The sequence below is a fragment of the Streptomyces sp. NPDC014889 genome (genome assembly GCF_043081205.1).
Classification (GTDB): Bacteria; Actinomycetota; Actinomycetes; order Streptomycetales; family Streptomycetaceae; genus Streptomyces.
This window is the reverse complement of sequence record NZ_JBIBWH010000006.1, coordinates 265,067-379,300: the sequence shown is the minus strand read 5'-3', so window position 1 is coordinate 379,300 and position 114,234 is coordinate 265,067. Positions and strand designations below refer to the sequence as shown.

Genomic DNA, 114,234 nt, shown 5'->3' with positions numbered 1-114,234 from the left:
CTCATGGGCGTCATCGGCAACGTGCCGATCGCGCTCGCCGCCGGCCTCGGCGTCAACACGGTCGTCGCGCTCCAGCTCGCGCCGCGCATGACGTGGCCGGACGCCATGGGCATGGTGGTCCTGGCCGGTTTCGTGGTGATGCTGCTGGTCGCCACCGGACTGCGCGAGCGCGTGATGAACGCCGTGCCGCTCGGTCTGCGCAAGGGCATCGCCATCGGTATCGGCCTGTTCATCATGCTGATCGGGCTCGTCGACTCCGGCTTCGTCTCCCGTATCCCGGACGCCGCCCACACCACCGTCCCGCTCCAGCTCGGCGCCGACGGCCATCTCAACGGCTGGCCGGTTCTCGTCTTCATCCTGGGCGCGCTGCTCACCCTGGCGCTGATCCTGCGCAAGGTGCCCGGCGCGATCCTGATCTCGATCATCGCGATGACCGTCCTGGCGCTCGTGATCAACTCCGTCGCAAAGGTGCCCTCCTGGGGTCTGACCACCCCGAAGTGGCCGGGCAGCCCGGTGGCCACCCCCGACTTCGGCCTGCTGGGCAAGGTCAGCCTGTTCGGCGGCTTCGGGAAGGTCGGTGTGCTCACCGGCGTCCTGTTCGTCTTCACCGTGCTGCTGTCGACCTTCTTCGACGCCATGGGCACGATCATGGGCATCAGCGACGAGGCGAAGCTGACCGACGCCCAGGGGCAGATGCCCGGCATCAACAAGGTCCTCTTCGTCGACGGCATCGCGGTCGCCGCCGGTGGCGCCAGCTCCTCCTCCGCCACCACCTGCTTCGTGGAGTCGACGGCGGGCGTCGGCGAGGGCGCCAGGACCGGCTTCGCCAACGTCGTCACCGGCGCGCTGTTCGCGGTGGCGCTGTTCCTGACCCCGATCGCCACCATGGTGCCGTCCCAGGCGGCCACCCCGGCGCTGCTCGCGGTGGGCTTCCTGATCCTGTCCGGCTCGGTCAGGGAGATCGACTGGGCGGACTACACGATCGCCATCCCGGCCTTCGTGACGATGCTGATGATGCCGTTCACCTACTCGATCACGAACGGCATCGGCATGGGCTTCATCACCTTCGTGGTGCTGCGCCTGGCGGCCGGCCGCGGCAAGGACGTGCCGGCGGCGATGTACGTGGTGGCGGCGGTCTTCGCCTTCTACTACCTGATGCCGGCCCTCGGCCTGACCTGATCCCCGGGGTCAGGTGACCCCGTAGAACCTCTCCGTCTCCTCGACGGCGGTCTGGAACCGCTCGTCGAAGTCATCCCGAATGAGCGTCCGGACGACATAGTCCTGGACGCTCATTCCTCTTTTCGCGGCATGGCACCTGAGCCGTTCGAGCAGCTCGTGGTCCATGCGCAGGCTGAGCACGCTGGTCCCCATGGACACGAGGGTCGCGGGACCCCTCCGCGCCAGGCGTCATGTTCCGGACCGGGATCACCCGAAAGAGTGATGAGATCTTCAGTGGCGGGAGTCACGGGCGCAGGGCGTGTTCCCGGTGGTATTTAGCGAGAGTAATGAGTTACGCTAAAGAACATGCCGGACCTCACCCATGGCGACGACGCTGCCGCCGTGAACTCCCTGCGCTCCGCCGTGATGCGGTTGTCCCGTCGGCTCAAGCACCAGCGCGTCGACGAGTCGCTGAGCCCCACCGAGATGTCGGTGCTGGGCACCCTGTCCAACTGCGGAAGCGCCACGCCGGGCGAGCTCGCCCGCAAGGAGCATGTGCAGCCGCCGTCGATGACCCGCATCGTGGCGCTGCTGGAGGCCAAGGGGCTGGTCAGCCTGGAGCCCCACCCCGAGGACCGGCGTCAGAAGGTGGTCACGAGGACCGCCCAGGCCGAAACGATGCTGGAGGAGAGCCGCCGCAAGCGGAACGCCTTCCTGGCCGGCCTGGTCGAGGGTCTGGACGAGGACGAGTGGGCCAAACTGAGCGCCGCCGCCCCCGTACTGGAGAAGCTCGCCCACCTGTAGAACACGTACCACTCGGCGAGCGAGCAGCCGGCCAAGGAGGCGAACCCTTTTGAGTACGGGATCCGGAGCAGACTCCGCCCCCGCACCGACCACCCACGACTCCCGCACCGCCCCCGACCCCACCCGCAAGTCCTCGATGTTCAGCTCGCTGAGGGTCAGGAACTACCGCCTGTTCTTCCTCGGCCAGGTCGTCTCCAACACCGGCACCTGGATGCAGCGGATCGCGCAGGACTGGCTGGTCCTGAGCCTCACCGGCTCCTCGGCCGCCGTCGGCATCACGACGGCCCTGCAGTTCCTGCCGATGCTGCTCTTCGGCCTCTACGGCGGCGTCCTCGTGGACCGCCTGCCCAAGCGGCCCACCCTGCTCGGCACCCAGTCGGCCATGGCCGTCACCGGCCTCGCGCTCGCCGCGCTCACCCTGACCGGCCACGTCCAGGTGTGGCACGTCTACGTCGCCGCGTTCGCGGTCGGCCTGGCCACGGTCCTGGACAACCCGGCCCGCCAGTCCTTCGTCTCGGAGATGGTCGGCCCGAAGCAGCTCCAGAACGCGGTCAGCCTGAACTCCGCGAACTTCCAGTCCGCGCGGCTGATCGGTCCCGCCGTCGCGGGCTTGATGATCACCGGCGTGGGCACCGGCTGGGCGTTCCTCGCCAACGGCCTGTCCTTCGTCGCGCCGATCGCCGGCCTGCTGCTGATGCGCTCCCGTGAGCTGCACGTCGTCGAGCGCGCCCCGCGCGGCAAGGGCCAGCTCCGCGAGGGCCTGCGCTATGTCGCCGGCCGTCCCGAGCTGATCTGGCCGATCGTCCTGGTCGGCTTCATCGGCACCTTCGGCTTCAACTTCCCGGTCTGGCTGTCGGCCTACGCCGACGACGTCTTCCACGCCGGAGCCGGCGCCTACAGCCTCTTCAACACCGTGATGGCGGTCGGCTCCCTGGTCGGCGCCCTGCTCGCGGCCCGCCGGGGCACCGCCCGGCTGCGCGTGCTCATCGCGGCCGCGGCCGCCTTCGGCGCGCTGGAGGTCGTCGCCGCGACGGCCCCGTCGTACTGGCTGTTCGCCCTGCTGATGGCGCCGATCGGGGTCTTCGGCCTGACGGTCAACGTCACGGCGAACACCGCGGTGCAGATGGGCACCGACCCGGCCATGCGCGGCCGGGTGATGGCCCTGTTCATGATGGTGTTCATGGGCGGCACGCCGCTGGGGGCGCCCCTCGTCGGCTGGATCACGGACGCCTACGGCGCCCGCGTCGGCTTCGCCGTGGGCGGCGTCGTCTCCCTCGCCGCGGCCGCCACCATCGGCCTGGTCCTGACCCGCGTCGGCGGCCTGCGCCTCGCGATCGCCTGGCGCCACGGCCACCCCCACGTGAACCTGGTCCCCCGCGACCGGGGGAAGGAACTGGCCGCGGTGGCATAGAACGAGGACGTCCGGTCCGGCGGGAACGGGTCAGTCGCGGGGGAACTCGTCGGTCCTGAGGACCAGGCCGACCGGGGTGTCGTTCAGATCGACCTCGTCACCGAAGTCGAGACTGAGGACACCCCGGTACTCGCCGTCCTTCGGCAGAGTGTGCAGGTGCCATGTGCCGGTGTACGGATCCACGATCAGGTACACCGGCACTCTGGCTGCCGTGAAGGCGTCCTTCTTCGGGCCGTAGTCGTTCCTGGCCGTGCCCCGGGAGATCACCTCGGCGACCAGCTCGACGCCCCCGGGACGCCAGTGACCCTTCTCGTCCTTTCGGGCACCCTCCGCGAGGGCGACGACGTCGGAGGCGAAGCCGTTGAGGTGTCCGGGGTAGTCGATGCGGACGTCGGACTTCACGCGCTTGCGCGGGTACTTGGCGCGCAACTGTTCGATGACGTCCAGGATGATCTCCCAGTGGGTGTCCCGCTGCTGCGTGACGAAGACGGCGCCCCCGACGATCTCGGTCTTGAACCCTTCCGGGACGGGCATCTGCTCCAGCCACGCGAACATCTCGTCGAGGGTGGGCCCGTCGCTGTGGCCGGCCGTCTCGCTCCTGTCCGCCGGAGCTGCCACTGTGCTGCTCCTCCCCGCTGCCGCCTGGTCGCGCGCAGCCGCGCGGTACAACGAGACGAACGGCGACCAGGTCACACCCGGTGTGGGGCGGGACACTGGTGGCATGAGACTCTTCGCCGCCGTGCTGCCGCCGCAGGATGTGCTCCGGGGGCTCGCAGAGGAGGTCGCGGAGCTGCGGAAGCTGCCCGGGGCGGAGCAGTTGCGGTGGACCGAGCGGCCCGGGTGGCACTTCACGCTCGCCTTCTACGGCGAGGTCGACGAGGAGGTCGTGCCCGCGCTGTCGGCCCGGCTGGAGACGGCCGCGCACCGGACCGGGGTCTTCTCGATCGCGCTGCGCGGGGGAGGGCGGTTCGGGCGGGGCAACGCGCTGTGGACGGGTGCGGAGGGCGACCTCGCGGCCCTGCGGCTGCTGGCCGGGCGCGCGGACGCGGCGGCGCGGAAGGCGGGCGTGCCGATGGGGGAGCACCGCCCCTACAAGGCACACCTGACGGTGGCGCGCGGCCGGGACGGCCTGGACGTACGGCCGTACGTCCAGGCGCTGCGCGACTTCGCGAGCAGCGCCTGGACCGTGGAGGAGCTGGTCCTCGTGCGCAGCCTGCTGCCGACGTCCGGGGTGCCGGGGGAACAGCCCCGCTACGAACCGGTCGGCCGCTGGCCACTGCGGGCGGCCGGTTAGTCTCGAGTACGTGGACCCGAAAACCCGGAACCGGATCATGGCCGTTGTGCTCGTGCTGATGTTCGCCGTCGTCGCCCTGGCGTCCGCGCTCGGCAGGTGACGCGGAGCACGGACGCAGGGCGGGTACGGCCGACGCCGTGTCGGGTACGGCCGCCCGGGCGGCGCGGCAGGCGTCTGCCGGCGCCCTACCAGGCGAAGGCCTCCGGCGACGGACCCGGACCCGGGAAGATCTCGTCGAGCCCGGCCAGCAGCTCCTCGCTCAGCTCCAGCTCGACCGCCCGCAGCGCCGACGCGAGCTGCTCGGCGGTGCGCGGGCCGACGATCGGGCCGGTCACGCCGGGCCGGGTGAGCAGCCAGGCCAGCGCGACCTCGCCGGGCTCCAGACCGTGCTTGTCGAGCAGGTCCTCGTACGCCTGGATCCGGTCGCGCATGGCGGCGTCGGCGAGCGCGTCGACGGACCGTCCCGAGGCGCGCCGGCCGCCCTCGACCTGCTTCTTGAGCACACCGCCCAGCAGGCCGCCGTGCAGCGGCGACCAGGGGATGACCCCGAGGCCGTAGTCCCGCGCGGCCGGGATCACCTCCATCTCGGCGCGCCGCTCGGCGAGGTTGTACAGGCACTGCTCGCTGACCAGCCCGATGGTGCCGGAGCGCCGCGCGGCGATCTCGTTGGCCTGGGCGATCTTGTAGCCGGGGAAGTTGGAGGAGCCGACGTAGAGGATCTTGCCCTGCTGGATCAGTACGTCGACGGCCTGCCAGATCTCCTCGAAGGGAGTGTCCCGGTCGATGTGGTGGAACTGGTAGACGTCGATGTGGTCGGTCCGCAGCCGCTTGAGGCTGGCGTCCACGGCCCGCCGGATGTTCACGGCGGAGAGCTTGTCGTGGTTGGGCCAGACGTCGGAGTTGTCCGGCGCCATGTTCCCGTAGACCTTGGTGGCCAGGACGACCTTGTCGCGCCGGTCCCCGCCCTTGGCGAACCAGTTGCCGATGATCGACTCGGTGCGGCCCTTGTTCTCGCCCCACCCATAGACATTGGCCGTGTCGAAGAAGTTGATCCCCGCGTCCAGCGCCGCGTCCATGATCGCGTGACTGTCCGCCTCGTCGGTCTGCGGACCGAAGTTCATCGTGCCGAGCACCAGTCGGCTGACCTTGAGTCCTGTGCGTCCGAGCTGTGTGTACTTCATGGTCCACAAGCCAACGTCTTGGAGTGCGCTCGATGCAAGGGGGGTTGCGGACGGGGTGCGGGCGGTGGTCAGTCGCGGGGGAACTCGTCGGTCCTGAGGACGAGGCCGAGGGGAGTGGTGCTCATGTCGACGTCGGTTCCGTAGTCCACACGCAGCTCACAGGTGTAGGAGCCCTCCTTGGGCTCCGTGTACAGATGGCACCTGCCCTGGTAAGGGTCGGCGATGAGGTACACGGGAACACCGGCGAGCGCGTAGGCCATCAACTTGGGGCCGTAGTCGTTGTGGGCCGTTCCCTTGGAGATGACCTCGGCGATGAAGTCGACGTCCTCGTGCCGCCAGCGGCCGTCGGGGTCCTTTGCCGCGCCTTCGCGCAGTTTGGCCACATCGGGGCAGAAGCCGTTCTCCAGGCCGGGGAAGTCGATGCGGACGTCCGTGAACACACGCGTGCGGCGTCTTCCGAAGTGATCTTCGAGAGCCCAGAGGATTTCACGGATGGTTTCCCAGTGGATGTCCCGCTGCGGCGTCATGAAGACGCTGCCCCCTACGATCTCCGCCTTGTAACCCTCGGGGACGGGCATCCGCTCAAAGCGCTGGAACCAGAGGTCCAGGCGCTCGACGTTCTCGTCGGCCATCGTGATCCTGTCTTCCAGGACGGTCATCGTGGCGTTCCTCCCCAGTCGCCTCACGGACGAGCGCGACCGCGCGGTACAACGATACGCACGGCGCCCGCGTCACGGGGCGGCGTGCATATGCCAGTGAGCGGTCAGCCCTCGTAACCCTCGTACTCCCCGCCCCACCCCCACCCCCGGTGCAGCGCCCCCGCGAACGCGCTCGCGATCTTGTGTTCGCCGCTCTGGTTCGGGTGGGTGCCGTCGTAGGTGTCCGTGTGCGATGTCGTACGTCGGCGGCGGGGCCGCCAGGAGCAGCGGGGAGCGGGGTTCGTCCAGGTCGGCCACCGCCTTGGCCAGCAGCTCGTTGAAGCGGTCCGTCTGCGCGGCGAAGGGCGGGTCGGCCGCGACGCGGATGTTCGGGATCACCGGGAGCACGACCGCGCGGACGCGCGCGTTGGCGGCCCGTGCCCGCCGCACGAAGGCCTCCACGTTCACCGCCGTCTGCTCGGCGTTCGTGTAGAAGCCCAGGTCGATCAGGCCGAGCGAGACCAGCAGCACGTCCGCGCGGCACTCGCGCACCGCGTCGCCGATGAGCGGGACCATGTGCCCCCAGCCCTCGCCCCAGCCGGCCAGGTGGGCGCGGGGGAAGTCCGGATCGGCGTAGGCGAGGGAGACCGGCGCGTCCGCCGACTTGTCGTGGAGCGTCTCGCGCGGGCCGACGAGCGTGAACGGGCCGCCGTACGTTCCGCACAGGTGCTGCCACAGCCGGTAGCGCCAGGTGTGCTCGCCCGCGCTGCCGATCGTCATGGAGTCACCGACGGGCATGAACCTGAGCATCCGCTCATCATGAACGACGGGCGGGAGCGGCGCGACGTGAGGCCCACCACGCCGTGTGAACATGCGTGCGGGATGGCACGCTTGGGGGATGCGCCGACCGTTCGCCCTGCTCGCCGGGGCCCTCCTCGTGGGTGTGCTGGCCGCGCCCGCCGCCCTTGCCGCCGGCGGCGACGACGGGTTCACGATCAAGGACCCGCGGATCAAGGAGTCCAGCGGTCTCGCGGCCTCGCACCTGCACCCGGGCGTCTACTGGACGCACAACGACAGCGGCTACGGCCCGCAGATCTACGCCGTGGACGGCAGGACCGGCGAGACCGTCGCCACCGTCACCCTCAGCGGCATCGGCAAACCCCGCGACGTGGAGGCCATCTCCATCGGGCCCGGCAATCAGATCTACGTCGGCGACATCGGCGACAACCTCGACGGCTCCTGGCCGTACGTGTGGATCTACCGGCTGCCCGAGCCGAAGGAGCTGAAGGACCAGACGATCCGGGCCACGCAGTACGTCGTGAAGTACGCGGACGGCCCGCGCAACGCCGAGTCGATGGTCGTGCACCCGAAGACGGGGCGCGTCTACATCATCGACAAGAAGGAGGACGGCGGTCACCTCTACGAGGGCCCGGCCGAACTGTCCCCCTCGGGCACGAACGTCTTCGAGCCGATCGCCCCCGTCGACCTGTGGGCCACCGACGCCGCCCTGTCCCCCGACGGCACGCACCTCGCCGTGCGCGGCTACTTCGGCGGCATCCACTACGACTGGAACGGCGGCAGGATCAAGCGCGCGGGCCAGCTCGACGTGCCGCTCCAGAGGCAGGGTGAGTCCGTCACCTACAGCGTGGACGGCACCAAGCTGCTCTACGGCAGCGAGGGTTCCGACAGCCCGGTGCAGGTGCGCGACGCGCCGGAGGCCGACGGTTCCGCCAAGTCTCCCTCCAAACAAGGCGGTTCGGGCTCCACCGGGGCCGGCCTGGACGGGGGCGGACGCTTCGGCGTGGGCACCGTCGCCGCGGTGGCCGGTGTGGTGGCCGCGGTGTGGGGGCTGGGGCGTTTGTTGCGTCGGCGCTCTTGACGGGCGGTCGCCGCCTGCCTTCCACTGGGAGGCGCGGGTGTGTGGGAGCGCTCCCACTCGTTCCGGTCCCGCGGCCCCCTCGGGAGGAAGCAGCAAATGTTCCGCACCTTGCGAAGAGCGCTGTGCGCTGGCGCGGCGGCGCTCCTGTTACCGCTGGGCCTGGGACTCGGCCTGCCGGCCACCGCGCACGCGGCCCCCACCGCGGGCGGCGCCGGTTACTGGCACACCAGCGGACGCCAGATCCTGGACGCGTCCGGACAGTCCGTCCGGATCGCCGGCATCAACTGGTTCGGCTTCGAGACCAGCAACCAGGTCGTCCACGGCCTGTGGTCCCGCGACTACAAGAGCATGATCGACCAGATGAAGTCGCTGGGCTACAACACCATCCGGCTGCCCTACAGCGACGACATCTTCAAGTCCGGCGCGATGCCCTCCAGCATCGACTTCTCCGCCGGCAAGAACGCCGACCTGCAGGGGCTGAACTCCCTGCAGGTCATCGACAAGCTCGTCGCGTACGCCGGTCAGGACGGCCTGAAGGTCATCCTCGACCGCCACCGGCCGGACTCGGGCGGCCAGTCGGCCCTCTGGTACACCGCCTCCGTCCCCGAGTCGACGTGGATCGCCAACCTCAAGTCGATGGCGTCGCGCTACAAGGGCAATGCCACGGTCATCGGCATCGACCTGCACAACGAGCCCCACGACCCGGCCTGCTGGGGCTGCGGGGACCAGGCGACCGACTGGCGGCTGGCCGCCGAGCGGGCCGGCAACGCGGTCCTCTCCGTCAACCCCGACGTGCTGATCTTCGTCGAGGGCATCCAGACCTTCAACGGCGTCTCCGGCTGGTGGGGCGGCAACCTGATGGGCGTCGGCCAGTACCCGGTGCGGCTCGACGTGGCCAACCGGGTCGTGTACTCGGCCCACGACTACGCCACCAGCGTCGCCCAGCAGAGCTGGTTCACCGACCCGTCCTTCCCCAGCAACATGCCGGGCGTCTGGGACAAGTACTGGGGCTACATCTTCAAGCAGAACATCGCCCCGGTGTGGGTCGGCGAGTTCGGCACCACGCTCCAGTCCACCGTGGACCAGAAGTGGCTGGCGGCGCTGGTCGGTTACCTGCGCCCGACCTCGACGTACGGCGGCGACTCCTTCCACTGGACGTTCTGGTCCTGGAACCCCAACTCCGGTGACACCGGGGGGATCCTGAAGGACGACTGGCAGAGCGTGGACACGGTGAAGGACGGGTACCTGGCGACCGTCAAGGCGCCGGGCTTCCCGAGCACCGGGGGCGGCGGTGACAACGGCGGCGGCGACGGCGGCGGCAAGATCGCCTGCCGGGCCACGTACGTCGTCAGCAGCGACTGGGGCAGCGGCTTCAACGCCGATGTGACGGTGACCAACACCGGCCCCACCGCGATCAAGTCCTGGAAGGTGACCTGGACCTGGAGCGGGGCCCAGAAGGTCACCAACATGTGGAACGCCTCGTACACCCAGAGCGGCGCGACCGTGACCGCGGTCAACGCCGCCCACAACGGGGCGGTCGCGGCCGGTGGTTCGACCTCCTTCGGCTTCGGGGGCGCACCCGGGAGCGGGGCTGCGCCGAGCCTGAGCTGCACGGCGTCGTGACGACGGCGAGGCGCCCGGCCGGTTGGTGCCGGGCGCCTCGTGGTCGGGGGACCGGGCGGCGCGCGCATTCACTCCCGGATGGCGGAAACTGATCCACTCGGCTGATCGTCCTGATCTGAGAGACCGAGTGGAGCGAAAGCCGGGGTGGGTCGGGTGCGGGCGGGCGGCGGTGCGGCAGCGCTGAGGGCGGTGGTGCCGTCGTGGGCGCGGCGCCGGGCGGGGCGGAGCGCTCCGGGCCAGGAGGCGCCGGCAGACGCGGGGCGCCGGGCGGGGTGGCGTCGGGGGCAAGTGCTTGCCGTGCTCGCCGCGCTGACGGCCGGGCTGCTGGTGTTCCACCGGGCCGTGCCCAACTCCGTGGGCCGTGTGGGCAGTCTCCTGGAGGCGTTCCTGCCGTGGCTCGGCCTGGTCGTCGTGGCGCTGTTCGCCCTGGCGCTGCTGCGTCGTTCGGTCGTGGCGCTGGTGGCGCTGCTGCTGCCGGTGGCGGCCTGGACGTACGTCTTCGGCGGGCTGCTCCTGCCAGGGGCGGCGCCCGGCGCGCGCCAACTGGTCGTGGTGCAGCACAACGTCAGCGACGAGAACGCCGACCCGGCGGGCACGGCCCGCGCCCTGGCAAACGCCGGTCCGGACCTCATCGCGCTGGAGGAACTGGTGCCCCCGGCGCTGGCGGTCTACGAGAGGACCCTTGCCGCCGCCTACCCGTACCACGAGGTCCGGGGCACCGTCGGACTCTGGTCGAGGCATCCGCTCACCGGTGCACGGGCGCTGGACATCAAACCCCGGGACATCACGGAGCCCTGGAACCGCGGGCTGCGGACCGTGGTGCACACGCCGCACGGCCGGGTCGCGGCGTACGTGGCGCACCTGCCGTCCCTGCGGGTCCGGGCGAGCGGCCTCGCGTCCGCCCGGCGCGACGAGAGCGCCCGGTTGCTGGGCGAGGCCGTCGCGGCCGAGGAGCTGGGAACGGTGATCCTGCTGGGCGACCTCAACGGCACGGTCGAGGACCGTGGCCTGGCCCCGCTGACCTCTCGGCTGAACGTCGCGGAACGGGGCTTCGCGCTCAGTTTCCCCGCGGCCTTCCCGCTGGCCCGGATCGACCAGGTCATGGCCCGCTCGGCGACCGTCACCCACATCCGCACCCTGCCCACCACCGGCAGCGACCACCTGCCGGTCGCCGCCAGGGTCGAACTGTCAGCCGCCCGTCGCTGAGGAGGCGGGCTTGTGCCGCCGTTCCCACAGGCTCAGCGCCCATGAAGCGAGGGTCAGGAGGACACACGCGGCCTCGGTGATCCGGACCGCGGGTGAGGGGGAGCCGTACTCGGAGACGAGGACGATGCCTGTCGCGCCGGTGACGAGCAGCAGCGCGGGCAGCCCGCGCCGCCACACGGGCAGGCGGCGCATGCCCCACACCGACCAGGCGGTCCAGGCGAAGACGAACAGGATGAACCACGCGAGGAAACTCATCGGACCCTCCGCCGGCGGCAGGAAGCCTGCCTTGCCTCCGTGACCGCGGGCGCCCCGCTGTCGGCCGGGCGCCCTTTCGCTGCTCTGTCCGGCAGATGCTACAGCCGCTCGATCACGTGGTCGACGCACTTCGTCAGGGCCTCGACGTCCGCCGGGTCGATCGCCGGGAACATCGCGACGCGCAGCTGGTTGCGGCCGAGCTTGCGGTAGGGCTCGGTGTCCACGATGCCGTTGGCGCGCAGGACCTTGGCGACGGCGGCGGCGTCGATCTCGTCGGAGAAGTCGATCGTGCCGATGACCTGGGAGCGCTTGGCCGGGTCGGTGACGAACGGGGTCGCGTACTTGGACTCCTCCGCCCAGGCGTAGAGCCGGGAGGAGGAGTCCTTGGTGCGGGCCGTGGACCAGGCGAGGCCGCCCTGTCCGTTGAACCACTCCAGCTGCTGGTTGAGCAGGAAGAGGGTGGCCAGTGCCGGGGTGTTGTACGTCTGGTTCTTGCGGGAGTTGTCGATCGCCGTGGGCAGCGAGAAGAACTCCGGGACGTGCCGGCCGGAGCCGTGGACGCGCTCGGCGCGCTCGACCGCGGCCGGGGAGAACACGGCGATCCACAGGCCGCCGTCGGAGGCGAAGGACTTCTGCGGGGCGAAGTAGTAGACGTCGGTCTCGGCGATGTCGACCGGGAGGCCGCCGGCGCCGGAGGTGGCGTCGACCAGGACCAGGGCGCCCTCGTCGGCGCCGGCCACGCGCCTGATGGGCATGGCGACACCGGTGGAGGTCTCGTTGTGGGTGAAGGCGTAGACGTCGACGCCCGCCTCGGCCCGCGCCTCCGGGTGCGTGCCGGGGTCGGAGGAGACGACGGTGGGCTCGGCGAGCCAGGGGGCGAGCTTGGCGGCCTTGGCGAACTTCGAGCTGAACTCGCCGAAGGTGAGGTGCTGCGACTTGTTCTCGATCAGACCGTGGGTCGCGATGTCCCAGAACGCCGTGGAGCCGCCGTTGCCGAGCACGACCTCGTAGCCGTCCGGAAGCTGGAACAGGTCGCGGATGCCTTCGCGCACCTGGCCGACGAGGTTCTTGACCGGGGCCTGGCGGTGGGAGGTGCCCATGAGGGATGCGCCGGTGGCGGCGAGGGCGTCCAGCGCCTCCGTCCGCACCTTGGAGGGTCCCGCGCCGAAACGTCCGTCCGCGGGCTTGATGTCAGAGGGAATCTGGATCTCAGCCACGAACGGGAGAGTAGCGGGTCGGGGAAATCCGGGTGAAACGCATTCCGCCGGGTGAGACGGCCGAGAATTCGATCGCGTGCATCCTGGACGCATGACCGATCTCGGGGATCTTTCGGAGCTTCGGGCGGAGCTCCGCCGGGCCGTGCGCGGGGAGGTGGCGTTCGACGCCGCCTCCCGGGCGCTGGCCACCATGGACGCGTCCAACTACCGGCGGGTCCCGCTGGGCGTGGTGGCTCCGCGGGACGCCGACGACGTGGCGGCGGTCCTCGAGGTCTGCCGGACGCGCGGAGTGCCGGTGGTCGCGCGGGGCGGCGGCACGTCGATCGCGGGCCAGGCGACCGGGACGGGCGTGGTGCTGGACTTCACCCGGCACATGAACCGGGTGCTGGCCCTCGACCCCGGGGAGCGGACCGCCGTCGTCCAGCCCGGCGTGGTCCTGGACCGGCTCCAGGAGGCCGCCGCGCCGCACGGGCTGCGCTTCGGCCCGGACCCGTCCACGCACAGCCGGTGCACGCTCGGCGGGATGATCGGCAACAACGCGTGCGGCTCGCACTCGGTGGCCTGGGGGACGACCGCGGACAGTGTGCGGGAGCTGTCGGTCCTCACCGCGCGCGGGCAGCGGCTGCGGCCGGGCCGCGAGTGGGCCGGGGCGCCGGACGGGCTGCGGGAGCTGGTGGAGAGCGAGCTCGCCCGGCTGCGGACCGGCTTCCCGCGGCTGCCCCGCCGTATCTCCGGGTACGCCCTGGACGCCCTGCTGCCCGAGAACGGCGCGGACGTGGCGCGCTCCTTCTGCGGCTCGGAGGGCACCCTCGGCGTGCTGACGGAGGCGGTCGTACGGCTCGTCGAGACGCCACGCGGGCGCGTGCTGGCCGTGCTGGGGTACGCCGACGAGGGCGCCGCCGCCGATGCGGCGGCCGGACTGCTGCCGTACCGGCCGCTGACGGTCGAGGGGATGGCGCGGGACCTGGTGCCGTCCGCGTCCGCCGGGCTGCCGCGCGGGGACGCCTGGCTGTTCGTGGAGACGGGCGGGGAGACGGAGGGGCAGGCACGCGCGCGTGCGGAGGCGATCGTGCGGGCGGCCGACGCCGTGGACGCCGCGATCGTCGGGGATCCGGCCGCGCAGCGCGCGCTGTGGCGGATCCGGGAGGACGCGAGCGGTACGGCCACCCGGATGGCCGACGGCAGTGAGGCGTGGCCGGGGTGGGAGGACTGCGCGGTGCCGCCGGAGCGGCTGGGCGCGTATCTGCGGCGGTTCCGGGAGCTGCTGGCCGCGTACGGGCTGCGGGGCACCCCGTACGGGCACTTCGGGGACGGCTGCATCCACGTCCGCATCGACTTCGACCTGCTGACGACAACCGGGATCGGCCGGTTCCGGCGGTTCTCGCAGGAGCTGGCCGAGCTGGTGGTGGCGCACGGCGGCTCACTGTCCGGGGAGCACGGGGACGGCCAGGCGCGCGCCGAACTCCTGCCGGCGATGTACGGCGAGCGGATGGTGGCCCTCTTCGAGCGGGTCAAGGGGCTGTGGGACCCCGACGACCTGCTCAACCCCGGGATGCTGGTCCGCCCGGCGCCCCTCGATGCCAACCTGCGCTTCGCCGTGCTGCCGCGCCGCCCGGTCGACGTGGCCTTCGGCTACACGGCCGACCACGGCGACTTCTCGGCGGCGGTGCGCCGCTGCGTCGGGGTCGCCAAGTGCCGTACGACCGAGGTGTCGGGCACCGCGGTCATGTGCCCCTCCTTCCGGGTCACGGGCGAGGAGGAGCACTCCACGCGCGGGCGTGCCCGGCTGCTGCACGAGATGCTCGCCGGTGAGGTGGTGACCGACGGCTGGCGGTCGGCCGAGGTCCGGGACGCGCTCGACCTGTGCCTGTCCTGCAAGGGGTGCCGGTCGGACTGCCCGGTCGGGGTCGACATGGCCACGTACAAGGCGGAGTTCCTGCACCACCACTACGCCGGACGGCGCCGCCCGGCCGCCCACTACGCCCTCGGGTGGCTCCCGGTGTGGCTGCGCTGGGCCGCCCGGACGCGCACCGCGCCGCTGCTGAACGCGCTCGCCGACCTCCGGCCGCTCGCGTCGGCGGTGAAACGGCTCGGCGGAATCACACCCGAACGAGGGATCCCGCGACTGGCGCGCGAGCCGTTCACCCGTTGGTGGCGCAGGCGGTCGTACGCACCGGCGGACGGCGGGGAGAGGGCGGTCGATCTGGTCGTCCTGTGGCCGGACACCTTCACCGAGCACCTGTCGCCGTCCGTGGGCCGGGCGGCCGTCCGCGTGCTGGAGGCGGCCGGCCTCCGGGTGGCGCTCCCGCCGACCCTGCGCCTGCGCCGCCCTCCGGTGGGCGACGGAGGCTCGGCGCTGCTGAACCCCGTGTCCGTCCTGCGCGGCCGGGGCCGCGTCTGCTGCGGCCTGACGTACGTCTCCACCGGCCAGCTGGAGCGGGCCCGCGCGGTGCTGCGCCGCACCCTGGACCTGATGGAGCCGGTGCTGGAGACCGACGCGCCGGTCGTCGTCCTGGAACCGAGCTGCGCCGCCGCCTTGCGCACCGACCTGCCGGAGCTGCTGCCCGAGGACCCGCGGGCCCGCCGCCTGGCCGGCCGCGTACTGACCTTCGCCGAGGCCCTCGGGCGCCACGCCCCCGGCTGGACCCCGCCCCTCCTGGACCGCCCGGTCGCCGGCCAGACCCACTGCCACCAGCACGCCGTGCTCGGCGACGCGGCCGACCGGCGCCTGCGCGAGGCGGCCGGCCTGACCGGCGAGCTGTCCGGCGGCTGCTGCGGTCTGGCCGGGAACTTCGGCTTCGAGCGGGGCCACTGGCCGGTGTCGGCCGCCTGCGCCGAGGAACAGCTCCTGCCGTCGGTACGGCGGGCCCCGGACGGCGCGGTGATCCTCGCGGACGGCTACTCGTGCCGCACCCAGCTGGACCAACTGGCCGGAGTACGGGGGCGCCATCTGGCGGAGGTACTGGCGGCGGGTCTGGAGGGACGCGCCGACGCGTGACGGCGGGGTTGCCACGGGCCCACCGGGGTACGGCGGCTGTCGTGAACCACGGAAAGGGGACCGTCGTGGACAGTGGCAAACGGGTTTCACGCCCCTGACCGCGTCCACTACCCTGGACCCATCAGTACAGCGCGATGAACAAACCCCTAGCCCCGTATCTGGACCGCCCCGTGACCACGCCCAGCGCCGCCACATCTTCCTCCCCGTCCCCGGTCGCCCCCGCGCCGGCCGCCGCGCCCGCGCCCGGGTCCCCGGGCCGCTTCGGCTCACTCGGCCCCGTCGGGCTGGTGCTGGCCGGGGGCATCTCGGTGCAGTTCGGCGCCGCGCTGGCCGTGACGCTGATGCCGCGGGCGGGCGCGCTCGGCGTCGTGACCCTGCGGCTGCTGGTGGCCGCGGTCGTGCTGCTGCTGGTCTGCCGGCCCCGGCTGCGCGGTCACTCGCGCGCCGACTGGGGCACGGTGGTCGCCTTCGGTATCGCGATGGCAGGTATGAACGGCCTCTTCTACCAGGCCGTCGCCCGCATCCCGCTCGGCCCCGCCGTCACCCTCGAAGTGCTCGGCCCGCTCGCCCTGTCGGTGCTGGCCTCGCGCCGCGCGATCAACTTCGTGTGGGCCGCCCTGGCCCTGGCCGGTGTCTTCCTGCTCGGCGGCGGGAGTTTCGACAGCCTCGACCCCGTCGGTGTCGGCTTCGCGTTGAGCGCGGGCGCGATGTGGGCGGCGTACATCGTCTTCAGCGCCCGTACCGGCCGGCGCTTCCCGCAGGCCGACGGGCTGGCGCTGGCGATGGCGGTCGGCGCGCTCCTGTTCCTGCCGCTGGGGATCGCCGAGTCCGGGTCGAAGCTGGTCGTCCCGACGACGTTCGCCCTGGGCGCGGGGGTGGCGGTGCTGTCCTCCGTCCTGCCGTACACCCTCGAACTGCTCGCCCTGCGCCGACTGCCCGCCTCCACCTTCGCCGTCCTCATGAGCCTGGAACCGGCCCTCGCCGCCACCGCCGGCTTCCTCGTCCTCGGCCAGTCCCTCACCGCCCTCCAGGCCGTTGCGATCGTCCTGGTCATCGCGGCGAGCATGGGCGCGGTCCGTACCCAGGTGGGCCGGGCGAAGGCGGCGGTGACGCGGCTGGAGTCCTGACGCTCCAGCGGCATGGTGAGGCGCGTTGCGACTAGAGTCGGCTCCGTGCCTCGTGCCCCGGCGTCGACGCGCGGTCGCCCGCCGGGCGAGGACACGGAGGGAAGCCCCATGAGCCTTCAGCACACCGAAGCAGCCCCCGACGGGCCCTTGATCCCGCGCCCGGAACGTACGCCGGGCGCTCTGCGCGCCGCGTGTGCTGTCGTGGCGCCTCAACTCCTGGCGGCCTACGACCAGGCCAAGGAGCAGGCACTCGCGGAAGCGGTGGAACACGGCTCGCTCGGACCGGTTCACGCCTACCTCAATCACTGGGCGGCCCTGATCGAGATCGAACGCCATCCCGAGACGGCGCGGGCCTACCACCGGGCTGAATACCTTGCCCAGGTCGCGACCGCACCGGAAGAGGCACGCGAGCACCTGTCGACGGCCGGCGGCATTTACCGTGACGCCGCCAAGGCGGTACGCGCCGAGTGAGCTGGTGCTGGGAATACGTTCCCGACGAGCAGACCGTCGCAGCCGGGGCCCCGCCCGAGTTCATCGCCGAAGTGGAGAAGAAGGCCGACGAACTCGTCCGGGCCGCCGAAGCCCTTCATCTGCACGGGCCCGCCTTCCAGGGAGCGGATGAGGGAGCCAGGCACGCGTTCGTAGCGGGCGGCTTCTTCGTCTACATGGTCACCGCGCGTTCCGAGCTCGTCTCCATCTGGCAGATCACGCCCGATCCCGTTCCATGAACCTGACCGCTCCCGGCGGTGGACCGGCAGCGGTTGGGATCACCGTGGCGGCGGCTTCGGGTGAATTAATGCAAGCACGCTTGATTGTTTCAGGGCTCGCTGCCATGCTCCCCGCATGGCCGATCCGACGCTGGTGTTCGACGATCTGCGTGTTGAGAGTGACGGACTCGACCGGCTCGTCGCCGGGCTGGGCCCCGCGGAGTGGGGGCGAGCGACGCCGGCGGCCGGATGGAGCGTCGCCCATCAGATCGCCCATCTCGCCTGGACCGACCGCTCCGCCCTGCTCGCCGTCACCGACCCGGAGGGGTTTCGCGCGCTGGCCGAGGAGGCGCTCGCCGCTCCCGGGACGTTCGTCGACCAGGGCGCGGAGGAGGGTGCCCGGCTGCCGGCGGACGAGTTGCGGGCGCGCTGGCGGGAAGGGCGGGCCGCGCTCGACCGGGCCCTGCGGGCGGCGCCGCCCGGGGCCCGTTTCCCCTGGTACGGGCCGCCCATGTCGGCCGCCTCCATGGCGACCGGGCGGCTGATGGAGACCTGGGCGCACGGGCAGGACGTCGCCGACGCGCTCGGTGTGATGCGCGCACCCACCGACCGGCTCAAGCATGTGGTGCGCATCGGGGTGCGGGCGCGGGACTTCGCCTTCGGGGCGCACGGGCTGCCCGCGCCCGAGGAGGAGTTCCGCGTGGAGGTCCGAGGCCCCTCCGGGGACCTGTGGACGTACGGTCCCGAGGACGCCGGGCAGCGTGTCACCGGGCCCGCCCTCGACTTCTGCCTGCTGGTCACCCAGCGCGCCCACCGCGCCGACCTCGCGGTACGCGCCGAGGGGCCGGACGCCGACCGCTGGCTGGACATAGCCCAGGCCTTCGCCGGCCCGCCCGGCGCGGGGCGGGCGCCCGAGGGGACGGCCGGATGACCCTGCGCATCGGCAACGCCTCCGGCTTCTACGGCGACCGCTTCGCCGCCGTGCGCGAGATGCTCACCGGCGGCGAACTGGACGTCCTCACCGGCGACTACCTCGCCGAGCTGACCATGCTCATCCTGGCCCGGGACCGGCTCAGGGACCCGGCGGCCGGCTACGCCCGCACCTTCCTGCGGCAGATGGAGGAGTGCCTCGGACTCGCCCACGAGCGGTCCGTGAAGATCGTGACCAACGCGGGCGGGCTCAACCCCGCCGGACTCGCCGACCGGGTGCGGGAGCTGGCCGAACGGCTCGGCATCCCGGTGCGCGTGGCCCACGTCGAGGGCGACGACCTCACCGCCGGCCTCCCCGGAGCCCTCGGCTCCGCCCCCGCGGGGGACGCCCCCCTCGCCGCCCACGCCTACCTCGGCGGCTTCGGGATCGCCGCCTGCCTGCGCGCGGGCGCCGGCATCGTGGTCACCGGGCGCGTGACGGACGCCGCCCTGGTCACCGGGCCCGCCGCCGCCCACTTCGGCTGGCGGCCGGAGGAGTACGACCGGCTGGCGGGCGCCGTCGTCGCCGGGCACGTGCTGGAGTGCGGCGCCCAGGCCACCGGCGGCAACTACGCCTTCTTCGCCGACCACCCCCTCGACCGGCTGCGCCACCCCGGTTTCCCGCTCGCCGAGCTCCACGAGGACGGGAGCTGCGTGATCACCAAGCATCCCGGCACGGGCGGTGTCGTGGACGTCGGCACGGTGACCGCCCAGCTCCTGTACGAGACGGGCGGCGCCCGGTACGCCGGGCCCGATGTCACGGCCCGGCTGGACACCGTACGACTCGTCCAGGACGGGCCCGACCGGGTGCGGGTCGAGGGAGTGCGCGGGGAGCCCCCGCCGCCCACGCTCAAGGTCGGGCTCAACCGCCTCGGCGGCTTCCGCAACGAGGTCGCCTTCGTCCTCACCGGCCTCGACATCGAGCGCAAGGCCGAGCTGGTGCGGCAGCAGATGCGGGACGCGCTGAAGACCGCCGGACCGGCCCCCGCCGAGGTGCGCTGGGACCTCGTACGGACCGACCGGGCCGACGCCGGCACCGAGGAGACGGCGAGCGCCCTGCTCCGCCTGGTCGTACGGGACCGGGACGAGCGGGCCGTCGGGCGGGCGTTCAGCGGGGCCGCCGTGGAGCTGGCGCTCGCCGGATACCCCGGCTTCCACATGCCGGCGCCGCCCGGGAAGGGCACGCCCTACGGCGTCTTCGAGGCCGTGTACGTCCCCCAGGACGCCGTCGAGCAGGTGGCCGTCCTCCCCGACGGCCGCCGTGTCGCCGTGCCACCGCCCGGGGAGACGCGCGCGCTGGAGGACGTGGAGCGGCCACCGCTGCCGGAGCCCCTTCCGGACGGGCCCACCCGGCGGGCCCCGCTCGGACTCGTCGCCGGGGCCCGCAGCGGCGACAAGGGCGGCGACGCCAACGTCGGCGTGTGGGCGCGCTCGGAACAGGGCTGGCGGTGGCTCGCGCACGCGCTGACCACCGAGACGTTGCGGCAACTGGTGCCCGAGAGCCGGGCGCTGGCCGTGGAACGGCACGTATTGCCCGGACTGCGCGCAGTCACCTTCGTCGTCGAGGGGATTCTCGGCGAGGGCGCCGCCGCCCAGCACCGCTTCGACCCGCAGGCCAAGGCCCTCGGCGAATGGCTGCGCTCCCGCCACCTGGACATACCGGAGGCGCTCCTGTGACGGTTCTTTCCTCCGCCCTGGACACCGGCTCCGCCGAGTACAGGGCCCACCGCGAGGCCATGCTCGGCAAGCTCGCCGCCCTCGACGCCGAGCACGCCAAGGCGCTCGCGGGCGGCGGCGCGAAATACGTCGAGCGGCACCGGCGGCGCGGCAAACTGCTCGCCCGGGAGCGGATCGAGCTGCTGCTCGACCCCGACACGCCGTTCCTGGAGCTGTCGCCGCTGGCCGGGTGGGGCAGCGACTACACCGTGGGCGCCTCGCTGGTCACCGGGATCGGGGTCGTCGAGGGCGTGGAGTGCCTGATCACCGCCAACGACCCGACCGTGCGCGGCGGCGCCAGCAACCCGTGGAGCCTGAAGAAGGCGCTGCGGGCCAACGACATCGCGCTCGCCAACCGGCTGCCCTGCGTCAGCCTCGTCGAGTCCGGCGGCGCCGATCTGCCGTCCCAGAAGGAGATCTTCATTCCCGGGGGCGCCGTCTTCCGGGACCTGACCCGGCTGTCGGCGGCCGGCATCCCGACCGTCGCCGTCGTGTTCGGCAACTCCACCGCCGGGGGCGCGTACATCCCCGGCCTGTCCGACCACGTGATCATGGTCAAGGAGCGGGCCAAGGTGTTCCTCGGCGGTCCGCCGCTGGTGAGGATGGCCACCGGCGAGGAGAGCGACGACGAGTCCCTGGGCGGCGCCGAGATGCACGCGCGCGTGTCCGGTCTGGCCGACCACTTCGCCCTGGACGAGCCGGACGCCCTCCGGCAGGCCCGCCGGGTCGTCGCCCGGCTCAACCACCGCAAGGCGTACCCCGATCCGCCCGCCGCGCCGCCGCCGAAGTACGACGAGGAGGAGCTGCTGGGGATCGTCCCCGGCGATCTGCGGATCCCCTTCGACCCGCGCGAGGTCGTCGCCCGGATCGTCGACGCCTCCGACTTCGACGAGTTCAAGCCGCTGTACGGGACGAGCCTCGTCACCGGCTGGGCCACCCTGCACGGCTATCCCGTCGGCATCCTCGCCAACGCCCAGGGAGTGCTGTTCAGCGAGGAGTCGCAGAAGGCGGCCCAGTTCATCCAGCTCGCCAACCAGGTGGACGTACCGCTGCTGTTCCTGCACAACACCACCGGCTACATGATCGGCCGCGAGTATGAGCAGGGCGGCATCATCAAGCACGGCGCGATGATGATCAACGCGGTGTCCAACTCGCGCGTCCCGCACCTGTCCGTCCTCATGGGGGCGTCCTACGGCGCCGGGCACTACGGCATGTGCGGACGGGCCTACGACCCCCGCTTCCTGTTCGCCTGGCCCAGCGCCAAGTCGGCCGTCATGGGGCCGCAGCAGCTCGCGGGCGTGCTGTCCATCGTGGCCCGGCAGTCGGCGGCCGCCAAGGGACAGCCGTACGACGAGGAGGCGGACGCCGCGCTGCGGGCGATGGTGGAGCGGCAGATCGAGGCCGAGTCGCTGCCGGCGTTCCTGTCCGGGCGGCTGTACGACGACGGCGTCATCGACCCGCGCGACACCCGCACCGTCCTCGGCCTGTGCCTCTCGGCCGTCCACACCGCGCCCTTCGAGGGCGCGCGCGGCGGCTTCGGCGTCTTCCGGATGTGAGGGATCCCTTGATTTCCACGCTGCTCGTCGCCAACCGGGGCGAGATCGCCTGCCGTGTCTTCCGCACCTGCGCCGAACTGGGCATCCGGACGGTCGCCGTGCACTCGGACGCCGACGAGGACGCGCTGCACACGCGCGTGGCCGACACCGCGGTGCGCCTGCCGGGCGTGACGCCCGCCGAGACGTATCTGCGCGGCGACCTCATCGTGAAGGCGGCGGTGGCGGCCGGCGCGGACGCCGTGCACCCGGGCTACGGCTTCCTCGCCGAGAACGCCGGCTTCGCGCGGGCCGTCCTGGACGCGGGCCTGGTCTGGATCGGGCCGCCCCCGCGGGCCGTCGAGGCGATGGCGTCCAAGACCCGTGCCAAGGAACTGATGGGCGTGCCGCCCCTGCGCGAGGTCACCGCGGCCGACCTGCCGGTCCTCGTGAAGGCCGCCGCGGGCGGCGGCGGGCGCGGGATGCGGATCGTACGGCGGCTGGAGGACCTGGACGCCGAACTGGAGGCGGCGCGCGCCGAGGCGTTGGGCGCCTTCGGCGACGGCGAGGTGTTCGTCGAGCCGTACCTCGGCGGCGACGCGGGCGGGCGGCACGTGGAGGTGCAGATCCTCGCCGACACCCACGGCACCGTGTGGACGCTGGGCACGCGCGACTGCTCCCTCCAGCGGCGCCACCAGAAGGTCGTCGAGGAGGCCCCGGCGCCCGGACTTCCCGCGGACACCGAGCGGGAGTTGCGGGAGCTGGCCGTACGGGCCGCGCGGGCCGTCGACTACACCGGTGCGGGAACCGTCGAGTTCCTGGTGGCCGACGGCAGGGCGCACTTCCTGGAGATGAACACCCGCCTCCAGGTGGAACACCCGGTCACGGAGGCCGTGTTCGGCGTGGACCTGGTCGCCCTGCAGATCCGTGTCGCCGAGGGCCACGCCCTGGACGCCGAACCGCCCCCCGCGCGCGGGCACGCGGTCGAGGCCCGCCTGTACGCCGAGGACCCGGCCAGCGACTGGGCCCCGCAGACCGGCACCCTGCACCGCCTGGCCGTCCCCGGCGTCCGCCTGGACACCGGTTACGGCGACGGGGACACGATCGGCGTCCACTACGACCCGCTGCTCGCCAAGGCCGTCGCCCACGCCCCCACGCGCGCGGAGGCGCTGCGCAAGCTCGCCGGCGCGCTGGAGCGGGCCGCCGTCCACGGCCCGGTCACCAACCGGGACCTGCTCGTGCGGTCCCTGCGGCACGAGGAGTTCGCCACCGGCCGTATGGACACCGGCTTCTACGACCGCCACCTCGCCGGACTGACCGCGCCCGCCCCCGACCCGTACGCGCCCCTGGCCGCCGCGCTCGCCGACGCGCACGGCCGCTCCCGCTTCGGCGGCTGGCGCAACGTGCCCTCGCAGCCGCAGGTCAAGCGGTACCTGATGGCGGGCGAGGAACACGAGGTGCGCTACCGGCACACGCGTACGGGCCCGGCCCCCGACGCGGTGGGGGTGCGGGTGGTGCACGCGGACGCCCGCCTGGTCGTCCTGGAAGCCGGCGGTGTCCGGCGCCGGTACGAGATCGCCCGCTACGGAGACCGGGTGTACGCCGGACCGACCGCGCTCACCGCCCTGCCCCGCTTCCCCGACCCCGTCGCCCAGCGCGCCCCCGGTTCACTGCTGGCCCCCATGCCCGGCACCGTCGTCCGCGTCGCCGACGGACTGGCGGTCGGCGACACCGTACGCGCCGGGCAACCACTGCTGTGGCTGGAGGCGATGAAGATGGAACACAGGATCGAGGCCCCGCTGACGGGCACACTCACAGCCTTGCACGCGACCCCTGGACAACAAGTCGACCCAGGCACGCTGCTGGCGGTAGTGCAAGCGTTTTAAGGGGCGCGGGGAACTGCGCGAGCAACCACAGACAACTCGCACCCGGGAGACGATCATGACCCCCACCACCGAATCCGAAGAACACAGTGCTCTCCGAGCCGCAGTCTCCGCCCTCGGCAAACGCTACGGCCGCGCCTACCTCACCCGAACCGTCGCCGAGGGACGTGCCCCCACCGAACTCTGGTCCGAGGCGGGCAAGCTCGGCTACCTCGGCGTCAACCTGCCAGAGGCATACGGCGGGGGAGGCGCAGGCGTCACCGAACTGGCCATCGTGCTGGAGGAACTCGGCGCGGCCGGCTGCCCGTTGCTGATGATGGTCGTCTCGCCCGCCATCTGCGGCACCGTCATCGCCCGGTTCGGCACCGAGGAGCAGAAGCGCGCCTGGCTGCCCCCGCTGGCGAACGGCACCCGCACCATGGCCTTCGGCATCACCGAACCCGACGCCGGCTCCAACTCCCACCGCATCACCACCACCGCCCGCCGCGACGGCGCCGACTGGGTGCTCACCGGCCGCAAGGTGTTCGTCTCCGGTGTCGACATCGCCGACGCCGTCCTGATCGTCGGCCGCACCGAGGACGCGCGCACCGGCCGCCTCAAGCCCTGCCTCTTCATCGTCCCGCCGGACGCGGACGGCTTCCAGCGACGGCCCATCGACATGGAACTCACCGCCGCCGAGAAGCAGTTCGAGCTGGCCCTGGACGAGGTGCGGCTGCCCGCCGACGCGCTCGTCGGCGAGGAGGATGCGGGCCTGCTGCAACTGTTCGCCGGGCTCAACCCCGAGCGCATCATGACGTCCGCCTTCGCGATCGGCATGGGGCGCCACGCGCTCGGACGGGCCGTGGAGTACGCGCGCGAACGCACCGTCTGGAAGGCCCCCATCGGCTCCCACCAGGCCATCGCGCACCCGCTCGCCCAGGCGCACATCGACCTGGAACTCGCCCGCCTGATGACGGCCAAGGCGGCCCACCTGTACGACGCGGGGGACGACGTGGGCGCGGGAGAGGCCGCCAACATGGCCAAGTACGCGGCCGGTGAGGCCTGTGCGCGCGCCGTCGACCAGGCCGTGCACACCCTCGGCGGCAACGGCCTCACGCGTGAGTTCGGGATCGCCTCGCTGATAACGGCCTCCCGTGTGGCCCGTATCGCCCCGGTGAGCCGGGAGATGATCCTCAACTACGTCTCCCACCAGACCCTGGGCCTGCCCAAGTCGTACTGAACCGCCCACCGGGTGCGAGGAGGAACCATGATCCGCGGCGAGTGCGAGCAGCGGCCATGACCCTGATCGGACGTACACGCGTGCGTGCCGTCGAGACGCTCGGCCTGGACTCGCCGGGCAACCGCAACGCCCTGTCGGCGGCGCTCGTCGGGGAACTCGGCGCCGCGCTGGCCGACTGCGCCGAGGACGGCGGGGTCCGCGCCGTCGTCCTCACTCACACCGGCACCACCTTCAGCGCGGGCGCCGACCTGCGCGACCCTCCCCGGCCCGAGGCGCTGGTGGAGCTGCTGCGGCAGATCGTCGAACTGCCCAAACCGGTCGTCGCCCGGGTCACCGGACACGTCCGCGCGGGCGGTCTCGGGCTGCTCGCGGCCTGCGACATGGCCGTCGCCTCGCACCGGGCCACGTTCGCGTTCACCGAGGTGCGCATCGGGGTGGCCCCCGCGGTCATCTCGCTGCCGCTGCTGCCCCGCGCCGACCCGCGCGCGCTGGCCCGCCACTGCCTCACCGGGGAACGCTTCGACGCGGCCGAGGCGGTCCGTACCGGCCTGCTGACGGCGGCCGGGGACGACGCCGACGCCGTACTGGAACCGATCCTCGACGGGCTGCGCCGCTCCTCACCCCAGGCGCTGGCCGAGACGAAACGACTGCTCACGGCTAGGGTGCTGGAAGCCTTCGACCGGGACGCGGCCGACCTGACCGCGCTCTCGGCCCGGCTGTTCTCCTCCGCGCAGGCGCGCGAGGGCATGACGGCCTTCCTCGAACGACGGGATCCGGAATGGGCGGTGTGACCACACACGACCGCGCGGAACGCGCCCCCAAGCAGGACCGCAGCCGGGCCACCCGGCAGCGGCTCCTCCAGGCCGCCGTGGCCTGCCTCGCCGAACACGGCTGGGCCGGCTCCACGGTCTCGGTGGTCGCCGAACGCGCCGGCGTCTCCCGCGGCGCCGCCCAGCACCACTTCCCCACCCGCGAGGACCTGTTCACCGCCGCCGTCGAGTACGTGGCCGAGGAGCGCTCCACCGCCCTGCGCGACCTGTTCCCCGAGGGCGCGGCCGGTGACCGGCGGGCCGTGGTCGCCGCCCTCGTCGACCTCTACACCGGGCCCCTCTTCCGCGCCGCCCTCCACCTGTGGGTGGCCGCCTCCAACGAGGAACAACTGCGCCCCCGGGTCACCGAGTTGGAGGCCCGCGTCGGCCGTGAGACGCACCGGATAGCGGTCGAGCTGCTGGGCGCGGACGAGGCCCGCCCCGGCACCCGCGAAACCGTCCAGGGCTTCCTCGACATGGCCCGGGGCCTCGGCCTCGCCAACCTCCTGACCGACGACACCGCCCGCCGCGAACGCGTGGTCGCCCAGTGGGCGGCCCTGCTGGAGGAGGCGCTGGGCCGCGGCCCGGCCACCACGTGAACCGGGCCACACCGGTATCGCGCCCCCCGCAGTACCCTGTGCGCATGTTCTTGCCGCTCGTGCGACGCCGCCACGTGGACTACGTGCGCGTCACGAGCATGGGCTGTCGGCGCTCCGCCTGACCCTGCCCCTTCCGCGGCGGCCGTTCGCCCCGCACCCCTCACCCGGTTTCTCTCCTCCGGAACCCGTGCCGCGCGCCCACCCACGGCGGCTGCCCGGGACCCGTACACCCTGCGGACGTGACCCATGACGAACACGGCGACGAACCCGTCGTACGATCAGCTCCCCATCATCGACCTCGCGGCCGCCGACCGCGGTCCCCGGGAACGGGCGCTGCTGCACGAGCAGTTGCACGGCGCCGCCCATGACGTGGGCTTCTTCCAGCTCGTCGGGCACGGCGTCACCCGGGCGGAGACCGACGCGCTGCTCGACGCCATGCACGCCTTCTTCCGGCTCCCCGAGGCCGACCGTCTCGCCCTGGACAACGTCAACTCGCCCCACTTCCGCGGCTACACGCGCACCGGGGACGAGCGCACCGGCGGCGCCCGCGACTGGCGCGACCAGCTCGACATAGGCGCCGAGCGGCCCGCCCGCGTACCCGGCCCCGGCGAGCCCGCGTACTGGTGGCTCCAGGGCCCCAACCAGTGGCCGGCCGCCCTGCCCGAGCTGCGCACCGCCGCGCTCGCCTGGATCGACCGGCTCGGCGCCGTCGCCCGCAGGCTGCTGCACGAACTGCTCACCGCCATCGGCGCGCCCGCCGACTTCTACGACCCCGTCTTCGGCGAGCACGCCCACCCGCACCTCAAGCTCGTCCGCTACCCGGGCAGCGCGGGCGACGGCACCGACCAGGGCGTCGGCGCCCACAAGGACTATGGCTTCCTCACCCTGCTGCTCCAGGACCGGATCGGCGGGCTCCAGGTGCAGCGCGCGGACGGCCTCTTCCACGACGTGCCGCCGATCGAGGGCGCGTTCGTCGTCAACCTCGGAGAGCTGCTGGAGGTCGCCACCAATGGCTACCTCGTCGCCACCAACCACCGGGTGGTCTCCCCGCCCGGCGCCACCGAGCGGTTCTCGGTGCCCTTCTTCTACAACCCGCGTCTGGACGCCCGCGTCGCCCCGCTGCCCTTCCCGCACGCCTCGACCGCGCCCGGCGTCACGGACGACCCGGGCAACCCGCTGTTCGCCGAGTACGGCTACAACGAGCTGAAGGGGAAGGTCCGCGCCCACCCGCTGGTGGCCCAACGGCACCACGCGGAGCTGCTGAGCCCCGCGTGACGCCGTGATGCCGCGCGTGCCGACCGGGTGCGGTGGAGCGCTCGGTCAGTGTGCGATGTGGTCGTAGCCCGCGATGTCCCGCGGGCTGCGCGGGCCGGGACCGACGTAACGGGCGGAGGGGCGCACCAGGCGGCCGGTGCGCTTCTGCTCCAGGATGTGCGCGGACCAGCCCGCGGTACGCGCGCACGTGAACATCGACGTGAACATGTGCGCCGGCACCTCGGCGAAGTCCAGCATGATCGCCGCCCAGAACTCGACGTTCGTGGCCAGCACCCGGTCCGGCCGCCGGTTGTGCAGTTCCTCCAGGGCGGCCTTCTCCAGCGCCTCGGCGACCTCGTACCGCGGGGCGCCGAGCTCCCGGGCGGTGCGGCGCAGCACGCGCGCGCGTGGGTCCTCGGCCCGGTACACCCGGTGGCCGAAGCCCATCAGCCGCTCACCGCGGTCCAGGGCGCTCCTGACGTAGCCCTCCGCGTCCCCGGTCCGTTCGATCTCCTCGATCATGCCCAGGACCCGGGAGGGCGCGCCGCCGTGCAGCGGGCCGGACATGGCGCCCACCGCGCCCGACAGGGCGGCCGCCACGTCGGCGCCGGTGGAGGCGATGACGCGGGCGGTGAACGTGGAGGCGTTCATGCCGTGCTCGGCCGCGGACGTCCAGTACGCGTCGACGGCGGCCACGTGCCGGGGGTCCGGCTCGCCCCGCCAGCGGATCATGAACCGCTCGGTGATGGAGCGGGCCTTGTCGATCTCCCGCTGCGGCACCATCGGCACGCCCTGCCCGCGCGCCGACTGGGCGACGTACGACAGCGCCATGACGGCGGCCCGCGCCAGATCGTCGCGCGCCTGCTCCACGTCGATGTCGAGGAGCGGTTTCAGGCCCCACACCGGGGCGAGCATGGCCAGCGCCGACTGGACGTCCACGCGGATGTCCCCGGAGTGCACGGGGATCGGGAACGGCTCGGCGGGCGGCAGGCCCGGATCGAAGGCGCCGTCCACCAGCAGCCCCCAGACGTTGCCGAAGGAGATCTGACCGACGAGTTCCTCGATGTCGACGCCCCGGTACCGAAGGGCGCCGCCCTCCTTGTCCGGTTCGGCGATCTCCGTCTCGAACGCGACGACTCCTTCGAGACCGGGTACGAAGTCGGACATCAGGCGGCTCCTTGTGGTCTGTGCGACAGAGAGTGCGACCGGACGACTGAGGTGAAGCTGACTTGGGCCGCGGGGGCCGGGGCCGAGGGGGCCGGGGCCGAGGGGGCCGGGGCCGAGGGGACTGCCGGGACGATGCCCCGTGCGGCGGGCCGTCACCCGACTGGAACGACAGCAGCACCATAACCCCGAGTGCCACAAAAGGGGAGTGGAGCGGCACTCAGTGCCACCTCGGATCCCGGTGGACGGCGAGGGTACCCCGCAGGGTCGTCCGGTGGATACGGCAGGATGACCGCGTGACCGACCGAGAAGCCGGTGAGACCGCCCCCTTCGACCTCGCCTCCATGCGCATGCACTACCGGGCCGAGGGGCTCGCGGAGGACGAGCTGGCCGCCACCCCCGTCGCCCAGTTCGCCCGCTGGTTCCAGCAGGCCGCGACCGAGGCCCGGCTGTTCGAACCCAACGCCATGGTCGTCTCCACCGCGGACGCCGACGGCCGGCCCAGCTCCCGCACGGTGCTCCTGAAGTCCTTCGACGAGCAGGGCTTCGTCTTCTACACCAACTACGACTCCCGCAAGGGCCGCGACCTGGCCGGGAACCCGTACGTCTCCCTGCTGTTCCCCTGGCACCCCATGGCCCGCCAGGTCATCGTCCAGGGCGTGGCCCGCCGCACCGGCCGCGACGAGACCGCCGCGTACTTCCGCACCCGCCCGCACGGCTCCCAGCTCGGCGCCTGGGCCAGCGCCCAGTCCGCGGTGGTCGCCGGCCGCGCGGAGCTCGACGCCTCCTACGCCGACCTGGCCGCCCGCTACCCCGAGGGCGAGCAGGTGCCCGTCCCGCCGCACTGGGGCGGCTTCCGGGTCGCCCCGAGCTCGGTGGAGTTCTGGCAGGGCCGCGAGAACCGCCTGCACGACCGCCTGCGGTACGTCGCCGAGCCGGACGGCGGCTGGCGCGTGGAGCGGCTGAGCCCCTGAGACGCTCCCGGGGCGGGGAGCCGGTATTGACACGGCTCTGGTCCAGACCTCACCGTGATCCGCGACACACAGTCGCCCCCGAAGGGACGGACCACGCATGAGCGACCGCACGCCGGCCGGCCAGTTCCTCGACGCCGCCATCGGCCTGCTCCAGCGGGTCCGGGACGAGGAGGCCGAGCGGATCGCGGCGGCCGGGACGCTGCTCGCCGACACCGTGGCCGCCGGCGGCCGCCTGTTCGCCTTCGGCGCCGGCCACTCCTCCCTCGCCGCCCAGGACCTCGTCTACCGCGCCGGCGGGCTGGCCCTGATGAACCTGCTCGCCGTTCCCGGCACCGTCGGCGTCGACGTCGTGCCCGCCACCCTCGGCTCCGCCCTGGAACGCGTCGACGGCCTCGCCTCCGCCGTCCTGGACAGCTCCCCGCTGCGCTCCGGCGACGCCCTGATCGTCGTCTCGCTGTCCGGGCGCAACGCCCTGCCCGTGGAGATGGCCGTGCGTGCCCGCGCCCTCGGCGTGCGGGTCGTCGGCGTGACCTCGGTGGTCTACGCGACCGAGACCACCTCCCGGAACGCCTCGGGGACGTTCCTGAAGGACCACTGCGACATCGTCCTCGACTCCAAGATCGCGGTCGGGGACGCCGAACTGACCCTCGACACCGTCGCGGCACCCTTCGCGCCCGCCTCCACCGTCGTCACCTCCGCCCTGCTCCAGGCGGTCATGGCCACCGCCGCCGGCGTCCTCGCAGACCGCGGGATCGAACCGCCGCTGCTGCGCTCCGGCAACGTCGACGGCGGCCACGAGTGGAACGCCCAGGTCTTCGACCGGTACGCGGACCGGATCTTCTACCGGCACTGACCCGGACCGCCTCATGGATCGGGGGGAATTTCCGCGGACGGCAATTCCTTCAATGTTCTGGGAACCCGGTGTGTGCTGGGTCACGTTCGAGTTGAATGATGGCCAGTGAGCGAAACGTCGCGCCGTACGTGCGGACGCAGCCTGCAGGGGGTCCAGGTGAGTGCTTCCCGGCGTAGTGGGGCCACCGACGAGCTGGGGCCGGACGAGCCCGAGCCGGAGCGGGACGGTCCGAGGGGCTCCGACATGCATGACGGCTCCGATCTGCTGGCCGCCCTTCTCGACGGCATGGACGCGGCCCTGTGCGCCTTCGACGCCGACGGCGTCGTCACGCACTGGAACCGCGAGGCCGAGCGCATCCTGGGCTGGACCGCCGCCGAGGCCGTCGGACGGCACGGCTTCGCCGGCTGGGCCGTGCGCAGCGCGGACGCCGAGGAGGTCGAGGGGCGGCTGATGTCCGCCATGCACGCCCCCGGGCGCCAGGTGCACGAGTTCGCGCTGCTCACCAAGGACGGCGGCCGCGTCCTGGTGCGGACCCAGTCCGCGGCGGTGCACGGGCCCGACGGCAAGCCCGCCGGCCTGTACTGCGCCTTCAGCGAGGTGCACGCGCAGATCGACCTGGAGCGGTCCATCGCGCTCAGCGAGGCCCTGTTCGAGGACGCGTTCTGGGGGGTCGTGCTCGTCGACGCCGACCTGCGGCCCGCCGTCGTCAACGACTACGCCGCCCAGGCCCTCGGCACCGGCCGCACGGCGGCCCTCGGCCGGCCGCTCGGCGAGCTGCTCACCCAGGGCCTGGAGGAACTGGAGAGCGCGCTCACCCACGTCCTGGCCGAGGGCGCCCCGCCCGCCCCCGCCGAGCTGTGGGTGGGCGTACGCACCCCGGAGGGCGACCGGCGGCGCTGCTGGCGCAGCGGATTCGTCCGGCTCGCCTCGCCGCTCGCCGAGGAACCGGTGCCGCTCGGCGTCGCCTGGCTCTTCGCCGACGTCACCGAGGCCAAGCAGGGCGAGCAGGAGGCCGCGCTGCTGCGGTTCCGCAGCAACCAGTTGCACCGGGCCGCCCACGCCGCCGCCGAGTGCGAGGACCCGGCCGAGGCCGCCACCGTCCACCTCGACTTCGCCCTGGCCGGCTTCGCCGACCACGCCCTGATCGACCGCGTGACGGACGGCACGGCCCCGGCCGACGGCGTGATCGCCGCCGGGACGGCGGCCCGGGTCCGGCTGGTCCGCGTCGCGGCCACCCCCTCCGGCGGCCTCGGGCCCAGCCTGCTCACCGGACGGGCCGGCCTGCCCGTCCGCTACGGGACGGGCCACCCCGCCCTCCAGTGCGTCGAGCGCGCCGGCTCCGTGCGCGCCTCCGCCGGGGCCGTACCGGCCGACCGGGCGCGCGAGTGGGCCGAGGCCCGGCAGTGGCCGGGCGACGCCGTGCACGCCCTGTGCGCGGTCCTGCGCAGCCGCGGCCGCACCCTCGGCGTCGTGACCTTCCTCCGCGGCCCCGCCCGCACCCCCTTCGAACGCGCCGACGCGACCTACGCCGAGGACGTGGCCACCCGAATCGCCACGTCCCTGGACCTGGCCCTCCTCCTCCACAACGACCACACCTGAGCCCGCGACGCGCCGAGGCAGGCGTCACGGCGACACACATGCCATGCCCGGCAGCACCACTGCGACGACGCACGTGCCGTCACAGCAGCCGGCCGTGGCGCACATGCGCTGTGGTCGGCGGGCTCGCTGCGGCGGTGGGCCGCCTGCCGTGACCGGCAGTGCCACTGTGACGGCGTACGTGCCGCTGGGGCAGCCTGCCGTGACGGGCGTGTGTTCCGCGATGGCAGCCGGCCTCGGTGCCACGTGCCGCGGTCGGCGGGCTCGCTGCGGCGGTGGGCCGCCTGCCGTGACCGGCAGTGCCACTGTGACGGTGCACGTGCTGCTGGGGCAGCCTGCCGTGACGGGCGTGTGCTCCGCGATGGCAGCCGGCCGGGGTGGACGCGAGCTGGGTCGGCAGCCCCAGTGCGACGTAGAGACGCCTGCCGCGACGGCAAGCCCTGCCGTGACGGGCGTGTGAGGTAGCTCTGCCGTGGCGGCATGTGCGCCGCGACAGCCGCCGGCCGTGGTGCACGCGCGTTGTGGTCGGCAGGCTCGCCGCGACGGCGGGACGCCTGCCGCGGCGGCGTACGCGCCGCGAGGGCGACACCGGTCGCGACGAGCGTCCGTTCCGCGGCGGCGGCTTTGCCGCAGCGTGCGCACGTGTCACGTGGCCGTCCCGCCGCGGCAGCGAGCGGCCCCCTGCGGCGTGCCCACGCGCCGCGTCGGCCGTCGTGCTGCGGTGTGTGCGTCGGCCGTGGCGGTGACCCGCGGCCACGGCTTCCTCACCACGTCGAAAAAACCTGTTGAGTATCGCCGGTCCGCTTCCTAGGGTGTTGTGCACACACGAAGGGAGGTGATCCGGTAGATGAGTGAGACCCGGACGCGTGAGGTGGCTGCGGGCTAGCGGCCCGTCACCCCACCCTGTGCGGTGCTGGACCAGCGCGTGACAGAAGCGTGCGGCCGGCCCAATTTCAAGCAGTCACCCGACCCGCGAGCTGCCGGTACGTCCGGCCGGCTCCTCCGCCGAGGCGGAGGGACCCAGCTCGCGGGTCGTCCGCGTTTCGCGCGGGCCGCCCGGTTGTCAGCGGGATGCGTCAGAATTGACTTCAGGGCCAGCGCACGCGCCGCGGAGCCGCCAGGCTCCCGGCCGAGGTAATCGAGGGGCACGTATGTCCGGACTGATCGACACCACGGAGATGTATCTCCGCACCATCCTCGAGCTGGAGGAGGAAGGCGTCGTCCCCATGCGCGCCCGGATCGCGGAGCGCCTGGACCAGAGCGGCCCGACCGTGAGCCAGACGGTCGCGCGGATGGAGCGCGACGGCCTGGTCTCGGTGGCACCGGACCGGCATCTGGAGCTCACGGACGAGGGCCGCCGGCTGGCGACGCGCGTGATGCGCAAGCACCGGCTCGCCGAGTGCCTGCTGGTCGACGTGATCGGCCTGGAGTGGGAGCAGGTGCACGCCGAGGCCTGTCGCTGGGAGCACGTGATGAGCGAGGCCGTGGAGCGCAGGGTGCTGGAGCTGCTGCGGCACCCGACCGAGTCGCCGTACGGCAACCCGATCCCGGGTCTGGAGGAGCTGGGCGAGAAGGACGGCGCCGACCCGTTCCTGGACGAGGGCATGGTGTCGCTCGCCGACCTGGACGCGGGCGCCGACGGCAAGACCGTGGTCGTCCGCCGGATCGGCGAGCCGATCCAGACGGACGCCCAGCTCATGTACACGCTGCGCCGCGCGGGCGTGCAGCCCGGCTCGGTGGTCAGCGTGACGGAGTCGGCCGGCGGGGTGCTGGTCGGCAGCAGCGGCGAGGCGGCGGAGCTGGACACCGAGGTCGCCTCCCACGTGTTCGTCGCCAAGCGCTGAGCCGGCGCTGAGCCGGCCGCCCGTCCGGCTCGCCGCTTTCCCCCGTCCGTGGTTCAGCGCGTCGAAGCGCAGCGCGCGGGCGCGGGGCGTGCAAGGCTGGCCCGGGAGGCATGGGGACCGAAAGGGTGGGGGAGATGTGCCGCAGATATGGGGAGAGCCCCGGCGCCGTGCGGCGCCGGGGCCTGTCCTCCCCTTCAACGACCCGGAGCCCCGAGCTCTCAGGGTCGTCCCCCTCGGACCTCTTTTCCCCGAGTGGTCCGCCTCCCGTTGAAGATCTCCCCCTGGGGGCGGCGATCAATCCTGGCCAGGCGTCACTCGAACGAGGGGTGTTGGCGCCACGGCCAGCAATTTCGAATACGTATTCGATAGCCTGAGTGTCCGCGTGAGGGCCCCATGGCCCGCGCACGCTACAGAATGTGCACGACGGCATACGGAAGCTGAACACGGTTCCAGGGGGGTGCCAGGACCAATGGTGCGGCGCATCGACGTGACCGGGTCGGGCGGTGTACGGCTCGCCGCCTGGGAGTTCGCGGAGCCCCCGAAGGCCGTGCCGGGCCAGGGGCGGGAGGGGGCGCCGGTAGGGTCCGAAGGACCCGAGCGGACCGACGGCGTGCTGTTACTGCACGGCCTCATGGGCCGCGCCTCCCACTGGGCCGCCACCGCCCGCCGGCTCTCGGGGCGGCACCGCGCCGTCGCCCTCGACCAGCGCGGACACGGCCAGAGCGAGAAGCCGCCACAGGCCGCCTACACCCGTGAGGCCTACGTCGAGGACGCCGAGGCCGCCCTCGAACAGCTCGGCCTCGGCCCGGCCGTCGTCATCGGCCACGCGATGGGCGCGCTGACGGCCTGGCAGCTCGCCGCCCGCCGCCCCGACCTGGTGCGGGCCGTGATCATCTGCGACATGCGGGCCTCCGCGCTCGGCGCCGCCTCCCAGCGGGAGTGGGAGGACTGGTTCCGGGCCTGGCCGGTCCCCTTCGCCGCCCTCGCCGACGTACGGAAGTGGTTCGGCGAGGACGACCCCTGGGTGGAGCGCCCCAATCCGGCACGCGGCGAGTTCTACGCCGAGGTCATGCACGAGAGCGCCGACGGCTGGCGCCCCGTCTTCGAACCGCAGCAGATGCTCACCTCCCGCGAGACCTGGGTGTACGACGCCCACTGGGAGGAACTGGCCCAGGTCCGCTGCCCGACCCTCGTGGTCCGCGGCCTGGACGGCGAACTCGGCCGGGCCGAGGCCCAGGAGATGGTTCGCGTCCTGCCGCGCGGACAGTACGCGGAGGTGGCCGACGCCGGTCACCTCGTCCACTACGACCAGCCGGAGGCGTGGCTCATGGCCATCGAACCCTTCCTGGACGCGGTACTCACCGGATGAGCACCGCCCCCGCGTCCCCCACCGCGCCGCCCACCGTGCCCACGGCCGTCCAGGAGGCCTTCCTGAAGGCCTTCCACGCCGAACACCCGGCGGTCACCGCCGACGCCTTCGTCGCCGGAAGAGCACCGGACGGGCGCTCCAGCTACCAGATCCTGAGCGACCGGGTGGCAGGCGCCCGGCGGGTCCTGGACCTCGGCTGCGGCGACGGCGTCCTGCTGGACCTGCTGGCCCGCACCGGTGGGCGCCGGCTCGCCGGCGTGGACCTCTCGCCCGAGGCGCTGGCCCTCGCCCGGCGCCGCCCGTCCCTGCGCACCACCGCGCTGGCCCAGGCCAGGGCGCAGCGGCTACCGTTCGCCGACGGGGCCTTCGACGCCTGCGTCTGCCACATGGCGCTGATGCTGATGAGCGACGTCGACCGGGTCGCCGCGGAGACCGCCCGGGTACTGTCGCCCGGCTCCACGCTGGCCTGCGTGGTCGGCGGCGGCGCCCTCGGCGGGGAGGCGTACGAGCTGTTCAGCGGCCTGTTGAGGGCCGCCGTCGAACGGGCGCCCGCCGAGCAGCGCATTCCGCCGCTCGGGGACCGCAGGACCCGCAGTCGCGAGGGGCTCGGCGCGATCCTGGAGCCGGCCGGGTTCGGCGCGCCGGACCGTGAGACGGTCCCGATCGATCTGAGCGGCCCGGTGGAGAAGGTCTGGGCGGCCCTCTCCGGCATCTACGACGTCGGACCGCTCGACCCGGCCGCCGTCGCCCGGCTGCGGAAGGACTTCGTGCGGGAGGCGGCCGGGCTCGCCGGGCCGGACGGACGGGTGCCGTGCGGCTTCACCGTCCACGTGGTGACCGCACGCCTGCGCTGAGCAGGCCCGGCTCAGCCCTTGCTGACCGCCGTGAGGATCTCCGGCAGCCGGGCCGCCGTGCGCGGCGCCGCCAGCCGCAGCCCCAGCAGCGTGATCGCCGCCCCGTACGCGGCGCCCACCGGCAGCAGCGCCCAGCTCCAGCTCCCGCCGGTGGCGCTGACGTTCGACCAGATGACCAGGGCGATGAACGGCAGGCACAGCAGGCCCGCCGCGACCATGCCGCCGAAGATGGAGAGGAAGGCGAGACCGGCCTGACCGGCGGCCACGTTCTTGTGGCCCTCCTGCGGAATGGAGTACGGGAAGCGGGCCGACGTCCACGCCCCGGTCGCCAGCATCGCGCCGAGCAGGGCGAAGGACAGTCCGAGCACGTCCGGCAGCCGGCGCCACTCGCCGAGCAGGCCCGTCGTCAGCACCGTGACCAGGGTGGCGTACGGCAGGGTGATCAGCAGCAGCGCCAGCGCCCGCGCGCGCAGCTCGGCGTAGGCGTCCCGCGGGGCCGAGATCGTCAGCGCGACCAGCCAGAACGCGGAGGTGTCCTGGCCGAACTGGTTGTACATCTGGATGCCGAGCATGCCGGCGGCGAAGCAGGCGAAGTACGGCGAGCCGGTGCCCTGGACCGCGTTGAACACCGGGACGATCAGTCCGATGGCGAGCGAGGTCACCCAGGCCGCCTTGGTCTTCGGATCGCGCCAGACATAGCGCAGGCTGCGCTCCATGACGGTGCCGGTGCGGCCGGCCGGCAGCCACCGCGCCGGTCCGCCGCCGTCGCGGGCCCGGTCGCGTGCGGGAGCGTCGACGGGCTGGAGGGTCGAGGAGTCGGGCGAGGTCATCAGCCGGGTCAGGCTGCGCGCCCACACCATGAGCAGGGCGGCCAGGGCGGCCGCGGTCAGCGCGAGCTGGGCCACAGCGACGCCGTAGGAGCCCCTGGTCACCGAGTCCACCGCGCCCACCGCCGACGCGGGCGGCAGCCACCGCAGCACGTCCGCCACCGGGCCGAGCTGCCCCAGCCCGGCCGAGCCCAGGCGCTGCATGCCGAAGTTGACGACCTGCGCCCCGACCGCGATGACCAGGCCGCTGAGCACCGCGAGGTCCCGTCCCTTACGGCTGGTCAGCAGCCGCACGTTGGCGGCGGCCACGGCCCGCGCGAGGGCCACGCACACCAGCAGCGTGAGGACCAGGGCGAGCACCGCGACGACGGACGCGGCCGCCCCGTGCGCCACCGAGATCACACAGCCCACCAGCAGCAGCACCGTGAACAGCGGCCCGATGCCGACCAGGGACGACGCGAGCAGCGCGCCGACCAGCGGTCGCGGCCGCAGCGGGAGCATCACCAGCCGGGTCGGGTCGAGGGTCTCGTCGCCGGTGGGGAAGAACAGCGGCATCACGGCCCAGCCCAGCGCCAGCACGGCCACGCCCAGGACGGCCACGGCGTCGATGTGCGCGTGGCCGCGGAGCGCGATGAAGCCGGCCATCTGGAGCGCGGCGAACAGCAGCGCGACGACGGCCGACGTGATGAACGCGGCCCGCCGCCCACCGGACTGCCTCAGCCCGTTGCGCAGCAGCGACAGCTTCAGGCGTACGACGACGGGCGTGATCGAGGGGGCCACGGTGCCGGCGCTCATCGGGAACCGCCGCCCAGCCAGTCCAGGTCGGAACCGGCGTTCCGGCCCTGTGCGCCGACGAGTTCGAGGAAGGCCTGCTGAAGGGTCGGAGCCTCGCCGCGCACCTCGGCGAGGGTGCCCTGGGCGCGGATGCGTCCCGCGGCCATCACGGCCACCCAGTCGCACAGGGATTCGACCAGTTCCATGACGTGCGAGGAGAACACGACGGTGGCGCCGGAGGCGGTGTACCGCTCCAGGACGCCGCGGATGGTCTGCGCGGACACCGGGTCGACGCCTTCGAAGGGCTCGTCGAGGAAGAGGACTTCCGGGTTGTGCAGCAGAGCGCAGGCGAGACCTATTTTCTTGCGCATGCCGGTCGAGTAGTCGACGACGAGCTTGTGCTGGGCGCCCGCGAGGTCCAGCACGTCCAGCAGCTGCGTGGCGCGCCGGTCCACATCCTCCCCGGGCAGCCCGCGCAACCGCCCGGAGTACGACAGCAGTTCGCGCCCCGACAGCCGCTCGAAGAGCCGCAGTCCTTCGGGCAGCACGCCGATCCGCGCCTTCACCGCCACCGGGTCCCGCCACACGTCGTGCCCGACGATCTCGACGGTGCCCTGGTCGGGCCGCAGCAGCCCGGTCACCATGGAGAGCGTGGTGGTCTTCCCCGCCCCGTTCGGCCCGACCAGCCCGATGAACTTCCCGGCGGGCAGCTCGAGATCGATCCCGGCGACGGCGACCTGCTGCCCGAACCGCTTCCAGAGCCCCTGTACGCGTACGGCGCTTGTACCCACTGTCACTGCTCCCTCCGTCAGCACGAACCCTACGGGGGACCACCCTGCCCGAAAGGCGGGACCGTGCTGATCTGCGCCTCCACCGCGCGGGGACGGCCACGACGGGGGACCGGAACAGGTGACTAGTGCCGGTCCCTGCCGCACGCGTACGCCAGCGGCGGGACCAGCTCCTCGACGTCCGGAAGCCAGCGATTGGCCGGCGTCGGCCGGCAGGCCCACTGCACGGCCCGCGAGCCGCACCGCGTGGGCGGCGCCACCACGTACCCGCCCTCGCCGAGCGCGACCAGGTCGAGCGAGGCCGGCGACCAGCCCAGCCGCCGCAGGAGGTCCGGCAGTTTCACGGACGCGCCTGGCAGCACGAAGAACTGCATCCGCCGCTCGGGGGTCAGGATCACCGGACCCAGCGCCGACCGCATCCGCTCCAGCCGGGCCAGCGCGAGGAACCCGGCCGTCTCCGGCACGGAGATCGCGTCGAACGTACGGCCCGTGGGCAGCAGGATCGACGCCGTCGGCTGCTGCTGCCACAACCCGCGCACCGTGTTCACGCTGCCGGTCGCCAGGGACGCCCAGCCCTCGCGCGCCGGGTGTGCGCCGGGCGCGGCGCACTGCGGGTCCCCGCAGGAGCAGCGCTGCACTCCGCCGACCGTCACCAGCCAGGTGCCGGGGAACACGTCCCAGTGGCGTTCCTCGGCGTAGCGAACGGCTGTCTCCGGCAGCGACTCCCCACGCTGCTGGGGAACGTGACCGGCCACCCGGCCGGCGCTGTGTGCGGCTTCCGCGCCCGCGATCGTCTCTTCCACGCCCCACTCAACTGCCGCGCCCACCTGGAGTTACGGGCGGGTCGCGTGGTCGGACGCGCCGGGGAGGAGCACCCTTCCGTGCCCGGGGCGCATGGGTGCATGTGTGGGGGCGCGCAGGAGGATCGCCGGTGGGCGCTGGGTAGTTCCGTGGGGGGCGGCATCCGCCTTCACCCCGGCAATCCTCACATGTCCCGCATTTTCGGTATGTCCACGGGGCATCGATCTTCACGGCCGGAACTTTCCGCCGGGGCGCGGAACGCGTCCGGCCGCGCAAGAGCCGTCAACTCGGTGCGTGGGCAGGCACCGCAGCTTCAGGGGGTTAACGCCATGGCCGCCAGGCCTCTCGTCGCGCGGCAGCCGAACGAACGGCTGCAGGCGCTCATCCAGGAAGCGGGCTGCTCGAACGCCGGGCTGGCCCGCCGGGTCAACATGTGCGGCGCCGAGCACGGTCTCGATCTGCGCTACGACAAGACGTCGGTGGCGCGCTGGCTGCGCGGACAGCAGCCGCGCGGACGGGCCCCGGCGATCATCGCCGAGGCACTCGGCCGCAAGCTCGGCCGTACGGTCACGATCGACGAGATCGGCATGGCCAACGGCAAGAACCTCGCCTCGGGCGTGGGCCTCCAGTTCTCGCCGACGGTGGTGGGGGCCATCGAGCAGGTCTGCGAGCTGTGGCGCAGCGACGTGGGCCGCCGGGACTTCCTGTCCGGCTCCGCCGTGGCCGCCTCCGCGCTGGTCGAGCCCAGCCGTGACTGGCTGATCTCCGCGCCGGACCCGCAGGTCGCGCGGGCGGCGGGGTCGCGGGTGGGCCAGTCCGACGTGGCCGCCGTACGGGCCATGACGCAGGCGCTGGTCGAGCTGGACCACAGCCACGGCAGCGGGCATGTGCGCCCGGTGGTCGTGCACTACCTCAACAGCGTCGTCTCCGGGCTGCTCGCCGGCTCCTACCGGGAGGCGGTGGGCCGCGACCTGTTCGCCGAGGTGGCCCGACTCACCGAGCTGGCCGGGTACATGGCCGTCGACACCGGCCAACCGGGCCTGGCCCAGCGGTACTACATCCAGGCGCTGCGGCTCGCCCAGGCGGCCGGGGACCGCGGCTACGGCGGCTATGTGCTGGCCGCCTCCATGAGCCATCTCGCCGCACAGCTCGGAAACCCGCGGGAGATCGCGCAGTTGGCGCGCGCGGCGCAGGAGGGCGCGCGCGGTCGCGTGACTCCGCGCGCGGAGGCGATGTTCCACGCGGCCGAGGCGCGCGGGCACGCCCTGATGGGCGACGCGCGGGCCGCGCAGCTCTCCGCCGGGCGGGCGGTGAGCGCGCTGGAGGCCGCGGATCCGCACTCCGGGGACGACCCGGCGTGGATCACGCACTTCGACGAGGCCTATCTGGCCGACGAGTTGGCGCACTGCCACCGAGACCTGGGGCAGGCGGAGGCGGCGGCGCGGGCGGCCGAGGAGTCGCTGGCCGGGCATCCCGCGTCGCGGGCCCGGCGGCGGGCCATCGGCTATGTGCTCCTCGCCACAGCGCAGGTGCAGCAGCGGGAGGTCGAACAGGCCTGCAGCACCGGGCTGAAGGCGGTGGAGCTGCTGCGGACGCTGCGCTCCGACCGCGGCGCGGAGTACCTTGAGGACTTCCAGCAGCGCCTGGAGCCGTTCCGGGACGAGCCGGTGGTAAGGGAGTTCGGGGCACGGCTCGAGACGCGGGTGGCGGCGTGAAATAAACAGCGTGCGGCGGGCGGGTTTTGTTACTGCGGTCACAGGGAAGGAGGTCTCGTCCTGTGCTGCGTGGCACGGGGCTCCGGGGACCCGGTAGCGTGAGCCGACGATTCCGAAGGTCCCCCATTCGTAGGAGTCCCGGTGACGCAGAGTGGACAGGGCGAGGAGCCCTCGGCGCGACCCGCGCACGAAGGCATCGTGCTGCCCTCCGACGGTGGTGCGCCCCTGCTGCCGGGCATGACCGGCGGGCCGGGCGGCCACCAGGCCGGAGCGCGGCCGGGCGGTCAGGCCCCGGCGGCGACCCCGGCCGGCGGTCAGGCCTGGGGCCAGCCGTGGGGCCCCGAGCAGCAGCAGCAGCCGCCGCAGCAGGACCAGGGCTGGCAGCAGCCGTGGGGCTCCCCGGAGCCGTACCCGCAGGGCCAGTGGGACGCGCAGGGCCAGGCCCCGCAGCACCCGGGCGCGGGCCCCCTGCCCCCGGAGAACGCCCCCTCGTACCGGCAGCCGGGCGCCGACCCCTACGGCGCCCCCGCGCACGCCGGACACGGGCTGCCGCCCGCCGGCGGCGACGCCTACGGCGTCCCGGGCCAGTCCGTACCGCCGGGCGCGCCCGCGCACGGGCTGCCCCCGGCCGACCCGTACGCGGCAGGGCACGGGATGCCGGGCGCCGACGAGGGTGCGACGCAGTACATCCCGCCGGTCCCCAGTGGCTCCGTGGACGAGGGCGCCACCCAGTTCCTGCCGCCCGTGCCGGGCGCGGGGGCGGACGAGGGCGCCACCCAGTTCCTGCCGCCCGTGCCGGGCGCGGGGGTGGACGAGGGCGCGACGCAGTACATCCCGCCGGTGGGGCCGGGCGCCCTGCCGCCGGAGGGCGGTCCCGCCAAGTACCCGGGCCAGATACCCCAGGGCGCCGCGCCCGGTCACCCCGACGCCGAGGCGACGCAGTTCATCGCACCCGTGGACGCCCAGGGCGGCGGGCGGCAGACGCCCGCCGAGTTCGACAACCTCTTCCGCAGCGACTCCGGCGGCGCGGCCCCCTCGACGCAGCAGATGCCCCGCTTCCAGCAGGGCCCGCCCGACCAGCCCCACACCCGGCCCGCGTCCGCCCCGCCCGGCGGGTACGACGACGGCGGCGGCCGGGGAGGCCGGCGCACCGGTTCGCGCATGCCGGTGATCGCGGCCGTGGGCGTCGGGATCGCCGTTCTCGGCATCGGCGCCGGGGCACTGCTCAGCGGCGGCGACGGGAAGGACGGCAGCGGCGACAAGAACACCAACCTCTCGGCCACCGCGCCCGCCACCGACGAGGCATCCTCCGCGCCCGCCGCCGACCCGGCCAAGGAGCAGGCGGTCGCGCTGGACAAGCTGCTGGCCGACAGCGGCAGCAGCCGCGCCTCCGTCATCAAGGCGGTGGCCGAGGTCAAGAACTGCAACAACCTCGGCCAGGCGGCCTCCGACCTGCGCGCCGCGGCCGAGCAGCGCAAGGGCCTGGTCACCCGCCTGGGAGAGCTGTCCGTCGACAAGCTCCCCGGCAACGCCGACCTGACGGCGGCGCTGACCAAGGCCTGGCAGGCCTCGGAGTCGGCGGACCGGCACTACGCGGCCTGGGCCGACCAGGCCGGCGGCCGGAAGGGGTGCAAGAAGGGCCACGCCAAGTACACGGGTCAGACCCAGGCCGGCGACCGCGAGAGCAACACGGCCTCCGCCGAGAAGGCCAAGGCCGCTCAGCTCTGGAACACGATCGCGCAGACGTACGGCCTCACCCAGCGCCAGCCGACCCAGCTCTGAGACCCGCCGACGCCGGAGGACGGCGGGCTCAGCCTGCGTCCTCCAGCGTCTTGGCCACGTTGACGAAGCCCTTCGTGGCCGGCACCAGCCGCCCCTGCCGCACCGTCTGCAGGGACACGTCGGCGTTGGTGAGCCGAGCGAGGCCGGTGGAGGCGAGCAGGTCGGACAGGCGCCACCGCAGCGGCGGGGTCAGCCCGCCGGTGCGGACCTCCAGGCCGCCGTCGAGGGCGCGCCGCACGGTGGAGGCGCTCACCTCCCCGTCGCCGATCCGCTCCAGGACGGCCCGGAGCACCGTGTAGGCGATCCACGTGGTCTGCACCCCGGCGTCCTCCGGGTCGACGCGGTTGTCGCCGAAGGCCGCCTCGTTGATCACCTTCTTCATCGGGTCCCAGCGCGCGTCGCCCGCCACCGGGTACCAGCCGGTGAGGTACGAGCCCTCGTACGGGCCGGACTTCCCGCCGCTGGCGTCGATCACGGTCTGGTCGATACTGCCGAGCACGGCGGCGGTGCGCACCTGGGGATAGGTGTCGCGGGCGCGGCGGAAGGAGTCCATGAAGATGTTCGTGCGCTCCCCGAGGGCGGGGATCACGCAGCCCGTCCTCGCCGGGTCGGCGCTCGACCGTCGCAGCGCCTGATCGGCCTGGCCCGAGTATTCGGTGGCGTCCTCGGCGGCCCGCTGGTCGTGGGCCGGTGCGTGACCGCCGGCCCGCAGTCCCGCGTCGAGCAGACCGGGCAGCTCGTCGCCCGCGATGCTGTCGGGCCGGATCAGCGTGACCGGGCCGCAGCGCGCGGCGAGCTCCTTGCCCAGACCGGCCAGCAGGGCGGGCTGGCCCCCGTTGACCGGGTAGGACAGGGCGCGGGTGAACTCGGCGGTGGTGACGCCGTAGCCGCCGATGTACGGGATGCCGGCCCCCTCCAGGGGCGGGAAGAAGGAGTCGCTGTACTGGCTGTAGGAGCCCACGACGGCGACCGCGTTCTCCTTCACCGCACGCCGGGCGCATTTCGCCGCGCCCACGCTGTCGTTGCCTTCGTTGCAGGTCAGGACGTTGAGCTTGCGGCCGGCGATGCCGCCGTGGGCGTTCACCCAGCGGGCGTAGGCGTTGGCCATGGCGGGCATGCCGGGTTTGTTGGTCGCCCGGGTGTTCTGCGGCGCCCACGTCATCACGGTGACGGAACCGCCCCCGGAGCCCCCCGTGGCACCGGGGACGACGCCGCAGCCGGCGGCGAGCGAGGCGCACGCCAGCACGACCCCCGCCGGCGAGAGGGTCCTTCTCACGGACCGGGTGAGGGTGGAGAGGAACGTGCCACGGGAACTTCGCCTGCCGGTCATGCTCCGCACGATTCCGTCACATCGCCAACCCGGTGATGACTCTCGGTCAATGAGTGGTGACGTATGAGTGAATTACGGGGGCAGGTGGGGCCCCTGGGGCGGGGAACGTACGATCGATGACCGTGCAAGGTTCGGAGAACTCTTCCCGTCGCGGCCGTCGCTCCTCCACCATGGGCGGCATGCCACTCAACGACATGCCGTGGTGGCGCTGGCGCAGCAACGTGCGTTCCGCGCTGCACATGCTCTCCGACCCGGTGTTCCAGCGGGACGTCTGGCTGGCAGGCGTCGAAGGGTACGGCGACGTGACCGACGCCGTCTACCGCCTGGTCGAGGACACCTGGCTGGACAACTGGTCCGCCGAGAAGTACGTCGGCACGATCTTCCGGGACTCCCAGGAGGCGGCGCTCGTCGACACCGCGGTCCTGCGGGTGCTGCGGATCATGCACCAGGTGGGCCCGGACGCGCCGGTGTCCGCCTACCTCGACGATCAGGCCTGGCCGGAGGCGGTGCGGGCGGCCCGCGACGCGCATGTGCGCCTCGCGGCGAGCGACGGAGAGGACCCGGACACGCCGCCCCGCAGCCTCGAGGTGCTGCGGATCATGACGCGGTCCGCTTAGCGGACGAGGCGCCACGCGCGGGCCCGGACGTGAGACCCTGTCCCGCATGAGCGAGCAGTCCTCCCGAGCCGCCGCGGAGCAGGCCGAACAGTACGTCCTCATCCTTTCCTGCCCGGACAAGAAGGGCATCGTGCACGCGGTGTCCAGTTACCTGTTCATGACCGGTTGCAACATCGAGGACAGCCAGCAGTTCGGCGACCACGACACGGGACTGTTCTTCATGCGGGTCCACTTCTCGGCCGAGGCGCCGGTGACGCTGGACAAGCTGCGCGCCAGCTTCGCGGCGATCGGCGACTCCTTCGGGATGGACTGGCAGATCCACCGGGCCTACGAGAAGATGCGCGTCGTGCTGATGGTCAGCAAGTTCGGGCACTGCCTGAACGACCTGCTGTTCCGCGCCCGGATCGGCGCGCTGCCGGTGGAGATCGCGGCGGTGGTGTCCAATCACACCGACTTCGCCGAGCTGGTGGGGTCGTACGGCATTCCCTTCCGCCACATCCCGGTGACCAAGGACACCAAGTCCGACGCCGAGCAGCGGCTGCTGGAGCTCGTGCGCGAGGAGAAGGTCGAACTGGTCGTCCTCGCCCGTTACATGCAGGTCCTCTCCGACGACCTGTGCAAGCAGCTCAACGGCCGGATCATCAACATCCACCACTCCTTCCTGCCGAGCTTCAAGGGCGCCAAGCCGTACCACCAGGCGCACGCCCGGGGTGTGAAGCTGATCGGCGCGACGGCGCACTATGTGACCGCCGACCTCGACGAGGGCCCGATCATCGAGCAGGAGGTCGAGCGGGTGGGCCACGACGTCACCCCGGACCAGCTCGTCGCGATCGGCCGTGACGTGGAGTGCCAGGCGCTGGCCCGCGCGGTCAAGTGGCACGCGGAGCGCCGGATCCTGCTGAACGGGCGCCGGACAGTGGTCTTCGCGTAACGCGGCCTCGGAAGCGGTGCGCAGGGGTTCCGCGTACGGGACTTCACATACGGGGCTTCACATACGGGGCTCCGCGTACGGGGCTTCACATACGGCTGAGCGACGCCGCCGCGCACAGCACGTCCCGGATCGCCTCACGGTCGCCGACCTGACCGGCCGCCGCCTCCCGCGGGGTCACGTGCCCCGCCGCCAGCCGGCAGAACTCCACGCCGTCCAGGGCGACATGGGCCACCTCGTGGTCCGCGGAGCCCACCGCTCCCGGCGAGTCGAGCGGGATCAGCCACTGGCCGCCGCCCAGCCCCTCGATCTCCAGCCGCAGGCTGCGCCCGGGGTCGCCCGCGGTCACCAGGTGCCGGGTGCGGGCGGGCGAGGCGAGCCCGGCCTGCCGCCGGGTGGCCAGCACACCCGGCAGCATCCGGGCGGCGAGGTCGATCATCCGGTGCAGATGGCGCGGGGCCGGCGGATCGTACGGGTAGTCCACCGCCTCCGCGATGTCCTCGGCGTGCACCCAGCACTCGAAGGCGCGGTCCAGCATCGCGTCGTGCAGCGGCAGCGCGAAGGCACCGTACGGCACCGACGGCTCCTCGACGCCGTTCGCGGCGAAGGAGACCGTACGGACCAGGTCGTGCGTCTGCTCCCGCCACGGCGTGCGCACCGAACGGGCCGGCGGGGAGTGCGTGGCCCGCCAGTACGCCTCGGTGCGCGCCGCCGGGGTGGGCCCGTCGGCGGCGGCGGTCGCCTCGCCGAGCGGGTCGTCCAGGCCGAGGGCCACCGCGACCAGCCCGTCGACGCTCATCAGATGCGCGATGACCCCGGCGACGGTGGTGTGCCGGCTGGTGGCGTCCTCGCCCTCGAACCACCGCAGCCGCACCGGCGCGTCCCACTCGGCGTCGCCGATGTCCTGGAGCAGCGCGTCCAGCCGCGCGGTCTCGGCGTCGTAGGGCGCCGCCCAGCCGGGCACCGGGACCTGCGGCGGCCGCCGTTCGAGGCAGCCCTCCAGTACCCGGGTGCGCAGCCCCGGGTCCAGGTCGAGGGTGTCGGGCCGGTGCAGCAGCGCGACCGCCTCCCGCAGCCCCAGCGCCTCCTCCGCGCACGTGCCGCACTCGCCGAGGTGCTCCTCCACGGCCGCCGTCTCCTCCGGCGAGCACGCGGCCAGCGCCCACGCCCCGAGCAGCGACTTCAGCAACTGGTGCGCCGGCACGCCCCGGTCCTCGGGCACGTCCTGGTCCTCCCGCTCCCGGGAGTCGTTCGGGGTCATGCGGCGCCCCCGTAGCCGGAGGGCGCGCCGGGGATGTCCGTGCGGTGGGCGGTGGAGAGGAGCTGGAGGCCGAGGCGCAGGCGGCGGCGGGCCTCGTCCTCGGTGACGCCGAGGTCGGCGGCGGTCTGCCGGTAGTCGCGGCGCTGGAAGCAGGCGAGTTCCAGGGCGGCGCGCAGCGGGGCCGGCATGGCGTGGACGATGTAGTCGGCGCGGGCGGCGGCGGAGGCGCGGGACACCCGGTGCTCCAGCTCCTCCGCGGAGCCAGGCCCGCCGCGGGCCAGCGCGGCGGTCTCGGTGGCGCGCAGCCGCTGCACGGCGAGCCGGTGGGTCAGCCCGGCCACCCAGGCGCGCAGCGGACCCTGCCGGGGGTCGTAGGCGTCGGGGTGCTCCCAGACGTGGGCGAACACCTCGCGGGTGATGTGGTCGGCGGCCTGCTCGTCGCCGAGGACCCGGTGGGCCAGCCCGTGCACGAGCGAGGCGAAACGGTCGTAGAGCTCACCGAGGGCGGCCGCCTCTCCCCGCAGGAGCCGCTCCCGCATTCCGAGGTCCCAGTGGGGCGGTGCGTCCTTCTTCGCCATACGGCCCCCTCCGCGCCCGGCCGTGCCGCGCCCCGCGTCCCGGCCCGTTTCCGTCTGTGTGTCCGACCGTGTGTCCGACGGTGTCCAGCGTGTCCGACGTGGTCATCTCGAATGTAGTCGGCATGTCCGACAGCGCACGCTCCTTTATGACAATGTGCGCCCCCTGAAGTGCCGCTGGTGGTAGGGGGAGTGAGGGGTGTTATGGCCGTTGCTGGGCGACTTGACCCTTCTGTCCCACCTGGCCTTTCGCTTTCTGGTCAACTCGGATAGAACACGACCGAAGGTGACTGAAACAAGCCCCTGGCGGATCGGTCTCGGTTTGCTGTACGGCGTTTGGGGGAACGGCCGCTGGGCAGTCGCGCGGAAAGAAGCGTAGGAACTGGTTCCGTTTCCGGGCGGTTCCGGGGAGTTCCGGCTGACGGAGGGCGGGCCGTGGCGTTCAAGGTGACCGACGACGAACAGGGCGAGTGGAGCGTGCTCCGGGTCGCCGGTGAACTGGACCTGGTGACCTCGCCGGTCCTGCGCCAGAGAGTCCACGAGGCGGTGGCCGAGGGCCGGCACGACCTCGTCATGGACCTCTCCGAGGTCTTCTTCTGCGACTCCAGCGGTGTCGGCGTGCTCATAGCCGCCCGCCGTCTGATCCGCTCCTGTCAGGGCCGGCTGCGCCTGATCCTCCCGGCCCGCGGCGCGGTCGACGGCTCCCACGTCAACCGGGTCCTCGGCGCGCTCGGCGTGCGGCGCCTCTTCGACGTCTACGCGGACCTGGCGGCCGCGGTGGACGACGAGCCGCTGTCCGCCTGAGCCGGCCGTACGCCCCGGCGCCCACCGCCGTTCCCTCTCCCACGGGCAGCCTGCCGTTGTCCCGGAATTCCCCCGGTCCTGGCCCGACCGTGGTGTTCGCGGCCCCGGAGCGCTCCGCGCGTCGTACGCTCCCTGCCAGACGCAACCCCACACGTAAGGCGGCCCGTAAGACATGGTCAGCAGCGAGTACGAGCGCAGGATCGCGGCGCGGTTCGCCACCTTCGACCAGGACGGCAACGGCTACATCGACCGCGAGGACTTCAGCGTGGCGGCCCGCTCGCTGCTCGCCGAGTTCGCCACCGCCGCCCGCTCCGACAAGGGCCAGGCCCTGTACGCGGGCGCGGAGGCCTTCTGGCAGGGCATGGCCGGGATCGCCGACCGCGACGGCGACCAGCGCATCACCCGCGAGGAGTTCGTGACCGGCGCGGTCAAGCGCCTGCGCGACAACCCCGAGAGGTTCGCCGAGATCGCCCGCCCCTTCCTGCACGCCGCCCTGGCCGTCGCGGACGCCGACGGCGACGGCGCCGCCACGATCGAGGACACCGTGCGCGTGCTCCGGGTGCTCGGCGTGCCCGAGGGGGCCGCCGGGTTCATCGCCGCCGCGCTCGACACCGACGGCGACGGCAGGGTGGGCGAGCAGGAGATCGTGCCCGCCTTCGCCCGCTACTTCACCGTCCCCGAATAGCGCCGGTCTCCGCCAACCACCTGCGGAAACGCCATACTTGAGCCCCCTCCGTGGCGCCTCGTCCCGCGGAGGGGGCTCTCACGCGCGCACGGGGCGAGTCGCGCAACACGCCCGGGCGCATGAGCAGTCGGGAGCGTCGATCGGCGCCACGGCCGCCGTGCGTCGTGCCCGCGCGCGGTGACGCCGGCGGTGTCGGGTGGCCCGGCAGCGTGGTCCACCGCAGGCGAATGTCACCGATCGTGGCATTCGATGATCACGGAGCGTTGATGCGGGGCGTGTCCCGCGCGTGACTTGTCACGTCCCGGAGTCGCCGTCGCGCTCGGGTACCTTGTGTGGGATGCGAGTGGTTTCGAGCCCGAGCCATCCCATGACGAGCGTCGCACAGTATGCCGCACGGGTACTCCTTCGCGCGGGAATATGCCCGAAGCGCTTGTTGCGGTGACGGTACGTCAACCATGCTGTCTCTCAACGGAGTCACGTTCCGTGACCCTTGCTCTGGCTGTTGTTCTGGCCATGCAGAAAATGGCTACGATCGTGGCCTCGTGAGGCGCGAGGCTGTGTGTCCGCCGGTTCGGATGGTGTGAGCGGTGCAGGTGCTTCAAGTGCAGCTGGAGATCCGGCCCGACCCCGCGGAGGTGGGGCGTGCCCGGCGTTGGGCCCGCTCCCGGCTCGCCGGGTCGGGGATAGCGGCGGACGAGCCGCTCGCCGAGACCCTCGTCCTGCTCGTCTCCGAACTGGTCACCAACGCCGTGGTGCACACCGGTTGCCCGGCCGTGCTGCGGCTGTCCCTGTCCGGCGGCCCGGCCGGGGCGGCCACCGTGCGTCTGGAGGTCGCCGACGCCAGCACCCGGGCGCCCGTGCCGCGCTGCCCGGGCGACGAGTCGACCGGAGGCCGCGGCCTCGCCCTCGTCGACGGCCTCGCCGACCGGTGGGGCTGGTGCCCGGACGGCGTGGGCAAGCGCATCTGGTGCGAACTCGACCGCTGTGTCACGGCGGTTGACGCGGCGGAGTCGGCGGTGCCGGCGAACTGCGGCCGCGCGGCCCCGACGTACGAGGGCCTGGGCCGCGGAGCATACGGGGCCTACGGGGCGTACGGAGCCTACGGGGGTCTCGCGTACGGGGCGGTGTAGGGCGGCCCGCCACCGGCAGCGGCGGCCACCACGATCTCCCGGGTCCCCGTCGCTCCGTCGTCCCGTGTCCTGGCGCCCCTGTGTCCCCGTGGCGAGGCCGTGCGCCGGGAGATGCTTCCGTGCGCGCCCTGTTACGAAGGGGCATAACGGGTAAATCGTCAGGGCGGTGTTGACGCCTCGTGTCCGCTTGATCACGCTGGTGGTCAGCGATTCGCCGCGAGGGGACGACGAGGGCTGGGGCAGCGGAAGTCCTCGACGAGTGTGGGTCGTGATGTCGGCGCCGGCCGGTCCCCGCAGGGTCCGAGGGGGTGGGACCGGCACGCCGGGATCGGAGGGCGGCGCGCGCTGCCGGATGGGGGCGGGCAGGGGCGCGCCGCCAGCCGGGCTCGCCCTGCCTTCGGGGCGCCCGGATGTTTGTCCACAGGCTGTGGACAAACTCGCCGAGTGCTAGACCCCCGCTTCGGACCTGGCGGAGCCGCTCACGCGGAAGGTCCGCCGGTAGGCCGTCGGTGTCACCCCGAGCGCCGTCTGGAGATGCTGCCGCATCGACTGGGCCGTGCCGAACCCGGCGTCCCGGGCCACCTGGTCCATGGACAGGTCCGTGGACTCCAGCAGGTGCCGGGCCCGTTCGACGCGCTGCTGGGTGAGCCACTGCCCCGGACTGACCCCGGCCTCCTCGCGGAAGCGCCGGGTGAAGGTCCGTACCGACATCGCCTCCCGCGCGGCCATGTCCTGCAACCGGATCGGCTCGTGGAGGCGGCCCAGCGCCCACGCGCGCGCGGTGGTCGTGGTGGCCAGTTGCGGATCGGGCACCGGCCGGTGGATGTACTGCGCCTGACCGCCGTCGCGGTGCGGCGGTACGACGGTCCGCCGGGCCACCTCGTTGGCGACCGCCGTGCCGTGGTCGCGGCGCACCATGTGCAGGCACAGGTCGATCCCGGCCGCGACGCCCGCCGAGGTCAGCACGTCGCCGTCGTCGATGAACAGCACGTCCGCGTCCACCTCGACCCGTGGGAAGACCCGCTGGAAGCGGTCGGCGTCGGCCCAGTGCGTCGTGGCGCGCCGCCCGTCCAGACGCCCCGCCGCGGCCAGCACGTACACGCCCGTGCAGATGGAGGCGAGCCGGGTGCCGGGCCGGATGTGCGCCAGGGCTGCGGCCAGCTCCTCGGTCAGCAGCCCTTTCTCGTAGACCGGGCCGAGCTCGTACGAGGCCGGGACGATCACGGTGTCGGCGGTGGCAAGGGTCTCGGGGCCGTGCCGCACGTGGATCGAGAAGTCGGCGTCCGTCTCCACCGGTCCGGGCGGCCGGGCCGAGACGGTGACGACCTCGTACAGCGGCCGTCCGGCGGCGTCCATCGGCCGGCCGAAGATCCGGTGCGGGATGCCCAGCTCGAAGGGCAGCAGCCCGTCGAGGGCGAGGACGGCGACGCGGTGCGGGCGGAAGTCCGTGGTCCTGTCCATGGCCGGATCCTAGCGAACGCTGTCCTTCGGGCCAGTGGAGGAGATCCGCTCCTGTACGGGAAGCTCTGTGGCGTGACTCAGACAACCGAACCCGCGTCCGCCACCGAGGCCCGAACGCCGTCCGCCCGCCGCGCGGCCCGTGTCCACCGCGCGTGGTTCGTCGCCGCCGTCACCTTCGTCACGATCACCGGCGCCGCGGCCTTCCGCTCGCTGCCCGGCCTGCTCATCGACCCGCTGCACCAGGAGTTCGGCTGGTCGCGGGGCACGATCGGCGCCGCGGTCTCGATCAACCTCGCGCTGTACGGGCTCACCGCGCCCTTCGCCGCCGCGCTGATGGACCGCTTCGGCATCCGCCGGGTGGTCGCCGCCGCCCTTGTGGTGATCGCCGCCGGGTCCGGTCTGACCGTGTGGATGACCGCCGCCTGGCAACTGTGGCTGTGCTGGGGCCTGCTGGTCGGCCTCGGCACCGGCTCGATGGCGCTGGCGTTCGCGGCGACGGTCACCAACCGCTGGTTCACCGCCCGGCGCGGCCTGGTCACCGGCATCCTCACCGCCGCCTCCGCCTCCGGACAGCTCGTCTTCCTGCCGGTCCTGTCCTGGACCGTCCAGTCGCACGGCTGGCGCCCGGCCGCCGTCACGGTGTCGCTCGCGGCCCTCGCCGTCGTCCCCTTCGTCTGGCTGCTGCTGCGCGACCATCCGGCGGACGTGGGCGTGAAGCCGTACGGGGCCGACGAGTTCGTGCCGAAGCCGGAGCCCGTGCCCGGGGCCGCCCGCCGGACCCTGGCCGTCCTGTCCTCCGCGGTGCGCACCGGCCCCTTCTGGCTGCTGGCCGGCACCTTCGCCATCTGCGGCGCCTCCACCAACGGCCTGATCCAGACCCACTTCGTGCCCGCCGCTCACGACCACGGCATGCCCATCACGGCGGCCGCCTCGCTGCTCGCGGTCATCGGTGTGTTCGACGTGGCCGGCACGATCGCCTCCGGCTGGTTCACCGACCGCTTCGAACCGCGCCGCCTGCTCGCCGTGTACTACGCGCTGCGCGGTGTCTCGCTGCTGTTCCTGCCGATCCTGCTGGCGCCGAGCGTGCACCCGCCGATGATCTTCTTCATCGTCTTCTACGGCCTCGACTGGGTCGCCACCGTGCCGCCCACCCTCGCCCTGTGCCGGGAGCACTACGGCGAGGACAGCGCGATCGTCTTCGGCTGGGTGCTCGCCTCCCACCAGGTCGGCGCGGCGCTGGTCGCCTACCTCGGCGGCCTCGCCCGGGACGTCTTCGGCTCCTACGACGTGGTCTGGTACGCCTCGGGCGCGCTGTGCGCCGCGGCGGCGCTGATGGCGCTGGTGATCCGGCGGCGGCCGACGGTCCTGAGCCCCGTAGTCGCGTGAACGCTCCCTACGGGCAAGTGAGCTGACAGGGTGTCAGGCAGGCAGCCGGGAGACCCTGCGCCCGCCCTTGCGGGTGTTCTCCTTCGCTATGGCCCTGGCGATCCGCCCGGCGTCCAGGGCCAGTTCGCGGAGCATGCCGCTGATGGGGTTGGTGAAGCCGGTGAAGTACAGGCCGGGCGCGTTCTTCGGCGTGCGGCGGCCGCGGACCGCCGGCCTGCCACGGGAGTCGAGCACGTCCAGATGGCCGACCAGCCCCTCCAGGGCGCGGACGTAGCCGGTGGCGGCGATGACGGCGTCCGGCTGGATGCGGGTGCCGTCGGCCAGGAGCACCTTGCCGCTCTCGAAGCCCTCCACGGCGGCCACGATCTCGACCCTGCCCTTGCGGACGGCCTTGAGGAGACCGACGTCCTGGACGGGGATCGCGCCCTCCGCGACCCGTGAGTACAGGCCGGTACGGGGGCGGGGCAGGCCGTGCGCCGACAGGTCCGGCACGCTCAGCCGCGCCAGCGGCCGCGCGAGCACGTCGACGAGCCGGACCGGCAGCCTCCGTACGAGCACTCCCGTGTACTGGGCGGGCCACCCGGCGGTCGAGCGGCGCACGATGTGCGGGGGAGTGCGCACCGACAGCCGTACCCGCGCGGCCCCGCCCTCCACCAGGTCCACGGCTATCTCCGCGCCGGTGTTGCCTACGCCGACGACCAGCACGTCACGTCCGGCGTACGGCGCGGCGTCGCGGTACTGGCCGGCGTGCACGAGCTCGCCGGGGCCGTTCTGGTACGTCTCCCGGCCGGGCCAGTCGGGCAGGCGGGGCGTGTGGTTGTGGCCGGTGGCGACGACCACCGCGCCGCCGGTCAGCTCCCGGCCGCCGGAGGCGCGCAGCAGCCAGCCGGTGCCGTCCGGCGCGGGCTCGACGCGGGAGACCTCGACACCGGTCACGATCTCCAGCTCGTGGTGCTCGGCGTACTTCTCCAGGTAGCGCACCACGTCGTCGCGCGCGACCCAGCGGCCGAACCGGCGCGGCATCGGCAGCCCCGGCAGCGCGGACAGGCGCCGGGTGGTGTGCAGGCGCAGCCGGTCGTAGTGCCGCCGCCAGGACGCCCCGACCCGGTCGGACCGCTCCAGGACGACCGCGCGTATCCCCCGTGCGCGCAGCGCCTGCGCGGCGGCCAGCCCGCCCGGACCGCCGCCGATGACGTAGACGGGGCGGTCGGCGTGCCGCGTCGCGGAGACGGTGGTCGAGTCGGTCATGGACATGAGAGTAATCGCCCGACCGGTTGAGGGGACTCGGTCAAGGCCGGTATCGGTTGCGGATTGATCACGTATGAACGCCTGTGCGATCCGGGTGTCCTGCGGTGTCTAATGGGCCGATGACCGCCGACCCTCATGACGTACGGAACCTCGCGACGGCACGGACCTCGGGGCACGGGCTGCTGCTGCGCCCCTGGGACCCGGAGTCCGACGCCGACGTGCGGGACTGGCTGCGCGGCATCACCGACCCGGAGTTCCGCCGCTGGAACACACCGCTCGTCCCCGTCACCGACCTCACCGGCGCCCGCGACTCGCTGCGGGCACGGGCCCTGCGGGCGGGGGAGGGCGCGGTCGCGTCCTTCCTGATAGCGGACGCCGGCAGCGGCACGACGCTCGGGCACATCGGCGTCAACGACATCCGCCCGCTCCTCGGCGTCGCGACGACCGGCTACTGGGTCCTGCCCGAGGCCCGCGGCCACGGGGTCGCCACCCGGGCGCTGAAGGTGGCGGCGGACTGGGCGTTCGGCGAACTGCGCCTGCACCGGCTGGAGCTGGACCACGCCGTGGGGCACGGGGCGTCCTGCCGGGTCGCCGAGCGCTGCGGCTTCCGGTACGAGGGCACGATGCGCGGCGCGATCTTCGAGTCGGGGCGCCGTGACGCCTTCCGGGACGCGCACCTGCACGCGCGCCTGGCCACGGACCCGGAGCCGGACGCCCGGTGAATTCGCGAGCGCCGGGCGGCCGTGGACGGGAGCATGGGGCAATGACTTCCGGGATGACCACCGATGACTGGCACCTGACCGACGACGTCGATCAATTCCTGGCGCGTGGAGGGGAGTTCCTCCGTTCACGGCCCGCACGGCACACGGTGCTCCTGACGGTGACGGAGAACCTGCGCCTGCGCGGCGACCGGCACTACGGCGACGCCGCCCCCGGGTTCGGCCTGCTGGACGGGGACGGCGGGGCGGGCGTGCGGGCGGCCTTCCTGCGCACGCCTCCCCATCCGCTCCTGCTCACCGCCCTGACCGAGGAGGAGGCCGCCGCGCTGGCGGCCCGGCTGGCCGGCGCGGGACGCGAGGTGTCCGGTGTCACCGCGGACCGCGACACCGCCGCCGCGTTCGCCGGGGCCTGGCGGCGGCTCACCGGCGCCGGGGTACGCCTGCGGCAGCGGATGCGGCTCTACCGGCTGGGCGAGCCGACGGTGCCGAGTCCGGTCCCGCCGGGGCGGGCCAGGGTGGCGGGCGAGGCGGACCGGAAGCGACTGGCCCGGTGGTTCGAGGAGTTCTCGGTCGCCGTCGGCGAGCCGCGCCTCCAGGACCCGGAGCGCTGGGCGGACGAGCGCGTGCGCCGCGGTGACGTGATGTTCTGGCAGGACCCGGACGGGACGCCGGTCGCCATGGCGGGCACGACCCCGAAGGTCGCCGGGCAGATACGGGTGGTCGGGGTCTACACACCGGCGCACCTGCGGGGGCGCGGGTACGCGGGCGCCGTCACGGTCGAGGCCGGCCGGGCCGCCCTGGAGTCGGGTGCCGAGGAGGTGCTGCTCTTCGCCGACCTCGCCAATCCGACCAGCAACGGGCTGTACCAGCGCATCGGCTACCGGCCGGTGTCCGACTTCGCGATGTACGACTTCGGTTGAGCCGCCGCACGGCGCCCGGTCAGGGCCACAGCAGTTCGCGGGCCCAGCCCTCCGGTGTGCGCCGGTAGCGCAGCCGTACGTGGCGGCGCCGGGCGTCGCCCTGGAAGAACTCGGCCTCCGTGGGGCGGAGGCGGTAGAGGGTCCAGGACGGGACCTCGGTGTCCGGGGCCCCGGCGGCCCGCTCCCAGGCCGACTCCGAGGCCCGGGCCAGCTCGTCCAGGGAGTCCAGGACCTCGCTCTGCCGGCCGGTGAGGGCGGCGGCCAGGGCGCCCGTCGAGCGGGCGTGCAGGTCCGCCTGCGCCTCTTCCGGCGGGGCGACCGTGACCGGGCCCCGGACGCGGACCTGGCGGCCCAGGACCGGCCAGTAGAAGGCGAGGGCGGCGTGCGGGCTCGCGGCGAGCTGGCGGCCCTTGCGGCTGCCCGCGTGGGTGGCGAAGGACCAGCCCGCGGCGTCCGCGCCGTGCAGCATCACGATGCGGACGTCCGGCCGGCCCTCCTCGTCCGTCGTCGCCAGCGACATCGTGTGCGGCTCGGGCTGCCCGGCCGCCGCCGCCTCCGCCAGCCACCGCGCGAAGAGGGGCAGCGGGGCGGCGGGTGCACTTGAGGGGTCGAGAGCGGGCAGTTCGGTGAACTCCGGGTCCCAGACGCGAAGTGACGCCAGCAGCTCGTGAAGATCCGGTTCCATGCCCCGAGTATCGCCCCGCCCCGTGCCGGAACTCAGCTCTTCCGGGCCTCCGGGGCCTCCGGGGCCTTCTGACGCTCCGTGATCTCCTCGGTCTCCTCGGTCGCCCGCTTCTCGCGCAGTGCCTGTGCGACCGCGTCCCGCACGCGGGCGTCCTCGCGCACCTTGCGCCGGGCGCGGCCGCGGCGGGTGCGGACGACCGCCGCGACGGCGATCGCGATCAGCAGGACGAGGAGCAGCAGCAGCGTCCACGGGACGGCCCAGCCGTGCGCGGTGGCCCGCACCGGGTCGAGCGCGGTGGTGGAGCCCGACGCGTCGGTGAGCAGGGGAGTGAGGGTGGCGGTCGCGGTCAGGCCGATGCCGGGCGTCACCCCGTGCACGGGCACCTTCACCTTCCAGCTCTCGCCCGGGAGCAGCTCCGGCGGCGAGGGGATCCGGCCCGCCTCGGTCCGCAGCCATCCGAACGGGCCCGCGACCGACACCGTCTGCCGGGCCGAGAGCACGGCGTTGCCGGTGTTGTGGATCGAGTACGTGACGGTGGCGTCGCCCGCGGCGAACGGGTTGGCCGAGCCGGAGTAGTCCACGCGCAGGTTCTCGACCGCCAGGGTGGGCCGGAGGTCGCCGCTGACCCGCAGCTTGACCCTGATGCCGAGGCGCCGGTCCACGTTGATGCCCTCGGCCTCGTCGGACTGCCGCAGCGAGGTCAGGACGCCGCCCACGTAGTCGCCGGGGGTGGCGTTGTGGGGGACGGTGACCGTGAAGGGGACCTGGAGGGACTTGCCGGGCTTGAGTACGACGCTCGTGCGGCCGGCGTGGATCCAGGCGCCGACGCCGACGGACTTCTTGTCCTTGGTGAGCAGGTCGAGCTGGCCGGTGTCGGTCGTGAAGCCGTCGGCGGCGTACACGGCCAGGGTGAGCGGGGACTTGCCGCGGTTGGAGACCACCATGGCGTCCTCGACGCGGCCGCCGGGGTTCACGGCGTAGCTGAAGCTGGACCGGTCGGCCCCGTAGCTGTTCTGCGCCGTCCTGACCGTCCAGGTGACGTCGCCGCCGTCCGCCGCGGCCGGGGCGGCCCGCAGTCCGGTGAGGGCGAAGGCCATGAGCAGCGCCAGGGCGGCGGTGCGGGCGAGTGCGGTGACCGTGGTCTTCCGGCGCGTTGCGGGCAGGGGCATCTCGGGGTCCTCGGGCGGTCTGGTGCGGGTCTGGAACGAGTGGCGGGGGGGGTGGGCGCCGGAAGGTGCCCACCCCCCTGGTCAAGCGGTCACGGTCAGCTGCTCAGAGCGGTGATCGTGAGGGTGGCGCGGTAGGCGCCCTTGTCGACGCTGCCCGGGATCTTCAGATCCAGGTCGGCGCCCAGCTTGGCCTTGCCCTTGGGGTGACCCTGGTCGGCCCAGCCGAGCCCGCGCGAGACGGACAGACCCGCGCCGCCGTCGTAGCCGGAGGCCACCTCCCCGCTGGCCTTGGCGCCGGCGCCCTCCTCGAGGACGTTCGGCTTCCAGCCGAGGTAGGCACCGGAGAACACCTTGTCGGCGTCCTTGAAGTCACCCACGCCGGCCGAGATCGACCACGGGGCGAGCGAACGGCGGCTGTCCGACACGAGGATCGGGTTGATCCTGCCGGTGGCCTGGAAGTAGTCGCCGTCGTGGTCCTTGGCGGTGCCGAGGTCCACCAGGCCGTTGTAGCCGTCGATCGTCCAGCCGAACTCGCCCGGGGCGGCGTTCGGGACGTTCACCTGGATGTCCTGGCCGTCGCCGTGGTACGGGTGCACGGTGACCTTGTCGACGACCGAGCCGACCGGCTGACCGGAGGGCGTGTTGACGCAGGAGGACTGGCCGAGCTCCACCGCGGCGTTGGGCGCCGCGCAGGTGCCGCTGCGCAGGTTCTCGACGACGAGCTTGTCGTTGCGCACCTTCACCTTGACGTAGCTGCGGACGTTCTCCTGGTTCTGGACCGAGTTGTACCAGTAGTTGCCAGGGTTCAGCGGGTCGGCACCGTTGCCGGCGCCGCTCGTGCCGCTGGTGTCCGGCTTGGTGATGCCGTAGTACTTCGAGCCCGAGGCCGAGTTGGCCGTCACGTACAGCACACCGCCGGGACCGGGGTACACGTCGGCTGCGCCGGGCTGCTCGTCCTTGTTCTGCTTCTCGCTGTTCTTCAGCAGGTAGCTACGCGAGTAGGCGTGGTCGTGGCCGGCCAGCACCAGGTCGACACCGAGCTTGGAGAAGGCGGCCGGCAGGTCGCCTCGTCGGACCTTCGCGTCGGAGTCCTTGGCGTGGGACGCCGGCGAGTACATCGCGTGGTGGAAGACGAGCACCTTCCACTTGGCCTCGGAGCCGTGCTTGTTGATGACGTCCGTGACGTAGCCGATGTGCGCCGCGTCGCCGCCGCCGCCCTGGCTGGAGGCGTAGCTGTTGCTGTTGATGTCGATGAACAGCACATCCTTGTAGATGTACCAGTAGTTGCCACCGGACGTGTTGGAACCCGGCTGGCCGTTGGCGTACAGCGGCGCCGAGCGGTCGGTGTTCGGCGTGTAGAGGTGCTGCTCGTACGCCTTGCCGCCGACGTCGTGGTTGCCGATGGTGGCGGCCCACGGGTACTGGCGGAGCTGGTCGGGGGCGAGGAAGGCGTTCCACTGGGACTCGGTGTTGGCGGTCTCGACGTGGTCGCCGCCCGACACCAGCAACTCGCTGTCCGGGTTGGCCCCGAGCGCGACGTCCAGGGTGTCCTGCCAGCCGGCCTGGTCCTTGGCGGTGTTGCCGGACGAGCCGATCTGCGGGTCGCCGAAGAACAGGAAGTCGTAGTCGCCCTTGAAGTCCTGCGTCTTGAAGGAGTACGCGGGGGACCAGTTGCCCTCGGAGCCGACCCGGTAGGAGTAGGCCGTGTGCTCCTTGAGACCGGTGAGCGTGGCGTGGCGGTTGTAGCCACCGCTGGTGGAGATGTTCTCCCCGCCGAGGGCGTCGAAGGTGGTGGCGGAGGCCGGGAACTCCCCGCCCGCCAGCTGCGCCGTCGGGACGAGCTGGACCTTCTGCGCGGTGTCGGCGGAGGAGTACCAGGTCATGGTGCGCTGGGACTCGTTGGCGCCGACGCCGAGGATGATGCCGGTGAACGTGCTGGTCTCGGCCGCCTGGACCGGGGAGGCCAGGCCGCTGCCGAGGGCCACCGTCAGGCCCAGGAATGCCGCGGCGGCACCCGTGGCCACGCGGCGCCGCGCCGACCCGGAGGCCGGCGAGGAGGGTCTCGAAATCATCAGATTCGTTCCTTTGGTGCACGGAGGTGCAGGGAATGGAGGCCATCAAGGTCTCCGGATTTGGTAAATCAATCGCAAATGCGATCCAGTGATCAGCTGAACTTCGCGCTAGAGCTGGGCTGTTCTCAGCCCCTCTCAGCCTCCGAGCACCCGCTGCACGAACCACACCAGGCCCATGGCGGCCACCCCCGCGCACAGTGCGCCGGTCGCCCACACGCCCGCCCTCGGCGCACGGCGGCGCAGCAGCGCGAGCAGCGGGAAGACGATCACGATGATCCCCAACTGCACCGCTTCGATACCGACGTTGAACACCAGCAGGGACCACAGCAGGGTCCACGACCACGGCTCGTCGATGCCGAGGGCGCCCGCGAATCCCAGGCCGTGCACGAGACCGAAGCAGAACACGACCCCGAGGCGCAGCCAGCCGGCCCGGTCCAGGCCCAACGGGCCCTGTTCCGTGGGCTCGGCGAGGGTGACGTCGTCGTCGTGCCGCCGCAACCGCCACAGGTGCCAGCCGGCGACGACGGCGATCGACAGCGCGATCACGGGCTCCACGATCCGCTCCGGCGCCTCCACCAGGCCGAGCGCGGCGAGCAGGAACGTCACCGAGTGGGCCAGGGTGAAACTCGTGGCCGCGAGCACGATCTCCCGCAGGCGGCGGGACCCGGCGATGAGCGCCAGCAGGAACAGGATGTGGTCGACACCGGTCAGCAGGTGTTCGGCGCCCAGGCGGAAGAACTCCCAGAACCGCTCGTACCACGACTGGCTGATCGAGAAGGACGGATGACCGGCGTCGAGCGCGGCGCTGCCGGAGAGGCCGGTGAGGTCGTAGGTGGCGATGGTCCTGGTGCCGCGGACGTAACCCTCCGAGTCGGGGAAGAGCGTGCTGCGCACCTCGCGGTCGCCGTCCTCCGAGGGGCAGGCCCACTCCAGCGGCAGGGAGGCGTACGGCACGCCCTCCCGCCGGCCCATCGTGACGTCGCCGGCCCGGGACGGTGTGCAGGTCTTGCCGTCGGCAGTGACCGAGAAGCGCTCGGTGACGTACGTGACGGCCGAGTCGGTGTGGGACTCCAGCGCCGCGGCCTGTGCCCGGGCGTCGCCGGCCTCGAAGGCGGCGGTGCCGGCCCGGAAGAGGGGATCGTCGTGCTCGGCGTCGGCGGCGGACACGACGAAGAGGTCGTACTCCAGCTCCAGCACCGTGCGTATGCGGCCGCCGTCGCCGTCCGTGACGTGGACGTACACGACGGATGAGAATCCATGGGCGGAGGCCGGTTGGCCGAGGCCCAGGAAGGCGATCACCGCCGCGGTGACGGCGACGAGGGCGCGGCGAACCCGTGATGACATGGTGGCTCCTTGGGGTTTCCCGTGCACGGTGCATGTCACCGGTGAACAAACTCCGGCCTGTCGGCGAAGCGTTGAGAAACAAGCCCCGCATCGGCGCTCGCGGGGGCGACCCGCGGCGGTCGCGGATAGCAGGATGGCGGCGCACCCACCATCACTCGGAGGACGATCGCCTTGCGCTCCCCGCTTCGGGCCGTTGCCACGCTGGCCGCGGCCGCCGCGCTGGTCACCGGATGCGGCTCCGGCGACGACTGGTCGCAGCCGCACGGGAAGCCCACCGCCGTGGGCATGCTCGGCGCGGGGTTCACCGACCCCTCCGCGCCGCCCACCCCGGAGGCCACGGTCACCCCACGGCCCGGTTCCTGGAAGGGCGTGCACCCGCCGAAGGGCTACCGCGTGGTGCTGCTGACCGCGGGCGACGACCGTCCGACCCGGGCCCTGGTGTCGGCGGTCGAGGACTGGGCCGCGAGCGAGCACGCCGACCTCAGGACGGTGGCCGCCGACGGCCCCCACGATCTCGTTCCCGCCGTCGACAGGGCCATCGGCATGAGCCCGGACCTGGTCGTCAGCGCGGGCAACGAACTCGTCGACCCCCTCGCGGTGGTCACCGCGAGCCATCTGTCGCAGCAGTTCCTCGTCGTCGGCGCGGAACTGGCCGAACCGACCCACAACGTCACGGCGGTCGACTGGTCCGGTGCGTCGTTCCGGGGCGAGGGGCTCGGCATGTCCTCGACGTACGACCCGGAGTCGTTCACCGCCGGGCGCTGCGCGGCCGCCGTCCGGGCGGGCGTCGCGGCCGTACTCCACGACCTGACGGGCATCGTGATCTGGCTCGACCGCGTCTGAGGCCTCTTACGTCCACCCCCGCACATGGCAGCAGGCGGCGGCCCACCTGTGTGGACCGCCGCCTGCCTGACAGGACTTGGGGCCCGGACGGAGTCCGGGGCCGGGGTGCGGTTATCGTGTCGGCTTCTTGCCGGTGACGCCCAGGTGGACCAGGAGCGCCAGGTTCGGCTTCAGCTCGGCCTGCTTCACCCCCGGGGCGAAGCCCTTCTGGTGCGAGGCGACCGCCGCGAGCATCGCGACCAGCGAACCGGCGATCGCCGCCGGGTTCACGTCCTTGTCGACCCGGCCCTTGGACTGGAGTTCGGTGACCGATTCCGCCAGGGAGTTGTTCACGGAGTTCAGGATCTTCGAACGGATCTTGTAAAAGCGCTTGTCGCCCTCGGCGGCGCCGAGATCGATCACGCGCAGAATGGCGTCGTTGTGGCGCCAGAACTCGAAGAACCCGTTCACGAGTTCCTGCGCCGTCTGCCAGCCGGCCTTGCCGGTCCACGACCGGCCCTCCAGCAGCTCGGCCAATCCCGCGCCCTCGGCGGCCATTTGCTCGGCGATCTCCAGAACGGCGCCCTCGACGTCGGGGAAGTACTGATAGAAGGTCGCGGGCGAAGTGCCCGCCTTCCTCGCGACATCGATGACCTTGACGTCCCGGTAGGGGGAGGAGCTGAGCATCTCGCTGAGGCAGTCGAGCAGCTTCTGCCGGGTCGCCTGCCCACGTCGACCGGCCACGCGGCCGTCGACGGTACGCACTTGTCCTGTCATGTCGTCAGCTTACCGAGCAGTGATCGGAGCGCGATTCGGCCGACTGCAAATGGGGTGCATGAGCTCTCAGAGGCTGGTGTGCCTGGTCTGCGGGCCGCGCGCGACCCGGCTACTTTGGCGACATGGCCGAAAACAGGGCATCCGCGAGCACAGAGGGCGTCCCCTGCTGGGTGGACGCGCAGCTACCCGACGTCGAGGCGGGAAAGCGGTTCTACGGTGAGCTCTTCGGGTGGAGCTTCGCGGAGGAGACGTACGGCGCGTCCGTGCCGGCCCGGCTGGACGGGGAGCCCGTCGCCGCGCTCTCGCCGAAGACGGACGGCCGTATGCCCACCGTCTGGACCGTGTACTTCACGACCCCTGACGTCCGGGCGCTGGCCGAGCGGATCACGGCCGGCGGCGGGCAGGTCGTGACCCCGCCCGCCCGGGTCGACGGCCTGGGTCTCGCCGCCCTCGCCGCCGATCCCGAGGGCGCCGTCTTCGGGCTGTGGCAGCCGGACAGCCACCAGGGCTTCGGCAGGCGCCACGAGCCGGGCACCTTCGTCTGGGCCCAGCTCTACGCCCGCGACACCGAGACCGCCAACGTCTTCTACGGCGGACTGTTCCACGACGCCCTGTTCGGGCCGGGCGCCGAGCCCGACTTCGGCCGGGCCGCCGTCTCCGACGTCTTCCCGGCCGAGATGCCGCCGCACTTCCTCGTCCACTTCCGCGTCGCGGACCTGGCGGCCGCCCTCGGCACGGTCGCCCGGCTCGGCGGGCGGGTGCAGGTGCCGCCCTTCGCGACGTCGTACGGAACCGTCGCCGTCGTCGCCGACAATCAGGGGGCGTCCTTCGCCCTGCTGGAGAGGTGAAGGAGAAGTGAAGGAGAGGCGATCGGAGAGGTGAAATCCGCCCCCCGGCCGGGAAGAGGGGGTTTTGCGGCGTGACATCCCGATGTGTCGCCGGGTTCGCAACCTGTGCGTCGGACAGGAAGAATCAGGGTGCGTGCCGCCACGGCGGTGCGGTGGTGAGACGCTGCACTTCGGTCGCGTACATATGTGGGTGGCGCGGCTCGTACGGGGAGGTGGCAGGCAAGTGGTGGATCAGCTGACGCAGCACGACCCGCGGCGGATCGGGCCGTTCGAGGTGCTGGGACGGCTGGGTGCCGGCGGCATGGGGCTGGTCTATCTCGCGCGCTCGGCGTCCGGCCGGCGCGTGGCGATCAAGACGGTCAGGACCGAGCTGGCCGAGGACCAGCTCTTCCGGGTCCGCTTCACACGTGAGGTCGAGGCCGCGCGGGCGGTCTCCGGCTTCTACACGGCAGCGGTCGTCGACGCCGACCCGCGCGCCGCCGTGCCGTGGCTGGCCACGGCCTACGTCCCGGCGCCCTCCCTCGAGGAGATAGTGACCGAGTGCGGTCCGCTCCCGGCCCAGGCGGTGCGCTGGCTGGCGGCGGGTGTCGCCGAGGCGCTCCAGTCCATCCACGGCGCCGGGCTCGTCCACCGCGACCTGAAGCCGTCGAACGTCCTCGTCGTCGAGGACGGGCCCCGTGTGATCGACTTCGGGATCGCCTCCGGCGTCTCGAACACCCGGCTGACCATGACGAACGTCGCGGTCGGAACCCCCGCGTACATGTCCCCGGAGCAGGCCAAGGACTCGCGCAGCGTCACCGGCGCCAGCGATGTCTTCTCGCTCGGCTCGATGCTGGTGTTCGCCGCCACCGGGCATCCGCCCTTCCACGGCGCCAACCCCGTCGAGACCGTGTTCATGCTGCTGCGCGAGGGCCCCGACCTGGAGGGGCTCCCGGACGAGCTGCGTCCACTGATCGAGTCCTGCATGCAGATGGAGGCCACCGCCCGGCCCAAGCCGGCCGACCTCCAGGCCCAGCTCGCGCCCCATCTGTTCGGTTCCGGCTCCGACGACAGCGGTACGGCCTCCGCCTGGCTGCCCGAGCCCGCGGTCGGCCTCATCGAGTCCCGCCGCGGCGGCCGCCTGGCCCTGCAGCCCGCCCCGCCCGGCCCCCGCGTCGCCGTACCGCCCCCGCCCTCGCACAGCCCCGCCGTTCCGGCGCCGGCCGGGCCCGCGCCGGTGGGCGTCCCCGACTCCGGACCCGTGCGGCTGGCCGGCGCCCAGGTGCCGATCGGCCCCGGACCGCGCGTCGCCGACGCCCGAGCCGCCGCCGTCAAGGCGCCCCCGCCGGAGGCGGGCCTGGCCGCCACCTGGTCCAGGCCGCACCCCGGCGTCAACGGCGCCGACCCCGCCCTACCGGCCGCGCCGCCGGAGACCCCGGCCGGCTGGCGCCCGTGGCGCTTCCGCATGTCCAACGACGTCTGGGGCACCCCGGCCGTCGCCGACGACCTCGTCTACGTCACCTCCTTCGAGGTGCACGCCCTGGACGTGGCCACCGGCCGCCGCCGCTTCAAGACCCGCGACGTGGCCTGGTCCATGGCGGTCGCCGACGGCCGGGTGCACGCCTCCGACGGGCCCACCCTGTTCGCCCTGGACGCCCGCGAGGGCACCGACCTGTGGCGGGTGCAGACCGACGCCTGGGTGTACTCCCTCAAGGCCGACCGCGGCACGGTCGTCACCGGCACCCGCGGCGGGGGCGTCCAGGCCTGGGAGGCCGCGGGCGGCCAGAAGCTGTGGGAGATCGCCGGCTGCCAGACCGACTTCGAGTCCCCCGAGGCCGGCCCCGTCGTCCACGACGGCACCGTGTACGTCTGGCAGGACGCCCGCCTGCGCGCCCTGGAGGCCCGCACGGGCGAGGAGCGCTGGTCCTACCCGATCGGCGACGCGGCCTCCTGCGGCGGCGTGCCGGTGCGCGTCACCCCGGCCCCGGACGGCTACGTCTACCTCTGCGCCGGCACCCGTGTGCTCGCCGTGGACGTGGCGAGCGGCCACGTCCGCTGGCACTTCGAGGCGCCCGCGGTCTTCCTCTGCCCGCCGGCCTTCGCGCCGGGCCCGGCGGTGAGCGGCGGCGGCGTCTACCTCGCCGACTACCTCGGCACCGTCTACGCCCTCGACGCCACCGACGGCCGCGACCGCTGGCGCATCGCCACCGAGTCCCGCGCCTCCGTCGCCCCCGTCCTGGTCGCCGCCGGGCACGTCCACGTCGGCAGCGGCCGGGGCCTGTACACCCTGGACGCCGTCACCGGCACGCCCAAGTGGCGCTTCCAGGCGGGCGGCGAGATCGTCGGCGCACCGGTGGTCGCCGAGGGCCGTATCCACTTCGGCTCCACCGACCACCTGCTGTACACGCTCAAGGCCGACGACGGCCGGCTGCGCTGGAAGCTCGCCACCGGCGGCGAGATCACCGGCTCGCCGGTGGTCAGGGACGGGGTCGTGTACGCGTGCAGCAAGGATCGCTGCGTGTACGCCCTGGACGCGGAGAAGGGCACGGGCACCGCCCGCACCACCTGACCCCGCGCCGATCCCGCGCACAGTCATGGTGGGTCGTTGCGCCGATAGGGTGAACGCCATGACGACACGGGGGCGTGGAATCAGGTTGACGGCGGTACTGGCGGCGGTGCTGCTGGCACTGACGGGCTTCTCACGGGGCCACGGACACGGCCGCGGCCACAGCCGGCACAGCGGCGGGGGCGGCGGGTGCAGCAGCTCGCACCAGAACCACGACAGTTCGTCGTCCCGCGGCCGCGGCAGCACCGCACGGCCGCTGCGGGACGCCACGGTGAGGCTGATCGGCTGCGCGACGCGGAAGAAGCCGTACGCGACCGTCGAGATCGACAACCCCAACGACAGCAGGGCCGAGTTCCAGGCCCGGGTCGCCTTCTACGACGCCGACGGAACCCTGCTCCTGACGAACTCGTCCCCCCTGGTCGCCGTGCCCGCGAAGGGCAGGGCGACCACCGAGGTGCGGCTCGACGGCGGCCACCTCCCGGCGGTGGACCACTGCGAGCCGGACCCGACGGCCTCGCCCGCCGACTGACCTGCCCCGGACACACCTCGGCCGCGGCGGCTCCCCCTCGGTGCCACCGCGGCCGATCCCCGTGTGAGAGGAAGCCCTAGCTCGGGTCGGACGTGATGTGCGTGTTGTCCGGCTTGTCCGTGCCGCCGTCGCCCACCTTCTCGACGTCGGTGATGTGCGTGTTGAGCGGCTTGACCCCGGTGCCGGTCTCGGCGTCGGTGATGTGCGTGTTGGTCGGCTTGACGACCGGCTTGTCCTTGCTGGTCTCGCTCATACTGCTGTCTCCCGTTGCTGTGTGCCGTTCGAGGTGGTGGGGGCCCTCCGGTCACTCCCCCGTGGGTGGCCGGACGGGCCCCTTCGAGTCGCCCGCCCAGATGGCGAGTGCGGCGACCTCGCCGGCGATTCGTCCGCCCCCCGACGCGACGAAACCGACAAGGAAGAGGGTGCCGGGCCGCCATAAACGAATGATGAACGCCTCGGCCGGGGCGTCACGCCACCGCGGCAGGGGTCAGCAGCGCCCGCACCTCCGCGACCTCGGGGGAGCCCAGCCGCTCGTAGATCTCCAGCGCCTCCTGCCAGCACACCCGGGCCCTCCCGGACTGGCCCAGCCCGCTCAGGGCAGTGCCCAGCACGGTGAGGACGTTGCCGCGGCGCCAGTCGCCGCCGATGCCCCGCAGCGCGGCGAGTGCCATCTCGGCGTTGGCGGCGGCCCGCGCGGGATGCTGGGCGAGAAGATCGACCTCAGCGAGCCGGAAGAGGGCCATGCCTTCCCACAGCCGCTGACGGCTGGTGCGGAACACCTGGAGCGCCGCACCGAGGTGGGCGGCGGCGTCGGCCACTTGACCGTTCTTGCCGAGGGCCATCCCGAGGGCGTAGTGGCCGTTCGCGACCTTGAGCGAGTGCCCGAGTCGCTCGTACATCTCCACGCCCTGCCGTGCGAGGCGGGCGGCGCTCTCGGCGCGCTCCGTCTCCAGATGCAGACGGGACAGGTTGCACAACGCGGCCGCCGCGCCGGCGAGGTCGTCGCAGGCCCGGAAGTCGCGGATGGCCCGCTCCAGGTACTCCTCGGCCTCCGCGAACCGGCTCTGGTAGAAGGCGAACGCCCCCAGGATGTTCACCGCCCAGCAGCAGGGCAGCGGATCGTCCGCGGCCTCCGACAGCGCGAGTGCCTGCCGCGCCTCCTGGTCGGCCCGGTCGAAGTGGCCCGACCAGTGGCGCGCGTTGGCGAGGACCAGGATGGCCCGCCCCTCCGCCCGGCCGTCCGATGCGGCGCGGGCCGCATCGCGCAGTGCTGCCGCGGTCGCCTCGTACTCCTTGGAGTTGGCCCCCGACTCCGCGAGATCGACCGCGGCCCACAGCAGGTCGACGGCGCGGCGGAGTGTGGCGGCGCCGGACGACTGCCGTACGCAGGCCAGGAGCGGGACCGCCTCGCAGTAGAGCCAGTCCTGCGCGGCGCGACGGTCCGCGAAGTCCAGTCCGGCGGAGTGGGGCTCCTCCAAGTGGTCCACCAACATGTCTCCCGGCCGGTCGATGGCGAAGACCCGGGCCGCCGTGGCCAGGTAGAAGTCCAGCAGCCGCGACATCGCCGCCTCCCGCTCGCCCGGCGGGTGCTCGTCGCGCTCCGCGCAGGCGCGGGCGTAGAGGCGGACCAGGTCGTGGAAGCGGTAGCGGCCGGGGGCCGCCGACTCCAGGAGCGAGGTGTCGACCAGGGACTCCAGCAGGTCCTCGGTGTCGTCCGCCGGCAGGTCCAGCACGGCAGCCGCCGCATCCAGGGAGATGTCCGGGCCGTCGGCCAGGCCCAGGAGACGGAACGCGCGGGCCTGCGCGGGCTCCAACTGCCCGTAGCCCAGCTCGAACGTGGCCTTCACCGCCAGGTCGCCCGCCTGGAGCTCGTCCAAGCGCCGCCGCTCGTCGCCGAGTTTGGCCGCCAGGACCGAGACCGTCCAGGTCCTGCGAGCCGCCAGCCGGGACGCCGCGATACGGATGGCCAGCGGCAGGAAACCACAGGCGGCGACCACGTCGAGGGCCGCCTCGCGCTCGCCCGCCACCCGCTCCTCGCCGACGATCCGCGTGAACAGGGACAGCGCCTCGTCGGGGCTCATCACGTCCAGGTCCACCAGGTGCGCGCCCGCCAGGTCCACCATCCGCACCCGGGAGGTGATCAGGGCCGCGCAGCCCTCCGTGCCCGGCAGCAGCGGTCTGACCTGGGCCGCGTCCCGTGCGTTGTCCAGCAGGACCAGGACCCGGCGGCCGTCGAGGACCGAGCGGTACAGGGCCGCGCGTTCCTCCAAGGAGTCCGGGATCGCCGAGTCCGCCGTGCCGAGCGCGCGCAGGAAGGAGCCGAGGACCGTCTCCGGTTCGGCCGCCCGCGCGCCGGCGCCCTGGAGGTCCACGTACAACTGGCCGTCCGGGAAGGAGGCCCGCGCCTGGTGGGCCACGTGGACGGCCAGCGTCGTCTTGCCCACGCCGCCGATCCCGGCCAGCGCCGACACGGCCATCACACGCCCCTCGGCCGAGGCCAGCACCTCGCTCAGCTCGGCCACGAAGGAGCTGCGGCCGGTGAAGTCCGGAACGGTCGCCGGGAGTTGGGCGGGGCGTACGGCGACCACCGCCGGTTCGGCCACCGGGGAGGACGGCTCGGCGAGGGCCGGGTCCGCCCGGAGGATGCGCTGTTGCAGCTCGCGCAGTTCGGGGCGGGGGTCCACGCCCAGCTCGTCGGCGAGGAGGCGTCTGGTGTCGGCGTACACCGCCAGGGCCTCCGCCTGCCGGCCGCTGCGGTACAGCGCCAGCATCAGCAGCTCGCGCAGCCGTTCCCGCAGCGGGTGGGCCGCCGTCAGCGCCGTCAGCTCCGAGACGGCCTCCGCGTGGCACCCCTGCTCCAGGTCCATGTCCAGGCAGGACTCCAGGAGTTGCAGGCGCCATTCCTCCAGGCGCACCCGCTGCGCCTCGGCGTACGGGCCGGGCACGCCGGCCAGCGGCTCCCCGTCCCACAGGGCGAGCGCCCGCCGCAGCAGTTCGCGCGCCTGGCACAGGTCACCGGCCGACCGGGCCCTGTCGGCGCGGGCCGCGTGCTCCTGCGCCTCGGCCAGGTCGAGCGCGCCCTCGCCCGGACCGCGCACGGCGTACCCGCCGGACTCGCTGACCAGCACCCCGGGGTCCAGCGCCTTGCGCAGCCGGGAGGCGTACGTCCGCACCGCCGCCAGCGCCTGCGACGGCGGCTCCTCGCCCCACAGCGCGTCGATCAGCTCGGCCGCGGTCGCGGTGCGTCCCTCGCGCAGCAACAGCGCTGCCAGCAGGGCGCGTTGCTGCGGGGATCCGGTGGGAAGCAGCTGCCCTCCGCGCCAGGCGCGCACCGGACCGAGCACGCTGAAGCGCAGCGTCGCCGATTCCTCGGGACACCGCTGCTCAGGCACTCGCGGTACACCTTCCATCGCTGCCCCCTGGCGCCCTGTCGAACCGTCAACAAGCAGAGCCAGTTTGCCTTGTTCACGGCAGATGCGTCAGCTCCCGAGACGGCGATCACAGCCCCGTACATCCCACGACACAAGGCCCACACATCCTCTTCGCACGCTCCCTGCCGCCGAAGGCGGGGCGCGGCACGGGTGTCCGGCGGTCAGCCGGGCGGGCCCGGGCCCAGAAAGATCGGGTTCGTGAGCGCCGCCATCACGCCGGGCAGCGGCCCCACCGCCGTCTCGTGACGCAGCTCCGCGCGCACATAGGCCGCGTACGCCGGGGTCGTACGCCACTCGACGACCCCCGAGCCCGACACCGGGAACGGGTCGCTGGTGAGGAGCGCCCCCTGGTCGGTCACGAGGCGGACCGAGCAGCGCGGTACGCCGGAGGCCTCCAGGCGGACCGTCACCGGGGTGTCCGGGGCCGCCCGCAGCCGCTCCCCGATGCCCGCCTGCTCGCCCCCGGCCCCGGTCGCGGTGAAGGCGAGTGACACGCGCCGGGACTCGGCGACGTACGAGCGGCCCGCGCGGATGCCGTCCAGGACGGCCTCCCGGGTGAGGCCGTCGGCCAGGACGACCGTCTGGGGCAGGCCCACGGAGTCCGGCGGCCGGTGGGCGTCGCTGCTGCCCATCGCGGGCAGCCAGGGCCGGTCGCCCCGTGCCGCCGCGACGAGCGTGGCGTCCCACGCGGCCACCGCCGTCTCGTCGTCCGGGGTGAAGGGGCCGTTCCACACCTCCACCGCGTCCGCCTCACCGAAGCCGAACTTCCAGGCGCAGCCGACGCAGGTGGCGTGCGGGTGGGCGGGCACGACCAGGCCGCCCGCGCGCCGGATCTCGCGGGCGAACCGGCCGAAGCGGTCCTCGCGCGCCCGGTAGCGCCAGTCGACGAAGGTGCCGGGGTCGGTGCCCAGGGCCAGGACGTGGCCGTTCCTCGTCGTCACCTCCTCGCCCAGCATGATCAGCAGGTCGTCGCCCGCGTGGTCCGCCCAGTGGGCGTGGGAGGCATGGGTGTTGTGGTCCGAGCTGTTGATGAAGTCGAGCCCGGCCACCCTGGCCCGCGCCGCGATCTCGGCGGGGGTGCGGCGGCCGTCGGAGTACCAGGAGTGCAGGTGGCAGTCCCCCCGGTACCAGGCCCGGCCCCGCCCCCCGGCCCGCTGCGGCGGGTACACCGGCGGTACGGCCGTGCCCGGGTCGCCGAGGGTCAGGGTGACGTCGAGCGCGTACGACAGGCCCTGCGGGGCGACCGTGTGGGGCCCGAGCGCGATGTGCCAGACACCGGCGTCGACCGGCCCGGCGATGTACCCCGGCGTCGCGTCGTCCGCCCGGATGAAGAACTCCGTACGCGCCCCGCCCGACCAGCCGCGGAATCCCCGGCCGCCCGGTTCGATGCCGCGCTGGTCGAAGATGCCGATGTCCAGCGCGTTGCCCGGCGTGCCCGTGGGAACGGCCGGCCGGTCGTAGGTGTACGAGACCTTGATCTCCCGCACCCCGTCCGGAACGTCGACGGGAACGTACACGTAGTCGACCGCACCCGGCGCCAGCGTCCCCCGGACCACCCGGGCCTCCCGCCCGCCGCCCGCACCCCCGGCACCCTCGGCAAAGGTCACGCCTTCCAACGTAGGCGCCACGGCGGTACCCGGCACGATCGGAGTGCGTCCGAGGCCGGCCCGCCGAGCGCAGCTACGGACTTCGGAATACATTCCGAAGTATGGTGAAGCCATGTCCACACCCACGGTCTCGTTCTCGGAGCTCTCGAAGAACTCGAAGCGTGTCGCCGACACACTCGACCGGGCCCAGCGTGTGCACATCACGCGGAGGGACGGAGAGGACCTCTACCTCACGACGGCGCGACATGATCAGCAGCGTGAGGAGACGGCCGACATCACGGCCAGGCTTCTCGGCGCCCTCATCGGCACTGACGGCGGCGCACGGGCCATAGTGCGGGCGTTGCCCACGGTCTTCCCATGGGTCCGTCACCTGTCGGCCGACGAACTGCGGGAGTTCGTGGCCGAACTCATCGACGCCACCTACGACGCCGCGCAACTGGACGTCCACGCCAATCTCCACCGGGTGGTCGTCGAGTGGCGGGCGACGGCCCGCATCCTCGCCGACCCCGACCTGACCGCGCGGCTGACGCGTCGGCTGCCCGACGAGGACCACGGCGAGGTGATCGCGCCGTGAGCCCGAAGCGCGGCGACGATGTCGCGCCGCCCCCGGTGGACCAGGAATGGCGCCTGCGCTTCGCGACGAACGACGCGGCCGAAGGCTGGGGCGAGCTGGGAGCCGAGGCACCGGGAAACACGCGGCGTTGCTACGAAGCGCTGCGCCGCGAGTGTCGCGCGTTGATCCCGACAGGCAGCACCGCCTGCGCGGGCGCCTTGCGACGGGCAACCTGGGGGGCCGCGAGTATCCCCAGTGGGAGTACGAGGTGACGGCGGTAGGCCGTGTGCGTTATCTCGTGGGCGAGGCGCGTCGCACCGTGCTCCTGGTCTACGCGTCCCCCGGCCATCCGAAGGACACCGAGCAGCCGTAGCCGGGTCTGGGCTCGTTGATCAGCGCGAGCCTATGCTCGAAGGATGACGACTTCCGCGGTCTCCGGAACCGGTCCCACCGAGAACTCGCTGCGTCGTGCGCTCAAGCGGGCCCGGGACGGGGTCGCGCTCGATGTCGCCGAGGCGGCGGTGCTGCTCCAGGCGCGGGGCGAGCACCTTCAGGACCTCGCCGCCTCCGCCGCCCGGGTGCGCGACGCCGGGCTCGAGGCCGCCGGCCGGCCCGGCGTCATCACCTACTCCAAGAGCGTCTTCATCCCGCTGACCCGGCTGTGCCGCGACAAGTGCCACTACTGCACCTTCGTCACCGTGCCGGGCAAGCTGCGCCGCGCCGGTCACGGGATGTTCATGTCCCCCGACGAGGTCCTCGACATCGCCCGCCGGGGCGCCGAACTCGGCTGCAAGGAAGCCCTGATCACCCTCGGCGACAAGCCGGAGGACCGCTGGCCGGAAGCGCGCGAGTGGCTCGACGCGCACGGCTACGACGACACCATCGCCTACGTACGCGCCGTCTCCATCCGCATCCTGGAGGAGACCGGCCTGCTGCCGCACCTCAACCCGGGCGTCATGACCTGGACGGACTTCCAGCGCCTCAAGCCCGTCGCCCCGTCGATGGGCATGATGCTGGAGACGACCGCGCGCCGGCTGTGGTCCGAGCCGGGCGGCCCCCACCACGGCTCCCCGGACAAGGAACCGGCCGTGCGCCTGCGGGTGCTGGAGGACGCCGGCCGCTCCTCCGTCCCCTTCACCTCCGGGATCCTGATCGGCATCGGCGAGACGTACGAGGAGCGCGCGGAGTCCCTGTTCGCGCTGCGCAGGGTCGCCCGCGCCCACCACGGCATCCAGGAACTGATCATCCAGAACTTCCGCGCCAAGCCGGACACGGCCATGCGCGGCATGCCCGACGCCGAACTCGACGAACTCGTCGCCACGGTGGCCGTCGCCCGGCACATCATGGGCCCGTCCGCCTGCCTCCAGGCCCCGCCCAACCTGGTCGACGCCGAGTACGAACGGCTCATCGGCGCCGGTATCGACGACTGGGGCGGCGTCTCCCCGCTCACCATCGACCACGTCAACCCCGAACGCCCCTGGCCCCGGATCGAGCAGCTCGCCGAGAAGTCGGCCGCGGCGGGCTTCGAACTGCGCGAACGGCTCTGCGTCTACCCCGAGTTCGTCACCCGCGGCGAACCCTGGCTCGACCCGCGGCTGCTGCCCCACGTCCGCGCCCTGGCCGACCCCGCGACGGGCCTGGCCCGCCCGGACGCGGTCGTCGAGGGCCGCCCCTGGCAGGAGCCCGACGAGGCCTTCACCGCCACCGGCCGCACCGACCTGCACCGCACCATCGACACCGACGGCCGCACCGCCGACCGCCGCGGCGACTTCGACGAGGTGTACGGCGACTGGGGCGCCCTGCGCGAGGCGGCCGCCCCCGGCATGGCACCGGAGCGCGTCGACACCGACGTACGGCAGGCCCTGCGCACGGCCGCCGACGACCCCACGAAGCTCACCGACGACGAGGCCCTGGCGCTGCTGCACGCGGACGGCCCGGCCCTGGACGCGCTCTGCCGGATCGCGGACGACGTCCGCAAGTCCGTGGTGGGCGAGGACGTCACGTACGTCGTCACGCGGAACATCAACTTCACCAACGTCTGCTACACCGGCTGCCGCTTCTGCGCCTTCGCCCAGCGCCGCACCGACGCCGACGCCTATACCCTGTCCCTCGACCAGGTCGCCGACCGGGCCCAGCAGGCCTGGGACGTCGGCGCGGTGGAGGTCTGCATGCAGGGCGGCATCCACCCCGACCTGCCGGGCACCGCCTACTTCGACATCGCGCGCTCGGTGAAGGAACGCGTCCCCGGCATGCACGTGCACGCCTTCTCCCCGATGGAGGTCGTCAACGGCGCCAGCCGCACCGGCCTGTCCATCCGCGAGTGGCTCACCGAGGCCAGGGCGGCCGGCCTGGACAGCATCCCCGGGACCGCGGCGGAGATCCTCGACGACGAGGTCCGCTGGATCCTGACCAAGGGCAAACTGCCCACCGCCACCTGGATCGAGGTCGTGACCAGCGCCCACGAACTGGGCATCCGCTCCTCCTCGACCATGATGTACGGCCACGTGGACCAGCCCCGCCACTGGCTCGGCCACCTGCGCACCCTCGCCCGCATCCAGCAACAGACCGGCGGCTTCACCGAGTTCGTGACGCTCCCCTTCATCCACACCAACGCTCCGGTGTACCTGGCGGGCATCGCCCGGCCCGGCCCCTCCGTACGGGACAACCGCGCGGTGACGGCGATGGCACGCCTCCTGCTGCACCCCTGGATCCCCAACATCCAGACGAGCTGGGTGAAGCTGGGCGAGGCCGGCGCCGCCGAAATGCTCCGCTCCGGCGCCAACGACCTCGGCGGCACGCTGATGGAGGAGACGATCTCCCGCATGGCGGGCTCCTCCTACGGCTCCTACAAGTCCGTCAAGGACCTGGTCGCGGTGGCGGCGGCGGCCGGACGCCCGGCGAAGCCGAGGACCACGCTCTACGGCGAGGTCCCGGAGGAACGCCGGCGCGCGGCGGCCGCCTCGGACGGCCACCTCCCGGACCTCCTGCCGGTCCTGGAATGAACAGAGGCAGACGCAGCTCGCAGTACGATGATCCGACCCCCGTCGGAGGGGTTGAGTAGCACCGAGGAGATGCGTGCCCATGGCGGCCCGAATACCTTCGTGGGCCTGGGTCAGCGGCCTGACCGTGGGAGCCGTCGCGGCGGTGGCCGTCCTGGCGGTGAAGGCCGACCAGGGTTCCCACCCCACGGCCCCGACCGCCGACCACCGACCCGTGTCCTCGGCGAGCGCGAGCCCCTCGGCGAAGCCCAAGCCGAAGCCCGCGGCCCCGCCGGCCGTCCCCGCCGACTCGGGCGTGGGCCACCGGATCGTCTACGCCCTCGCCCAGAAGCGCGTGTGGCTGGTCGACGAGAGCGACAAGCCCACCCGCACCTTCCCGGTCTGGCCGGGCACGGTGAGCCCCGACCCGGGCGCCTACGTCATCTCCCAGCGCGTCCCCTCGACGACCGGCTCGGACGGCGTCCAGATCGAGCACATCATGTACTTCGCGGGCAAGTCCGGCGTCTTCATCGCCTTCAGCAACGCCGTGGACGGCGCCTCACCCCCACCGGCCGCGGCCGACGCCAAGACGGGCGGCATCCGCATGGGCAAGCCCGACGGCACGGCCCTGTGGAACTTCGCGGAGAGGGGAACGAGGGTCGAGGTCGTCAGCTAGCGACCCCGCCGAGGAACGCGCTCCACGACGCACCCCCGAACACGATCCGCGCACCGTCCCGGTCCTTGGAGTCACGGACGTGGACGGTGGCGGCGGAGGGGGCGGGGGTGGCTATGGCGACCTCGACACAATCGGGGCCGTCGTTGCTGCTGTAGCTGCTCTTGAACCAGTTGAGCGTGGTGGTCATGTCTCTTCTCCCAGAATCTTCTCGATGAAGGACAGCGACTCCCGAGGTGAGAGGGCCTGCGCACGGATCATTCCATAGCGCATGTCGAGGATCTGGGCCTCTCTCGGGTCGCTGATCACCCGGCTGTGCAACTGAGCCTCCCAGTGCCCCAGGGTCTTGCCGTCCCGGAGCTTCAGGAGCCGCAGCGGCCCCGCCATACCCGCGTGGTCCTCACGGTCCGTGGGCATCACTTGAACCGAGACGTGCCGCAACTGCCCAATTTCCAGCAGACGTTCGAGCTGCTCTCGCAGAACCATTCTGCCGCCGATCGGCCGCCGCAGCGTCACCTCCTCCTGGACAAAAGTGATGAGCGGCCGGGGCACTCGCTCGAACACGGCCTTACGGGCCATACGCGCGGCGACATGACGCTCGATCTCGTCCTCCGTGTACGAGGGGCGACGCATCGCGTACAACGCCTGGGCGTATGCCGGAATCTGCAACAGGCCATGGATCTGCTGATTGTCGTACGCCCCCAACTCGACCGCCTCACCCTCCAGTTTCGCCAGGTCCCGTACCTTCTTCGGGTACCGGGCCCGCTCCACGTCCGCCTTCATCGCGGACAGCTTGCCGCCCGCGCCGAGCACCTCGTCGGACTTGTCGAGGAAGTCGGGCTTGGGGATGCGGCGTCCGCGTTCGACCGAGGAGACCATCTCGTCGCTGTACCCGATGGCGACGCCGAGTTCGCCCTGCTTGAGCCCGGCGGCTTCGCGCCACATCTTGATCTGCCGGCCGACCGTCCTGAGTACGGCCTCGGCCTCTTCGTCCTCCATGTGTCATCCCCTCCCGACGTACGAGCCGGACGACTCCGCCGCGCGCTCGTACAGTCACGTTGCGTACCGCGGTGATGGCTGTTCAGCCTAGGGATGGATGACGACTCTGGGTGACATGAGTAAGAAATTCCCCCTATCGATCGCTGCTCCGCCGATCCATTTCGCCGTGCAGCTCTCCGCGACGCGCCGGGGCGCGCGACTGGCCCGCCTGCTGGCCGAACGCCAACTGGACGACTGGGGAGTGGACGTGGCGGACGCGGTGCAGATCGTGGCGGAGCTGGCGGCGAACGCGGCGTTCCACGGGCGGGTCAGGGGGCGGGACTTCCGGCTGGCGATGAAGCTGCACGGGGACGGCGTCCTGCGCATCGAGGTGACCGACGCGCGTGGAGACCGGCTCCCGAGGATCGCGGACCCGGTGACGGCGGACGCGGAGTCGGGACGGGGCCTGCTGCTCGTGGCCGCGCTCGCCGACCGCTGGGGCGTCACGGAAGCGCCCGCCCACGGCAAGACGGTCTGGGCCGAACTCGCACCGCGTCGCGGAGACCGGTGACCCGGTGTCGCCCGACACCAAAGACCAAAGAACCGGGGAAAGAACCGAACCCGCCCCCACCGCCCCCGTCGATCACCCGGCGGAGTGAATATGCCCCGCTCGGCTGGCGTGGCGAGGCGATCGTGGTGCAGCGTCTGTTCCACCAACCGCACACATGCATCGGCCCTCGCCGGGACTGGCATCCCACTGCGAGGGCCTGATCACCGAGGAAGAAGAGACCTTCCCGATGACTAGCAAGCACCCTAACGCGCCCGCACGCGCCAAGTCCGGCCATTCGGGCGGCGTCATCCACATGAACGAACCCCACCACGAGAACTTCACGGTGGTCGGCAACCATCTGGCCCAGCACGCCGAGTTGTCCCTGACGGCGATCGGCCTGGCTGTGCACATCCAGTCGCTGCCGAAGGGCACCCCGATCGGGATCAAGACGCTGGCGGGGAAGTTCCCCGAAGGAGAGATCCGGATCGCCGCGGCCCTGCGGGAGCTGGAGGAACACGGCTACCTCTCACGCGCCAAGGAGCGTCTTCAATCGGGCCGAATGACGACCCGGACGACCTCGTACAACAAGCCGCAGCGCGCCGAAGTCGCCCGGCCATCCGAGCCCGCTCGCCCGGCCGCCCCGCCCGGGCCTCCCGCCGCCTCGGCCCCGCCCGCACCTCGCACGGCGAACGACCTGCTGGCCGGCCTCCGCGCCCACGACTCCCGCCTGCTCCTCACCGAACGGGACGTGGACCGGCTGGCGCCGGCGGTCTCCGAGTGGCTGGAGCGGGGCGTACCGCCCACGGCCGTGACGCGAACGCTCACGGCAGGCCTGCCCGAGGACCCGATCAAGCACCCGGCGGCGCTCCTGGCCCACCGCCTCGCCTCCCTCCTGCCGCCACCTCTCCCCGCCGCCCCACCACCACCCGCGACCGCCCTGCGCCCGGCCCCGCTCCAGACCTGCGACGGCTGCGAGAGAGCGTTCAGGTCCCCGGACCCAGGCCGCTGCAGAGACTGCCGCCCATCCGCCGCGGCCGCGTGAGCCGGATGACAAGCAGCCTGCCCCTCCCGGAGATCCGCACTGTGGACGATCTGCGCAGTGCCCTTGGCCGCTACGGATTCCCGGGTGACCGGGAGCGGTTCGAGGAAGAGCTGGCCGCCGCTGTAGGAGCCTCCCCAACCGACGACCTCGAAGGTGCCGCAGCTGTTGTCCGGGCCTACCGGCACCGGATCCTGATCAGAAACTCGCCCGAGGTCATGGCGGCCATCGAGGACGCGTGATCCTCAGACGCTCGACTGAGTCATGGCGCGGTTTTTTCGCTGAAGCTTTCCGATCACTTTCGCCACACCTCCCTCACTGGTCCATCCCCTGAACAGACCGTTCCTGTTCGATTACTGTGCTGAACTGTTGGGCGTTCGGACGGGTAACTGCCGGGGAGGTCTCAGCGTGGGTGCGTCGTCCGGGGGTGTCTGGGGGCGTGGTGAGCAGCAGGACTTCCGGAGCCGGGTGCGGGGGACGCTGCTCGGGGTGGCCGTCGGGGACGCTCTCGGGGCGCCGGTGGACTCGCTGGACCTCGGGGCGATCCGGGAGGCCCACGGGCCCGAGGGGATCCGCGATCTCGTGGCCGCCCACGGCCGCCGCGGTGCCGTCACGCACCTCACGCAGCTCACCCTGTTCTCCGTCGACGGGCTCATCCGGGCGCAGGTCCGCCGGGACACCGGGGCCTGGCATCCGCCCACCGATCTGCACCGCGCGTATCTGCGCTGGGCCGCCACCCAGCGGGACTGGGGACCCGACGAGCGGCGCGAGGAGGACGGCTGGCTGGCCCGCGAGGAGTGGCTGTACGCCCGGCGCGGCCCGAGCAGGCCGCTGCTGATCGGGTTCGGCGACGACACCATGGGCACCCTGGAAGCGCCCAAGAACCCCGCCGAGGCCGGTCCGGAGGCGGTCGCCCGGTCGGCGCCCTTCGGGCTGCTCGTCGGCTGGGAGCCGCAGCTCGTCACGCAGCTCGCCGTCGAATGCGCGGCGCAGACCCACGGGCACCCCGTCGCCTGCCTCGCCGCCGGCGCCTACGCCGTGATCGTGCACGCCCTCGCCCGCGGCGACGGCCTCGACGGCGCCGTGCAGAAGTCGCTGGCGCTGCTCGCCGCACGTCCCGGTCACCAGCCGGTGTCGGACGCCCTCCAGCACGCGCTGGGCGCGGTACGGCAGGGCATGCCCACCCCGGACCGGGTGGAGGAACTGGCGGGGCGGGGGACCGCGGAGGGCCTGCTCGCCGTGGCCGTCTACTGCGCGCTGGTGAGCGAGGACGTACGCCACGGGCTGTGCCTGTCGGTGAACCACAGCGGGTCCTCCGGCGCGGCCGGTGCCCTCACCGGAGGGCTGCTCGGCGCCCTGCACGGGGAGACGGCCCTCCCGCCGGCCTGGCTGGCCGAGCTGGAGGGCCGTCCCACTCTGCTGGTCCTGGCGGACGACTTCGCGATGGAGATGACCCAGGGACCCGCGCTGCACGGGCCCACCGGATCCTCCCCGGCGTGGCTGGCACGGTATCCGCGCGGGACCCGGTAGCCCGCGGGCCGCGCGCCGCTACGGCTGCTTCCCCACCACGTCGTCGCCCGCGCCCGCCGGGGCCGGTACCGCGGCCGCCCCCGTCAGGTCGCCGTCCCCGTCCGTGTTGACCTGCTCGATGATCGCGAGGCGTTCCGGTGTGTCCTCCGGTTTGACGAACCCGATGCCGATGTAGAGGACCAGCGAGACCGCGAGCGGCACCGACACCTGGTACTGCAACGGCACTCCGCCGTCGACGTTCCAGTTGATCGGGTAGTTCACCAGCCAGAAGGCCAGCAGGCCCGCCGCCCAGCTGGTGAGCGCCGCCGTCGGACCGGAGCGGCGGAACGCGCGGAGCAGGCCCAGCATCATCGGGATGGCGATCGGTCCCATGAGACCGGCGACCCACTTGATGACGACGGTGATGATGTCCTTGAACGTCGGCGAGTTGACCTGCGTGGCCACCGCCATGGACAGCGCGAGGAAGACCACCGTGGTCAGCCGGGCGGCGACCAGCCCGCCGCGCTGGTTCCAGGCCCGTGCCCGCGCGGAGACGACGGGCGCGATGTCCCGGGTGAAGACGGCCGCGATGGCGTTGGCGTCGGAGGAGCACATGGCCATCGTGTGCGAGAAGAAGCCGACGATCACCAGACCCAGCAGGCCGTGCGGCAGCAACTGCTCGGTCATCAGGGCGTAGGAGTCGGAGCCGTCCGGCTTCTGCGCGTGGACCAGCAGCGGCGACATCCACATCGGGAAGAACAGGACGAGCGGCCAGACCAGCCACAGGACGGCGGAGAGCCGCGCGGAGCGGGCGGCCTCACGGGCGGACGCGGTGGCCATGTACCGCTGCGCCTGGTTGAGCATTCCGCCGTTGTACTCGAACAGCTTGATGAAGAGGAACGCGAGCAGGAACACGGTCCCGTACGGGCCGACCAGCGGTTCGGCGTGGCCGTGCAGTGCCGGTTCGTCCCAGACGCCGAAGAAGCCGCCGTGCGGGCCGAGTTCGGCTACCACGGCCACGAACATGGTGATGCCGGCCAGGAGCTGGATGACGAACTGGCCCAGTTCGGTCAGGGCGTCGGCCCACAGACCGCCGATGGTGCAGTAGATGGCGGTGATCACGCCGGTGATCAGGATGCCGTGGTTGAGGGACATGCCCGTGAACACGGACAGCAGGGTGGCGATGGCGGCCCACTTGGACGCCACGTCCACGACCTTCAGCAGCATCCCGGACCAGGCGAGAGCCTGCTGGGTGGGCAGGTTGTAGCGGTTCTTCAGGTATTCGAGCGGCGAGGCCACGTGCAACCGGGACCGCAGCCGGTTGATCCGCGGGGCGAACAGCCTCGACCCGATGGCGATGCCGAGCGCGATGGGGAAGGACCAGGTGACGAAGGACGTGACACCGTAGGTGTAGGCGATGCCCGCGTAACCGGTGAACATCACCGCGCTGTAGCCCGACATGTGGTGCGAGATGCCCGACAGCCACCAGGGCATCTTGCCGCCCGCGGTGAAGAAGTCGCTGACGTCGTCGACGCGCCGGTGGGACCAGACGCCGATGGCCACCATGACACCGAAGTAGCCGATGAGTACGGCCCAGTCGAGACCGTTCATGGGTTCATGGCTCCCTTCCAGGGTCCGCCTTGTGAACTCCGCTCAGCGTGTTGGCACTTCGCCTGAACGGGGTAGGGGCGAGGAAGGTCGCGAAGTGCCCGCTCATCGTGGGTTCGATGGCGTGGGCACGACAAGCAAGCGTCAGGTCAAGAGCAGGCAAAGATGTTCGACTCGATGAACCTGGTTCATGTACATGAATGGATCGGGTCGAGCCGGTGTCCGGGCACAAGCGGAGCCCCCTCGGCAAGGACGGCGAACTCGTCGAGAGGGCTCATCAATCGGTGCTTGTTGCAGTTGTCGTGCGGTGGTCTTCTCAAGCCTTGAGCGACGCCACGAAGGTGTTCCACGCGTCGGCGCGGAAGCCGAGCGCCGGGCCGGTGGGGACCTTGGAGTCCCGGACCGCCATGGCTGCGACCACCGGTGACTTGACTTCGACGCACGCGCCGTTGCCCGTGGAGTACGAGGACTTGGTCCACGTCTCCGTGACGCCCTGACGAATTGCCATTTCTGCTCCGGATTGCGAGTGGAGTGGTTTGCGCCAACGGTTGTGATTGATGGCGTGATCGACGCTACCCGCCGCACTCCAAGTCCGAAGCGACTATTCATCCTTACGGATGGCATATTCCAAAGGAGTCTTCCGCCGTGGCTTGGTGAAGGTGTACGGTGCGGCACCTTCAAGCCGTGGCGCTCAGCGCGCGTGCTCCTTGGCGATATCCGCGATGAACTGCCGTGACTGCTCCACGTTCAGCGCCTGCGCCCGCAGGTGCTCGTACATCACGCTGTACTTCTGGACGTCGTTCGCCTTCTCCAGGTACAGGTCGCTGGTGACGCCCTCGATGTAGACGACGCTCGAGTCCGCCGTGTCCGGGAACTCCAGGATCGCGTACTGCCCGTTGAGGCCGGGGTGGGCGCCCATCTCGAAGGGGATGACCTGCACGGTCACGTGCGGCAGCCGGGTCTGCTCGACCAGGTGCTCCAACTGCTCCCGCATCAGGGCGGGACTGCCGACGACCCGGCGCAGGGCGGCCTCGTCCAGGACCGTCCACAGCCGCAACGGGTTCTCGGCGGCGGAGATTCGTTCCTGCCGGCGCATTCTGACCTGCACCCGCTTCTCGATGTCGGCGGGCGCCGTCTCCGGCAGCGCGCCCGCGATCAGCGCCTCCGCGTACTGGCGGGTCTGAAGCAGCCCCGGGACGACCTGAGGGTCGTAGATCCGCAGGCTCGCCGCGTCCGTCTCCAGGCCGATGTAGACGCTGTACGGGATGTCGCCGAAGGAGTGCCACCAGCCCTGCTGGCGCGAGTCCTTGGCCATCTGCATCAGCGAGTCGACGATCCGGTGGTCCTCCACCTCGTAGACCCCGCACAGATCGCGGACGTCACGCTGGCTGATGCTGCGCCGGCCGTTCTCCAGGCGGCTGATCTTCGACTGGGACACCAGCAGCCGCTCGGCCACCTCCTCGGCCGTCATGCCCTTGAGTTCGCGCAGCCTGCGCAACTCCTGACCCAGTCGGCGTCGCCTGACAGTGGGATTGACGTTGGACGCCACGGGACGTGCACCTCCGGCCGCATGCCTCTACTTTGCGTATCTGCTGCTGAGCAGATTGCCACCAAGGTGCTTACTACCGCTGGGAAACGCCGGATATGCAGCGGGTACCCGTCAGTTCGGGAACGCACGGGGCACCCGGACGTGGCCGCGTGGGCGGCGGGACGCGTACGAGGTGTACGGCCCCGCCGCCCATGTCGAACCGGGAATGGGGACTGCGGTGCGGCGTTGTGCTGTGTGGTGCTGTGCTGTGCTGTGCGGCTCAGTGGGCCACGGCACGGGCCATGGAGCCGCGGCGTGGCTGCATCGGAACGCCGCGAGCGGGTTCCGCCACGGGCCTGGCGCCCGCCCCGCCCTGGCGGCCGGCCGTGGCCGCGCCGCGGCGCGGCTGCGCCCCCACGCCGTTCTGGACGTCCATCACGGCGTGTGCCACGAGGCCGCCCATGGGGTCGTGCCGGATCAGGTCCCTGAGCCGGGACCGTGACGACCGTCCCTCGTTGCCGGGGTACAGGTGCTTGCCGAGGCCGACCGCGTGCGCCAGCGCGGCGAGCGCCGCGGTCCGCGGGTCCGGCGGTACGCCGGTGCGGATCGCGGAGTCCAGCCGGGCCCTGATCTCCCGGCTGATCGCGTTGTCCGTCGCCTGGTAGCGAGTCGTCGGCAGCACCCCGCACATCTGGCCGGCCACGGCGTGCACCATGCCGCACCGCTCCAGATGCGAAAGGTAGGTCTGGCGGAGCCCGAGACGGGGCCCGCCGATCCAGTGGACGGCCCGTACCGGAGCGCCGCGCCTTCGCAGCAACTCCAACGCGCAGTCCAGGGTTGGATCTCCTGTCGGCCGTGGCACCACCACGGCGATACGATCCCCGTCTGGGGCTATCCGTCCGGCCAGCGCCAGCTCCACTAGCTGCGCTCCGGCCAGACCCAGGTCGAGCGACTGCGGCTGTGCAGTGGTACCCGTGGCCGGGTCCAATGCCAGCAGCAGAAGCTCCTCCGGAAGTGTTCTGCGGCTCCTGCCCATCCATGCCTCCCCGCGTGGATGAATGACAGGGTGACCCCTCTCACATTGGTCTGTCGAGGGTGCGTGACCGGTTCGTAAGGGAACCGGTAGGTATGTCGTTCTCGTCTCTCGCATGGGTTTGGCCCGCACACAGGACACTGGTACATGGTTCGGACAGCGGTACGGCCAAGGGTTCGGCTGTGTCGTCCGGGTGGCGGTTCAGATCGTGATTCACGGTTCGGTAGCGGCATGTTGGGCGTGCCGCACATGAGGAGGCATCGGTGGCGGGCGAGTCCCCCGACAGGTCGAAGCAGCGCGAGTCGTCGGCACGAACGACGTCGGGGAGCGCGGGCTCGGTTCCCGAGTCCAGGAACGAGGCGGGCGACCCGCGCCTCGCGTTGACCGGGGAGTCGGACGAGGCCGGGTCGTCCGGCGCGTCCGGCGGCTCCCAGGGGCGCGGCGGGGTCGACACGGCCACTCGGGTGCTTTCGGTACGGGATGTGAAGACGAAGTCGGAGCCGGACTCGGAGACGGAGACCGACGACGCCGACGACGCCGAGGGCGCCGCGGAGAGCGAGGAGGAGGCCTCCGAGGCCGCCTCCGACGGTGACGAGACCGGCGCGGCGGGTGACGCACGGCTGCGTGCGGCGATGGCCGCGTGGGTGGACTCCGACGAGAGCGGGAAGGACGCGGAGGCCGCGTCCGGGGACGACACCGGCGCGGATGCTTCGGAGGAGGCCTCCGACGCGGAGGCGGAGGCTCCGGAGGGCGCCTCGGGGGCCTCGGAGGGCGCCGACGCCGCCGAGCCCGCGAAGGCCGGGGGCGCGCCCGAGAGCGACGCCGAGGAGCCCGAGGACGCCGCGCGTGGCAAGGACCGGGTCGAGCCCCGGGACGCCGACGAGGCCGCGGTGGACGCTTCCGACGCGGAGGACGCCGACCCCTCCGACGACGGCGAGCGTGCCGAGGACGAGGACGAGGCCGAGGCCGAGGCCGGGACCGCGTCCGACGCCGCCGGGCGTGCGAAGACGGGGACCGGGCCCGAGGCCGGCCCCGAAGGGCCCGGCGACGCCGAGGACGACGGCGACGGCGACCGTGCCGGGGACGGCGACACTCCCGAGGCCGGTGACGACGACGGTGACGGAGGCCCGGAGGGGGCGGGTCCGGGTGAGAAGCCGCCCGTGGACCAGCCCACCACCATGCTGAAGCTCGGCGGTGCCGCCAAGCCCAAGCCCCAGGTCGACCAGCCCACCACCATGCTCAAGCTGGGCGGCGGCAAGAAGCGGCCGCCCGAGGCCGAGGCCGAGCGGACCAGCAAGTTCGTCGCGCTCAAGCCGCTCGACACCCCGCCGGCCCGCAAGCCGCAGCCCCCGCAGCCGCCCACGCCCGCCCAGCCGCCCACGGCCGCGCCCAGGCCCATGCCCGCGGGCGCCACGGCCGCCGTTCCGCAGGTCGGCCCCGAGCGGACCACCCAGCAGCCGCTGCCGCCCAAGCCGCCGCTCGACCTGCTGGCCGAGCTCACGAACACTCCGCCGCCCCCGGAGACCCCGCTGCGCACCGCGGTGCGCAGGGTCAAGATCTGGACCCCGCTGGTCCTGCTCCTCGTGATCGTCTTTGCGGTCGTGCAGGCCGTGCGCCCGCTGCCGGAGCCCACCCTCGCGCTGACCGCCGAGGACACCTACACGTTCGACGGCGACCAGGTGAAGCTGCCGTGGCCCGACGAGGGCCAGGGCTGGATGGACGTCGACGGCGTCGGCACGATGGACCACTTCGGCGAGCAGAAGCCGGTCGCCATCGGCTCGGTCGCCAAGACCATGACCGCGTACATCATCCTGCGCGACCACCCGCTGAAGGCCGGCGAGGAAGGCCCGAAGATCGAGGTCGACGCGACGGCGGAGAAGGAGGCCGGCTACTACAAGGACGGCGAGTCCACGCTCGACAACGTCAAGGCCGGCAGCTTCCTCACCGAGAAGCAGGCCCTGTCCGCCGTCATGATCCCCTCCGCGAACAACATCGCGCGCCTGCTGGCCCGCTGGGACGCCGGCTCCGAGGCGGAGTTCGTCAAGAAGATGAACGCCACCGCCAAGGAACTCGGGATGTCCCGCACGACGTACACGGACCCCTCGGGTCTGAACAAGACCACCGTCTCCACCGCCGAGGACCAGGTGAAGCTCGGCACCGTGGCCATGAGGATGCCGGCCATGGTGGCCATCACCAGCGCGGCGAGCTGGACGGACCCGACCGGGAAGTACTGGACCAACTTCAACCAGCTGCCGTACACCGTCGGCGCGATCGGCATCAAGACCGGCTCCACCACCGCGGCCGGCGGCAACCTGCTCTTCGCCGCCCGCAAGGAGGTCGGCGGCCGGACGGTGACCATCGTCGGCGCGATCCTCGGCCAGCACAAGGGACAGTCGATCCTCGACACGGTCAACGCGGTCAGCAAGACCGCGCTGGTCGCCGCCAAGGAGGTGCCGACCTCGGCGAAGATCCTGAAGAAGGGCGATGTCGTCGGGTACGTCGACGACCGGCTCGGCGGTCGCACGCCGGTCGTCGTCACCAAGGACGTCACCGCGGTCGGCTGGGGCGGGCTGCGGCTGAAGCTGTCCCTCACCACCAAGGACGCGCTGCCGCACACCGCGAAGGCCGGCGCGGAGGTGGGCCTGCTCACCGTCGGTGAGGGCGCGGAGAGCGCCGTCAAGGTGCCCGTGGCCCTTCAGGACGATCTCGCCGAGCCGGGCTTCCCGGCCAAGCTGACCCGCGTCGGCTGATCTCCGCGTCGTCCCCGCGCACCCCGTCGGCCAGCCCCACCTGGGAGCTGGCCCGGCGGGGTGCGTGCTAGCGTCACGAAACGGACACGTCGCCGGTCGCCGGACGCGGCTGCGAACAGGCAAGAACAGAGAACAGGACACGGGGAGAGCCGTCAGGTGGCCACAGCGGATCCGACACGCGCCGACGACGCCGATCCGGGCCGCCCGGAGGACGGACCGCGAATAGGCGCGTCCACGACGGACACTGACGGCGAGCGCCGAGGGCAGGACGACCCGGTGGGCGACCCCGTGGGCGGCCCTGGAGGCGACCGGGACGGAGAACGGCCCGGCGAGGGGTCCCCCGTCCGGGCCGCGGTCACGGCGGTCCGGGAGCGGATGCTTCGGCACCCCGTCCTGTCCGTCACGGCCCTGGCAGGCCTGCTGCACGTCGTCTGGTTCTTCACGCTCGCCAACAGCGGCGGCGACCTCGCGGCGCAGGACGCCTGGGCCGAGTTCGTCGGCCGGCACCCCGACTCGGCGTACAACCTCGCCTGGTACGGCGGCATGCACCCGGTGTCGTACAGCGTGGTGTCGCCGTACCTGATGTCCCTCCTCGGCGTCCGTACGACGATGATGATCGCGGGCACCGTCTCGGCGGGCCTGCTGATGCTGGTCCTCATGCGCAGCCGCTCGGTCAGGAACCCGCTGTGGGCCGCGCTGACCGGTGTCTTCGGACTGGTGTGCAACGCGGTGTCGGGCCGGGTGACCTACGGCCTGGGGACCATGTTCGCGCTGGGCGCGGTCGCGGCCGTGTTCTGCTGGCCGCACCGCTGGCGCTTCAAACGCTGGGCGAAGGCCCTGGTCGCGGCGCCGCTGGCCGCGCTCGCCACCATGTCCTCGCCCGTGGCGGGCCTGTTCGTGGGCCTGATCGCGGTCGCGCTGTTCCTCCAGAAGCGCCGTCCGGGCGCCTGGGCGCTCGGCCTGGCCCCGGCCGCGGTGGTGGCCGCCTCGGCCTGGCTGTTCCCCTTCTCCGGCACCCAGCCGATGGCGTTCGCCTCGGTGATCCTGCCGCTGATCTACGCCGTGCTCGCCGTCGTCCTCGTACCCCGGGACTGGAAGACGGTCCGGATCACCTCCGCGGTGTACGGCCTGGCGGTCGTCATGGTCTGGCTGATCAGCTCCCAGATCGGCTCCAACATCACCCGGCTGGCCATGCTGTTCGCGGGGGTGGTGCTGGTGGCGGCGCTGCCGTTCGCGGTCCCGCGCTCGCGCACCTGGTACGCGATCGTGCTGGCCGTCGTCGGCTTCGTCGGCTGGATAGGGTTCAAGTCGGTCGACGACACCCTCAACACCACCCCCGCCGCCTCCTGGGCGCGCGAGCTGGCCCCCCTGGTCAACCAGTTGCAGCGGGCCGGCGCGGAGAAGGGCCGCGTCGAGGTGGTCCCCGCCCGCTCCCACCGTGAGGCCTCCGCGCTGGCGCCCTACGTCAACCTGGCCCGCGGCTGGAACCGCCAGGCCGACATGCAGCGCAACCCGCTCTTCTACGACGACACGCTGAACTCGGCGAACTACCACGACTGGTTGCAGCGGTGGGCGGTGCACTACGTGGTGCTGCCCAAGGGCGACGTCGACGGCAACGGCGGCGAGCGCGAACGCGCGCTGGTGCGGGAGGGCATGCCGTACCTGAAACAGATCTGGGGCGACGCCAACTGGCAGCTCTTCAAGGTCACCGACCCGGCGCCGCTCGCCGAGCCGGACGCGGTCGTCGAACGCGCCGAACAGGGTGAGATGACCCTCCAGGTGCGCAGGGCGGGCCGCGTCCTCGTCCGCATCCCGTACTCGCCCTGGCTGAGCCTCGTCGACGAGCAGGGCAAGAGCCTCAAGGCGCCCCAGGAGACCGACGCCTCCAAGCACCGCGCCGAGGGCGAGCCGAAGACGTACGACAACGTCAACGGCTGCCTCATGGAGACGGAGGGGGACTCCCAGGGCGACAGGTGGACCGTGCTCCTCGCACCGAAGGCGGGCACCTACCGGCTGGCGGCGCCCTACCAGCTCCCGCGCGGCACCCCGTGCCCGGACGAGCTCAAGAAATGACCGCCCCGCCGGCCCGGAAGCCCCCGCCTCCGGGCCGGCGGGTGGTCACCTCACCGGGAGGGCTCGTCAGGCGAGCTGCTCCTCCACGGCCGCGATCAGCTCGGGGGCGTCGGGGCCGGTCTGCGGGGAGAAGCGGGCGACGACCTTGCCGTCCCGGCCGACCAGGAACTTCTCGAAGTTCCAGCGGACGTCCCCGCTGTGGCCCTCGGCGTCGGCGAAGCCGGTCAGACGCTCGTAGAGCGGGTGTCGCTGCTCCCCGTTCACCTCGACCTTCTCGGTCATGGGGAAGGTGACGCCGTACGTGGCGGAACAGAACGCGGCGATCTCCTCGGCGCTGCCCGGCTCCTGCCCCATGAACTGGTTGCACGGCACCCCGAGCACGGTGAAGCCCTGCCCGGCGTACCGCTCGTGCAGCTGTTCGAGTCCCGCGTACTGCGGGGTGAGCCCGCACTTGGACGCCACGTTCACGATGAGCACCACCTGCCCCGCGTACCGCGCGAGCCCGGCCGACCCACCCTGAAGCGCACCGATCTCGACGGCCAGGGGGGAGTCCGGGGCCAGGGCGCTGTTGCTGTCTGAAGTCGTCATGAGCGGATGCTAACCGCGGGCCGTGGACCGGGAGCCCGCCGCCTCGATGAGGACCTGGCCCGCGCCGGTCCGTGAGTACAGCACCGAGCGTCCGGACCGGCGGCGTTCCACCAGGCCCGCGTCAAGCAGCACGCGCAGGTGGCGGCCCACGGAGCCCAGGGTCTGGCCGGTCACGGCGGTCAGCTGGGTGGTGCTGAGCGGGGAGCCGAGCAGGATCAGGACCTCGGCGCGGGCGCGGCCGAGGAGGGCGCCGAGACCCGTGGGCACGGAGGCGCGGCGCGCGTCGGCGTCGGCGAGGGCGCCGGCACACGGATAGACGACGGCGTATCGGCGGCGCGGTTCGTCCCACGACACCCAGCCGGCCTTCGGGGTGACCGGTACGAAGACGAGCTGGGCGCCGGAGATCTCGCGCGGCGGATACTCGTGCAGGTTGACCTGGAACCGGTTCTCGCCGAGCCAGCGCGTGCCCGGCCGCAGGGTGTCGAGGACCGCCGCCCAGCCGCCCCGGCTGACCTGCGCGGTCCGGGCCACGACATCGGCTTCGAGGACGCGCCGGCGCCGGGCCCAGGAGGGCCGTACGGCATTCGCCCAGACGAACTCCAGGAGCCGGGCCGCCCGCTCGGGCAGGTCGTCCCGCTCCAGCGCGGCCGGCAGTGGCCCGGCGAGCGAGGTCCGCAGGTGCGCGCGGGCCGCCGCCGGGTCGGTGGCGTGCACCCGCTCGACGCCGTCCTCGAAGGACTCCTCGTCCCGTGGCGTGGGGGTGAGGAAGTCGGCGAGCCAGTCCCGGCCGAGTCCGGCGCGGACGAGGAGCGCGGTGACGGGGTCGTCGGCGAGGAGCCGCCGGTAGGCGGGCAGCTGCGCGCGCAGCCACGCCTGTTCGCCGGGGTGGCTGCCGGCGCCCGCGTGCAGCAGTTGCAGGCTCGCGAAGGTCTCGGCGAACGGTGAGAGCACGAACCGGCTCCCGGCGAGTGTGTCGGCGTTGATCTGCCACCAGCCCATGGACTCTCCCCCGGCGACCTTTCGCACCTGTGCGAAACAATAACCACCGGCCCCGTGCCCGCCCGAGACTCCGCCGCATGCGCAGCTACCAGCAACTGTTCCGCACCCCGCAGTTCACCCCGCTCTTCCTCGCGTCCTGTGCGCAGACGGTGGCCCAGACGGCGAGCGGACTCGCGCTCGCCACCCTGGTGTACCGGGCGACGGACTCGCCCCTGCTCTCGGCGGTGAGCATGTTCGGGCCCTCGCTGGCCCAGGTGCTCGGCGCCACCCTGTTCCTGTCCGGCGCGGACCGGCTGCCGCCACGGCGTGCGCTGGTGGCGGTCGCCCTGTCCTTCGCGGCGGGAACGGCGCTGCTGGCGCTGCCGGGTCTGGCGCTGTGGGCGGTCTTCGCCGTGGTCCTCGCGCAGGGGCTGGTCGCCTCCCTGGGCGGGGGAGTCCGCTGGGGCCTGCTGAACGAGATCCTGTCCAAGGACGGCTATCTGCTGGGTCGTTCGGTGTTCAACATGATGAGCGGCATCATGCAGATCATCGGGTTCGCGACGGGCGGGGTGCTGGTGGCGGTCCTGTCACCACGGGTCTCGCTGCTGCTGTCCGCCGCGCTGTACGCCGTGGCGGCGGGGGTGCTCCGGCTCGGCCTGACCCGGCGGCGGCCGCGCACCTCCGGCCGCCCGTCCATCTCGGCGACCTGGCGCACCAACGCCCTGCTGTGGTCGTCCCGCCCGCGCCGCCTGACCTACCTGGGCCTGTGGCTCCCCAACGGCCTGGTGGTCGGCTGCGAATCCCTGTACGTCTCCTACCCCCCCGCCGCGGCCGGCACGCTGTTCGCGTGCGCGGCGTTCGGGATGCTGGCCGGCGACGTGACGGTGGGCCGCCTGCTGCCCCCGGCGGTACGGCGCCGGGCGGCCACGCCGCTGCTGCTGCTCCTGGCTGGCCCGTACCTGCTCTTCGTCCTGCACCCGCCCCTGCCGGTGGCCGCCTGCCTGGTGACCCTCGCCTCCGTCGGCTTCGGCGCGAGCCTGGTCCAGCAGGAGCGCCTGATGGCCTCGACCCCCGACGAACTGGCCGGCCACGCCCTGGGCCTCCACTCCGCGGGCATGCTCACCCTCCAGGGCGCAAGCGCCGCCCTGGCCGGCACGATCGCCCAACTCACCTCCCCCGCCACGGCGATGACCGCAACAGCGGCGGCCTCGACGGCGATCACCCTGACCCTCGCCGCAGCGTCCCGCCGCCTCAACACCGAGAAGGGCACCCCCGCTTCACCCAGGCCCGACACCCCCACCGACCAACCAACCCCACCCCCGACGCCACAAGAAGAGCACCCCAGTCGATGACATGCGGCAACCCGGGAAAGAACGCAAAGAAGGCAACCACAACACCGAACCCCACCCCGAATCCACACAACCCGGCCCACCGCCGCGTCACGCCGGCCCGCTCCTCCGCCGGCCCGTCCGCCTTCCCCTGCTGCCGCTGCTGCTCGCTCATACTCGGCTCACTTCGTGACGTGATGTCACTGGCTCACCCGCCGCACGCCGTTGACGTAGAGGTGGGCGCATGTCTTGCCATAACGAGGCAGAGTCTGAGGAGAGTTGCTCCGCATGGGGTCGATCTTGCATTCGTCGTGCGTCCTGCCGCGCGAGGTGCGGTAGGTGCGGTTGCCGGTGTCCGCGTAGGTGAAGTCGATCCGCCAGTTGCAGAAGCCACTGCTGAGCGCTCCCACGAAGGCGCAGTCGACACCGGCGTTCTGGTAGGTGATCCGGAGTGCGCTGCCGCGGATGATGTGCGTGAACATGCAGCCCGTGGGGACCTTCATGGTCACACCGCCCACGCTGTACTCGAAGGTCCGAACGGGTGTCGAGCCGACTGCCGTGGCACTGGCGCCCGTCGCCGAGGTGAAAACCAGCGCGACGGCGGCACCAACAGCGGTGATGAGACGCGCGACCTGCGGAATGGCCATGATGATCCCCTCCTCATGGCCTCTTGCCAATCGCAGGGGACAACCGCGCCCAGGCCGGACGAGTTGTGGGGCTCCCACCCGGTTCACCATCCCAGGTGATCCAAGAAAGCCCGCGCTGACCTGCAGAAACGTTATGGGCGGCGCGGTGGGTTGCGTCGTCCGCCGTGGGGTGGAGGACCGCGCCGCCCGGTGTGGTTGCCCTAGTCCTTGACCGCCCCCGCGTTCGCGCCCTGGACGAAGTGGCGTTGGAAGCAGAAGAAGAGGATGGCCACGGGGAGGGTGGACAGCAGGGCCGCGGCCAGTTTGAGGGGGTACTGGGTGCCGCCGCCCAGGCTGCCCGAGACCATGCGGGCGAGGCCCGTGGTCAGGGTTTCGTACTGGCTGGACTGGGTGGCCACGAGGTAGTGGGTGAACTCGTTCCAGGAGCCCTGGAAGGCCAGGATCGTCACGGTGATCAGGGCGGGCCGGGCCATCGGCAGGACGACCGACCAGAACGTGCGGAAGACGCCGGCACCGTCCACCCGCGCGGCCTCCTCCACTTCCCGGGGGATCGACTCGAAGAACTGCTTCATGATGAAGACCTGCGCCGCGTCCACCAGCAGCGGCAGGATCATGGCGGCGTAGGTGTCGAACAGCCCGAAGGTGTTGAGCACCAGGAACCTCGGGATCAGCAGCACCACGGGCGGCACCGCGATGATGGTGAGGAGGAACCCGAACAGCAGGGCGCGGCCGGGAAAGCGCAGCCGGGCCAGCGCGTACCCGGCCATCGACGCGAACAGCACCCGGCCCGCGGTGATGACGACCGCGACGAACACCGAGTTGCCCAGCCAGCGCAGGAACGGCACACCCTCCCCGGCCTGGCTGATCCCGAACAGCCGCTGGTAGGCGGCCGTCGTCGGAGTGACCGGGAACAGCCCGAGGGGGTGGGCCGCCGCGTCCGGGTCCGTCTTGAACCCGGTCACCAACTGGATCGCGAACGGCATGACATACAGCAGCCCGAACCCCACCACCAGCGCGTACCCGAGGATCCGCAGGGGCCGGGGAAAGCGTCCGAGCACCGGACGCCCCTGCGCCCGGGCGGCCGTCGATTGCGCGCTCATCGGTTCCTCCGGGGACGGGCCGCGCGCTCGCGCAGCAGGAAGCGTTGCAGGGCCGTCATGGTCAGGATCAGTACGAGCAGGATGAAGGCGATGGCCGCGCCCTGCCCGAAGTCCGCGTCGCCGAACGCGGTCGAGTAGGACAGGAAGGCCGGCGTGAGCGTGGTGTTGCCGGGCGCGCCCTGGCTCATGACGTACACCTGGTCGAAGACCTGCCAGGTGGCGATCAGACCCAGGGTGAGCACGAGGAACAGCACGGGCCGCAGCGCGGGCAGCGTCACGTACCGCAGCATCTGGTAGCGGTTGACGCCTTCGATCGCGGCCGCCTCCTCCAGCTCGCGCGGCACGTCCTGGAGCGCCGCGAGGAAGATCAGCATGAAGGTGCCCGAGGTCGTCCACACGGCGAGCAGGATGAGTGTGCACATCGCGACCGACGGCCCGGACAGCCACTCGAACCAGGACAGCCCCATGAAGGAGTGGTCGGCCAGCACACCCGAGGGATGGCCGGTGTCGACCACGCCCAGCCCGCCGAGCAGCAGGGACAGCACTCCCCGCGGGTCGTTGAACCAGTTCGGGCCCTTCACCCCGATCCAGGACAGCGCCGTGTTGACGGCACCGCTGCCCTGGAACAGGAAGAGGAAGATCGTGGAGACCGCGATCGAGCTGGTCACCGACGGGAAGAAGAACGCGGTGCGCAGGGCGCTCCGGGCACGCAGCAGCCGCTGGTTGACGACGAGCGCGAGACCCAGCGCGAGGAAGGTCTGGAGCGGCACGGTCAGCAGCACGTAGTACACGGTGTTGCGCAGCGAGGTCGCGAACAGGGTGCGGTCGAGGCCGTCCTCGGTGAGCAGTGTCCGGTAGTTGTCCAGGCCGGCGAAGTCCGCCTGCGCGCTGAACGGGTTGGACTGTCCGTCCCAGTGCAGCAGGCTCACCCACAGCGCCATCAGGGTCGGCAGGACCAGGAACAGGCCGAGGACGAGCACCGCGGGGCTGACGAACAGCCAGCCCCAGGCGCCCTCCGAGCGGCGCCGCACCCGCCGGGCGGGCGCCGCCGACTTCGGGCCGGGCCCGCCGGGCGTGTCAGGTTCGCCCGGCGGGCCGGCCGTACGGGGCCCCTGGCCGGCGCGGGAACGCGGCTCCGGCCGGGGGTTGTGTGACGTACGCGCGGACACGGTGGCTCAGTTGCCCTTCGTGAGCGCGCGTTCGCCGTTGCGCTGGAGGTCGGCGAGGATCTTCTTCGGGTCGGCGGTGGCCAGCCCCGCGAGGTCGGTGTTGAACTGGCCGAGCACCTTGTCGAATCCGGCGAGCGTCACCGGACCCTGCGCGTAGGCGCTGGCGTCGACCCACGCCTTCGCGGCGGGGTGCTGCTTCGCGTACTCGGCCAGGGCGCTGGTGCGCGAGGGCATCACGCCGAACGCGTCGGCGTTCTTGAGCTGCTGCGCGCTGGAGTTGAGGTACGTCACCAGGTCGACGGCCGCCGCCCGGTGGGCGCTCTCGGCGGCCACGCCCCAGCACTGGCTGAAGGCGAGCGTGCCCTGGCCGGCCGGACCGGCGGGCAGCGGGACCACCTTGTAGTTCACGTCGGGGTAGTCGGCCTTCATGGCGCCGTCGAGCCAGTTGCCCTCGATGGTCATGGCGGCCTTGCCCTTGCCGAAGGCCTCGCCGCCCCAGTTGGTGTCGACCTGGTTGGCGTACTTCATGGAGCCGGACTTCAGCAGGGACTGCACGTACTGGAGCGCCCGCACGTTCTCCGGGCTGTCGGCGGTCATCTTCGTCTGGTCGGCGTTGGTCATCCAGCCGCCGGCCTCCTTCATGAAGACGCCGAGCCGCGCGTGCTCGGCGCCGACGACCAGCCCGGTCGTGCCCTTCCCGGTCAGCTTGCCCGCGACCTTCTTCAGCTGGTCCCAGTCGGCCGGGTAGTCCTTCTCGGTCAGCCCCGCCTTCTTCCACAGGTCGGTGTTGACCGCCAGGGCGAGCGTGGAGGTGTCCTTGGGGAGGCACATCAGCTTGCCGTCGTGCGTGAAGGAGGCGCGCAACTGCTCGGAGAAGTCGTCGGCGTCCTTGACCTGGTCGCCGTAGGCGTACAGGGAGCCGCCTCTGGTGTAGTTCGCGAACTGGTCGGAGTTGACGTAGAAGGCGTCCGGCGGCTTGTGCCCGGCGAACGCCTGGGCGAGCTGCTGGTTCATGTCCTTGGCGACGTCGACGGTCACCTTGTTGCCGGACTGCTTGGCGTACGCGGCGGCCGCCTCCTTGACGGCCTTGGTCTCGGCGTCGCCCGAACTGGCTATCAGCACCGTCAGGTTCTGGTGGGAGCCGGTGTCCTGCTCCGTCTTCTTGTCGTCGCCGAAGCTCGACGAGCAGCCCGCGGTGACCAGCAGTGCCGCGCAGGTGGCGAGGGCCGTGGCGGCCGAACGGTGGGACATGGATTCCTCCGGGGTTCGGGGATGGTGAGTACGGCTCCGCCCGGCGGCGCGGAAGACGGCCGGGGGTGGAGGAGGGGAGAACTCGGGACGGGACGGGGACGGTTGGGCGCCACCGCCGACCGGGTCGGGGCGGGGCGGTGGGGGCGGCGCCGACTCGGACGGATCCGGGTCGGGTCCGGGCCGGGTCGGTACGGGGACGACCGGCGCGGTGTCGACCGGGGCGGGGCCGGGGTGACACCGGCCGGGTGAGGGTGTCGATCGGGACGGTCCGGCGGGGATGGTGCCGGCCGGGACGGTGCTCGCCGGGGGTGTCCGGCGGCCGTCGGGACCTCGGACCGCCCGGAGTCAGACGGTGATCGCGGTCGCGGTCGCCTCCGATGTCGCGGCGGGGGCGGCCCGGGTGCTGTCCCGGACGACCAGGGACGGCGGCAGCAGGATGCGTTCGGGCGGCGCGTCAGGGGCGGCCAGCCGCGCCAGCAGCAGCCGTACGCACTCCCGGCCGACGTCCTCCAGCGGCTGGGCGACGGAGGTCAGCGCAGGAGACAGGAGCCCGGCGGTCGGCGAGTCGTCGAAGCCGACCACGGCGACGTCACGACCGGGGACGTCCCCGCGTTCGCGCAGCGTTTGATAGCAGCCGAGCGCCAGCACGTCGCTGGCCGCGACCACCGCGGTCGCCCCCGCGTCGAGCAGCGGCTTCACGGCGGCGCGGGCCGCGTCGATGTCGTTCACGCTCTGCGCGCGCCGCCCGCGGGTCGGCAGCCCGTGCCGCTTCATGGCCCGCTGCCAGCCCTCGGCGCGGTCGTCACCGGCGCCCGAGGAGCCGCGCCCCCAGCCGAGGAAGGCGATTCTGCGATGCCCCAGACCGATCAGGTGCTCCACGGCGGCGTCCGTGCCCGAGGCGCCGTCGACGTCGATCCAGTCGCCGATCTGCCGCCGCGACCACATCCGGCCGAAGGCGACGAACGGCACACCGCGCTTGGCGAGCCAGGCCTGGCGCGGGTCGTTGTGCTCTGTGCCGCTGAGCACGAAGCCGTCGACCTCGTGCTGGTCGAGCAGCTCCTCGTAACCGTCCAGGGTCGGGGTGCCGGGCCGGCAGGCGAACAGCAGGATCCGGTACCCGGCCTCGTCGGCGGCCTGCGACAGGGCGTGCAGGAACCGGTCGAGGACGGGGCTGCTGGCCGGAACGGGCTGGATGCCGTAGCCGATCAGCCTGCTGGAGCGGGTGCGCAGGGTCTGCGCGGCACGGCTGGGGCGGTAGCCCATCTCGTCGATCACCCGGCGGACCCGCTCCAGGGTCTCGGCACGCAGCAGGTCGGGCGAGTTGATCGCGTTCGACACGGTCTGCGGGGAGACCCCGGCCCGGCGCGCGACCATGGCGAGCGTCACCGGACCGCCCCTGGCGGGCGGGTCGTTGCTGGAGCGGGGCATTGCGGCCTCCGGCGTGCAGAGGGAACGAGGAGCGGTTTTAGCGTTCCAAAAGCATTGTCAGCGCTCTGACGAGTCACTTAATGTCTTTGGAACGATCAAACGCTGAGAGGTTCTACTTCCTTGGACTCGACTGTCAAGACCCCGGACACCAACGGCTCGGTCACGCCGCCCCCCGCGGTGACCGAGGGCCTTCAGCCGTTCCTGCACGACGCGGTCGTCACGCTGTACGCCCCCAGCTTCGTGATCTCGCGTGCCGACGGGGCCTTCGACGACGGCGCGGACGGCTTCTTCCACGGCGACCGCCGGGCGCTCTCCCGGCTGACCGTCGCGGCCGACGGCATCCCGCTCGCGCCCGTCGGGCACGGGCTGCGCGGGGCGGACCGGGCCCACTTCCGAGCGATCCTTCGGGGGCTCGGAGAGGTGACCGCCGACCCCGCGGTCGCCCTGCACCGCCGCCGTACCACGCGGGCCGGAGCGCTCGAAGAGGCCCTCGAGGTCACCAACGCGGGCACCCGGTCGGTCCGTTTCCGGCTGACGGTCACGGCCGGCACGGACCTCGCCACCATGGAGCAGGTCAAGTCGGGCCGCCCGGCCCAGGCGGCACCCGCGCGGGCCGACGGCACCGGCGAACTGTCCTGGGCGGACGACGGGTTCACCGTGCGCCTGGCCACTGAGCCCGCGCCCGACACGCTGGACGTGCCGACGGGCCGGCTGTCGTACGACATCGCCCTCGACCCGGGCACCTCGTGGACGGTCACCCTGCGCTGCACCGCGGCCCACGCGGACGGCGACCAGTTCCCGGCGCCCCCCGCCGACGCCCTGCCGTGGCGCACCCCCGTCCTGCGCAGCGCGGACCGGGGCCTCGACCGTTGGCTGGAGCAGTCGCTGGCCGACCTGGACCGCCTGCGCCTGACCGACCCGCGCTCGTCCGCGGACCGGCCGGACCAGTTCCTCGCCGCAGGCGCCCCCTGGTTCCTGACCCTGTTCGGCCGCGACTCGCTCTGGGCCGCGCGCATGCTGCTCCCGCTCGGCACCGAGCTCGCGGCCGGCACCCTGCGCACCCTCGCCCGCCGCCAGGGCGGTGTCACCGACCCGGCCTCCGAGGAGCAGCCGGGCAAGATCCTGCACGAAGTCCGGCGCGACACCTCGGCGTTCAGCGACACGTTCTCGCTCCCGCCGGTGTACTACGGCACGGTCGACGCCACCCCGCTGTGGATCTCCCTGCTCCATGACGCCTGGCGCTGGGGCCTGGCGCCGGAGGAGGTCGAGCGAATGCTGCCGCACGCCGAGTCGGCGCTGGCGTGGATGCGCGACCAGGGGGACGCCGGCGGCGACGGCTTCCTCAAGTACGTCGACCAGTCGGGGCGTGGCCTGGCCAACCAGGGCTGGAAGGACTCCGGCGACTCCATCCGCTACCGCGACGGCAGCCTCGCCCACCCGCCGATCGCGCTGTGCGAGGTGCAGGCGTACGCCTACGAGGCCGCGCGCGGCGGAGCGGCGCTGCTGCGGTCCTTCGGCCGCCCGGGGGCCGACGAGTGGGAGGAGTGGGCCGAGCGGCTCGCCGGGCGCTTCCGCGAGCGTTTCTGGGTGGAGGACGAGCGGGGCCCGTACCCGGCGGTCGCGCTGGACGGCGACGGCGGGCCGGCCGACTCGGTCACCTCGGGCTTCGGTCACCTCCTGGGCACGGGGCTGCTGAACCATGAGGAGAGCGCGATCCTGGCGGCCCGGCTCTCCGGCGGCGACCTGGACTCGGGCCACGGTCTGCGCACGCTGAGCAGCGAGGCCGCGGGCTACAACCCGTACGGCTACCACATCGGTTCGATCTGGCCGCACGACACCGCGATCGCCGTGCACGGCCTGGTCAGGTCCGGCTTCCCGGACGCCGCGGCGTCGCTGGCGGACGGCCTGCTGACGGCGTCGACGGCGTTCGAGGCCCGGCTGCCCGAACTCTTCGCGGGCCACGGCGCCGGGGCCGGTCCGCGCCCCGCGCCCTATCCGGCGTCCTGCCGGCCCCAGGCGTGGGCGGCGGCGTCCTCGGTGCTCGTCCTCCAGTCGGCCCTCGGCCTGAGCGCGGACATCCCCGCCGGCACCCTGACGGTCGCCCCGGGCTTCGCGGGCGCGTACGGTCCGCTGACGGTCACCGGGCTCCAGGCCGGGGGGAACCGGCTGGACATCGCGGTGCGGGCGGACGGATCGGTGGACGTGTCGGCGCCCGAGGGAGTGACGGTGCTCACCGGCTGACCCTGCGGGGAGGGCATGGGCGGCGTCACTCGTCGTCGAGTGGCGCCGCGGACTCCGCGAGCCGTTCGCCGATGTCGTCCGCCCACTCCTGGGCCCAGCGGCGGAGCTCGGCGATCGCGCGGTCGCCGAGCCCGCAGGCGGCGAACTCCCGGTCGTCGATCCACTCGGCGCCCACGAGACGGGTCTGGAGATCGGCGAGGTCGAAGACGTCACCGGCATGGCGGCGGCCGAGTTCCTCCAGCTCCGGATGGCTCCACCGGTCGGCGGCGGCGTGCACGTCGACGAGGTCCGGGGCGAGACCCTGACCCGCCAGCGCGCGCACCCTGGTGCCGACAAGATCCTCCAGCGAGAGCACCGGCCCGAACTCACCCACCTCCAACGGCCGCCACAGCACTTCCTTGCCCACCTGCACAGCGAACTCCACCTGGGCCTCGGCCTTGGTCCCGGTTCCGGTTCCGGCCCTGGTCTCGGTTTCGGGTCCGGCTTCCGTCTCGGTCCCGGCCTCGGCCCTGGTCCCGGCCTCGGCCCTGGTCCCGGCCTCGGCCCTGGTCCCGGCCTCGGCCCTGGTCCCGGCCTCGGCCCTGGTCCCGGCCTCGGGCCGGGTTCCGGCCTCGGTCCCGGGCCGGGCCTCGGCCCTGGCCCCGGCCTCGGTTCCGGCCTTTGTCCCTGTTTCGGCCTCGGCCTCGGCCCTGTTTCCGGTTCCAGTTCCGGTCTCGGACCTGGTCTCAGTTCCGGTTCCGGTCTCGGTTCCGGTTCCGGTCCCGGCTTCGGCCCTGGTTCCGGCCTCGGGCCGGGTTCCGGTTCCGGTTCCGGCCCCGGTCTCGGGCCCGGCCCTGGTTCCGGCCTCGGCGCTGGGCCCGGTTCCGGCCCTGATCTCCGGGCCTCCGATCTCCGGGCCCCCGACCTCGGCGCCACCGGCCACCGGGCCACTGACCACGAGCCGGCCCGCGAGTGGTTCCGTTTCCGATGTTCGGACCCGCCAGCCTCGTTCCTCCAGGCCTGCGCGTACCGCCGCGAGGATGTCCCCCGTCTCGACGGGGCTCTCGGTGGCCACGTCGATCTCCCGGCCGGGCCGGTCCACCAGGCCGTGGGCCCGCACCGCGTCCCCACCGGCGAGCGCCAGCCCGTACGGCGCCCCGACCGCCAGCAGATCGCCCAGCAGCCGCCGCCGCACCTCACCGCCGTTCACCCGACGATTATCGCCACCGGGCGGTGAGCGGCGCCGGACCGGCGCCCGGTCGCGCGTCGGCGTACACCGCCGCTCCGCGAAGAAAATCCGCGCGGGGTGTCATCCGGGACCGGTCCCGGCGGGGTTTGAACGGGTGGAGAGGCGCCCTCCTTCCACCAGCCATTCCGGATCCCCCCAGGGGTCCGTGTTCCGCGAGGAGTTGCCCGTTCATGAAACGGACGCTGAAGTACCTGACCGGCGCGGCCGTCGCCGTCGCCGTGGCGGGAACGGCCACGGCGGCCCACGCCGCACCCGCGAAGGCGCCGCACGCCACGGTCGTGCAGGCGGGGGCGGCGCAGAACCAGGCCGCTGCCGCCTCGAAGACCCGGGCCTCCACGCCGACGCGGACGACGGGGAAGAAGACCGCCCCGACGCCCCGCATCGTCGCCCCCGGTGAGCACGTGACGGCGGCTCCCGGCTTCGAGCTGTGGCTCACGGCGAAGGGCAAGTACTGGACGACGCCTTCCATGCCCGAACCGCAGTTCCGCAGCGTGGTCGACGGCAACATCGACCGGAGCACCCCCGGCGTCTCGATGCAGGCGGAGGGCACGGCCGACCACGTCTACCTCTCCGGCCTGTACTACGGCGGCAAGGGCACCGCGTCCGACGTCGAGGTCGAGACGGCGGACGGGACGGTGCGCGGCAAGCTCATCGAGCTGCCGGGCAAGCCCGGATGGGGCGTCTGGTACGCCGTCGCCGACGTCAAGACCGACAACAGTTCCTGGGACTACGTGTCCCGGATCACCGTCCACGACACCAAGGGCAAGATCTACGCCCAGCTGAAGCTGCGCTGACCTCCCGGGCGGGGGCCCGCGCGGTCCCCGCCCCCGGAGCTCCCCGGCTCACCTCCTCCCCGTACCCGACCCACAGGGAACCGCGTCCGTGCCGCAGTACGAGAGACTCGCAGCCTCCTCCGGGAGCAACGACTTCGCCGCCTACGCCAGTGCGGCCTGGACCCGTCTGTTGCGGACCGCGCTCCTGCTCACCGGCGACTACCACGAAGCCGAGGATCTCGTGCAGACCACCCTCGCCAAGGTGTACGCACGCTGGGGGCGCATCCCGCCCGACGACGTCGACTTCTACGTACGACGCTCCCTCGTCAACAACAACCTCAGCCGGATCCGCAGAAGACGGGTCACGCATCTGCTGATGCCGTTCCTGCCCGAACGGGTGCACCAGCCGGACAACGGACACGCCGAGTCCGTCGAGCGCCGCGAAGCGGTCACGCGGGCGCTCGCCACGCTCTCCGCCCGGCAGCGGACGGTGCTGGTGCTGCGCTACTGGGAGGACCTCCCCGAAACCGCCATCGCCGAGGTGCTCGACTGCTCGCTCGGAACGGTCAAGACCCATGCCCGGCGCGGCCTGGCGGCTCTGCGCTCCCACCCGGCCTTCGAGGCCTTCTCCGCCGCCTCCGACGCCTCCGACCGCTCCCACCCCGTCACCGGAGCACGCTGATGAACCACCCCAGAACCGAAACAGACACAGGCCCGGGACACGCCGGGACCGAATGGTTGCGCCAGGCGCTGGCCGAGGCCGCGTACGAGATCCAGCCACCCCCGCTGCCGCTGGCGGACGTGGAGCGCCGGGGGCGGCGGATCCGGCGCAGGCGGCGGACGGCCGTACTCGGCGCGGGATGCGGGCTGCTGCTGGTCCCGCTGGCCGTGGTCGTGCTTGGCGGCACGGAACCCGGCGCCGACCGCAACGCGTCTCCGGCGGCGCCCGCGTCCGTCTCGCCCTCGCCGTCCGCCTCCTCGGCGGCCCCGGCTCCGAGGCCCCGTGTCGTCGCCTCGGGTGAGCACGTGACGGCGGCCCCCGGCTTCGAGCTGTGGCTCACGGCGAAGGGCAAGCACTGGACGACGCCTTCCTCGCCCGAGCCGGAGTTCCGGGGCGTGGCCGACGGCAACATCGACCGGGGCACCCCCGGAGTCACCGTGCAGTCCGAGATCACGGCAGACCGCGCGTACTTCTCCGGCCTGTACTACGGCGGCAAGGGCACCGCGTCCGTCGTCGAGGTGGAGACGGCGCACGGGACGGTCCGGGGCGGGCTCATCGAGCTGCCGGGCGACCCCGGATGGGGCGTCTGGTACGCCGTCATCGACGGCAAGCTCGGCGACGACCCCGCGGCCTCCCACTCCCAGGTCACAGTCCTCAACACCGAGGGCGGGGTCTACGTCCGGTTTCCGACACTGTGAATCCGGCCGGGGACGCGGCCGACCCCTGGGCGTGTGGTCACCCCTCGAAGCCCTGCTCGCGCAGGATCCCGTCGACGCGGGCGCGGTGGGCCGCCTCCCACGCGTCGAGGGTCTCGTCCGCCTCCTTGGCCGGCCTGGCCCGCGCGGCGGCGAGGAGCTCCTCGCGGCGGGCCGCCGGGACGACCACGACGCCCTCCTCGTCGGCCACCACGACGTCGCCGGCGTTCACCTTCGCCCCGCCGCAGGTCACCTCCGTGTTCAGCGGCTCCACGGCCTTCTTGCCGCCCGGGATCGGGATGACGCCCCGGGCGAACACGGGGAAGCCGGCCTCGCGGACCTCGCCCAGGTCGCGGATCAGACCGTCCAGCACGAAGCCCGCGACACCGCGGCGCTGCGCCACGGCGCACACGTTTCCGCCCGCCAGCGCGTAGTCCAGGTCGCCGGACTCGACGACGATGACGGAGCCCGGGGCGGCACGGTGAATGGCCGCGTGCAGCATGAGGTTGTCACCGGGAGGGCACCGCACGGTGAACGCCGGCCCGGCCACGCGGGGCACCGGCGTCCACAGCGGGCGGATGCCGATGTCCATGACCTGCGCCCGGCCGAGGAGGTCGGCCAGCGTGGTCGTCGGGATGTCCGCGAATCCGGCGGCGGGGGCGTCGGAGTTGGGGTCGGTGGCGTCCCTCATGGCGTCCGTCATGGCACCTCTGATCGTCTCGGGTGTGGTCGTCCCTGTGGCTGGCTGCCGGCGCCCGACAATACGGGCCCTCGTCGCACGCGGTCCATCAGGTTTGCCGGACACCGGTGTGATCGAGCAGCCTGATCAGCACGAACGAGGAAAGACGAACGACGAACGACGGAGACAACCGACATGCCCCTGCGCTGCGCCGTGCTCGACGACTTCCAGGACGCCGCCCTCGCCTCCGCCGACTGGAGCCCGGTCGAGGACCGGGTGGAGGTCGTCACGTTCCGCGAGCACATCACCGACGAGGACGAACTCGCCGGCGCCCTCGCCGACTTCGACATCGTCGTCACCCTGCGCGAGCGGGTCGCCTTCCCGGCCACGCTGCTCGACCGCCTGCCCCGCCTGAAGCTCCTCGTCGCCTCCGGCATGCGCAACTCGGTCATCGACTACGCCGCCGCCGAGCGCTGCGGCGTCACCGTGTGCGGGACCGGCAGCTCCTCCACCCCGCCGGTGGAACTCACCTGGGCGCTGCTGCTCGGCCTCGCCCGCAACCTGGTCACCGAGAACAACGCGCTGCGCGCGGGCGGCCCTTGGCAGTCCACCGTCGGCGCCGACCTCCAGGGCCGGCGCCTGGGCCTGCTCGGCCTCGGCAGGATCGGCAGCCGGGTCGCGCAGGTGGGCCTCGCCTTCGGGATGCGGGTCAGCGCCTGGAGCCAGAATCTCACCGAGCGGCGCACCGACGAGGTGGGCGTCGAACTCGCCGCGTCCAAGGAGGAGTTGCTGTCGACCAGCGACTTCGTCTCCGTCCACCTCGCGCTGAGCGACCGCACCCGTGGCCTGCTCGGCGCCGCCGAACTCGCCCTCCTGCGGCCCACCGCCTACCTGATCAACACCTCCCGCGCCGCCATCGTCGACCAGGACGCGCTGCTGGCGGCCCTGCACGAGGGCCGTATCGCCGGCGCCGCAGTGGACGTGTTCGACGCCGAACCACTCCCCGCCGACCACCCCATGCGTACCGCGCCACGGCTGCTCGCCACACCCCACCTCGGCTACGTCTCGCAGTCCAACTACGCGACGTACTACGGCGACGCGGTGGAGGACATCCAGGCCTACCTGGCGGGCAACCCGGTACGCCGCCTGGGCTGACGGGCCCGCCACAGCGGCGTCCGGCCGCGGACATCGGCGGAACGGTTCGCTGCCCGCCCGCGTCGTCCCTCTCCGAGGCACGGTGGCTGTGCCCAGGGGAGGGGAGACCGGTGGACGCGGATATGGGTGACTTCGCCAAGTGGACGCGGCGGTTCGAGGACGAGCGCGAGCGCAGGCGCGCCCAGGGGGACCCGGACTGGGGACAGGGGGCGTCGCTGCACCCCGCGGTGTGGGCCGGCATCCAGCGTTTCCAGGTCGGCGAGGACGGCGACGGCGCCAACCTGATCGGCAAGGCGGACGAGGCCGGTGACACCGACTACGCCCGAGCGGTCCGGCTGTTCGTCGCCGAGGAGCAGAACCACGCCCGTCTGCTCGCCCGGTTGCTGGCCGCGGGCGGTGTACCGACGTTGTCGGGCCACTGGACGGACACGGTCTTCGTACGGCTGCGACGCCTCATGGGCCTGCGCATGGAACTGCTGGTGCTGATGGTCGCGGAGGTGGTGGCACTGCGCTATTACCGGGCCCTGCGCGACGGCACCGACGACGCGCTCACGTCGGACGTGGCGGGACGCATCCTGTCCGACGAACAGCGCCATGTCCCCTTCCACTGCGAACGCCTGCACGCCTCCCTGGCGGAACTGCCCCGCGCCACCCGGCGTCCCGTGATGGCCCTGTGGCAACTCCTTCTCCTCGCCGCCTCCCTGCTCGTCGTCACCGACCACGGCCCGGCGCTGCGGCACCTCGGCATCGGACGCCGGCGATTCATGGCCGACGTCATGACCTCGTCCAGCACGGTCGTCACCGCGATCCTGGAACCCCGCCCGGACGCATGGACGAGCACGTACTGACGGGCGGGCAGCGGTGGGCGCCCGGAACCGGAATTTCCAGTCGGTGTTTGTCACTGGCATGTCATACGCTGCTGCTTCGGCAGCGTCCACGCACCCGTCTTCGGTGCGCGGGGGGATCGCGGCCTGTCCGTTTCCGCCCGGCGAGGACCGGGCTTCTTCTGTGGGGGTTCCATCACTGTGCGCAGACGTAGCGTCTCGATCGCGACGGCACTCGCGATCGTCCTCAGTTCCGTGGCCCTGACCACGGGTGTGGCGGGTCCGGCGGCGGCCGACTCCGCGAAGGTCCTTCCGGTGACCTCGGTCGGCGACATGGTCGTGGACGGTACCCATCAGCGGGTCTACGTCTCCGACCCGACCACCGGCAAGATCGTCGTCACCGACTACACGGGCGCCGTGAAGGCGACGCTCACCGGGCTCTCCGGCGTGACGGGCCTCGCCCTGTCCGACGACTCCGAACAGGTGTACGCCGCCGTGAAGAACGGCAACCGGATCGTCTCGGTGGAGACGAGGACGTACACCCAGACCGCGAGCTACCCGCTCGACGCGGCCCCCGGCGACCTGGAGGTGGTGGACGGCCGGATCTGGTTCTCCTACGGCAGCGACTTCGGCTCGCTCGACGTCTCCGGCCCCGAGCCCGTCGTCCACCTCGGCCAGCGCGGCGACGCCGACCCCTACCAGGGTGCCGGGACGCTGCTCGCCGCCGACCCGGCCGTCCCTGGCGTCCTGGTGGCGGGCAACGCCTCCACGCTCGCCGTGTACGACGTCTCCGCCGACGGCGCCACCCTGCGCGCCGAGGGCGACATGGGCAGCGGCGTCAAGCAGTTGGACCTGATGCCCGACGGCAGCCAGGTGCTCACCTCGTGGGGCCCCGGCTACAGCATCGGCGCCTACTCGACCACCGACCTCACCCAGCTGGCCGGCTACCCCGTCGGCGCGTACCCGAACGCCGTGCGCGTCGCGCCCGACGGCACCATCGCGGGCGGCAGCTTCTCCTGGTACGACCCCGACGTCCACATCCACCGGCCCGGTGACCGGGTGCCGGTGCGGGAGTACGACTTCCCCAACACCGGCAACAGCAGCGGCGCCGACACCCTCGTGGACGGAGCGCTCGCCTGGGCGCCCGACTCCAGCCGGGTCTTCGCCGTCTCCGTGAACACCTACGGGACCCACACCCTGCGGGCCCTGACCGACCCCACCAAGGAACTGCTCACCCTCAAGGTGTCGGCCCCCGCCAAGTCGGAGCGCGCCAAGAAGCTCACCGTCAAGGGCAAACTGACCTCGAAGACCCTGCCTGCCGCGGGCACCGCCCTGAAGGTGACCCGCACCGACGTCGAGTCGCCGAGCGGCAAGGCGCTGGCCGCCGTCAAGACCAAGGCGGACGGCACCTTCTCCTTCACGGACACCCCGCCCGCCGGCGGCAAGGTCACCTACAAGGTCTCCTACGCGGGCGACGCCACCCACATGCCCGCCTCCGGCTCGGGCGCGGTGGAGGTCTCGCGCAAGGCGACCGCGCTGACCCTGAACAACAAGGGCAAGCTGTATTCGTACGGCAAGAAGGTCACCTTCACCGCGCATCTCGGCACGACGTACAAGAACCGCACCGTCTCGATCTACGCGGACCCCTTCGGCCCCGACAAGCCGAAGAAGCTGCTGAAGACGGCCAAGGTCAACTCCAAGGGCAACCTGTCGGCGACCGTCAGCATGACCCGTGACACCACCGTCAGCGCCGTCTTCAGCGGAGACGCCCGCTACACCGCCAAGACCGTCAAGTCGACCGCGTACGCCCGGGTGAAGGTCTCCACCGCCGTCTCCAAGCACTACAAGACGGGCAAGATCGGCTCCACGAAGTACTACTACTTCCACAAGAAGACCGACCCGGTGTTCACCACGTCCATGAACTACTACCCCGGCCGCAAGCAGCGCTTCCAGCTCCAGGTGTACTACCAGGGCAAGTGGTACGACTCGGGCTACGAGTACTTCGCCCTCGGCACCAGCGGCAAGTCGGCCGTGCGCCTGGAAGCGCCGGGCCAGTCCGGCATCCGCGCCCGCATGCGCTCGTCGTACATCAACGGCTCCTCCGGCGACAACGTCAACTCCACGACTCACGGCGCCTGGAAGTACTTCACCTTCACCAAGTGACCGCCGCCTGAACCGAACCGGTACGGCCCCGGCCCCACGGGGCCGTACCGGCAGCGGCACGAAGCCGCCCCTCGCCGACGGGACCCCGGGCGAGAACATCGGCGCCGCCCACGGGGCCCTCCTCGCGGCGGGACGCGTGGCACTCACTTCTTGCCGCGAGGGTCACCTATGTCCCCTGGGGGAACCCGGATCGCAGGGATGGCCCTGGCGATCTCTCGGGTGACGGGAGGCAGAGATGACGGGCCCGGATGGTCCGCAGGAAGCGGTTGCCCGGGTTCTCGACACCCTCGGCACGGGTGCTTACCTGGCTGACGAGGAGGGCTTGATCGTCGCCGTCAACACGCGCGGCGAACAGCTCCTGGCCCGCCCCGCTGCTGATCTGGTCGGCCGCGACGCCCACGACCTGCTGCACCGCACCAGCCGCGGGGAAACCGCGCCAAGGAGCCAGTGCCGCATGCGGGAGAGCGTCCTCGGCGGGCGCACGCGGCAGGGTGAGGACGAGTGGTTCGAGCGCGGAGACGGCACGCTGCTGCCGGTGGGATGGCTGGCCACTTCCTGCGACCTCGGTATCCGCCCGTCGGCCACGCTCGTCCTCTTCCACTCCGCACGGCGCCCCGGATGCCCCGCCCAGCGGCCACCGGCCGGCGGACGGCTCTCCGAACTGGAACGGCTCGCTCTCCTCGCCGAGACGACCACTCTGCTCACCTCCACCCTGGACATCCACGAGGCGCTGCGCCGCCTGATCAGCCTCGTGGTGCCTCGCATCGCCGACTGGACCGTCATCGACCTGATCGGCGAGCGGGACGAAGTCCGGCGCTTCGCTGTCGCCCATGCCGAGGGCGGCACCGTGATTTTCCGGGAGGACCTCCAGGGGCCCATGCCGCCAATACCGCAGGAGTCCCCGATGCCCCTGTCCCGCGCCCTGCGCGGCGTCGCCTCCTCCTTCGCCGGCCCCGAGACCTACCAGGGCCCGCCCGACTCCGGGATCGCGGTGGAGCAGCGGCGCCTGTTCGAGGCGACCGGCATGCACTCGGCCATCGTGGTCCCGCTCCGCAGCCTGCACGACGTGATGGGCGCCCTCACCCTGGGCCGCGCCGACCAGCCCGAGCGGTTCACCGCGGCCGACACCGCCCTGCTGGAGGACATCGCCCGACGCGCCGGTCTCGCTCTGGAGAACGCCCGCCTCTACCAGCGCCAACGCCAGGTCGCCGAAACCATGCAGCGCCACCTGCTGCCGAAGCTCCCGCGCGCGCCCGGCCGCAGCATGACCGCCCGCTACCTGCCCGCGCCGGACGCCTCCCACGTCGGCGGCGACTGGTACGACGCGTTCACCCTGACGGACGGCGCCACCGCCCTCGCCGTGGGGGACGTCGTCGGCCACGACCTGGAGGCTGCGGCCGGCATGGCCCAGCTGCGCAACATGCTCCGGGCCTACGCCGTATCCCAGCAGAAGCCACCGAGCAAGATCGTGGAATGGCTCGACCAGGCGACCCTGCACATCGCCGAGGTCTCCATGGCCACGCTGGTCTTCGCCCGCATGTGTGAGAACGCCGACGGCCGGTGCGAGCTGTCGTGGACCAACGCGGGTCATCCACCTCCCCTGCTGGTCACCCGCGAGGGTGTGGCCCGCTATCTGACTGACGGTCACGGGATCCTCCTGGGCGTCACACCCGAGCAGGCCCGTCCCGACGCGACGGCGGAACTGCCGCCCGGGGCGACCCTGCTCCTCTACACCGACGGCCTGATCGAGTCCCCGGGCCACACCCTGGACGAGGGCCTGGAACGCCTGCGCCGGCACGCCGCCGCGTTGGTCCGTCGCCCCCTGGAACCCTTCACCGACGAGCTGTTGGCCCGGGCACGCCCACCGGACAACGACGACGATGTGGCCCTACTGGCCGTGCGGCACGGGCCCGGCTGGTCCTCTTGACGCAGCCACGCCCATGCCTTCCCGCAGGGATCGGGCACCCCTACGCACCCGACCGCATCTCCCGTACGGCCGGAGCCCGCTTCGAACCAGGCGACAGCGTGAACAGCTACTGATCCACAGCTTTTGACAATGGCTCTCCTGGACTGAGCGGCGGCGGCTCAGCGGTGAGGAGTGCCGCCCAGCGCCGAGGGTGACTCCCTGGGCCCCGGGCCGGTGGAGCGCGAAGGAAATGAAAGCTCATGCTCTATGACGTCGGTCACAGCGCTCCACCAATCAACCGGCGCACTTAGTAGATGCGGCATGGCAGGCATCTGTGGAATTGTCCGTCTTGGGTCGTATTTGGATTCCGTCGCGCGTCCCGGAATTCCGCCCGGCCGAACCGCACGCCCGCTGCCCCGTGCTGTAAGGCTTCTGACGCCGCGACAGCGTCCCCTCCTGCTGCCATGTGCGGCCCGTAAGACCCGTGCACTGCCCTGGCGAGGTCACGGGACCTACGAGGCGACGTAGTGGTGGGCACCCTTTGCGCTCCCTGTCGAGCCGTCCTAAGAATGACGACCCACAGGACGTCGCCGCAGTTCGGAACCGGTGTTCACGCGGAGTCGACCCCGCACCGGGCGCTCGGCGTCACCGAGTGAGTAGGAGCCCCCCACATGAAGTCGTCCCGAACGTCCGCGAGAGTCCTCGCCCTCGCTCTCGGCCTGGGTCTGGCCTCCAGCGCGCTGGGCGCGGCGGTGCCGGCGAGCGCACAGACCGCCGCCACCCCGTCCGCTGCCGCCGGTACCTCCGTGGCCCGGTACGCCGGGTCGGCCGAGGAGGCCGCGAACAACAAGGCGTTCTTCGAGGCCGTGCTCAAGTCCGTCGCCGAGAAGCGCGCCGCCCAGCCGAACGCGCAGGCGGTGACTGTCTACTACAACGCCTCCCGGGCACCGAGCTTCCGTTCGCAGATATCGAGCGCGGCCTCGATCTGGAACGGCTCAGAGTCCAACGTCAAGCTCCAGGAGGCGTCGAGCGGTGCCGACTTCTCCTATTACGAGGGCAACGACTCTCGCGGGTCCTACGCCTCCACCAACGGCCACGGAGATGGCTACGTCTTCCTCGACTACACCCAGAACCAGCAGTACGACTCGGTCCGCGTCGTCACCCACGAGACCGGGCACGTGCTGGGCCTGCCGGACGACTACAGCGGGCCGTGCAGTGAGCTGATGTCGGGCGGCTACGCCGGCCCGTCCTGCACCAACCGCTACCCGAACGCCACCGAGCGCTCGCGCGTCGACCAGCTGTGGGCCAACGGACTCGCGCAGGCCCCGGGCACGGTGAACGAGCCCGCCGACCCCCTGAGCGCCGCCCCGCCGGTTACAGACCGTGGCGCGGTTACAGATCGTGGCGCCGAGTCACCGTCCATGGCATCCGCTCCACAGCGCGTCATGACCTCACCACGTGTGCCCCTGCCGAGACGCATGCCGGTCCCCCCGCGTTACCCGCACCCTGGCTTCCCGAGCAGCGCTTACCCGCAGCAATGACCACAGCATCTGGATTGCCGCCCTCCTATCGTGAAGGTGGCAGGGGCGGCCATGATCCGGGCGGCAGCGGTGGCGGGAGCGAAGGGGGCGGGGGCGGCTCCCACGCCGGCAGCACCGGGCCGCCCGCGCGCAGGCGTGCGACGGTCAGCTCGGCCCGGCGGCGTGCGAGCGGCGCGTCGTCGCGTTCGAAGCGATAGCGGATGCGGGTGCGGCCGTCGGTGACCTCGGTGGACAGCAGCCGGTAGCCGAGCGCGTGGGCGATCTCCTCGACGTTGCCCGTAATGAGGTTCTCCAAGAAGTTGAGCGTCAGCTCGATCCGGCCCCGGCCGTCGAAGAGGGCTACGAGCTCCTCGCTCTTCACTTTCCCCACGCTCCCCAGAAAGACCGTCGGCCCCGCACAGAGTACGGGGCCGACGAGGGCACCGGAACGGCCCAACCCACCCGCCGGACCCCAGCGCCGGTGGGGGCGATCTGGTCTCCGAGTGACACGTGGCCTGACCTGCCACAGTGACACGTGGCCTGACCTGCCACACGGCAGGCGTTCAGGATGCGTTCAGGCTCCCTGTGTCACGGTCGAAGATCACGGCCACCGTCTGCGGCCGGCAAATTCAACAGGGCGCTCGACCCCTCACACGGGAAGAGCGCCCTGTCGTGCGACTGGACAGGAGACACCGAATGGAGAATGCGGAGGTCCTCACCGACCTCGACGTGGCGGCCACGTCGAGTACGACCAAGTCGGTGATGAAGAAGCTGCCCGAGGTCACGCTGGCGTTCTGGATCATGAAGATCGCCGCGACGACCTTGGGCGAGACGGCGGGCGACCTCTTCGCGCAGACCCTGAAGCTGGGCTACTTCCTGACCACGGTCGCGCTGTTCCTGGTCTTCGTGGTGACGCTGGTGGTCCAGCTGCGCTCCAGCCGTTACAACCCGTTCTTCTACTGGACCGTGATCCTGTCGACCTCCATGGCCGGCACGACCATGTCCGACTTCATGAACCGGGACGCCAGTGCCAAGTACCTCTCGAACGGCGCGACGAAGCTGGGTTGGGGACCGCAGGGCCTGGGCCTCGGCTATCCGGAGGGAGCGGCGATCCTGATCTCGATCCTCCTGGCGATCTTCCTCGCCTGGAAGCTGAGCGGGATGACGTTCCAGATCCGTGACATCGTCACCTTCAGAGGTGAGGCTCTGTTCTGGGCGGCGATCCTCGTCTCGAACACCCTTGGCACATCGATGGGCGACTTCCTCTCCGACAGCTCCGGCCTCGGCTACCTGGGCGGCGCGTTGCTCGTGACCGGACTGCTGGCCGTGCTGGTGGCGCTGATGAAGGTGCCCGCGGTGCCGAACGTGCTGCTGTTCTGGATCGCCTTCGTCCTCACTCGTCCGCTGGGCGCCACCGCGGGCGACTTCCTCACCAAGCCGGTCGCCAAGGGCGGCCTGGATCTGGGGACCGCGGGCTCGTCCGCCGTGCTCCTCGCCGTGCTGTTCGGGCTGATGGCGTACGCCCACGTGCAGGAACGCCGGTCGTGAAGGACGGGCGGACACTGTTCACCCGGCGGGCAGCCTGACCGTGAACCTGGCCCCCGGTGTGTGCCCGGGGTCGTAGGACACCTCACCGCCGACGGTGCGGGCCAGGCGTCGCGCGAGCGGGAGCCCCAGGCCCGCGCCGTCGTGCCCGTCGCCGGGATCGGCGCGCCGGCCGGGCTGGAACAACTCGTCCCCGAACGTCTCCGGCACCCCTGGGCCGTCATCGACGACGTCGATCCGCACGGCGCCGGGGACGCGCCGCGCGCACACGGTCACGCGGGAGTGGGCATAGCGGACGGCGTTGCTGAGCAGCGGGCTGAGGACGCGTTCCAGGAGAGCGGGGGCGACACCCGCCTCCAGCACCGGCGCTTCCCTCTCCACGGCGGTCTTCACCTGGTCCGGCGTGTCGAGGCGCTGGAGCAGGCGGTCCAGGACGGGCACGACGTCGGATGTTCCAGGGGATGTCTCCGGGTGCAGCGCGTTCTCGCGGGCGTGGTGCAGGAGCGTGTCGCAGATGGTGCGCATGGACTGGGCGGCCTCGGCGATCACCCCTTGGGTGGCGCTGGTCTCGGCGTCCGTGCGGGGGCGGGCCCGCCACCAGTCGAGTTCCATGATGATCCGGGTGAGCGGGGTGCGCAGTTCGTGGGACAGCTCGCCCGTCAGCTGCTGTTCGTGGCGCAGGACGGTGCGTATGCGGTCCAGGAGCGCGTCCAGGGAGGCGCCGAGGCGGGCGAGTTCGGCCGGGTGGTCCTCCGTGCCGAAGCGCTCGTCCGAGCCCACGGCGCTCCACTGCGTGGCCTGGTCGGTCATCGTCCGCACCGGGCGCAGTGCCCGGCCGACGGACAGGCGGGTGAGTACGTAGGTGCAGCCGAGCATCACGGCGTCAAGAATGAGTGACCCCACCAGCAGGGTGTCGGCCGAACTGCGGTACGGAGTCAGGTCCAGGGCGGTGACGACGGTGGCGGTGGCGCGGAGGCCGGAGACGCGCCGGGCGCACAGCCGGACGGGCCGGTGACCGGGTGCCTGGACGGTCGCGCAGGCGTCCTTCGGCTGGGTGGCCAGCCGGTCGGCGGCCTGGGCCGGCGGGTCACCAGCGGTGGTGGACGGCGGCTTCTCGAGCAGCTGCGTTCCGGCGTAGATCCACACGTTGGCGTCGAGGAGACGGTCGTGGACGGTTTCCAGGACGCGCACCCGGGGTCCGGTGGTGTCGACGGTCGTGGCCACCGCTGCCGCCCGGTTGCGCAGTTCGTCGTCCGCCTGGTGCTGCAGGTGCCGGTCCATCACGGCGTTGAACACGACGGTCAGGATCG

97 protein-coding genes and 3 pseudogenes (2 of these 100 only partly in view) are annotated in these 114,234 nt (G+C 72.4%); 59 read left to right on the top strand and 41 right to left on the bottom strand.

The annotated features are described in order from the left end of the window. On the top strand, positions 1-1,179 hold the 3' portion of the coding sequence (locus ACF09J_RS14600) for an NCS2 family permease (protein WP_392305756.1). 270 nt of this gene lie to the left of the window's left edge; 1,179 of the gene's 1,449 nt are visible here — the last part of the coding sequence; the start codon falls outside the window, past its left edge; it ends in the stop codon at positions 1,177-1,179. A 9-nt stretch (positions 1,180-1,188) separates the two neighbouring features. Here ACF09J_RS14600 and ACF09J_RS14595 read toward each other — a convergent pair whose 3' ends face one another. After that, positions 1,189-1,371 carry a ribbon-helix-helix protein, CopG family gene (locus ACF09J_RS14595; protein ID WP_392305755.1) on the bottom strand — a complete coding sequence of 61 codons (183 nt, stop codon included), beginning with the start codon at positions 1,369-1,371 and terminating at the stop codon, positions 1,189-1,191. A gap of 153 nt (positions 1,372-1,524) precedes the next feature. On the opposite strand from ACF09J_RS14595, the gene ACF09J_RS14590 reads away from it, so the two are divergent. Beyond that, a complete protein-coding gene (locus ACF09J_RS14590; protein WP_100568981.1) occupies positions 1,525-1,962 on the top strand; it encodes a MarR family winged helix-turn-helix transcriptional regulator in 438 nt (145 codons plus the stop codon). A 49-nt stretch (positions 1,963-2,011) separates the two neighbouring features. After that, positions 2,012-3,373, top strand: coding sequence for an MFS transporter (locus tag ACF09J_RS14585; RefSeq protein ID WP_392305754.1), 1,362 nt, complete (start codon positions 2,012-2,014; stop codon positions 3,371-3,373). A gap of 30 nt (positions 3,374-3,403) precedes the next feature. Here ACF09J_RS14585 and ACF09J_RS14580 read toward each other — a convergent pair whose 3' ends face one another. Further along, on the bottom strand, positions 3,404-3,991 hold the full coding sequence (locus tag ACF09J_RS14580; protein ID WP_392305753.1) for a Uma2 family endonuclease: 588 nt from the start codon (positions 3,989-3,991) through the stop codon (positions 3,404-3,406). A gap of 103 nt (positions 3,992-4,094) precedes the next feature. Here ACF09J_RS14580 and thpR point away from each other — a divergent pair, with 103 nt between their 5' ends. Further along, a complete protein-coding gene (thpR, locus tag ACF09J_RS14575) occupies positions 4,095-4,667 on the top strand; it encodes an RNA 2',3'-cyclic phosphodiesterase (protein WP_392305752.1) in 573 nt (190 codons plus the stop codon). A gap of 185 nt (positions 4,668-4,852) precedes the next feature. On the opposite strand, the gene ACF09J_RS14570 is transcribed toward thpR, so the two are convergent. The 3 genes and pseudogenes from ACF09J_RS14570 to ACF09J_RS14560 all read right to left on the bottom strand — a co-directional run bounded on the left by ACF09J_RS14570 (position 4,853) and on the right by ACF09J_RS14560 (position 7,296). Continuing rightward, positions 4,853-5,848, bottom strand: a complete 996-nt coding sequence (locus tag ACF09J_RS14570) for an aldo/keto reductase (protein WP_392305751.1) — start codon at positions 5,846-5,848, stop codon at positions 4,853-4,855. A gap of 68 nt (positions 5,849-5,916) precedes the next feature. Next, complete coding sequence (locus ACF09J_RS14565; RefSeq protein ID WP_392305750.1) at positions 5,917-6,507, bottom strand: Uma2 family endonuclease; 591 nt, start codon at positions 6,505-6,507, stop codon at positions 5,917-5,919. A gap of 104 nt (positions 6,508-6,611) precedes the next feature. After that, positions 6,612-7,296 (bottom strand): annotated as a pseudogene (locus tag ACF09J_RS14560) (GDSL-type esterase/lipase family protein). An 88-nt stretch (positions 7,297-7,384) separates the two neighbouring features. Between ACF09J_RS14560 and ACF09J_RS14555 the strand changes: the two are divergent. From ACF09J_RS14555 to ACF09J_RS14545, 3 genes are all read left to right on the top strand, one after another. After that, positions 7,385-8,365: a WD40 repeat domain-containing protein gene (locus ACF09J_RS14555; protein ID WP_392305749.1), complete on the top strand. Its 981-nt coding sequence runs from the start codon at positions 7,385-7,387 to the stop codon at positions 8,363-8,365. Positions 8,366-8,461: 96 nt separating this feature from the next. Beyond that, positions 8,462-9,988, top strand: coding sequence for a cellulase family glycosylhydrolase (locus ACF09J_RS14550; protein WP_392305748.1), 1,527 nt, complete (start codon positions 8,462-8,464; stop codon positions 9,986-9,988). A gap of 288 nt (positions 9,989-10,276) precedes the next feature. Continuing rightward, positions 10,277-11,194: an endonuclease/exonuclease/phosphatase family protein gene (locus ACF09J_RS14545; protein ID WP_392305747.1), complete on the top strand. Its 918-nt coding sequence runs from the start codon at positions 10,277-10,279 to the stop codon at positions 11,192-11,194. Here the strand turns inward: ACF09J_RS14545 and ACF09J_RS14540 are convergent. Both ACF09J_RS14540 and serC read right to left on the bottom strand, forming a co-directional pair. Then, positions 11,177-11,449: a hypothetical protein gene (locus ACF09J_RS14540; RefSeq protein ID WP_392305746.1), complete on the bottom strand. Its 273-nt coding sequence runs from the start codon at positions 11,447-11,449 to the stop codon at positions 11,177-11,179. The genes ACF09J_RS14545 and ACF09J_RS14540 overlap by 18 nt on opposite strands. 98 nt (positions 11,450-11,547) lie before the next feature. Continuing rightward, positions 11,548-12,666, bottom strand: a complete 1,119-nt coding sequence (gene serC, locus ACF09J_RS14535; protein WP_392305745.1) for a phosphoserine transaminase — start codon at positions 12,664-12,666, stop codon at positions 11,548-11,550. A 91-nt stretch (positions 12,667-12,757) separates the two neighbouring features. Here serC and ACF09J_RS14530 point away from each other — a divergent pair, with 91 nt between their 5' ends. The 12 genes from ACF09J_RS14530 to ACF09J_RS14475 all read left to right on the top strand — a co-directional run bounded on the left by ACF09J_RS14530 (position 12,758) and on the right by ACF09J_RS14475 (position 27,500). Beyond that, positions 12,758-15,664: an FAD-binding and (Fe-S)-binding domain-containing protein gene (locus ACF09J_RS14530; RefSeq protein ID WP_392305744.1), complete on the top strand. Its 2,907-nt coding sequence runs from the start codon at positions 12,758-12,760 to the stop codon at positions 15,662-15,664. Positions 15,665-15,834: 170 nt separating this feature from the next. Beyond that, on the top strand, positions 15,835-16,791 hold the full coding sequence (locus ACF09J_RS14525; RefSeq protein WP_392305743.1) for a DMT family transporter: 957 nt from the start codon (positions 15,835-15,837) through the stop codon (positions 16,789-16,791). A 108-nt stretch (positions 16,792-16,899) separates the two neighbouring features. After that, positions 16,900-17,262: a DUF6247 family protein gene (locus ACF09J_RS14520; RefSeq protein ID WP_392305742.1), complete on the top strand. Its 363-nt coding sequence runs from the start codon at positions 16,900-16,902 to the stop codon at positions 17,260-17,262. Then, positions 17,259-17,519, top strand: coding sequence for a hypothetical protein (locus ACF09J_RS14515; protein ID WP_392305741.1), 261 nt, complete (start codon positions 17,259-17,261; stop codon positions 17,517-17,519). Before ACF09J_RS14520 ends, ACF09J_RS14515 begins: the two co-directional genes overlap by 4 nt. 115 nt (positions 17,520-17,634) lie before the next feature. Continuing rightward, entirely contained in the window at positions 17,635-18,429 is a 795-nt protein-coding gene (locus tag ACF09J_RS14510; protein WP_392305740.1) for a TIGR03084 family metal-binding protein, read from the top strand. Beyond that, entirely contained in the window at positions 18,426-20,144 is a 1,719-nt protein-coding gene (locus ACF09J_RS14505) for an acyclic terpene utilization AtuA family protein (RefSeq protein WP_392305739.1), read from the top strand. Before ACF09J_RS14510 ends, ACF09J_RS14505 begins: the two co-directional genes overlap by 4 nt. Continuing rightward, the gene (locus ACF09J_RS14500; protein ID WP_392305738.1) at positions 20,141-21,739 is read left to right on the top strand and encodes an acyl-CoA carboxylase subunit beta; all 1,599 of its coding nucleotides are present in this window, start codon (positions 20,141-20,143) and stop codon (positions 21,737-21,739) included. The genes ACF09J_RS14505 and ACF09J_RS14500 overlap by 4 nt, the downstream gene beginning before the upstream one ends. A gap of 8 nt (positions 21,740-21,747) precedes the next feature. Then, positions 21,748-23,601, top strand: a complete 1,854-nt coding sequence (locus tag ACF09J_RS14495; protein ID WP_392305737.1) for an acetyl/propionyl/methylcrotonyl-CoA carboxylase subunit alpha — start codon at positions 21,748-21,750, stop codon at positions 23,599-23,601. A 55-nt stretch (positions 23,602-23,656) separates the two neighbouring features. Continuing rightward, entirely contained in the window at positions 23,657-24,817 is a 1,161-nt protein-coding gene (locus tag ACF09J_RS14490) for an acyl-CoA dehydrogenase family protein (RefSeq protein WP_392305736.1), read from the top strand. A 56-nt stretch (positions 24,818-24,873) separates the two neighbouring features. Then, the gene (locus ACF09J_RS14485; protein ID WP_392305735.1) at positions 24,874-25,608 is read left to right on the top strand and encodes an enoyl-CoA hydratase family protein; all 735 of its coding nucleotides are present in this window, start codon (positions 24,874-24,876) and stop codon (positions 25,606-25,608) included. Beyond that, positions 25,596-26,225 carry a TetR/AcrR family transcriptional regulator gene (locus ACF09J_RS14480; RefSeq protein WP_392305734.1) on the top strand — a complete coding sequence of 210 codons (630 nt, stop codon included), beginning with the start codon at positions 25,596-25,598 and terminating at the stop codon, positions 26,223-26,225. The genes ACF09J_RS14485 and ACF09J_RS14480 overlap by 13 nt, the downstream gene beginning before the upstream one ends. A 246-nt stretch (positions 26,226-26,471) precedes the next feature. Next, the gene (locus tag ACF09J_RS14475) at positions 26,472-27,500 is read left to right on the top strand and encodes an isopenicillin N synthase family dioxygenase (protein ID WP_392305733.1); all 1,029 of its coding nucleotides are present in this window, start codon (positions 26,472-26,474) and stop codon (positions 27,498-27,500) included. 45 nt (positions 27,501-27,545) lie between these two features. Here the strand turns inward: ACF09J_RS14475 and ACF09J_RS14470 are convergent, their stop codons facing one another. Further along, entirely contained in the window at positions 27,546-28,646 is a 1,101-nt protein-coding gene (locus tag ACF09J_RS14470; RefSeq protein ID WP_392305732.1) for a citrate synthase 2, read from the bottom strand. 293 nt (positions 28,647-28,939) lie between these two features. Between ACF09J_RS14470 and pdxH the strand changes: the two genes are divergently transcribed. From pdxH to ACF09J_RS14440, 6 genes are all read left to right on the top strand, one after another. Beyond that, a complete protein-coding gene (pdxH, locus tag ACF09J_RS14465; RefSeq protein WP_392305731.1) occupies positions 28,940-29,617 on the top strand; it encodes a pyridoxamine 5'-phosphate oxidase in 678 nt (225 codons plus the stop codon). Positions 29,618-29,714: 97 nt separating this feature from the next. After that, entirely contained in the window at positions 29,715-30,470 is a 756-nt protein-coding gene (locus tag ACF09J_RS14460; RefSeq protein WP_392305730.1) for an SIS domain-containing protein, read from the top strand. 156 nt (positions 30,471-30,626) lie between these two features. Further along, complete coding sequence (locus tag ACF09J_RS14455) at positions 30,627-32,069, top strand: PAS domain-containing protein (RefSeq protein WP_392305729.1); 1,443 nt, start codon at positions 30,627-30,629, stop codon at positions 32,067-32,069. A gap of 1,148 nt (positions 32,070-33,217) precedes the next feature. Continuing rightward, positions 33,218-33,910: a metal-dependent transcriptional regulator gene (locus ACF09J_RS14450; RefSeq protein WP_392305728.1), complete on the top strand. Its 693-nt coding sequence runs from the start codon at positions 33,218-33,220 to the stop codon at positions 33,908-33,910. A gap of 469 nt (positions 33,911-34,379) precedes the next feature. After that, positions 34,380-35,279, top strand: coding sequence for an alpha/beta fold hydrolase (locus ACF09J_RS14445; RefSeq protein WP_392305727.1), 900 nt, complete (start codon positions 34,380-34,382; stop codon positions 35,277-35,279). Beyond that, complete coding sequence (locus tag ACF09J_RS14440; RefSeq protein WP_392305726.1) at positions 35,276-36,133, top strand: class I SAM-dependent methyltransferase; 858 nt, start codon at positions 35,276-35,278, stop codon at positions 36,131-36,133. Before ACF09J_RS14445 ends, ACF09J_RS14440 begins: the two co-directional genes overlap by 4 nt. An 11-nt stretch (positions 36,134-36,144) precedes the next feature. Here ACF09J_RS14440 and ACF09J_RS14435 read toward each other — a convergent pair whose 3' ends face one another. The 3 genes from ACF09J_RS14435 to ACF09J_RS14425 form a co-directional block, all read right to left on the bottom strand. After that, on the bottom strand, positions 36,145-37,755 hold the full coding sequence (locus ACF09J_RS14435) for a transporter (RefSeq protein WP_392305725.1): 1,611 nt from the start codon (positions 37,753-37,755) through the stop codon (positions 36,145-36,147). Continuing rightward, positions 37,752-38,546 (bottom strand): ABC transporter ATP-binding protein, encoded by a 795-nt coding sequence (locus ACF09J_RS14430; RefSeq protein ID WP_392305843.1) that lies wholly within the window; start codon positions 38,544-38,546, stop codon positions 37,752-37,754. Before ACF09J_RS14430 ends, ACF09J_RS14435 begins: the two co-directional genes overlap by 4 nt. Before the next feature lie 101 nt (positions 38,547-38,647). Continuing rightward, a complete protein-coding gene (locus ACF09J_RS14425) occupies positions 38,648-39,325 on the bottom strand; it encodes a bifunctional DNA primase/polymerase (RefSeq protein ID WP_392305724.1) in 678 nt (225 codons plus the stop codon). A gap of 327 nt (positions 39,326-39,652) precedes the next feature. Between ACF09J_RS14425 and ACF09J_RS14420 the strand changes: the two genes are divergently transcribed. After that, positions 39,653-41,038, top strand: coding sequence for a transcriptional regulator (locus ACF09J_RS14420; RefSeq protein WP_392305723.1), 1,386 nt, complete (start codon positions 39,653-39,655; stop codon positions 41,036-41,038). 141 nt (positions 41,039-41,179) lie between these two features. Then, positions 41,180-42,820, top strand: a complete 1,641-nt coding sequence (locus ACF09J_RS14415; protein WP_392305722.1) for a hypothetical protein — start codon at positions 41,180-41,182, stop codon at positions 42,818-42,820. A 28-nt stretch (positions 42,821-42,848) separates the two neighbouring features. Here the strand turns inward: ACF09J_RS14415 and ACF09J_RS14410 are convergent, their stop codons facing one another. Further along, positions 42,849-44,150, bottom strand: coding sequence for an ABC transporter substrate-binding protein (locus ACF09J_RS14410; RefSeq protein ID WP_392305721.1), 1,302 nt, complete (start codon positions 44,148-44,150; stop codon positions 42,849-42,851). A gap of 116 nt (positions 44,151-44,266) precedes the next feature. On the opposite strand from ACF09J_RS14410, the gene ACF09J_RS14405 reads away from it, so the two are divergent. Together ACF09J_RS14405 and purU are read left to right on the top strand one after the other, a co-directional pair. Beyond that, a complete protein-coding gene (locus tag ACF09J_RS14405) occupies positions 44,267-44,767 on the top strand; it encodes a hypothetical protein (protein ID WP_392305720.1) in 501 nt (166 codons plus the stop codon). A 46-nt stretch (positions 44,768-44,813) separates the two neighbouring features. Further along, the gene (purU, locus tag ACF09J_RS14400) at positions 44,814-45,698 is read left to right on the top strand and encodes a formyltetrahydrofolate deformylase (protein ID WP_392305719.1); all 885 of its coding nucleotides are present in this window, start codon (positions 44,814-44,816) and stop codon (positions 45,696-45,698) included. 85 nt (positions 45,699-45,783) lie between these two features. Here purU and ACF09J_RS14395 read toward each other — a convergent pair whose 3' ends face one another. Beyond that, positions 45,784-46,956, bottom strand: a complete 1,173-nt coding sequence (locus ACF09J_RS14395) for a maleylpyruvate isomerase N-terminal domain-containing protein (RefSeq protein WP_392305718.1) — start codon at positions 46,954-46,956, stop codon at positions 45,784-45,786. Continuing rightward, positions 46,953-47,534 carry an RNA polymerase sigma factor gene (locus tag ACF09J_RS14390; RefSeq protein ID WP_392305717.1) on the bottom strand — a complete coding sequence of 194 codons (582 nt, stop codon included), beginning with the start codon at positions 47,532-47,534 and terminating at the stop codon, positions 46,953-46,955. The genes ACF09J_RS14395 and ACF09J_RS14390 overlap by 4 nt, the downstream gene beginning before the upstream one ends. A gap of 432 nt (positions 47,535-47,966) precedes the next feature. On the opposite strand from ACF09J_RS14390, the gene ACF09J_RS14385 reads away from it, so the two are divergent. The 3 genes from ACF09J_RS14385 to ACF09J_RS14375 all read left to right on the top strand — a co-directional run bounded on the left by ACF09J_RS14385 (position 47,967) and on the right by ACF09J_RS14375 (position 50,150). Next, positions 47,967-48,335 carry an STAS domain-containing protein gene (locus ACF09J_RS14385; RefSeq protein WP_392305716.1) on the top strand — a complete coding sequence of 123 codons (369 nt, stop codon included), beginning with the start codon at positions 47,967-47,969 and terminating at the stop codon, positions 48,333-48,335. A gap of 172 nt (positions 48,336-48,507) precedes the next feature. Beyond that, positions 48,508-49,020, top strand: coding sequence for an EF-hand domain-containing protein (locus ACF09J_RS14380; protein WP_100568942.1), 513 nt, complete (start codon positions 48,508-48,510; stop codon positions 49,018-49,020). A 602-nt stretch (positions 49,021-49,622) separates the two neighbouring features. Beyond that, a complete protein-coding gene (locus tag ACF09J_RS14375; RefSeq protein ID WP_392305842.1) occupies positions 49,623-50,150 on the top strand; it encodes an ATP-binding protein in 528 nt (175 codons plus the stop codon). A 447-nt stretch (positions 50,151-50,597) separates the two neighbouring features. Here the strand turns inward: ACF09J_RS14375 and ACF09J_RS14370 are convergent, their stop codons facing one another. After that, complete coding sequence (locus tag ACF09J_RS14370) at positions 50,598-51,611, bottom strand: GlxA family transcriptional regulator (RefSeq protein ID WP_392305715.1); 1,014 nt, start codon at positions 51,609-51,611, stop codon at positions 50,598-50,600. A 72-nt stretch (positions 51,612-51,683) separates the two neighbouring features. Between ACF09J_RS14370 and ACF09J_RS14365 the strand changes: the two genes are divergently transcribed. Beyond that, positions 51,684-52,997 carry an MFS transporter gene (locus ACF09J_RS14365; protein ID WP_392305714.1) on the top strand — a complete coding sequence of 438 codons (1,314 nt, stop codon included), beginning with the start codon at positions 51,684-51,686 and terminating at the stop codon, positions 52,995-52,997. Between the two features lie 33 nt (positions 52,998-53,030). Here the strand turns inward: ACF09J_RS14365 and ACF09J_RS14360 are convergent, their stop codons facing one another. Further along, complete coding sequence (locus tag ACF09J_RS14360) at positions 53,031-54,245, bottom strand: flavin-containing monooxygenase (protein WP_392305713.1); 1,215 nt, start codon at positions 54,243-54,245, stop codon at positions 53,031-53,033. Positions 54,246-54,364: 119 nt separating this feature from the next. On the opposite strand from ACF09J_RS14360, the gene ACF09J_RS14355 reads away from it, so the two are divergent. Together ACF09J_RS14355 and ACF09J_RS14350 are read left to right on the top strand one after the other, a co-directional pair. Continuing rightward, a complete protein-coding gene (locus tag ACF09J_RS14355) occupies positions 54,365-54,967 on the top strand; it encodes a GNAT family N-acetyltransferase (protein ID WP_392305712.1) in 603 nt (200 codons plus the stop codon). Between the two features lie 53 nt (positions 54,968-55,020). Then, positions 55,021-55,884, top strand: coding sequence for a GNAT family N-acetyltransferase (locus tag ACF09J_RS14350; RefSeq protein ID WP_392305711.1), 864 nt, complete (start codon positions 55,021-55,023; stop codon positions 55,882-55,884). 19 nt (positions 55,885-55,903) lie between these two features. Here ACF09J_RS14350 and ACF09J_RS14345 read toward each other — a convergent pair whose 3' ends face one another. The 4 genes from ACF09J_RS14345 to ACF09J_RS14330 all read right to left on the bottom strand — a co-directional run bounded on the left by ACF09J_RS14345 (position 55,904) and on the right by ACF09J_RS14330 (position 61,154). Then, positions 55,904-56,569, bottom strand: a complete 666-nt coding sequence (locus ACF09J_RS14345) for a pyridoxal 5'-phosphate synthase (RefSeq protein ID WP_392305710.1) — start codon at positions 56,567-56,569, stop codon at positions 55,904-55,906. Between the two features lie 32 nt (positions 56,570-56,601). After that, entirely contained in the window at positions 56,602-57,738 is a 1,137-nt protein-coding gene (locus ACF09J_RS14340; protein ID WP_392305709.1) for a WxL protein peptidoglycan domain-containing protein, read from the bottom strand. A gap of 95 nt (positions 57,739-57,833) precedes the next feature. Further along, positions 57,834-59,810 (bottom strand): fibronectin type III domain-containing protein, encoded by a 1,977-nt coding sequence (locus ACF09J_RS14335; protein WP_392305708.1) that lies wholly within the window; start codon positions 59,808-59,810, stop codon positions 57,834-57,836. Positions 59,811-59,945: 135 nt separating this feature from the next. Continuing rightward, a complete protein-coding gene (locus ACF09J_RS14330) occupies positions 59,946-61,154 on the bottom strand; it encodes a HupE/UreJ family protein (protein ID WP_392305707.1) in 1,209 nt (402 codons plus the stop codon). Between the two features lie 171 nt (positions 61,155-61,325). On the opposite strand from ACF09J_RS14330, the gene ACF09J_RS14325 reads away from it, so the two are divergent. After that, a complete protein-coding gene (locus tag ACF09J_RS14325) occupies positions 61,326-61,997 on the top strand; it encodes a hypothetical protein (protein ID WP_392305706.1) in 672 nt (223 codons plus the stop codon). A 111-nt stretch (positions 61,998-62,108) separates the two neighbouring features. Here the strand turns inward: ACF09J_RS14325 and ACF09J_RS14320 are convergent, their stop codons facing one another. Continuing rightward, positions 62,109-62,741, bottom strand: a complete 633-nt coding sequence (locus ACF09J_RS14320) for a TetR family transcriptional regulator (protein WP_392305841.1) — start codon at positions 62,739-62,741, stop codon at positions 62,109-62,111. Between the two features lie 134 nt (positions 62,742-62,875). On the opposite strand from ACF09J_RS14320, the gene ACF09J_RS14315 reads away from it, so the two are divergent. The 3 genes from ACF09J_RS14315 (at position 62,876) to ACF09J_RS14305 (ending at position 66,675) form a co-directional block, all read left to right on the top strand. Beyond that, complete coding sequence (locus ACF09J_RS14315; protein WP_392305705.1) at positions 62,876-63,601, top strand: VOC family protein; 726 nt, start codon at positions 62,876-62,878, stop codon at positions 63,599-63,601. A 223-nt stretch (positions 63,602-63,824) separates the two neighbouring features. Further along, positions 63,825-66,149 carry a PQQ-binding-like beta-propeller repeat protein gene (locus ACF09J_RS14310; RefSeq protein WP_392305704.1) on the top strand — a complete coding sequence of 775 codons (2,325 nt, stop codon included), beginning with the start codon at positions 63,825-63,827 and terminating at the stop codon, positions 66,147-66,149. Between the two features lie 58 nt (positions 66,150-66,207). Continuing rightward, positions 66,208-66,675 (top strand): hypothetical protein, encoded by a 468-nt coding sequence (locus ACF09J_RS14305; RefSeq protein ID WP_392305703.1) that lies wholly within the window; start codon positions 66,208-66,210, stop codon positions 66,673-66,675. A gap of 76 nt (positions 66,676-66,751) precedes the next feature. Here the strand turns inward: ACF09J_RS14305 and ACF09J_RS14300 are convergent, their stop codons facing one another. The 3 genes from ACF09J_RS14300 to ACF09J_RS14290 all read right to left on the bottom strand — a co-directional run bounded on the left by ACF09J_RS14300 (position 66,752) and on the right by ACF09J_RS14290 (position 71,806). Beyond that, entirely contained in the window at positions 66,752-66,928 is a 177-nt protein-coding gene (locus tag ACF09J_RS14300; protein ID WP_392305702.1) for a hypothetical protein, read from the bottom strand. 214 nt (positions 66,929-67,142) lie between these two features. Next, the gene (locus ACF09J_RS14295) at positions 67,143-70,085 is read right to left on the bottom strand and encodes a BTAD domain-containing putative transcriptional regulator (RefSeq protein ID WP_392305701.1); all 2,943 of its coding nucleotides are present in this window, start codon (positions 70,083-70,085) and stop codon (positions 67,143-67,145) included. A 182-nt stretch (positions 70,086-70,267) separates the two neighbouring features. After that, positions 70,268-71,806 carry a CehA/McbA family metallohydrolase gene (locus ACF09J_RS14290; protein WP_392305700.1) on the bottom strand — a complete coding sequence of 513 codons (1,539 nt, stop codon included), beginning with the start codon at positions 71,804-71,806 and terminating at the stop codon, positions 70,268-70,270. A 19-nt stretch (positions 71,807-71,825) separates the two neighbouring features. On the opposite strand from ACF09J_RS14290, the gene ACF09J_RS14285 reads away from it, so the two are divergent. From ACF09J_RS14285 to ACF09J_RS14275, 3 genes are all read left to right on the top strand, one after another. Continuing rightward, positions 71,826-72,287 (top strand): prevent-host-death family protein, encoded by a 462-nt coding sequence (locus tag ACF09J_RS14285; RefSeq protein ID WP_392305699.1) that lies wholly within the window; start codon positions 71,826-71,828, stop codon positions 72,285-72,287. 395 nt (positions 72,288-72,682) lie between these two features. Further along, on the top strand, positions 72,683-75,268 hold the full coding sequence (locus ACF09J_RS14280; protein ID WP_392305698.1) for a bifunctional FO biosynthesis protein CofGH: 2,586 nt from the start codon (positions 72,683-72,685) through the stop codon (positions 75,266-75,268). A gap of 79 nt (positions 75,269-75,347) precedes the next feature. After that, positions 75,348-75,920, top strand: coding sequence for a L,D-transpeptidase (locus ACF09J_RS14275; RefSeq protein ID WP_392305697.1), 573 nt, complete (start codon positions 75,348-75,350; stop codon positions 75,918-75,920). Here ACF09J_RS14275 and ACF09J_RS14270 read toward each other — a convergent pair. Both ACF09J_RS14270 and ACF09J_RS14265 read right to left on the bottom strand, forming a co-directional pair. After that, positions 75,913-76,107 (bottom strand): DUF397 domain-containing protein, encoded by a 195-nt coding sequence (locus ACF09J_RS14270; protein ID WP_392305696.1) that lies wholly within the window; start codon positions 76,105-76,107, stop codon positions 75,913-75,915. The genes ACF09J_RS14275 and ACF09J_RS14270 overlap by 8 nt on opposite strands. Beyond that, entirely contained in the window at positions 76,104-76,916 is an 813-nt protein-coding gene (locus tag ACF09J_RS14265; protein WP_392305695.1) for a Scr1 family TA system antitoxin-like transcriptional regulator, read from the bottom strand. The genes ACF09J_RS14270 and ACF09J_RS14265 overlap by 4 nt, the downstream gene beginning before the upstream one ends. 115 nt (positions 76,917-77,031) lie before the next feature. Between ACF09J_RS14265 and ACF09J_RS14260 the strand changes: the two genes are divergently transcribed. The 4 genes from ACF09J_RS14260 (at position 77,032) to ACF09J_RS14245 (ending at position 80,014) form a co-directional block, all read left to right on the top strand. Beyond that, the gene (locus tag ACF09J_RS14260; RefSeq protein ID WP_392305694.1) at positions 77,032-77,466 is read left to right on the top strand and encodes an ATP-binding protein; all 435 of its coding nucleotides are present in this window, start codon (positions 77,032-77,034) and stop codon (positions 77,464-77,466) included. A gap of 226 nt (positions 77,467-77,692) precedes the next feature. Then, the gene (locus tag ACF09J_RS14255) at positions 77,693-78,487 is read left to right on the top strand and encodes a helix-turn-helix domain-containing protein (RefSeq protein WP_392305693.1); all 795 of its coding nucleotides are present in this window, start codon (positions 77,693-77,695) and stop codon (positions 78,485-78,487) included. Between the two features lie 5 nt (positions 78,488-78,492). After that, a complete protein-coding gene (locus ACF09J_RS14250; protein WP_392305692.1) occupies positions 78,493-78,726 on the top strand; it encodes a hypothetical protein in 234 nt (77 codons plus the stop codon). A 166-nt stretch (positions 78,727-78,892) separates the two neighbouring features. Next, entirely contained in the window at positions 78,893-80,014 is a 1,122-nt protein-coding gene (locus ACF09J_RS14245) for an ADP-ribosylglycohydrolase family protein (protein ID WP_392305691.1), read from the top strand. 18 nt (positions 80,015-80,032) lie between these two features. Here ACF09J_RS14245 and ACF09J_RS14240 read toward each other — a convergent pair whose 3' ends face one another. The 4 genes from ACF09J_RS14240 to ACF09J_RS14225 all read right to left on the bottom strand — a co-directional run bounded on the left by ACF09J_RS14240 (position 80,033) and on the right by ACF09J_RS14225 (position 84,165). Further along, positions 80,033-81,604: a sodium:solute symporter family protein gene (locus tag ACF09J_RS14240; protein WP_392305690.1), complete on the bottom strand. Its 1,572-nt coding sequence runs from the start codon at positions 81,602-81,604 to the stop codon at positions 80,033-80,035. 313 nt (positions 81,605-81,917) lie between these two features. Next, entirely contained in the window at positions 81,918-82,109 is a 192-nt protein-coding gene (locus ACF09J_RS14235) for a DUF397 domain-containing protein (RefSeq protein WP_392305689.1), read from the bottom strand. A gap of 183 nt (positions 82,110-82,292) precedes the next feature. Continuing rightward, positions 82,293-83,150: a helix-turn-helix domain-containing protein gene (locus tag ACF09J_RS14230; protein WP_392305688.1), complete on the bottom strand. Its 858-nt coding sequence runs from the start codon at positions 83,148-83,150 to the stop codon at positions 82,293-82,295. Between the two features lie 259 nt (positions 83,151-83,409). Then, positions 83,410-84,165: a GPP34 family phosphoprotein gene (locus ACF09J_RS14225; RefSeq protein ID WP_392305687.1), complete on the bottom strand. Its 756-nt coding sequence runs from the start codon at positions 84,163-84,165 to the stop codon at positions 83,410-83,412. Between the two features lie 260 nt (positions 84,166-84,425). On the opposite strand from ACF09J_RS14225, the gene ACF09J_RS14220 reads away from it, so the two are divergent. Both ACF09J_RS14220 and ACF09J_RS14215 read left to right on the top strand, forming a co-directional pair. Continuing rightward, a complete protein-coding gene (locus ACF09J_RS14220; RefSeq protein WP_392305686.1) occupies positions 84,426-86,912 on the top strand; it encodes a D-alanyl-D-alanine carboxypeptidase in 2,487 nt (828 codons plus the stop codon). Between the two features lie 156 nt (positions 86,913-87,068). Further along, positions 87,069-88,985, top strand: a complete 1,917-nt coding sequence (locus ACF09J_RS14215) for an MFS transporter (RefSeq protein WP_392305685.1) — start codon at positions 87,069-87,071, stop codon at positions 88,983-88,985. 66 nt (positions 88,986-89,051) lie between these two features. Here the strand turns inward: ACF09J_RS14215 and ACF09J_RS14210 are convergent, their stop codons facing one another. Both ACF09J_RS14210 and ACF09J_RS14205 read right to left on the bottom strand, forming a co-directional pair. Beyond that, positions 89,052-89,573, bottom strand: coding sequence for a glutathione peroxidase (locus tag ACF09J_RS14210; protein WP_392305684.1), 522 nt, complete (start codon positions 89,571-89,573; stop codon positions 89,052-89,054). A gap of 9 nt (positions 89,574-89,582) precedes the next feature. After that, positions 89,583-90,572, bottom strand: a complete 990-nt coding sequence (locus ACF09J_RS14205) for an ArsR/SmtB family transcription factor (protein ID WP_392305840.1) — start codon at positions 90,570-90,572, stop codon at positions 89,583-89,585. Positions 90,573-90,649: 77 nt separating this feature from the next. Between ACF09J_RS14205 and ACF09J_RS14200 the strand changes: the two genes are divergently transcribed. Further along, a complete protein-coding gene (locus ACF09J_RS14200; RefSeq protein ID WP_392305683.1) occupies positions 90,650-91,903 on the top strand; it encodes an MFS transporter in 1,254 nt (417 codons plus the stop codon). 176 nt (positions 91,904-92,079) lie between these two features. Here ACF09J_RS14200 and ACF09J_RS14195 read toward each other — a convergent pair whose 3' ends face one another. From ACF09J_RS14195 to ACF09J_RS14175, 5 genes are all read right to left on the bottom strand, one after another. After that, the gene (locus tag ACF09J_RS14195) at positions 92,080-92,526 is read right to left on the bottom strand and encodes a hypothetical protein (protein WP_392305682.1); all 447 of its coding nucleotides are present in this window, start codon (positions 92,524-92,526) and stop codon (positions 92,080-92,082) included. A gap of 200 nt (positions 92,527-92,726) precedes the next feature. After that, positions 92,727-93,626 carry a carbohydrate ABC transporter permease gene (locus ACF09J_RS14190; protein ID WP_392305681.1) on the bottom strand — a complete coding sequence of 300 codons (900 nt, stop codon included), beginning with the start codon at positions 93,624-93,626 and terminating at the stop codon, positions 92,727-92,729. After that, complete coding sequence (locus ACF09J_RS14185; RefSeq protein WP_392305680.1) at positions 93,623-94,795, bottom strand: carbohydrate ABC transporter permease; 1,173 nt, start codon at positions 94,793-94,795, stop codon at positions 93,623-93,625. The genes ACF09J_RS14190 and ACF09J_RS14185 overlap by 4 nt, the downstream gene beginning before the upstream one ends. Positions 94,796-94,801: 6 nt before the next feature. Beyond that, entirely contained in the window at positions 94,802-96,046 is a 1,245-nt protein-coding gene (locus ACF09J_RS14180) for an extracellular solute-binding protein (RefSeq protein WP_392305679.1), read from the bottom strand. Positions 96,047-96,391: 345 nt separating this feature from the next. Further along, positions 96,392-97,474, bottom strand: a complete 1,083-nt coding sequence (locus tag ACF09J_RS14175; protein ID WP_392305678.1) for a LacI family DNA-binding transcriptional regulator — start codon at positions 97,472-97,474, stop codon at positions 96,392-96,394. Between the two features lie 120 nt (positions 97,475-97,594). Between ACF09J_RS14175 and ACF09J_RS14170 the strand changes: the two genes are divergently transcribed. Continuing rightward, entirely contained in the window at positions 97,595-99,715 is a 2,121-nt protein-coding gene (locus ACF09J_RS14170) for a glycogen debranching N-terminal domain-containing protein (RefSeq protein ID WP_392305677.1), read from the top strand. Positions 99,716-99,740: 25 nt separating this feature from the next. On the opposite strand, the pseudogene ACF09J_RS14165 reads toward ACF09J_RS14170, so the two are convergent. After that, a pseudogene (locus ACF09J_RS14165) lies at positions 99,741-100,121 on the bottom strand (hypothetical protein); the annotation flags it as partial. 992 nt (positions 100,122-101,113) lie between these two features. On the opposite strand from ACF09J_RS14165, the gene ACF09J_RS14160 reads away from it, so the two are divergent. The 3 genes from ACF09J_RS14160 to ACF09J_RS14150 all read left to right on the top strand — a co-directional run bounded on the left by ACF09J_RS14160 (position 101,114) and on the right by ACF09J_RS14150 (position 103,135). Next, positions 101,114-101,737 (top strand): hypothetical protein, encoded by a 624-nt coding sequence (locus ACF09J_RS14160; protein WP_392305676.1) that lies wholly within the window; start codon positions 101,114-101,116, stop codon positions 101,735-101,737. A gap of 88 nt (positions 101,738-101,825) precedes the next feature. Beyond that, entirely contained in the window at positions 101,826-102,398 is a 573-nt protein-coding gene (locus tag ACF09J_RS14155) for a SigE family RNA polymerase sigma factor (RefSeq protein WP_392305675.1), read from the top strand. Positions 102,399-102,454: 56 nt separating this feature from the next. Next, complete coding sequence (locus ACF09J_RS14150; protein ID WP_392305674.1) at positions 102,455-103,135, top strand: hypothetical protein; 681 nt, start codon at positions 102,455-102,457, stop codon at positions 103,133-103,135. A 37-nt stretch (positions 103,136-103,172) separates the two neighbouring features. On the opposite strand, the gene ACF09J_RS14145 is transcribed toward ACF09J_RS14150, so the two are convergent. Beyond that, positions 103,173-103,835, bottom strand: a complete 663-nt coding sequence (locus ACF09J_RS14145) for an RraA family protein (RefSeq protein ID WP_392305673.1) — start codon at positions 103,833-103,835, stop codon at positions 103,173-103,175. Positions 103,836-104,006: 171 nt separating this feature from the next. Here ACF09J_RS14145 and ACF09J_RS14140 point away from each other — a divergent pair, with 171 nt between their 5' ends. The 5 genes and pseudogenes from ACF09J_RS14140 to snpA form a co-directional block, all read left to right on the top strand. Next, positions 104,007-104,966 carry a D-2-hydroxyacid dehydrogenase family protein gene (locus tag ACF09J_RS14140; protein ID WP_392305672.1) on the top strand — a complete coding sequence of 320 codons (960 nt, stop codon included), beginning with the start codon at positions 104,007-104,009 and terminating at the stop codon, positions 104,964-104,966. 122 nt (positions 104,967-105,088) lie between these two features. Further along, the gene (locus tag ACF09J_RS14135) at positions 105,089-105,814 is read left to right on the top strand and encodes a ferritin-like domain-containing protein (protein ID WP_392305839.1); all 726 of its coding nucleotides are present in this window, start codon (positions 105,089-105,091) and stop codon (positions 105,812-105,814) included. Between the two features lie 177 nt (positions 105,815-105,991). After that, entirely contained in the window at positions 105,992-107,953 is a 1,962-nt protein-coding gene (locus tag ACF09J_RS14130) for an Ig-like domain repeat protein (protein WP_392305671.1), read from the top strand. Between the two features lie 235 nt (positions 107,954-108,188). Further along, complete coding sequence (locus tag ACF09J_RS14125; protein ID WP_392305670.1) at positions 108,189-109,880, top strand: SpoIIE family protein phosphatase; 1,692 nt, start codon at positions 108,189-108,191, stop codon at positions 109,878-109,880. Between the two features lie 650 nt (positions 109,881-110,530). Continuing rightward, a pseudogene (gene snpA, locus ACF09J_RS14120) lies at positions 110,531-111,184 on the top strand (snapalysin); the annotation flags it as partial. A gap of 241 nt (positions 111,185-111,425) precedes the next feature. On the opposite strand, the gene ACF09J_RS14115 reads toward snpA, so the two are convergent. Beyond that, complete coding sequence (locus ACF09J_RS14115; protein WP_392305669.1) at positions 111,426-111,761, bottom strand: hypothetical protein; 336 nt, start codon at positions 111,759-111,761, stop codon at positions 111,426-111,428. 314 nt (positions 111,762-112,075) lie between these two features. Here ACF09J_RS14115 and ACF09J_RS14110 point away from each other — a divergent pair, with 314 nt between their 5' ends. After that, positions 112,076-112,927, top strand: coding sequence for a hypothetical protein (locus ACF09J_RS14110; protein WP_392305668.1), 852 nt, complete (start codon positions 112,076-112,078; stop codon positions 112,925-112,927). A gap of 18 nt (positions 112,928-112,945) precedes the next feature. Here ACF09J_RS14110 and ACF09J_RS14105 read toward each other — a convergent pair whose 3' ends face one another. Next, on the bottom strand, positions 112,946-114,234 hold the 3' portion of the coding sequence (locus ACF09J_RS14105; protein WP_392305667.1) for a sensor histidine kinase. It continues 97 nt past the right edge of the window; the window shows 1,289 of its 1,386 coding nt (coding positions 98-1,386); its start codon lies off the right edge, out of view — the gene reads right to left on this strand; the stop codon is at positions 112,946-112,948.

Excerpts from the sequence above, each read along its gene's own strand:
- ACF09J_RS14530 (WP_392305744.1), top strand. The coding sequence starts at position 12,758 with ATGACCGATCTCGGGGATCTTTCGGAGCTTCGGGCGGAGCTCCGCCGG.
- ACF09J_RS14460 (WP_392305730.1), top strand. The coding sequence starts at position 29,715 with ATGAGCGACCGCACGCCGGCCGGCCAGTTCCTCGACGCCGCCATCGGC.
- ACF09J_RS14195 (WP_392305682.1), bottom strand. The coding sequence starts at position 92,526 with ATGGCCATTCCGCAGGTCGCGCGTCTCATCACCGCTGTTGGTGCCGCC.
- ACF09J_RS14290 (WP_392305700.1), bottom strand. The coding sequence starts at position 71,806 with ATGTATTCCGAAGTCCGTAGCTGCGCTCGGCGGGCCGGCCTCGGACGC.
- ACF09J_RS14420 (WP_392305723.1), top strand. The coding sequence starts at position 39,653 with ATGGCCGCCAGGCCTCTCGTCGCGCGGCAGCCGAACGAACGGCTGCAG.
- ACF09J_RS14485 (WP_392305735.1), top strand. The coding sequence starts at position 24,874 with ATGACCCTGATCGGACGTACACGCGTGCGTGCCGTCGAGACGCTCGGC.
- ACF09J_RS14340 (WP_392305709.1), bottom strand. The coding sequence starts at position 57,738 with ATGCCCCTGCCCGCAACGCGCCGGAAGACCACGGTCACCGCACTCGCC.
- ACF09J_RS14335 (WP_392305708.1), bottom strand. The coding sequence starts at position 59,810 with ATGATTTCGAGACCCTCCTCGCCGGCCTCCGGGTCGGCGCGGCGCCGC.
- ACF09J_RS14450 (WP_392305728.1), top strand. The coding sequence starts at position 33,218 with ATGTCCGGACTGATCGACACCACGGAGATGTATCTCCGCACCATCCTC.
- ACF09J_RS14390 (WP_392305717.1), bottom strand. The coding sequence starts at position 47,534 with ATGGCGAAGAAGGACGCACCGCCCCACTGGGACCTCGGAATGCGGGAG.
- ACF09J_RS14125 (WP_392305670.1), top strand. The coding sequence starts at position 108,189 with ATGACGGGCCCGGATGGTCCGCAGGAAGCGGTTGCCCGGGTTCTCGAC.
- ACF09J_RS14300 (WP_392305702.1), bottom strand. The coding sequence starts at position 66,928 with ATGAGCGAGACCAGCAAGGACAAGCCGGTCGTCAAGCCGACCAACACG.
- ACF09J_RS14440 (WP_392305726.1), top strand. The coding sequence starts at position 35,276 with ATGAGCACCGCCCCCGCGTCCCCCACCGCGCCGCCCACCGTGCCCACG.
- ACF09J_RS14140 (WP_392305672.1), top strand. The coding sequence starts at position 104,007 with ATGCCCCTGCGCTGCGCCGTGCTCGACGACTTCCAGGACGCCGCCCTC.
- ACF09J_RS14260 (WP_392305694.1), top strand. The coding sequence starts at position 77,032 with ATGAGTAAGAAATTCCCCCTATCGATCGCTGCTCCGCCGATCCATTTC.
- ACF09J_RS14305 (WP_392305703.1), top strand. The coding sequence starts at position 66,208 with ATGACGACACGGGGGCGTGGAATCAGGTTGACGGCGGTACTGGCGGCG.
- ACF09J_RS14435 (WP_392305725.1), bottom strand. The coding sequence starts at position 37,755 with ATGAGCGCCGGCACCGTGGCCCCCTCGATCACGCCCGTCGTCGTACGC.
- ACF09J_RS14315 (WP_392305705.1), top strand. The coding sequence starts at position 62,876 with ATGGCCGAAAACAGGGCATCCGCGAGCACAGAGGGCGTCCCCTGCTGG.
- ACF09J_RS14240 (WP_392305690.1), bottom strand. The coding sequence starts at position 81,604 with ATGAACGGTCTCGACTGGGCCGTACTCATCGGCTACTTCGGTGTCATG.
- ACF09J_RS14395 (WP_392305718.1), bottom strand. The coding sequence starts at position 46,956 with ATGACCCCGAACGACTCCCGGGAGCGGGAGGACCAGGACGTGCCCGAG.
- ACF09J_RS14475 (WP_392305733.1), top strand. The coding sequence starts at position 26,472 with ATGACGAACACGGCGACGAACCCGTCGTACGATCAGCTCCCCATCATC.
- ACF09J_RS14250 (WP_392305692.1), top strand. The coding sequence starts at position 78,493 with ATGACAAGCAGCCTGCCCCTCCCGGAGATCCGCACTGTGGACGATCTG.
- thpR (WP_392305752.1), top strand. The coding sequence starts at position 4,095 with ATGAGACTCTTCGCCGCCGTGCTGCCGCCGCAGGATGTGCTCCGGGGG.
- ACF09J_RS14210 (WP_392305684.1), bottom strand. The coding sequence starts at position 89,573 with ATGACGACTTCAGACAGCAACAGCGCCCTGGCCCCGGACTCCCCCCTG.
- ACF09J_RS14235 (WP_392305689.1), bottom strand. The coding sequence starts at position 82,109 with ATGGCAATTCGTCAGGGCGTCACGGAGACGTGGACCAAGTCCTCGTAC.
- ACF09J_RS14445 (WP_392305727.1), top strand. The coding sequence starts at position 34,380 with ATGGTGCGGCGCATCGACGTGACCGGGTCGGGCGGTGTACGGCTCGCC.
- ACF09J_RS14505 (WP_392305739.1), top strand. The coding sequence starts at position 18,426 with ATGACCCTGCGCATCGGCAACGCCTCCGGCTTCTACGGCGACCGCTTC.
- ACF09J_RS14405 (WP_392305720.1), top strand. The coding sequence starts at position 44,267 with ATGACCGTGCAAGGTTCGGAGAACTCTTCCCGTCGCGGCCGTCGCTCC.
- ACF09J_RS14410 (WP_392305721.1), bottom strand. The coding sequence starts at position 44,150 with ATGACCGGCAGGCGAAGTTCCCGTGGCACGTTCCTCTCCACCCTCACC.
- ACF09J_RS14175 (WP_392305678.1), bottom strand. The coding sequence starts at position 97,474 with ATGCCCCGCTCCAGCAACGACCCGCCCGCCAGGGGCGGTCCGGTGACG.
- ACF09J_RS14590 (WP_100568981.1), top strand. The coding sequence starts at position 1,525 with ATGCCGGACCTCACCCATGGCGACGACGCTGCCGCCGTGAACTCCCTG.
- ACF09J_RS14480 (WP_392305734.1), top strand. The coding sequence starts at position 25,596 with ATGGGCGGTGTGACCACACACGACCGCGCGGAACGCGCCCCCAAGCAG.
- ACF09J_RS14355 (WP_392305712.1), top strand. The coding sequence starts at position 54,365 with ATGACCGCCGACCCTCATGACGTACGGAACCTCGCGACGGCACGGACC.
- ACF09J_RS14255 (WP_392305693.1), top strand. The coding sequence starts at position 77,693 with ATGACTAGCAAGCACCCTAACGCGCCCGCACGCGCCAAGTCCGGCCAT.
- ACF09J_RS14370 (WP_392305715.1), bottom strand. The coding sequence starts at position 51,611 with ATGGACAGGACCACGGACTTCCGCCCGCACCGCGTCGCCGTCCTCGCC.
- ACF09J_RS14270 (WP_392305696.1), bottom strand. The coding sequence starts at position 76,107 with ATGACCACCACGCTCAACTGGTTCAAGAGCAGCTACAGCAGCAACGAC.
- ACF09J_RS14350 (WP_392305711.1), top strand. The coding sequence starts at position 55,021 with ATGACCACCGATGACTGGCACCTGACCGACGACGTCGATCAATTCCTG.
- ACF09J_RS14345 (WP_392305710.1), bottom strand. The coding sequence starts at position 56,569 with ATGGAACCGGATCTTCACGAGCTGCTGGCGTCACTTCGCGTCTGGGAC.
- ACF09J_RS14380 (WP_100568942.1), top strand. The coding sequence starts at position 48,508 with ATGGTCAGCAGCGAGTACGAGCGCAGGATCGCGGCGCGGTTCGCCACC.
- ACF09J_RS14225 (WP_392305687.1), bottom strand. The coding sequence starts at position 84,165 with ATGGGCAGGAGCCGCAGAACACTTCCGGAGGAGCTTCTGCTGCTGGCA.
- ACF09J_RS14510 (WP_392305740.1), top strand. The coding sequence starts at position 17,635 with ATGGCCGATCCGACGCTGGTGTTCGACGATCTGCGTGTTGAGAGTGAC.
- purU (WP_392305719.1), top strand. The coding sequence starts at position 44,814 with ATGAGCGAGCAGTCCTCCCGAGCCGCCGCGGAGCAGGCCGAACAGTAC.
- ACF09J_RS14565 (WP_392305750.1), bottom strand. The coding sequence starts at position 6,507 with ATGACCGTCCTGGAAGACAGGATCACGATGGCCGACGAGAACGTCGAG.
- ACF09J_RS14550 (WP_392305748.1), top strand. The coding sequence starts at position 8,462 with ATGTTCCGCACCTTGCGAAGAGCGCTGTGCGCTGGCGCGGCGGCGCTC.
- ACF09J_RS14520 (WP_392305742.1), top strand. The coding sequence starts at position 16,900 with ATGAGCCTTCAGCACACCGAAGCAGCCCCCGACGGGCCCTTGATCCCG.
- ACF09J_RS14265 (WP_392305695.1), bottom strand. The coding sequence starts at position 76,916 with ATGGAGGACGAAGAGGCCGAGGCCGTACTCAGGACGGTCGGCCGGCAG.
- ACF09J_RS14555 (WP_392305749.1), top strand. The coding sequence starts at position 7,385 with ATGCGCCGACCGTTCGCCCTGCTCGCCGGGGCCCTCCTCGTGGGTGTG.
- ACF09J_RS14330 (WP_392305707.1), bottom strand. The coding sequence starts at position 61,154 with ATGTCATCACGGGTTCGCCGCGCCCTCGTCGCCGTCACCGCGGCGGTG.
- ACF09J_RS14470 (WP_392305732.1), bottom strand. The coding sequence starts at position 28,646 with ATGTCCGACTTCGTACCCGGTCTCGAAGGAGTCGTCGCGTTCGAGACG.
- ACF09J_RS14145 (WP_392305673.1), bottom strand. The coding sequence starts at position 103,835 with ATGACGGACGCCATGAGGGACGCCACCGACCCCAACTCCGACGCCCCC.
- ACF09J_RS14570 (WP_392305751.1), bottom strand. The coding sequence starts at position 5,848 with ATGAAGTACACACAGCTCGGACGCACAGGACTCAAGGTCAGCCGACTG.
- ACF09J_RS14490 (WP_392305736.1), top strand. The coding sequence starts at position 23,657 with ATGACCCCCACCACCGAATCCGAAGAACACAGTGCTCTCCGAGCCGCA.
- ACF09J_RS14285 (WP_392305699.1), top strand. The coding sequence starts at position 71,826 with ATGTCCACACCCACGGTCTCGTTCTCGGAGCTCTCGAAGAACTCGAAG.
- ACF09J_RS14190 (WP_392305681.1), bottom strand. The coding sequence starts at position 93,626 with ATGAGCGCGCAATCGACGGCCGCCCGGGCGCAGGGGCGTCCGGTGCTC.
- ACF09J_RS14295 (WP_392305701.1), bottom strand. The coding sequence starts at position 70,085 with ATGGAAGGTGTACCGCGAGTGCCTGAGCAGCGGTGTCCCGAGGAATCG.
- ACF09J_RS14360 (WP_392305713.1), bottom strand. The coding sequence starts at position 54,245 with ATGACCGACTCGACCACCGTCTCCGCGACGCGGCACGCCGACCGCCCC.
- ACF09J_RS14595 (WP_392305755.1), bottom strand. The coding sequence starts at position 1,371 with ATGGGGACCAGCGTGCTCAGCCTGCGCATGGACCACGAGCTGCTCGAA.
- ACF09J_RS14180 (WP_392305679.1), bottom strand. The coding sequence starts at position 96,046 with ATGTCCCACCGTTCGGCCGCCACGGCCCTCGCCACCTGCGCGGCACTG.
- ACF09J_RS14110 (WP_392305668.1), top strand. The coding sequence starts at position 112,076 with ATGGAGAATGCGGAGGTCCTCACCGACCTCGACGTGGCGGCCACGTCG.
- ACF09J_RS14540 (WP_392305746.1), bottom strand. The coding sequence starts at position 11,449 with ATGAGTTTCCTCGCGTGGTTCATCCTGTTCGTCTTCGCCTGGACCGCC.
- ACF09J_RS14200 (WP_392305683.1), top strand. The coding sequence starts at position 90,650 with ATGCGCAGCTACCAGCAACTGTTCCGCACCCCGCAGTTCACCCCGCTC.
- ACF09J_RS14205 (WP_392305840.1), bottom strand. The coding sequence starts at position 90,572 with ATGGGCTGGTGGCAGATCAACGCCGACACACTCGCCGGGAGCCGGTTC.
- ACF09J_RS14280 (WP_392305698.1), top strand. The coding sequence starts at position 72,683 with ATGACGACTTCCGCGGTCTCCGGAACCGGTCCCACCGAGAACTCGCTG.
- ACF09J_RS14160 (WP_392305676.1), top strand. The coding sequence starts at position 101,114 with ATGAAACGGACGCTGAAGTACCTGACCGGCGCGGCCGTCGCCGTCGCC.
- ACF09J_RS14135 (WP_392305839.1), top strand. The coding sequence starts at position 105,089 with ATGGGTGACTTCGCCAAGTGGACGCGGCGGTTCGAGGACGAGCGCGAG.
- ACF09J_RS14275 (WP_392305697.1), top strand. The coding sequence starts at position 75,348 with ATGGCGGCCCGAATACCTTCGTGGGCCTGGGTCAGCGGCCTGACCGTG.